An 80,895-nucleotide genomic window follows, 5' to 3' on the forward strand; every position below is an offset into this window, starting at 1 on the left:
TCGTCATCCACAACCAGGACGCGCAGCTCCTTGCCTTGCATCGCACCTCATTCCCTTACACCCGGAGCCCCTGACCGTATCCCGTCATCGTACGCGCCATGGAACCCTAAGATAAAGCACTATCCGGGGCGATGCGAGTTTGTGCGTGGCCTCGACCCGATCATGCCAGGAAACCCCCGGCACAAAGCTCTCATAGGTTGAACACGTGAACACCCTGGGTTCCTTTTCTCATAGGAACGATTTATTAACGAAATACCTATAAAATTTTAATGGATTGGTGTTCGCTAATTCGGTTCATGGGAATACTGTTCTGGAAATGGGGATGTTCCGGGGAATGCCAGAAATGGCCAACATCGTTGTGTTTCAATCGGGTACCCGCCGGTATGCCTTGGACGTCGCCGGCGTCGAGCAGGCCATGCCGGCTTTCGAGATACGCCCGCTGCCCGATGGTCCGCCATTCGTTCTCGGCCTTGCCACAATCGGCGGGACAATCCTCCCCGTGATTAACCCTGAGTGGTTCTTCGACGACCAACCCGCGTCCTCCATCGGTCCCGATCAACGGTTCCTGAGGGTCCGGGCCGAGGGGCGGGAAATGATCCTGCTGGCGGACTCGCTCGAGGGGGTCGTGGACCTGCCCCAATCGGCCCTGCGCGAGCGTGAGGCGCTTGCCGGCGGCATGGCCCGATTGAGTGGCGTCGCCGCCCAATCCGGCGATCTCGTTTATATCGTCGACCCGGCGAAAATGCTGTTCGCGGAGGAGCGAGCCGCGCTCGATAGCGCGATGGAGGGTACCCCGTCGTGAGCATATCCAATGCCCGGGAAAGCTTGGTCCGTTTGATCGAGGAGCGTCTCGGCCTGTCATCGCGCGACGATTGGGATCGGCGGCTTCCCGCACTGGCGGGGGCGCATGCCGGCCACGACCCCGCGTTGGTCGACGCCGAAGCCGCGCTGGCGACCTTGACGGCCGCCTTGCGCGAGGCGCCCATCGAGTCCGAAACATGGCAGATGGTGATCGATGCCGTGACGATCGGCGAAACCAGGGTGCTCCGCGACCCGGCCTGGTTTCGCGAAATCCAACGCGTGGCGCTCGCTCCGATGATCGGGGAACGCCGCCGGACCGGCGCCCATCACCTACGCCTTTGGTGCGCGGGCTGCTCGACGGGCGAGGAGGCCTATACCCTCGCCATGATGCTCTCGGATTGCCTGCCGGACCTGCCGGCATGGTCGATCGAGATCATCGCCAGCGATTTACGCGTCGACGCGCTCGCCACCGCGCGGCGCGGTGAATATTCCGAGCGTAGCTTGCGCGAGGCCCCGGCCGACTGGATCGACCGCTATTTCGAGCCGACGCGGCGCGGGCGCCATCGCGTCAGCGACCGGATCCGGCGGATTATCCGGTTCCGGCAGGTCAATCTCTCGGACGACATCGAAACCCTGAGGCAAAGCATGGGCTTCGGGTTCGACCTGATCCTTTGCCGTAACGTGCTCATGTATCTGGCGGAGCCCGTGCAAGTACGCGTCGCCGCGACGCTCCGCGCCGCGCTCGCCCCGCGCGGATGGCTCGCGGTCAGCCCGGCCGAGGCCTCCGCCCAATGGTTCCGGGGGCTGCGGCCGGTAAGCTCGCTCGACGCGATCCTGTTCGAGGCGGCGCCACCGATGGAGCCCCCCAAGGCCACCTCCCGAACGGCCCCATGGGACGCGTCACGGCCCACGGCCCGGCCCATATCACGGATCGACGGCACGCTCGCGGCGCCCCCTTCCGCGGCCGGGACATCGGCTTCACGAATGGAAAGCCCGCCCTCCCCCAAAACGGTGGAGACGCGAACCGTCCTCTCCCCATCCTCCTCACCAGACCGGGGCGGCAACCGGGACACGACGCTGAACTGGCTGCGGCGAATGGCCGATCGTGGCCTGCGAGAGGAAGCACGCGCGCAATGCCTCGCGCTTCTCGACCAGCGGGGTCCGCATCGCGACCTCTATCTGCTGTTGAGCGAAATTTGCGCCGATATGGGGAATTTCGACGCCGCGCGCGACGCCGCGCGCAAGGCCATTCAACTCGACGCCTCATCGGCGGCCGCGCATTATCTTCTGGGCCATGCCCAGCGTAATCGCGGCGCCCTTCTGGAGGCGCGCCGGTCGATGCGTCAGGTACTGATGCTGACGGAGGTTCTGGGAACGGCCCAACGCGCGACCGACGGGGTGCGCCTCAATATCGATCAGATTCGATATGCCGCCACGCTTTTCCTGACCGGCGACGCGCCGATGAAGAAGGGAGCCAGCAATGGGACATGACGGGTCCGACGCCTCCCAACGCTACGACTGGAAGGGCGCCTTGGCGCGGATCGACCGGGCCCTCGCCCGGGTGGAAAGCGGCGGCACCCCCTCGCCGGATGATGCCCGGAGAAAGCTCAAGCAGCGTGCCGAGGCCATCGCTCCCCCCAGGGCCGAGCCCGACGTCGCCCCCCCAGTCGATGTCATCGAATTCGCGATCGCGGCCGAACGTTTCGCCATTCCGCTGACGGACGGCGCCGCGGCCGCGCCGCTGACGGGCATGACGGCGCTGCCGGGCGTGCCGTCCTTCTATCTCGGGCTGCTCAGCCATCACGGCACGATCTATCCCGTGATCGATGTCCGCCCGCTGCTGTCGTCCGGCACGGCGGATGAGGAAACCGACATGCGGTACGCTCTCCTCGTCCGGAACGAAACCGGCGCGCTTGGCCTCGCCGCCAGCGATGTCGAGGGGATTACCCGGTACCGCGCGAAGGAAATCGCCGAGGTCGAGGAATCCGCGAACGCCCGCGCCTTGCTTGGTATTGGACCGCGGCGAACCGCGATAATAGACGTGCGCCGTCTAATGGCCGATTTCCGGCTGGTCGTCGACGACCAGCCACGCGTGGCCGGCGCCTGGGGGGAGGGAAACGAGTAATGCCGTACAGACGCTTCACGAAAATGAGCATCCGGAATCTGACACTGGTCGGCAGCCTGACCTGCGCGATCCTGCCCACCCTGATTCTCGCCATCGGATCGCTCATGGCGATCCGGGCCTGGACCTTCAACGAGGAGGTCGACCGGGCCACTTCCCACGCCCACTATCTCGGTCAGTTGCTGGAACAGAACCTGTCCTCCGAACGGCGGGGGGTAGAGGCGGCCGCGGCGGCGATTGGTCTCTTCGACGCGCCGAGCACCGCGGAGATAACGGGCATCCTGACCTCCTACCGCGAAGCGCACCCGATGATCGACAGCGCGCTCTTCATCGATCTGAGGGGACGGGTCAGTGCCGCCTTCCCGGCCATCGCGGACGACGGAAAGAGCCGGATCGGCGCGGACGTCTCCGACCGGGCCTATTTCCGGGAGGCCGTCGGGCAGGAAATCTCCACGATCACCCGGGATATCCTTCTCGGCAAGGTTTCGCAGCGCCGACTCGCCATCCTGGCGACGCCCGTCTACGACGCCAACAACACATTGATCGGCGTGGCGGCCGGCACCCTATGGGTGCGCGACCTGCGCGAGCAGATCGAGCAGTTCGGCTACGGCGCCACCGGTCAAGCCGCCGTCGTGACGGAGGCCGGCTCCATCATCGCCCACGGCATGGGAGAGTTGAGCCGGGACAGGCAGGACATTACCGATCTGCCCATCTGGACGCTCGTCAACCAGAGTGAATCGGGACCTCTCCAGGATTATTCCGATGCGCAGGGCAGAGCCCGCTTCGGCGGCTACGCGACCGTGCCCAGCGTCGGCTGGAAAATCTGGGTTAGCCGCAATTCCGACGAGATCGAGCAGGTCATCGTCGACAGCTATCTTTCCGAAATCATCTGGGTCGCCCTCGCGATCGCGCTTTCCGTCGCCTTATCGGTCTTCCTGACCCGGCTCATCGCCAATCCGCTCGATGTGGTGCGCCAGACGACGACACGCATCGCCGGTGGGGAACTGAGTCATCGCGCTCCGGAACAGGGCGCCGCGGAGGTGATCGAACTCGCCACTTCCGTGAACCGCATGGCGGCCGAGCTTGAACGAAACATCATGGAGGAACGCGAAAGCAAGGCGTCGCTCGAACGATCGGTCGAGGAATTCGCGAGCCTGGCCGGCCGGGTCGCCTCCGGCGATCTCACCGCGCGGGTCTCGGAGGACCATGACGGCGCGCTCGGCGAATTGGGGGGCAGCCTCAACCGAATGACCGAGTCGCTCGCGGGTCTCGTCTCGGATATTCAGGACGCGGTGAAACACATCGCCTCCGCCTCATCCGAGATCCTGGCCGCGACCAGTCAGCAGGTATCCGCGACGGCGGAGGAAGCCACGGCGGTACGCCAGACCGCGGCCACCGTCTCGGAAGTGCGCCAGGCGTCCGAACTCGCGACCCGCAAGGCACGCACCGTCTCCGAGATGTCGCAGAAGATGGCGAATACCGCCGAGAGCGGCCGTACATCGGTCGAGGAAAGCATCCAAAGCAGCGATGCCTCCAAGCAACAAATGGAGGCGCTGGCAGAGCGCATCCTGGCCTTCAGCGAACAGGCCGAGGCGATCGCCGAAATCAATGCGACGGTCGGCGAATTGGCGGAACAATCCAACCTGCTTGCCGTCAATGCCGGGATCGAGGCGGCGAAGGCCGGCGAGGCCGGCAAGGGGTTCGCCTTCGTCGCCGGCGAGGTGAAGGCGCTGGCCGAACGCAGCAAGGAGGCGACCGTCCAGGTCCGCAAGATCGTCGTCGACCTTCAGAAATCGGCGCAATCCACCGTCATCGCCGCGGAACAGGGGGTGAAGGCGGCGGAGAGCGGCGCCGATGCGGCGAAGCGTTCCGGCGAGTCGATCGGCGCGCTCTCCACGAGCGTCACGGACGCCTCCCAGGCCGCGCAACAGATCATGGCGACCTCGCAGCAGCACGAGGCCGGCATGGACCAGATCGTCGCCGCCATCCAGGATATCGAGCAATCCTCCGCCCAGACCGTTTCCGCGATGCAGCAGGTCGAGGCCGCGGCCAAGGACCTGAACCAGCTCGCGCAGCGTCTGTCCGACAATGTGCGCTCTTCCATTCAAAGCGACTAACCGGCGGCGGCCGAGATGTTGACACCCGAAGCCCTGAGGAAACGTCTGCTGGTCACCTTCAAGGAGGAGGCGGCGGAGCATATCCAGGCGATAGACGTCGCGCTCAAGGCGATCACGGCGGACCCGAAATCGTCGGAAGCACCAGGGCATATCGAGACGATCTTCAGGCTCATCCATACCTTGAAGGGGGCCGCGCGGTCGGTCCGCTTGAGCGAACTCGAACAAACCTGCCAGGAAAGCGAGACGCTGCTTCGCCGGATCACCCAGGGTGAGTTGAGCCTGACGGACAAGAACCTGGGCATCATCACGGAAAACTTCGCCCGCATGACCGAACTGGTATTCGGCGCGACGGCATCGGAAGACGCCGAAGCGGGCAAGACGGCGGGCGGTGCCCCGGCCGCCGACACCCGCCCGCCGCCAAGGAACCAGCCCGGACCGATGGAGAAGCCGGCGCCGGCTTCGGCGACCGAGCCCACACCCGAGCCAACGCCCGAGCCAACGCCCGAGGAGGAGGAGGCGAAGGCCACGCGGAAATCCCCCCGGACCCCGTCGAAATCCAAGGGCAAGACGCAATCCGGAGCCAAGGAACCCAACGGCAGGACCCGCGCGGCCTCCTCCGCCCTGATGGCGGAACGCGCCGAAACCATTCGGGTCGATATCGCGCGTCTGGATACGGTTCTCCTTGTCGCGGAAGACCTCCTCCTCCCCAGCATGGCGGCGAACGAACGGGTGAAGGACGCGCAACGCATTACCTCGGAAATCGCCGAGATCCGGGCCCTCGTCCGCGCGGATGCGCGTCCTCGCGACCCCGACACCGCCGAGGAAACATCGGCCTCCCTCCGCCGTGCCCTTTCAAGCACCTTGCGCGACCTGGAGTCCCGTAGCCGCCGTCTGACCCGCCAGTTGGCCGATGACCGGCGCGTGCTGAACAGCTCGGTCAATGAGCTGTTCAGCGAGACGAGACGACTGCGGATGTTCGCGGTAACCGGTCACTTCGTGGCCTTTCCCTCGATGGTGCAGGACATCTGCAAGGAAACCGGCAAGAAGGCGCGCTGGCGGCTCGACGACAATGGGTTGGAGCTCGATCGAAAAGTGATCGAGGCGGTGCGCGACCCGCTGCTTCACCTCGTGCGCAACGCGGTCGACCATGGGATCGAGACCCCGGAGCGCCGCCGGGAATTGAACAAACCCGAGTCGGGGGAGGTTCGCGTCACCGTCTCCGCGATCGACGGGGCACGGGTCGCGATCGACGTGTCGGACGATGGATGCGGCATGGATCTGGAGGCACTTCGGGAGGCCGCGATCCGCGCACGCGTGGCGCCCGCCAGGACCGTGCGGGAATTGAGCGCGGAGGATGTGATCGACCTCGCATTCCGCAGCGGGGTGAGCACCCGCTCCGTGATCTCCAATATCTCCGGTTTCGGCAAGGGATTGTCGATCGTCCGCGAACAGGTGGAGCGCGTGGAGGGGCGGGTCATCGTGCGGTCCGAGCCCGGCCAGGGCACCACGGTCCGCCTGGAACTTCCGACCAGCATCGCGAGCTACACGGGGCTGCTCGTGCGTGCCGGCGGCATGCGACTGCTCTGGCCCGTCGGGTCGGTCGAGCGCGTCGCGGGCATCTCTCTCGAGGATGCGCGTCGGGCGGAGGAAACGGGACGCATCGTACTCGACGGCCGAACCATGGATTTTCGGCGGCTGGCCGGCGTGTTGGGAATCGGAGAGGAAGCGGACGCTCCGGCGCATCAAGACCTTGTCTCCTGCGCGATCGCGACCGACGGACTGCAGACGGCGGTCTATTCGGTGGATGAGGTGCTGGGGGAAACCGATGTCCTGGTCAAGGACTTACCCCTTCCCTTGCGCCGGGTCCGGCACATCACGTCCGCCGGGCTGCTGTCGACGGGCGACATGGCGCTCGTCCTGCGGCCCTCGGACATTCTCGCCGCCGGCTCCCTCCCCCCTGTCGCGACGCGGTCCGAAAGGAGCCGCAGCGTCTCGCGCATTCGCCGGATACTGGTGGTCGATGATTCAATGACCACCCGGACGATGGAACGCAACCTTCTGGAATCCGTCGGCTACGCGGTTCAGGTCGCGGTGGACGGGATGGAAGCTTGGGAAATCCTCCAAACCGACAAGATCGACTTGGTCGTATCGGATGTCGACATGCCCCGCATGGACGGTTTCACGTTGACCGAGAAGATACGCGCCAGCGAGAAACTCGCCGAATTGCCGGTCGTCCTGGTGACCGCCCTGGAGGATCGCGCCGACCGTGAGCGCGGTCTGCGGATCGGTGCCAACGCCTATGTCCTGAAATCCGGCTTCGATCAATCGAACCTGCATGAAATCGTCGGGATGCTCCTATGACCGACGAGCAGGCACGCCGGATATCGGTTTTGATCGCCGAGGACTCGCCGACCCAGCGCGAGGTGCTTTCCTACATCCTCGAAGCGTCCGAGGAATTCCATGTCGTCGGCACGGCCGAGGATGGACTTCAGGTTATCGAGAAGACGGAACAACTGCGGCCGGACATCGTACTGATGGATTGCCGCATGCCCCGAATGAATGGGTTCGAGGCGACCCGGGTCATCATGGAGCGCTGTCCCACCCCCATCGTCATGGTCAGCAGCGTGCAACTGGACGACGAGGCCAACAACAGCTTCGAGGCGGTCAGGAACGGCGCCCTCGCCTTCCTGGTCAAGCCCGTCGATCCGATTGGCCCGGAAGGCGCGGCCGCCAGAGGGGAACTGCTGAACACGCTCCGCCTGATGTCCGAGGTTCGGGTGGTTCGGCGGCGCCCCATCCTCGCCGACCAGCCCGTCCGTTCCGAGAAACTCGCCCGTCTGCCCCAGGGCACGATCAAATATATCGCTATCGGCGGCTCGACGGGCGCGCCGATGATTCTGGCGGAACTTCTGAAAACCGCCGCCGCGAGCGAATCCTTGGCGTCGATCCTGATCGTGCAGCATATGGCGGAGGGGTTCGTCGGCAGTTTCGCCAACTGGCTGACGACCGCGACACGGTTCCCAGCCTGCGTGGCGGAAGACGGCGTCGTTCCGGAGGCGGGCAAGGCCTATCTCGCGCCGGACCGTCAGCATATGGGGCTGGACACCAGAGGGCGCATACGGCTCAGCGACGACCCGCCGGAAGAAGGATTCCGCCCCTCCGCGAACCATCTTTTCCGGTCGATGGCGAATGGCCATGCAGGCTCGACGCTCGCCATGGTGCTGACGGGCATGGGACGGGACGGCGCGATGGGATTGAAGGTTCTGCACGATGCTGGCGCCAGGACGATCGCGCAAAGCGAATCGACCTGCGTGGTCTACGGCATGCCGAAGGAGGCCGTCGCCGCGGGCGCCGTCGATCTGATTTTGAACCCACGGGAAATCGCGGCGGCCATCATGGTCGCGGGCAAGGGCGCGAAGCGAGGATATCGAGAATGAGCGAGATCAAGCCATCGAGAATCCTGATCGCGGAGGACAGCCGCACACAGGCCCAGGAGCTCGCGATCATCCTGGAGGAATACGGGTATCAGGTGGAGATCGCGCATGACGGCAAGCAAGCCCTCGAACGTGCCAAGGCGGACCCGCCGGACCTGATCGTCAGCGATATCATCATGCCCGTCATGGACGGCTATGCCCTATGCCGGGAGGTAAAGGGGGACGAGTCCCTGATGAACACGCCGTTCATCCTCGTCACCTCGCTGTCGAGTCCGCACGACGTTTTCAAGGGGCTGAACGTCAAGGCGGACAACTTCATCGTCAAGCCATACGACACCGACCTGCTGCTCTCGCGGGTTAAGTATCTCATCACCAACCGTCATCTGCGTGAATCCGGCAAGCTGCAGGTCGGCATCGAGATCGAGCTCTCCGGTCAACGCCACTTCATCACCGCCGAGCGCCAACAGATCCTCGATCTGCTGATCTCGACCTACGAGCAGGCGGTAAGCCTCTATGACGCGCTGGAACAACGGCAGCGCGAACTCTCGCGCTCCTACGATACATTGAACGCGCTCTACGGCTTGGCCGAGGGGCTGAACAGTTGCCGCACCGAAACCGAAGTGGCGACGAGCGCGATCGAGCGCGGCATGAACCTGCCGGGCGTCGAGGCCGGGTGGATTTATCTTCTGGACGGCGACGAATTCCGTCTTGCCGCCTCGGCCGGCGAGCCGGAGGCGCTGTTCGGCGGACCGGAGAGCGACCTGGAATGCGCGTGTCAGCGTCGCTTGCGCGACGACAAGCTGGCGACGGGCGCGAACGTCCTGGAGTGCGAGCGCCTCAGCAAGATCGAAAGTTCGGACGGCCTCAGATTCCACGCCACCGTTCCGCTCACCATCGGTGGGGAAATGTGCGGGATATTCAATCTCGTCGGCGCGGAGGACATCAAGTTTTCCGAGGAAGAACTCAAGACGCTTTCCGGGATCGGCAATCAGATCGGCATTGCGCTCGAACGCGCCCATCTTCAGGAAAATCTCGAACGTCAGGTACGCAAGCGCACCGAGGCGTTGAGCAACGAGATCACCGAGCGCAAATTGGCGCAGGAAAAGGAATTGCGCGCGAACGAACAACTCGACCGCGTCAACGAAACCTTGAGCCGCATCCTGGACTCCACCCCCATCGCGACCGTCGCCCTCGACCGTGAGCAGAAGGTCGTCACCTGGAACCGCGCCGCGGAGCGGATCTTCGGCTATACGACGGAAGAGGTGAGCGGCGCGCCCAATCCTCTATTCGAGGACGTCGAAGCCGTCGATCAAGGAAACCTGCAAGCGATCCTCGACGGAGAGGAGGTGCGCAACTGGGATACCGCCTGCCGGCATAAGGACGGCTCGCTGATCGATGTGCGAATTTCCGGCGGCGCTCTCACCTCTCGACATGCCGAACTGGCCGGACAAGTGCTCACGATCGAGGATATCCGCGACCGGCTCCAGATCGAGCAACAGCTCCGACAGGCCCAGAAGATGGAGGCGATCGGCAATCTGACTGGCGGGATCGCCCATGATTTCAACAACCTTCTCACCATCATCATCGGCAATGTCGATCTCGCCACGAAGCAGGTCGAGGAGAACCCGTTAATCAAGGAGTTGCTCGACAGCGCGCTCGGCGCCTGTCTCCGCGGGGCGGAACTCACCCGGCAACTCCTTGCCTTCGGCCGCCGTCAGACCCTGACGCCGGAAGTCATCGACATGAACCGCCTGGTGCGCAGCATGGTGAAGCTGCTGGGTCGAACGCTGGGCGAGCACATCAAGATCCAACTCGTGGAGGGCGACGACCTCTGGCCGGTCCTGATCGACGCCGCGCAACTCGATTCCGCGATCGTCAATCTTTCCGTCAATGCCCGGGACGCCATGCCCAATGGTGGCCTTCTGACCATAGAGACGGCGAATATCCTATGCGACGCCTCCTTCGAGGAAACGCATCCGGGCTTGAAACCCGGGGAGTATGTGTCAATATCGATATCGGATACGGGATCGGGCATGGACGAGGAAGTCGTCGCCCACGTGTTCGAACCTTTCTTCACCACCAAGGAAGTCAATAAGGGCACGGGCCTCGGCTTGGCCATGGTCTATGGCTTCGTCAAGCAATCCGGCGGGCACATAACCGTCTATAGCGAGGTCGGCGTCGGCACGACTTTCCGCCTTTATCTTCCGCGCGCGCAGACCACTCCCGACCATTCGAAACAAGACCGGAAACCCGTCGTCGAACGCCATGTGGCGAATGGCGAACGCATATTGGTGGTCGAGGACAACACGGCCGTGCGTGGCATCGCGGAACGTCAGTTGAAGGAACTCGGCTACAATGTGGCTATCGCCGGGAACGGCCAGGAAGCGGTCGAGCGTCTTAAGCGGGATGGCGATTTCTCGCTGGTTTTCTCCGACGTCGTCATGCCGGGGGAAATGGACGGAATCGCCCTGGCGGAGGCGATCGGAAGGGAATGGCCCCACATTCCGGTTCTGCTGACGTCCGGATTCCCGGAAACGGCGCTGTCGCGCGCCAATCCCGATGTTCGAGTCCGAATCATCAATAAGCCCTATCGCACCGAGGATCTGGTGCGGGGGTTGGAAGAGTTGCTTGGATCGCGCGAACCATGAACGAAACGACCCTCATCATCCTGGACGACGAGCCGGAGATCGCGGATTTCATTCGGAAGATCGCGCGGACCGTCGGTTTGCAGGCCGAGGCAACCTCGTCCTACGAGGATTTCGCCGCCACGCTGGAGCGTACGGACCCAATATGCGTCATCCTCGACCTTCAGATGCCGGATGTCGACGGTATCGAGGTGCTTCGGCGCTTGGCGGAGCGCGGCTATCGTCGCGACATCATCATCATGAGCGGCTTCGACCAGAAGGTGATCGATTCCGCCATGCATTTGGGGCGGGAACGGGGGCTCAGGATATCGGGCATGCTGCGGAAGCCCTGCCGGGTCGATGAGGTGGCCTCCATTCTGAACGGCCTGGCCCAATCCGATGAGGTGATAGATCCGGTCGCGATCGGGAAGGCGCTGAACGAGGGGCAGTTCACCCTCTTCTACCAGCCGAAGATCAGCCTGACGGAGGGATACAGCGGGCCCGAGGGCCCCTATCGGGTGACCGGGTTCGAGGCTCTTCTGCGTTGGAAACATCCGCATTTCGGCATGATCGGTCCCGACCGTTTCCTCGAACTGGCGGAACGGAACGGCCTGATGGATCAGGTCACGGATTATGTCATAGACGCGGCCCTGCGGCAGATCCGTGCCTGGGCCGATAGCGGTATCGATACCACCGTCGCCATCAACGTCTCCGCCCATAATCTACATGAAACCGACTTCGCGGATCGATTGGACGCCCGATGCAAGGAACGGGGCGTGCGCACGGCGAGCCTGATCGTTGAATTGACCGAGACCGCCGCCATGTCCGACCCGGTTATGGCCATGGATATCCTGACACGACTTCGGATAAAGGGCGTCCGGCTGGCGATCGACGATTTCGGCACCGGTTATTCGTCCTTGGTGCAGTTGATGAACCTGCCCTTCTCCCAGCTCAAGATCGACCGGGCCTTCGTCAATGAATGTCACCGCTCGCAGCAATCCGGCACGATCGTCAAGACGATGATCGACCTCTCCAAGAATCTGGGACTCATCAGCGTCGCCGAGGGGGTGGAGGACCCGGAAAGCATCGAATTCGTCCGGGCCTGCGGATGCGACATCGCGCAGGGTTTCGCGATCTCGAAACCACTACCGGCGGAAGAGGCGGCCCGGTGGTACCGGGCCCATTGCAAGGTCACGCAATCGACTTGAAACGCCGGGACGACGGTGGGGGGCAATGCCCCGCCTTCGCGCTCCCTCTTCCGCTCTCAACGCACGATAATCACCAAAGCCTGGCACCAAAGCCCGGCACTCGAAACACGGGAACGCCGTCCCCGTGGTCCCGATCGCCGCGATTTGGTACAGGCCGTGTGACGGCCCTACAAGACACCGAAAGCGCGCGCCGCGACGAAGAGCGCGAGGAGGAAGAGCGTCTCTCCCGCCAGCAGGAAGCAGGCCGCCGGCCCGATCCGCAGCAGGCTTTTCAGGTTCGTCTTCAGTCCCAGCGCCGCCACCGCGAAGACAAGGCATCCGCCGGCCGCCGTGGCGAGCGCATCCGCCAACAGCGCCGGTATCAGGCCCGCGCTGTTCAACAGGAAGAGCGCGACGAAGGCGACAAGGAAAAGTGGCGGCCGCGCGACGCCGTGCGTGTCCCGCCGATCCGCCGCCCCGGCACCATCCTCGTCCGCGCGCCCACGGGCCCAGAGCGCGATCAGCAGCACCGTCGGCAGCAACAGCAGGACCCGCACCAGTTTCACGAAGATCGCGAGTTCGCCCGCCTCCTCGGAGATGGTGAAGCCCGCGCCGGCCACCTGCGCCACATCATGAATGGTCGCGCCGATCAGCACCGCCGCCTCGACATCGTCATAGCCAAGCGCGCGGGCAAGCGCCGGATAGGCGACCATCGCGATGGTGCTGAGCGTCGTGACCCCCAGAACCGCGAAGGCCGTATCGCGGTCCCGGTCCCGATGGTTCGGTAGAACGGCCGAAATCGCCATCGCCGCCGACGCGCCGCATATCGCCGTCGCGCCTCCCGTCAGCACGCCGATCTCGGGCCGCAGCTTGAGAAATCGCGCGACGAGGGCGCCCAGCAGGATCGTCACCGGCACCGCGATCGCCACCGCGACGATCGGTGCATAGCCGATGGCCGAAAGCTGTTCGATCGACAACCGCGCGCCCAGCAGCGCGACACCGAAGCGCAGCACCCGGCGCGCGGCGAAATCGATACCGGCCCGGCATTCCTCGTTCTTCGACAGGAAATGAACCGACGCGCCGAGCAATAGCGCCATCAGCATCACCGGCACGACATATTGCCGGGCCAGGAAGGTCGCCGAAAGCGCGACCAGCGTGACGGTCAAAAGCCCGGGCACCAGCCGGTACCCGGCGCCGAACGATCGTGAGAGGGTGGAACCAACCATCATGCCGGACGCATCACCCTGCCCGGCCGAGAAGCTTGGGCAGGAATTCCCGTTCCATCCAGCGCGTATCGACCGCGCCGGCGCGGAACCCTTCGTCCCGCAGCATCGCGCGGTAGAGTGGGAGGGTGGTCGAGACGCCCTCGACCTCGAAGGCCTCGATCGCATCCGCCGCGCGGGCCAGCGCATCCGCCCGGTCGGACCCGTGAACGATCAGCTTCGCCATCATGGAATCATAGAAAGGGCTGATCTGGCCGTCCTGATAGACCGCGCTGTCGCAACGCAACCCCTCCCCCTTCGGCGGGCGCCAGGCCGTCAGGCGGCCGGGGGTGGGGCGGAAATCAGCGCGCGGATCCTCCGCATTGACGCGGAATTCGACCGCCGCGCCCTGAATCGGCGGTGGCCCGTCGGCGAAGGACAGCGCCTGCCCGTCCGCCACCCGCAACTGCTCCTGGATCAAGTCCAGGCCGGTGATCATCTCGCTCACCGGATGCTCCACCTGGATGCGGGTATTCATCTCGATGAAGAAGAACTTGTCGGTGTCCGGCTCGTAAAGGAACTCCACCGTCCCGGCATTGACGTAGCCGACCCCCTTGGTCAGCCGCACCGCCGCCTCGCAGAGCGCCTCGCGCGTCTCGGCCGAAAGGGCGGGCGACGGCCCCTCCTCCACCAGCTTCTGATGGCGGCGCTGAACGGAACAATCACGCTCCCACGCATGGGCGGCGGCGCCATGGCTGTCGCCGAACACCTGAACCTCCACATGACGCACGCGGGAGAAGTAACGCTCCATATAGATCGCACCGTCGCCGAAGGCGCTTTCCGCCTCCGCATGCGCTTGCCGGAAGAGACCGGGCAATTTTTCCGCCGTCTCCGCGACGCGCATACCGCGCCCGCCACCGCCCGCGCGAGCCTTCAACAGCAACGGGAAGCCGATTCCCCCGGCCTCCGCCTCCGCCGAGGCGGCATCGTGGAACACCCCTTCCGACCCCGGCACTACCGGCACGCCAAGCTCGACCGCCGCCTCGCGCGCGCGGGCCTTGTCGCCCATGCGATCGATCACCTCCGGCGACGGCCCGATGAAGGTCAGCCCCCGGTCGGCCACCTTGCGCGCGAAGCCCGCATTCTCCGATAGGAACCCATAGCCCGGATGAACCGCGTCGGCGCCCGTGCGCTCCGCGACATCCAGCAGGATGGCCTGGTTCAAATAACTTTGGCCCGGCGAAGGCGGACCAATCTCCACCGCCTCGTCGGCCGCGAAAACATGGGGCGAGGCCGCGTCGGCGGAGGAATGCACCGCCACCGTCTCCAAACCCGCGCGCCGGCAAGCCCGAATGATCCGCAGCGCGATTTCGCCTCTGTTAGCGATTAACACACGTTTCATTTTCCATCCCCTTCCAAACCGCGCCGTGGATCGATTGTGCATCCCGTTCTTCTACGTCATACTCAATTCCAGCCAAGTTTGAAAGGGCACGATGAATCACGGTAACCTCTTGTTAGGAGGGATTTTTGAGAGACGAAGAGAAAAAGGCGCTACGCGCGGCCATGGGAGGGTCGGCTAATTCCCAAATCATTGTGAGCGTCGACGGAGGCGAATGTTACCGTTACCAAAACGATCCATTCGCCTTCCGCGGACGCGCCGTTCGCGCCCCGGACGCGGGACGGATTCGTTGGCATGCATCCCCCGGCCCGATTTCCAGTGGCGCGCATCTGGCCGACGTGATCGTCGGCGGGGAAGCGCGCGCCGTGACGGCACCGGCGGACGGTCATCTCGGCCGGCCGCTGACGCCCGGGGATATGTGGGTTGACCATGGAGCCGCCCTGGCGGTGCTCTACGACGCCGATTGAATGGAGCCGGATAGAGTCGAGCCGGATAGAGTCGAGAAGGAAGCCGCCCGGCCGTGACCGGCGCGGCCCGTTACGAGGAGGAACACCGAAAGATGTCGCTCACCTACGAGGATGTGGATGAGATCCTGCGCCTGCTGGACGGCGCGAAGGCGGACCTGACGTTGGAGTCGGGAGATTTCCTATTGGAGGTTCGTCGCGGCGGCGCCCCGACCGCCCACCCGGCCACCCCACCGCGTGCCGGCGAGGCGAGCCCTCCGACGCGATCACCCGCCACGTCCGAGACCGCCGAGGTGAGCGCCCCCTCCGAGGCGGCACCCGCGGATGCCTCGGACGCCAATGTGATGGGAGCGCCGATGACCGGGACGTTCTACCGCTCGCCTTCCCCGCAAGACCCGCCATTCGTGGAGGAAGGCCAGGAGGTAGAGGCCGGGGCCTCCCTCGGCTTGATCGAGGTGATGAAGCTCTTCACCACGATCGAGGCGCCCTATGCCGGCCGTGTCGTTCGCGTGCTCGCCGAGAATGCGGAAACGGTCCAGGCGGACCAGCCGCTCTTCGAGATCGTCCCGCTCTGAACGACGGAGGGGAACCCCGGATAACGGGGCTCCCCCTCGCCGTTCGGCAGGCGTCAGGCCAGCATGTCCGGCTGGCTCTGAAGCAGGTGGTCCAGGATCGGCTGGAAATGCAGCCAGCCGATATATTCGCTGCCGACATGCTCCCGGCTATAGCGGGCCTTGTCGTCCGGCACGCGGATCGACTGGGAGCCGCTGGCATCGATGGCCAACTGCTGCTGGCAGCACCGCTCCAGCGCGATGAACCAGAAGGCGGCGGCGTCGATGCTGTGACGGCTGGCGGTGAAGAGACCGTGATTCTGGTGGATCGCGGCCTTCACGCCCTTGAAGGCGGCGGCGACGTCGGTGCCGGCGGCGTTCTCGACCGCGACCTTCCCGGCCTCCTTCCCGATGACCACATGGTCCTCGAAGAAGGCGCAGGCATCCTGCGTGACGGGCTCCAGCGCGCGGCCGGTCGCCGCGAATGCGGTGCCGTAGACCGTATGGGCATGGCACATCGCCAGGATGTCCGGGTGCGCGTCATGCACCGCCGCGTGCAGCACGAAGCCCGCGCGGTTCACCGCGTGGCGCCCCTCGACGACCGTGCCTTCGTGATCGACGAGGATCAGGTTCGACATCCGAACCTGGGCGAAATGGACGGCCATGGGATTGGTCCAGTAGAGATCCGGCCGCTCGGGGTCGCGGATCGTCAGGTGACCGGCGAAGCCGTAGTCCAACCCATGCTGGGCGAAGGCCCGGCAGGCGGCGACCAGCCGGCGCTTGCGGTCCTCCCGCTCCTCGGCCGGGGTGGCGTAGTTCGGCTCCTCCGGGAAGATCAGATCCTGCTGTTCGGGCTGATAGATCGATTTGCGCTGGCCGAGATCAAGCATTGGGGTCCTCCGGTCGGCGCGCTTCGGCGCCTTTGTCACATTGATTCGTTTCGTCGACATTTTCGCCGATCATTTCTGAATACTGTATACAAAGATAAAGCGCGAAACGCAACCGACCCCGCGTCACGGCCGACGCCACCGTCCGCTCAGTACATCCCCTCGTCGTGATGGCGGTCGAGGTCGGAGAAGACGGTGAACTCGCCGGTGAACTGCAATTCGACGGTGCCGACGGGCCCGTGGCGCTGCTTGGCGATGATGACTTCCGCGATATTGCGGGCCTCGGCCAAGCGCTGGTTATGGCGCTCCACGCGCTCCTGATATTTCTCCGGCGTCTCGTTGCCGCGCTGCTCGGGATGTTCCTTTTCCAGGTAATATTCCGGGCGATAGATGAAGGTGACGACGTCCGCGTCCTGCTCGATCGAGCCGGATTCACGCAGATCGGCCAGTTGCGGGCGCTTGTCCTCGCGGTTCTCCACCTGACGGGAGAGCTGGGAGAGCGCCAGGACCGGCACCTCCAGCTCCTTCGCCAAGGTCTTCAGCCCGCGCGTGATCTCGGACACCTCGTTCACGCGGCCCTCGACCCGCTTGTCCACCGGCGGCTGGAGGAGCTGGAGATAGTCGACCACGATCATATGCAGCCCGTGCTGGCGCTTCACGCGCCGCGCGCGCTGGCGCAGCCCGGTGATCGACAGGGCGGGCGTGTCGTCGATATAGAGCGGCAGCTTGGAGAGTTCCTCCGCCGCCTGGGCGACGCGGTCGAACTCCTGCGGGTCGATCTCGCCCCGGCGCATCTTGTCGGAGCTGACCCGCGCGCGCTCCGCCATGATACGGGCGGCGAGCTGCTCTGCCGACATTTCGAGCGAGAAGAAGAGGACATGCCCCCCCTCCTCGATCACCTGCCCGTCGTCATTCTCGATCCGGCGATAGGCCTTGGCCGCGTTGAACGCCATATTGGTGGCCAGCGCCGTCTTACCCATCGCCGGACGCCCCGCCAGGATCAACAGATCGGAGGGGTGAAGGCCGCCCAGCATGTTGTCGATATCGCGAAAGCCCGAGGTGACGCCGACGACGTGCCCCTCGCGCTGCATCGCCTTCTCGACCGACGCGACGGCGAGGCTGGACGCCTTGCCGATGGCGATGACGCTGCGATCGGCCTCGCCCGTGACGGCGAGGTCGTAGAGGCGCTGCTCCGCCTTCTCGATCTGCCGCTCGGCGGTGAAATCCAGGTCGCTGTTGTCGTAGGCGTCGTTGACCACATCCTCGCCGAGGCCGATCAACTCCCGCTTCATGAAGAGATCGCGGACCGTCTCGGCATATTGGCGGGCATTGATGATCGTCACCAGACCGGCATCGAGCCGATAGAGATAGTCGCGCCCGCCGATCCCCTTCAGCAGTTCGTCCTCGTCCACGATATGACCGAGGGACGTCGCGTTGGCGACCTGCGCGCGGTCGATGATGGACCGGATGAGCTGGAACAGCCGCTGATGTTCCGGCGCGTAGAAATGGCGCGGCTCCAACAGGTCGCCGGCGGCCTCGTAGGCCCGGTTGTTGCGCAGAATCGCGCCGAGCAGCGCCTGCTCCACCTCGATATTATGCGGCGGGTGGCGCAAGGCGGGCGCGTTCGCATCCTCCTCGCGCAGATGGGTGACATTGTCGAGGGGCGCGTCGGTCGTGGGGGTGGCTGGTGTGTTCATGATCCCAGTCATAGCAGAGTCGCCCGGGAACATCTCCCGAACGCGTCCTGTGGATAGCGAGGATATCGGGTGCGGGAAGATACGGAAAGAGAAGCGCCCGATGCTGGGGGGGCGCTCACGCCGCCGCCCGCGCCTTCCGGTCGGCGCGGATCATTGCCGCGCCCTTCTCCGCGATCATCAGGGTCGGACTGTTGGTGTTGCCGCTGGTGATCGTCGGCATTATGGAGGCATCGACGACGCGCAGCGCCTCGATCCCGTGGAGGCGCAGGCGTTCGTCCACGACCGCGGCCTCGTCGGCGGCCGGCCCCATCTTGCAGGTGCCCACGGGGTGGAAGATCGTGCTGGCGATATCGCCAGCGGCGCGGGCCAGCGCCTCCTCCCCCTGGATATCCGCGCCCGGCTTGAACTCCCGCGCGTTATAGGCCTGGAGCGCTGGCTGCTCCGCGATGCGGCGGGTCAGCATCAGGGCCCGCGCCGCCACCTGCCGGTCGGCCGGATCGGAGAGATAATTCGGCCGGATCACCGGCTTCGCCATCGGATCGGGGGACCGCAGGCGCACATGCCCCCGGCTCTGCGGGCGCAGATTGCACACGCTGGCGGTGAAGGCATCGAAGCGGTGCAGCGGATCGCCCAGCCGGTCGGTGGACAGCGGCTGCACGTGATATTGCAGGTTCGGCGTCTCCCGCGAGGGATCGGACTTCGCGAAACAGCCGAGTTGGCTCGGCGCCATGGAAAGCGGACCGCTGCGCTTCAAGGCATATTCCAGCGCCATGCCCGCCTTGCCCACCAGACTGTTGGCCAGCCGGTTGAGGGTGCGCACCCCGTCCACCTTGAAGGCCGCGCGTACCTGAAGGTGGTCCTGCAGGTTCTCCCCCACCCCGGGCAGGTCGTGGCGCGTTTCCACGCCATGTTCCGACAACACCGCGCCCGGGCCGATGCCGGATTGTTGCAGCAGAACGGGCGAGGCGACGGCGCCGGCCGCCAGGATAAGCTCCCCGCCGACCTCCACGCGGGACGGCACGCCGTCGCGCAGGAAGTCGAGCCCCGTGACCCGCCGCCCGTCGAGGCGGATGGCGGTCGCTTGCGCCTTGGTCATGACGGTCAGGTTGGGGCGTCCCATCGCCGGTTTAAGATAGGCCTTGGCGGTCGACCAGCGCACGCCGCCGCGTTGGTTCACCTCGAAATAGCCGACGCCCTCATTGTCGCCGCCGTTGAAATCGTCGGTTGCCGGAATTCCGGCCTGAACGGCGGCGTCGCGCCAGGCCTCCAGGATCTCCCACCGCAGGCGCTGCTGTTCGACCCGCCATTCACCGCCGGCGCCGTGCAGGTCGCTGCCGCCCTTATAGTGATCCTCGGACCGCCGGAAATAGGGCAGAACCTTGTCCCAGTTCCATCCCTTGGCGCCGGTCTGGGCCCAATGATCGTAATCGCGCGCCTGACCGCGCATATAGATCATGCCGTTGATCGAGGAACAGCCGCCCAGCACCTTGCCGCGCGGATAATCGAGCGAGCGGCCGTTCAACCCCGGCTCCGCCTCCGTGCGGAAGCACCAGTCGGTACGCGGGTTGTTCATGGTATAGAGATAGCCGACCGGAATATGAATCCAGAGATAATCGTCGCGCCCGCCCGCCTCCAGCAGCAGGACGCTGACCTCCGAATCCTCGCTCAACCGATTGGCCAGAAGACACCCGGCGGTGCCCGCACCGACGATCACATAATCGAATCGTCCGATCGAATCCGTCACCCGTAACCTCCCGATCGGGGCACCCGCGATGGGGCCACCCTTCCTTTTGCCGGGCAGGATAGCGCGCGCGACCGGCCACGGACAACATGGGGGGCGGCGCGCCCACGCCGATCCGTGTCGCGCGGCCGCCAGCGTCATTCATTCGACGCGCTACCTTCCGCGAACGCGGTGCCATTTCGCACCTGCGAAAAGATGCGATAAGCTTCACCCGACAAGTCTCATAACCGGAACAGGGACATCAATGGACGGCACCCCCATCAAGAAGCTGCTGATCGCCAACCGCAGCGAGATCGCCATCCGCATCATGCGCGCGGCGACGGAACTCGGCATCGCCACCGTCGCCGTCTTCACGGAGGAGGACAAATACGCCCTCCACCGCTTCAAGGCGGACGAAAGTTACCTGATCGGCCGGGGGCTGGGGCCGGTAAAGGCCTATCTGGCGATCGAGGAGATGCTGCGCGTCGCGCGGGAGGCGGGCTGCGACGCGGTGCATCCGGGCTATGGCTTCCTGTCGGAGAATCCGGATTTCGCGGAAGCCGCGATCGCCGACGGCCTCACCTGGGTCGGCCCGCCGCCCGACGTCATGCGCGCCGTCGGCAACAAGGTCGCCGCGCGCAAGGTCGCGGAGGCGGCGGAGGTGCCGGTGATGCCCGCGACCGGTCCCCTGCCGGACGATCTGGACGAAGCGAAGACGCTCGCCGACAAGATCGGCTATCCCGTCATGCTGAAGGCGAGTTGGGGCGGCGGTGGCCGCGGCATGCGCGTGATCGAAAGCGCGGAGACATTGAAGGAACAGGTCGAGGCCGGCCGGCGCGAGGCCGAGGCCGCCTTCGGCAATGGCGAGGTCTATCTGGAGAAGCTGGTCGTCAAGGCGCGGCATGTGGAGGTCCAACTCCTCGGCGACATGCACGGCACCATCGTCCATCTGTGGGAGCGCGACTGCACCGTGCAGCGCCGCAACCAGAAGGTCGTGGAACGCGCGCCCGCCCCATACCTCACCCAGGAGAGGCGGGAGGACCTCTGCCGGTCCGGCGTACGCCTCGCCCGGCAGGCCGGCTATGTGAATGCCGGGACGGCCGAATTCCTGATGGATGCGGAAACCGGGCGTTTCTATTTCATCGAGGTCAATCCGCGCATCCAGGTCGAGCATACGGTCTCCGAGGAGGTGACCGGCATCGACATCGTGAAGGCGCAGTTGATGATCGCCCAGGGTGCGCGGATCGGCGACCGGGACGATTCCGGCGTGCCCGCGCAGGCGGATATCCAACTCGACGGGCATGCCCTGCAATGCCGAATCACGACGGAGGACCCGGAAGCCAATTTCGTCCCCGATTACGGCCGCATCACGGCCTATCGCGGGGCGACGGGTTTCGGCATACGGCTCGACGGCGGCACGGCCTATTCGGGCGCGGTGATCACGCGCTATTACGATTCACTGCTGGAGAAGGTCACCGCCTGGGGCTGGAGCCCGGAGGTCGCGGTGCGCCGCATGGACCGCGCGTTGCGCGAATTCCGCATCCGGGGCGTGGCCACCAACCTCGTCTTCGTCGAGAACCTGATCAATCACCCGAAGTTCCTGGCCGGCGACTACACCACGCGTTTCATTGACCAGACGCCGGAACTGTTCGATTTCCCGCGCCGCCAGGATCGGGCGACCAAACTGCTCCAATTCATCGGCGACGTCACCGTCAACGGCAATCCGGAGGTGAAGGACCGCCCCCGCCCGTCCGACCACGCCTTGGCGCCCGTGGTCCCGACCAATTTCGACATGCTGGGCACCCCGCCGGAGGGAACGCGCACTCTGCTCGACCGGCTGGGGCCGGAGGGATTCGCCCAATGGATGCTGGACGAGCAGCGCGTGCTGATCACCGACACGACGATGCGCGACGCGCATCAGTCCTTGCTGGCCACGCGCATGCGCAGTTACGACATGGTGAAGGTGGCCGACGCCTATGCGCGCGGATTGCCGGAGCTTTTCTCGCTCGAATGCTGGGGCGGGGCGACCTTCGACGTCGCCATGCGCTTCCTCGACGAGTGTCCCTGGGACCGGTTGCGCGCGATCCGGGAGCGGGTGCCGAATATCCTGTTGCAGATGCTGCTGCGCGCCTCCAACGCCGTCGGCTACACCAATTATCCGGACAATGCGGTCCGGTATTTCGTCCAACAGGCCGCCGATAACGGCATGGACCTGTTCCGCGTGTTCGATTCCCTGAATTGGGCGGAGAACATGAAGGTCGCGATCGAGGCCGTTCTGGAGACCGGCAAGCTCTGCGAGGCGGCGATCTGCTATACCGGCGATCTGTTCGACGAGGGACGGCCGAAATACGACCTCGACTACTATGTCGCGCTTGCCCGCGAATTGAAGGGTCAGGGCGCGCATATCCTGGGCATCAAGGACATGGCGGGTCTGTGCCGGCCACGCGCGATCGACACCCTGGTCCGCGCGCTGAAGGATGAGACCGGCCTGCCGATCCATTTCCATACCCACGACACCAGCGGCGCGGCCGCGGCCAGCGTGATCGCGGCCGCCGAGGCCGGGGCGGATGCGGTGGACGCGGCGATGGACAGCCTCTCCGGTCTCACCTCCCAGCCCAATCTGGGCTCGATCGCCATGGCGCTGGCCGACACGCCGCGCGCCCCGGGCCTAGACCCGGCCACGGTGCGCGCCTTCTCCGACTATTGGGAGGCGGTGCGCCAGCAATATCGCGCCTTCGAGAGCGATTTGCGCGCCGGCGCCTCGGAGGTCTATCTGCACGAGATGCCGGGCGGCCAGTTCACCAACCTGAAGGAACAGGCCCGCGCCATGGGGCTGGCGGAGCGCTGGCACGAGGTGGCGCGCACCTATGCCGAGGTCAACTGGATGTTCGGCGACATCGTGAAGGTGACGCCGAGCTCCAAGGTAGTGGGCGACATGGCACTCTCCATGGTCTCCAGCGGCCTGACGGTGGCGCAAGTGGAGGACCCGGCGCACGACACCAGCTTCCCCGACTCCGTCGTCGCCATGCTGCGCGGGGAGCTGGGCCAGCCCCCGGGCGGCTGGCCGGAAGCGCTGCGGAAGAAGGCGCTGAAGGGCGAGAAACCCTTCACCGACCGGCCGGGCAAGCACCTGAAGCCCGTCGATCTGGAGGCCGAACGCACAGCGGCCGCCAAGGCGGCCGGAGAGGAGATCGACGCCGCCGACCTCGCGTCCTACCTGATGTATCCGAAGGTCTTCACCGACTTCGCCAAACGCCGGCAGGAAACGGGGCGCCTCGACGTCGTGCCGACGCCCGTCTTCTTCTACGGCATGGAGCCGGGCGACGAGGTCACGGTCGAGATCGAGAAGGGCAAGATCCTCGTCATTCGCTTGCTGACCGTGGCGGAGCCTGACGAGGCGGGCCAACGCGAGGTCTTCTTCGAATTGAACGGCCAACCGCGCATGGTGCGCATCGCCGACGCCAAGCTGGCCGAGAAGAGCATCGCGCGGGAGAAGGCCGATCCCGACCAGCCGGGCCACGTCCCCGCCCCCATGCCCGGCATGGTCGCCAGCCTCGCGGTATCGGAAGGGCAGAAGGTGAAGGCCGGCGATATCCTCATGACGCTGGAGGCGATGAAGATGGAAACCGCCATCACCGCCCCCGTCGCCGGCACGGTGAAGCGCCTGACCGTCAAGGCGGGCGGGCAGGTCGACGCGAAGGACCTTGTGGCGGTGATCGGATAGCGAACCGCGCCCCTATCCCCGCTCCGCCGCCTCGGCCTCCGCCTCCTCGATCAACCATTGGCGGAAGGTTTCGGCGGCCGCGCGCAGGGGCACGCGGGCGCGGCGCACGATATGATAGGCGGACTGGCGCTTTTCAGGCGGGGGCTGGAAGGGGATGACGAGACGCCCCGCCGCGATATCGTCATGCACCAGGCTGGCAAGGCCCAGGATGACCCCCTGCCCATCAACCGCCGCCTGATAGCCGAGCGTGGTCAAGGCGAAGATCAACCCGCGCCGGACATCGACCTCCGGCGCGCCCGCGCCGGCCAGCCATTGCTCCCATTCCGCATATTCGCTGTCATGCAGCAGATAATGATTGGCGAGATCCTGCGGCGTCTCCAGCTTCGGGCTGCGCTTCAGGTAGTCGGGACTGCATAGCGGGACGAGCCGCCCGCCGACCAGCGCCTCCGCCTCCAGACCCGGCCATTTTCCCGCGCCGTGACGGATGCCGAGATCGACATCCTCGCGCTCGTAATCGATCAATTCGCGCGTTGGGTTGAGACGCAATTGGATCGTCGGCGCGCGCTGTTGAAAACGCGGCAAGCGCGGCACCAGCCAACGCGAGGCGAAGGCCGATGTCGTGGCGACATGAAGCGGCCGGTTCTCATCCGCCCGGCGCAGGCGCACCGTCTCGTCCTCCACCAAATCGAAGGCCTCGCGCACGGCGGCGTAATAGCGTTGTCCCGCCTCCGTCAGCAGGATCGAGCGGCCGGCGCGACGCAGCACCGCGAAGCCCAGCCAATCCTCCAACGCGCGAAGCTGCTGACTGACGGCGGCATGGGTGACGTTCAGATCCGCCGCCGCCTTGCTGACGGAAAGGTTGCGGGCCGTCGCCTCGAAGGCGCGAAGCTGGGTCAGGTTGGGCATATCGCGTCGCATTCTGATATTGTAATTTAATCTTACATATTAGCAAGAATTGCTGCCTCGCCTCACGGCCGGGTTTCACCTACATAAACACTCAGAAGGCGACGGGAAACGGCCCGTACCGAGCGAATAGATCGTTAGGAGAATTGCCATGAACCCGATGCAGGACACCACACTGACCATCGCCCAGATCGCCGATGGCCGGATCGACCACCGCCGTGATCAGCTTTCCGCCCAGACCTTGAGGGAGCGGGTCGAACTCTCCCGCGCGGTGGAGCGTGAACGTGCCCGTCAGCGCCGCACCGTGATCTACGCGGGTCTGGGCCGGATGCTGCGAACCCTCCTGGCGCGCTTCCCCCGGGGACTGCGTCCCGCCCCGCGCCCCGTTTCCGGGCCGGCCACCACGCCGTCCGGCGGTTGCGCCGCCTGAGCCTGCCCGCTCAGGACGGCCCCTTGCGAGCCGCGGGGACGTTCCGCCCCCCAAAGCCCCACCCGCGAAGCCCCCTTCGCGGGTCTCGGGCGGAACGGCCCCGCGCTCGCTTTTTTGTCGGTGTCGTCAGGCCCCGCCTAGCCTGTCATCAGGGAGCAAAGATGCGCCATCCCGCAACACGGCCCGGGCCTCCATCGTGTAACGCTCCTCCCCCGTTCCATGCAGAAAAAGGCCCGGCAACAGGCAATCCATGCCCCGCACGCCCTTGCGTGCATGGACGATGACCCGTTTCGCCGGCACGCCTGCCCGCGGCCAGAGCGGCAGGATGCGGATGTCGCCCGCGCGGCCGTGCAGCAGCGCCAGGATCTCGCTCAACCGATCCGCGCGGTGGATCAGGGTGAGCCCCCCCTTGGGCGCCAGCGCGGCCAGCAGGCAATCGATCCAATCCGACAACCGCGCCTCCCCCTCCCGGTTCGCGGTATCCCGTCCGGCGTGAGGCGAGGCGTCCGTGCCGATCAAATGATAGGGTGGGTTCGCCATCGCCTGCGCGAAGGTGCCGCACGGCAGTTCCGTCGGCGGTGACAGGAGATCGCCGGTCAGCACCCGGCAGCGCCCGTCCATGCCATTCGCCGCCGCGTTGCGCGACGCGATCGCGGCCATGGCCGGGTCGCGCTCCAACCCGACAAGATCGGCATGCGCCACCCGCGCGCCATAGCAGAACATCGCCGTACCGACACCGCAGCCGAGGTCGAGAACCGGGCCGCCCGCCGCCCGACCGCGATCCTTCACGACCGGCACGGCGGCGGCCAACAGGACCGGGTCCATCGCGGCGCGGTAACCGTCCGCCGGCTGCTCGATCACGATCCGGCCCCCCAGGAAGGCATCACGCGTGGTGGTCACCAATCCTCCCCCGCCTCTTCCAGAAGCGCGCGCGCCCGTTCGTAGTCCTCGTCCAGGACCATGAGGCGGCGTTCCAGCGCGCCGATGGAGCCCTCCATGATACTGGCATGCAGGTCCATCATCACCGCCTCTATACCGCTCTCCGCCAGGAGGGCGGTCAGGAAACTGAGCCGGACCGGATCATTGCTGCGCACCACTTCCCGCACGGGCCTGCCTTTTCCATATGTCGTCGCGAGCGAACCGGCGAGGCAGAGACGACGCCGAAAACCGCCATGCGCCGCTTGACCATTGCCGGTCCCGGACTATGGTTCGCCCCTGTGTAGCCGCGCGTCAATCGGCGCGGGTCCTATCCGGTCGGACGAGGGGAATAGCTGGCGTGGCCAAGATTGTCAGCCTGAACGACGAACGCGAGGCCAAGCGCGAGGCGGAACAGGAGGCGCGTAAGCCCTCCTTCGACCGACTGGCGCGGCTTGTCGACGCGGACATGTCCCGCGTGAACCAGCATATCCTCGATCATATGCAGAGCCCGGTGGCGCTGATACCGCAACTCGCGGGGCACCTGATCGCGGCGGGGGGGAAGCGCCTGCGCCCGATGATGGTCTGCGCCGCCGCCCAGCTCTGCGGCTATACCGGCAGCCGCCATATCGGCCTCGCCGCCTGTGTCGAGTTCATCCACACCGCAACGCTGCTGCATGACGACGTGGTGGACGAGAGCGACTTGCGCCGTGGCCAGGAAAGCGCCAATGCGCTCTGGGGCAATCAGGCCAGCGTCCTGGTCGGCGACTTCCTGTTCAGCCGTGCCTTCCAACTCATGACCGCCGACGGGCAGTTGAAGGTCCTGAAAATCCTCTCCGACGCCTCCGCCGTCATCGCGGAGGGCGAGGTGCTGCAGCTCATGACGGCGAACGCACCCGACACCTCGGAAGAGGACTATCTGCGCGTCATCCGGTCCAAGACCGCCGCCCTCTTCGCCGCTGCCACCCAGATCGGCGCCGTCGTGGCCGAACGTCCGGCGAAGGAGGAGGAGGCGCTCTCCAGCTACGGCATGAATCTCGGCATCGCCTTCCAGCTTGTCGACGACGTGCTCGATTACTCCGCCGATCAAGCGGCGCTCGGCAAGACGGTGGGGGATGATTTCCGCGAGGGCAAGGTTACCCTGCCGGTCGTGCTCGCCTGGCGGCGCGGCGACGCGGAGGAGCGGGAATTCTGGCGCCGCACGATCGAGCGATCCGACCAGCGCGAGGGCGATCTGGACCACGCCATGCGGCTGATGGCCAAGCACGGCACGCTGACCGACACCCTGGACCGCGCCCGGCATTACGGGGCGATCGCGCGCGACGCCCTCGGCCTCTTCCCGCAGGCGGATATCAAGGACGCGATGCTGGAAGCGATCGATTTCGTGATCGACCGCGCCTACTGACGCGGGCCGGAGAACGGCCGCCGCGCCTCACACATTCAACAGCAGGTTCTCGCGTTCCCAGGAGGAAATCACCTGCTGATAGAGGTCGTATTCGGTGTTCTTGACCTCGATATAGGCCTTGGCGAAACGCTCCCCCAACACCTCCTTCAACGGCTTGGCATAATTGAATTTATAGAGCGCGTCGCCCTGGTGACGCGGCAGCGAGAAGGCGAAGCGGTAGGCGTCGCCCTCCACCGGCTTCTGCGGCTCCAGCTTCTCCGTCAGGCCGAGATATCCGCAGGCCAGCGTCGCCGCGATCGCCAGATAGGGATTGGCGTCCGAGCCCGCGACCCGGTTCTCCACCCGCCGGGCCTCCGGCGCCGATTCCGGCACGCGCAGGCCGACCGTGCGGTTGTCGCGGCCCCAATGGACGTTGATCGGCGCATCCGAATAGCGCGCGATCCGCCGATAGCTGTTCACGTTCGGCGCCAACAGCGGCATCGAGGGCGAGAGATAACGCTGCAAGCCCCCGATATAATTCAGGAACTGCTTCGAATCCTTGCCGGCCTTGGTGGCGAAGATATTCCGGCCCGTCTTCTGGTCGATGAGGGACTGGTGGATATGCATCGAACTGCCGGGCTGGTTCTGATGCGGCTTGGCCATGAAGGTCGCGTGCACCCCGTGCTTCAACGCGGCCTGACGGACCAAGCGCTTGAACAGGAAGACCTGATCGGCGAGCTCCATCGGGTCGCCGTGGTTGAAGTTGATCTCCAACTGCGCCGCCCCGGCCTCGTGCGCCAGGGTATCGACATCGATCAGCGCCGCCTCGCAATAATCGTAGATGTCCTCGACGATCGGATCGAATTCGTTCGCGGCCTCGATGCCATAGGCTTGGCGGCCGGATTCCTGACGGCCGGACAGGCCGATCGGCGGCTCCAGCGGATAATCGGGATCGACGTTCTTCTTGACCAGATAGAATTCCAACTCCGGCGCCACGACGGGCCGCAGCCCCAGCGCCTCGAACTGCCGGACGACGTTGCGCAACACCGCGCGTGGCGCGTAATCCACGGGCTCGTCATTCAGGTAATAGGCATCGCAGACCACCTGCGCCACCGGCGTCGGATACCAAGGCACGACGCGCACCGTATCCGGATCGGGTTTGAGATAGACATCGAGGCTCTCGTCGCTCGCCACCTCGCTGGTTTCTACATAGTCGCCGGTGACGGTCTGGATGAAGACGCTGTCCGGCATGCGCAGTTCGCGCCCCCCAAGCCCCTTCACGAATTTCGGACAGGGCAGGATCTTGCCGCGCGCGATCCCCGCCATGTCCGGCACCAGGCATTCGACCTCGTCGATCGTCCGACCGGTGACCCATTCCGCCAATTCTTCGTTCGTCATGATCCCCTGCCCGCGTTGCCCGGGTCGACCCGACCCGGGGGTCCGCGAAATTTAAAATTGTGATCACATTTCTATTGCCTATACTCCGCGACGGCAACAGGCGAAGGTGATTGGGCCCGACCGGCCGCTCCATCGCAAGCGTTCACGACGCCCCCAAGAGACGGATAAGCGAGATCGACGATGACAGAGCGGCTCAGCAAGATGGAGGTCGAGGCCTTCCTGGCGGCCTATCCCGACCTAAAGGGCGTCGATATGCTGCTGCCCGACATGTGCGGCATCCTGCGGGGCAAGCGCATCGGGGCGGAGGCGCTCGACAAGCTCTATGAAAAGGGCGTGCAGATGCCGGGCTCGACCTATCTGCTCGACGCCACGGGGCAGAATTGCGACACGCTGGTCTATGGCACGCGTGACGGGGACCCGGACTATCCCTGCTTCGGGGTGGCGGAAACCTTGAAGCCCGTGCCCTGGGCCTCCTCCCCCACCGGCCAGGTGATCGCCACCATGCTGGACGCGGAGGGCGAGCCCTTCTTCGCCGACCCGCGTCAAGTTCTTCGCCGCGCGGCACAACCATTGACGGACATGGGATTGACGCCGGTCGTGGCGATCGAGCTCGAATTCTATCTGCTGGACGGGGAGTTCGACCCGCTCGGCCGGCCACAGCCGGCGCGCCCACCGGCCCCCGCCCAGCGGCAAACCACCACCCAGGTCTACGGCATAGAGGAACTCTATGATTTCGAGGCCTTCCTGGTCGATGTCGAGAATGCCTGCCAGGCCCAGAACGTGCCCGCCGACACCGCCACCAGCGAATACGCCCCCGGCCAGTACGAGATAAACCTGCACCACGTCGCGGACCCGGTGGATGCCTGCGACGACGCGCTCATGCTGAAGCGTCTTATCAAGGGCGTGGCACGCCGGCACGGCATGACGGCATGCTTCATGGCCAAGCCGTTCGAGGATCTGGCGGGATGCGGGCTGCATGTGCATGTCAGCCTCGTCGACCGCGACGGCCGCAATGTCTTCGCCGGCGACATGGACGAGGAAACGGGCCTGCCCGTCGCACCGATGCTGAAGCACGCAATCGCCGGGTTGAAGGAGACCATGGCCGACGGCATGGCGATCTTCGCGCCGAACGCCAATTCCTATCGCCGCTTCCAGGCCAACAGCTACGCCCCGATCAATACCGCCTGGGGCGTGGACAACCGCACGGTTTCCCTGCGCATTCCACGTGCCGAGGCCGATGCCATGCGGGTCGAGCACCGCGTCGCCGGGGCCGACGCCAACCCCTATCTGACCGTGGCCGCCGTATTGGCCGGCATGCATCACGGCATCGCGAACGAACTCGACGCCGGTGGAATCGAACGCGGCAACGCCTATGACAATCCACCGACGGGCCTGCCGCTGCGCTGGTGGCAGGCGCTGCTGCGCATGGGGGACAGCGAGGTGCTGCCGCGCTATCTCGGCCAGCACTATTGCGACTGCTATGTCGCCGCCCGCAGCTTCGAGAACGACAATTTCAACGCCCATATTCCGGCGCTGGATTATTCCTGGTACCTGCGCACGGTGTGACGCGCGAACTCTCGATTTCACCGCCTTCGTCGAGGACAGATCATGGCCGTCGATCAGACCCGCCCCTCCTATTATCAAGCCACCTGCAACGACACGACCCGCCATCCCCGGCTCGAAGGCTCCCAGAAGGCCGATGTCGTGGTGGTCGGTGCCGGCTATACCGGCCTCTCGGCCGCGCTGGAACTGGCGGAGGCGGGCTATGACGTCGCGGTGGTCGAGGCGGAGACGGTGGGCTATGGCGCCTCCGGCCGTAACGGCGGCCATGTATGCCCCGACTACAACAAGTCGATGGCGCATCTGACCAAGGCGCTTGGCCAGGACGGGGCCCGGATCGCCTGGGAACTCGGCAACGAAACGACACGCCTCGTCGGCGAAAGGGTTCGGAAATACGGCATCGATTGCGACCTCAAATGGGGGTATCTGCACGCCGCCGAGCGGCGCGGCCATGTCCCGGAACTGCATGAAATGGCAGAGGAGGCCGCGCATTGGGGCTATGACGGCATGCGCGTGATCGAGGGGGAGGAGCTTCGCAGCCGCCTCGGGACCACGCGCTATCATGCCGCGTTGGAGGACCCGCGCGGCGGTCATCTGCACCCGCTCAACTACTGCAAGGGATTGGCCCGCGCCGCCGTGGCGGCCGGCGCGCGGATTTACGAGGAAAGCCGCGTCCTCGCCCTGGATACGGGCGAGAAAAGCGGCGGCAATGTCTCCGTTACCACGGCGGACGGCTCCGTCGAGGCCGATTTCATGGTGCTGGCCGGAAACGCCTATCTTCAGGAGACGGTACCCTTCCTCTATCGGCGGCTGATGCCGGTCGGCTCCTATATCGTCGCGACGGAGCCACTGGGCGATAACATGGCGCGCGAACTGATCCGCGAGGACGAGGCCGTCGGCAACATGAACTTCATTGTCGATTATTACCGTCTCTCGGCCGACCGGAGGATGCTTTATGGCGGACGCGCCACCTATTCGGGAATAGAGCCGCGCGACCTCGCCTCATTCGTGCTGCCCCGCATGACGGGGGTCTTCCCGCAATTGAAGGATAGCCGCATCGACTATGCCTGGGGTGGCAATATCGGCATCACCGTGGACCGCATGCCCCATGTCGGGCGGATCGGCACGCGCTGCTATTTCAGCCAGGGCTATTCCGGCCACGGGCTCGCGCTCTCCAACCTCTGCGGCAAGCTGATCTCCGAGGCGATCCGCGGCCAGAACGAGCGTTTCGACACGCTCGCCGCCGTGCGTCACCCGATCTTCCCGGGCGGCAGGTTCCGCACGCCGCTGCTCTCTCTGGGCATGCTCTGGTACCGGCTGAAGGACGCGCTGGCGTAATACCGGTCACCATGGGCGGCCCCCTGCGCGGGGTTTGGCGAATGGGTTTGGAAACCCGCCGCGCGGCGCTCAAACGCGCCTGACACAGGCGCTCGCCCGCCCCCGCCGGCCCGCGTTCCGCCCGAGGTGAACAGCGGGCAGGAATACCCTTCGCGCAAACGAATCGGCCAGAAGAGCAATATCGCCCTCATTGCGGGAACTATAATAATGTTCAATCAGCGATAAATTCTCTTATGATTGTTTTGGCGCAATCAATAATAGAAAATACACGAAAATTTCGTTTTTTGACGCTAATCCCACCCCAATTAATTGATGGAAATAGGCATCGCAACCGTTCGTATGGCACTTCTATCGAGGTAGCAATACACTCCAATACAATCTTAACGGGAGAGGTAGCGATGTATGACCCATTGGACCTTGCCGAGTTCATCGGACGCCGGCGAAATGATCTGGCGGAACTCGGCCTCACCTTGCAAACCCGCGACGATTTCGATGCGCTGTATGCCCTGGACCTTCCGGGAAAAACGGTCTCGCCGATGTTCTCCCCCGCGCACCACGACCTGCTGGACCAGCGGGCACGCTGGATCTGCGGGACGATCGAGGGCCAGATCGTCCATGTCCAGGCGTACCGCGTGATCGATACCGGTGCCTCCACCATGGAGCGCGCGCTCGTCTCGGAATTCGCGCGCATCTTCGGCAAACCGTCGGCGGTGCCGATCGGCACGATCGCGGACGCGCTGGCCGAGATGCGGGGCCGTGTCGTCTATCATGGCGACCTCTGGTGCCATGAGTCGTTGCGTGGCACAGGCGCCGGCGAGAAGCTGGGGGCGATCGGCGTCGGATCGGCCATGTTGGGTTTCGACCCGGATTATGTGATCGGCTTCATGGAGCAACCCCTGGCCGGGCGCGGCTTCTTCTTCCGGGAAGGCTATTTCCATATCGAGCCGCTCGGCTCCGGCTGGCGGCGCGGCGCGCCCTTCCTGCTGGAGAATGATTGGCTGGTCTATTGCAGCCGGTCGAGCCTGCGGAAGCTCGTGATGCGGGACGCTCAGCAGAACCGGGTCAAACAGCCGGTCACCCTGTTTGAACCCAGGGTGATGGGGAACACCAGCCGGTAATAGGAAACAAGCCTGGACCGGCCGTGCACGTCGAGGATCGCCGATACGCGTTGGCCGACGGGCCGGCCGGTCAGATGAACCGATTGATAGGCGGTCCGGACTGCGCGCTCGAACGCCTCGTGCGCCAGCCCGGGCTGACCGACCAGACCGTTCACGAAATCCCGGCCATAGAGTTCGCCGGTCGTCGATTCCCGTCCGCAATGAAGATAGGGCGCACCGTCACGGCTGGGCGCGAAGATCTGCAGACGGTCCAGCAACCCTTCGAACTGCCCTTGCTGGAGGCCGGCATCGCCACCTCCGTCGAGGAATCGGATGGCATCGCCGAACGCGGGGTTCCTGCCGACCAAGGTCTCCAGACTGAGATCCTGCATCCTGACCGTCATCTAGGCGGTATTCCCCTCGGCGTCCGATGCATTATCCGCCAGCATGCGCGCCACCGCGTTCATGTATCGCATCGCGCGATCGAGGGCCAAACCCTCGATATCCTCGATATCCGTCGTCTCATAATTCGCGCGCAACCAATATTTAAGCAGAAGTTCCGCATTGGTCGCCGCGGCGGTCTCGCGGATCGCCGTGCGCTTGGCCGCATCGGTCACGGGTTGCGCTTCACGGAGAAGCTTCCGCAACTCGTCGCGCAGGAAATCGGTTCGCGATGGCATGGCCGGCAATGCTCCTCGATGACACCCGGCCGATCATGGCCCAGACGCTGAACGGATATCAAGCCAGAGTAGCAAAGGCGCGCGGATTCCACAAAACCCCGCCCTCTTGGCCGCGATGGCGAAACGGGCGGCCAAGAGGCCGCCCGTCGCGTCATCATCACCAAGGCGTGGCAGGTTGCCAAGGCACCTCGATCGGCCCTACCCGTCGGCGCGAAGGCACGCATTCTCCGGATCATAGGGGCTTTCCGGAATGACCACGCATTTGTGCATGACCTTCAGGATATCGATCTCCAATTCCGTGCCGGGCTCGCTCAAGGCCGGCGGCACCATGGCGAGCACGAGCGACTTGCCGACCCGGAATCCGTAATTGCCCGATGTCGCGCGCCCGACCAGCGTGCCGTCCTTATAGATCGGGTTGGAGCCGAGGGCGTCGGCCGGGCTTTCCCCGTCGCCATGGCCTGCCGCGTCGCGGCGGACAAGCCCCTCGCCGTCCGGGCCGATCGGCGCCACGCCCGGCACCTCCAGCGTCACGAAACGGTAGGCGAAGCCCTTTTCCTGCCATTTCGACAGCGCATCCCGGCCGAGGAAATCGCCCTTGTTCAGATGCACGAACCGGTCGAGCCCGCTTTCCAGCGCGGCGTACTCGATCGACAACTCCTTGCCCGGCAGGCGATAGCTCTTCTCGACGCGCAGGCTGTCCATCGCCCGAATGCCGAAGGGCTTGAGGCCCAGATCCTTGCCCGCCTCCATCAGCACATCGAAGATATGGATCTGATATTCGATCGGGTGGTGCAGTTCCCAGCCGAGTTCGCCCACGAAGTTGACGCGCGCCGCGCGGCACGGCGCCATGCCGACATCGATCTGCTGGCTGGAGAGCCAGGGAAAAGCCTTGTTCGAGAAGTCGGTACCGGGCGAGACTCGCTTCATCAGGTCGCGCGCCTTCGGTCCCGCGACCACCAGCACTCCCATGGAGTTCGTCAGGCTCTCGAACCGGACGGAACCGTCCTCCGGCATGTGGCGGAGCAACCAGTCATGGTCGAGCCGCTGGAACGCGCCGGCGGAGACCAGATAGAAGCTGGGATGGCCCCAACGGTCCGTGCCCTCGCGCAGGATCGTGAATTCGGAATGGACGCCCCCGCTCGGCGAGAGCGAATGGGCGAGGCCGAGGCGCCCGACCTTCTTCGGCAGCTTATTGGCCACCAGATGGTCGAGGAACGCTTCCGCGCCCGGCCCGGAAACCCGCGCCTTGGCGAAGCCGGTCATATCCAGGATGCCGACATTCTCCATGACGTTGAGGCATTCCTTGCGCACGCTTTCCATGTAGCGGGAGCGGCGGAAGGAATAATCGTCCACCTGCGCCTCGCCATCGGTGGCGTAGAAATTCGCCCGCTCCCAGCCGAAGGACTGGCCGAAGACGGCGCCCAGATCCTTCAGCCGGTCATAGATCGGCGAACGGCGCAGCGGCCGCGCGTCCGGGCGTTCCTCGTCCGGGAAGTGGGTCACGAAGACGTGCGCATAAGCTTCCTCGTTCTTGGTCTTGAGGTAGCTCTTGGTGCAGTAGTCGCCGAAGCGCCGCGGATCGACGCCTAGCATGTCGATGCCGGGCTCGCCCTCGACCATCCATTCGGCGAGCTGCCAGCCGGCCCCGCCGGCGGCCGTGATGCCGAAGCTGTGCCCTTCCGACAGCCAGAAGTTCGGCACGTCCCAGGCCGGCCCGACGATCGGGTTGCCGTCGGGCGTATAGGCGATGGCGCCGTTATAGACCTGCTTCACGCCGACCTCGCCGAAGGCGGGGACGCGGTGGATCGCATGCTCGATATGCGGCTCCAGACGCTCCAGGTCCTCCTGGAACAGCTCGTACTCGCAATCCTCCGCCGGGCCGTCGACATAGCAGGCCGGCGCGCCGTGCTCATAGGGACCGAGGATCAGGCCGCCGCGCTCCTCGCGCATGTACCACTGACCGTCGGAGCCGCGCAGCACGCCCATCTCCGGCAGCCCCTGCTCCTTGCGCTTCAGGATCTCCGGATGGGCATCGGTCACGATATACTGGTGCTCGACCGGGATGACGGGAATGTCGAGGCCGACCATCCGGCCGGTCTGGCGCGCGAAGGACCCGGTGGCGCTCACCACATGCTCGCAGGTGATGTCGCCCTTGTCGGTCTTGACCAGCCATTCGCCGGAGGCCGTGCGCTCGATCCCGGTGACGGTGGTATTGCGGTTGATCTCCGCGCCCAGCGCCCGCGCGCCCTTGGCCAGCGCCTGGGTCAGGTCCGCCGGCTGGATATAGCCGTCCTCGGGATGGCGAATGGCGCCGATCAATCCCTCGGTCGACATCAGCGGCCAGATTTCCTGGACCTCCTCCGGCGTCATGAAATCCACCTGCACGCCGATCGTCTCCGCCACGCCGGCATATTGGCGATATTCGTCCATCCGGTCCTGATTCTCGGCCAAACGGATGTTCGACACCTTGGAGAGACCCACCTTCTGCCCGGTTTCCTGCTCCAGCTCCTGGTAGAACTTGACCGAGTATTTATGGATCTGCCCCACCGAGTAGCTCATGTTGAACAGCGGCAGCAGACCAGCCGCGTGCCAGGTGGAGCCGCTGGTGAGTTCCTTGCGCTCGACCAGCGCGACGTCCGTCCATCCCTTCTTAGCCAGGTGATAGAGCGTCGACACGCCCACGACGCCACCGCCGATCACCACCACGCGCGCATGTGTTCTCATCGAATTCGGCTCCCAGCTTCACGCGACACTTTTTCCATGCCGGCCGACGCGCCGCCGACCAGTTCGCCGGAACAATGGGACGCGTCGCGCGGCCCCGCTTGCCGATGTGCGACGGGCGATTGGTGAAAAAGCGCCGCGCCTTTCGGAAGCCGCGCGCCCGACACGCGGAACCGATGGCGCTCACAGTCGAGTCGGATGTCGCTCACGTGTTGTTCCACCGCCGCGTTCCGGCGGATTATCGCATCAAGGTGTCGGGGCGACGCGAGACGACAGCCGGTTTCATGCAAGCATGAACCGGCCTTTCCGGCGTTCCCGACCCGATTTGAGATTCAGCACACCAACAATGACGATCCCGGCCCCGCGCCGGGACCCCTCCCCGGGATACGGAGCGAAGAGCGATGAGCGACGGCGACACGGCGGCACTCGACGAGATGATGGATCAGCCCCCCGCGGGCGGCGGGCGCGCGGGCCGCGAAGGCCGCCGGGGACGCGAGGGGGGCGGCGGACGCGCCGCGCGCCAGGCCAAGCGCGCCGGCGCCGGCGGCAAGGCACCGGCCTATATCACCCGAAAGGTCGGCTATTTCGAGGTTTTCGGGGAGGAAGGGCTCGACATGATCGAGCGCAATGCCGACACCGTCCTGAAGGAAATCGGCATCGACTTCCGCGGGGACCCGGAGGTGCTGGACCTCTGGCGCCAGGCGGGCGCCGACGTGCAAGGCGAGCGCGTCCGCTTCGAGCCCGGCATGCTGAAGAAGATCGTGCAGGACAGCGCGCCCAGCCTGATCACCCAACATGCCCGCAATCCGGAGCGCACGGTGAAGATCGGCGAAGGGCACACGGTCCTGGTTCCGGCCTATGGCCCACCCTTCATCCGCTCGCTCGACGACGGGCGGCGCTACGCGACGATCGAGGATTTCCGCAATTTCGTGAAGCTCGCCTACATGTCGCCGGGCCTGCACCATTCCGGCGGCACGCTGTGCGAGCCGGTGGACCTGCCGGTCAACAAGCGCCACCTCGACATGGTCTATAGCCATATCCGCTATTCGGATAAGCCCTTCATGGGCTCCGTCACCGCGCCGGAACGTGCGCAGGACACGGTCGACATGGCGAAGATCGTCTTCGGCGACGATTTCGTCGACCAGAACTGCGTCGTCATCAACCTGATCAACGCCAACTCGCCGATGGTCTGGGACGACACCATGCTGGGCGCGCTCAAGGTCTATGCCCGCAACAATCAGGCCTGCGTCATCAGCCCCTTCATCCTGGCCGGCGCGATGAGCCCGGTGACGGTCGTGGGCACGCTGACGCAGCTATACGCCGAGGCGCTCTCCGGCATGGCGCTGACGCAACTCGTCCGGCCGGGCGCGCCGGTCGTCTTCGGAACCTTCGCCAGTTCGATCTCGATGCAGTCGGGCGCGCCTACCTTCGGCACCCCGGAGCCCTCGCTCGTGCTCTACGGCGCCGCCCAACTCGCCCGGCGGCTGGGCGTCCCCTTCCGCTCCGGCGGCGGGCTCAACGCCTCGAAGATCGCGGATGCGCAGGCGGCCTATGAGTCCGCCAACACGCTGCAGACGGCGGCGCTGGGCGGGGTCAACTTCATGCTGCATACCGCCGGCTGGCTCGAAGGCGGTCTCGCCATGGGCTATGAGAAGTTCGTGATGGATGCCGACCAGGCCGCGATGATCGGCCGCCTGCTCGCCGGCCCGGATCTGGGCGAGAACGGACAGGCGATGGACGCCATTCGCGAGGTCGGGCCGGGCAGCCACTATCTCGGTTGCGCGCATACCCAGGCCAATTTCGAGGAGGCTTTCTATCGCTCGCCCCTCGCCGACAACAACTCGTTCGAGCAATGGGACAGCGAGGGCGGCCAGGACATGAACCAGCGCGCCAACGCCTATTGGAAGAAGCAGCTGCGCGACTACGAGGACAAGGCTCCCGCGATCGATCCGGCGATGCTGGAATCCCTCGATGCCTTCGTCGCCAAGCGCAAGGAATCGATGCCCGATTCGAACGTCTGATCCTGGGGCACTGGCCCTGGGGGACGTTGCCCTGGGGGACGTTGCCTTGGGGGGGCTTGGAGCGCGCCGGCGATGCGAACCGTCGCCCGGCGCGCCCGAAAGCGCCCGGGCTCCGCCCCCCGGCCCGCCGGCGAAGCCCTGTTCAGGCGCGATGGGCCACGCCCCATCCCTTGCCGTGAGTATTGAAATTCGGTTGCGCGCTTCTTTGAGTGTTTACCGTAGGATCGGGCCTGTGCGATAGTTCCCGCAACCATAAGAATAGAGACGCGATGCGGCCGTTCGCGCGCGCGACTCGTGGGAGGAGCACAGAGGTTTGATTCGCCTCATCGATGGTATCAACGAGGCGGTGGGCCGGGTGATTTCCTGGGTCGCCGTCGTCTTCGCGGCCATGATCATCTATGATGTCGTCATGCGCTATGTCTTCAGCGCGCCGACATTGTGGGCCTTCGACCTGACGCGGCAGCTTTATGGCTTCTATTTCATAATGCTCGGCGGATATGCCCTGCGTCACGGGTCGCACGTCAAGGTCGATATCCTCTCGGAACGCCTCGCGCCGCTCGGCCAGCGCATTCTGGCCGTGCTTGGCTATCTCATCTTCTTCTTTCCCTTCGCCTGGGTCTTCACGACCCGCAGCTACGACTTCGCGATGCGCTCCTGGCAGCAGGGCGAGACGACCTACGGGGCGGCGCAATTGCCCGTCTATCCGGTCAAGATGGCGATGGCGGTCGCCGCGGCCCTCCTGATCATCCAGGGTATTTCGGAAGTCATGAAACTTGTGCTCGCGCGCGGGCAGTCCGAGGGGGAAGCTGGGCATGTCGGGTGAATCCATCGCCCTGATCATGGGTGGGCTCCTGATTCTCGGCCTGTTCATGGGCCATCCGCTGGCCTTCGTCCTGGGGGGAACCGCAGTCCTCGGCGCGCTGATCGCCGGCAAGCCCATGGTGCTCGGCATCGTCATCAACCGCATTTTCGGCGATGTGCTGGACAATTACGTGCTCATCGCCATTCCGCTTTTCGTGCTGATGGCGCGCTTCCTGTCGGATTCGGGCGTCACGGATCGCATGTTTGAAACCTTGCGCCTTCTCCTGGCGCGGGTAAGCGGCGGGCTCGGCCTCGCCGTGGTCTTCATCTCGATCCTGCTGGCCGCCACCACCGGCATCATCGGCGCTTCCATCACCGTGATGGGGGTCATGGCGCTCAAGCCGATGCTCAATTACGGCTATTCGAAGCGGTTCACGACCGGGGTGATCGCGTCATCGGGGTGCCTTGGCATTCTGATTCCGCCGTCGATCATGCTGATCCTGATGTCATCGAACTCCGACCTGTCGGTGGGTGAACTCTTCGCCGGCGCGCTCGTTCCGGGCACCCTGCTCGGGCTCATGTACGCGGCCTATGTCGCCATTCTCGCCTTCTTCCGTCCCGATATCGCGCCGGCCGTCAAGACCGAGGAACGGGTCGAGCGCGCCACGCTCGTCCGCATGCTGCTGGTGGAGGCGCTGCCGCCGCTTGTCCTGATCCTGGGCATTCTCGGCAGCATGCTGGCGGGTATCGCCACCGCGACGGAGGCATCGGCGATCGGCGCGGCGCTGGCGCTCGGCATCGTCGTCATGCGTGGGCGCTTCCAACGGGATACCTTCATCGGTGCATTGCGGGAAACCGGCCGGACGTCGGCCATGATCCTCTTCATCGTCGTGGGCGCATCGGCCTTCACCGGGGTGTTCAACATCACCGGTGGCCTGAGGGCGACGCAGGAACTGATCCGGGCCCTGGAGATGGAACCCTGGATGCTCATCACCATGATGATGATGATCGTCTTCGTCCTCGGCATGTTCCTCGACTGGACCGGTATCGTGCTGCTGTCCTTCCCGATCTTCCTGCCGATCGTCAGCGAAATGGGGGTCGGGCTGCTGTGGTTCGTCGTTCTGATGGCGGTTGTCCTGCAGACGTCGTTCCTCTCGCCGCCCTTCGGATATGCGCTCTTCTACATGCGCGCGCTCGCGCCACCGGAAGTGCGTATCGGCGACATCATCATCGGAGTCCTGCCCTTTATCGGGCTGATCATCGTGATGGCGCTCGCCATCAGCTTCTTCCCGGGATTGGCCACATGGCTGCCGGAAGCGCTGTACCAATAAAACAGGCACTCACGCTCAAGGAGGAAACGCGATGAAACTGATACGAGGTGTCCTCGCCGCCGCCGTGCTTTCGGGCATGGCCTCGGCCCCCGCCATGGCCCAGGAGAACTGGACCATGACCACCGTCTGGCCCGCCTCGCTCGAACTCATCGAGATGGACCGGAAGTTCGTCGAACTCGCCAACAAGCTCGCCGGCGACGACCTCACCATCGAGTTCTTCGAGGGCGGCACGCTCGTCCCGTCGGGCGAGGTCTTCGGCGCGGTGGAATCGGGCACCATCCAGGCCGGTGGCGACTGGCCGGGCTACTGGGCCGGCCGCGACGCGGCGTTCTCCCCGCTCGCGACCCATGCCAGCCTGTTCAACGCCGTCGACTATGTGAACTGGATCCAGCAATGGGGCGGCCGCGAAATCTACAATGAGATTTACGGTCAGTTCGGCATGGTCTACCTGCCCTATGCCGTGACCAACAACGAATCGGGCTTCCGCACCAACGAGCCGATCCGCACGACGGAGGATCTTCAGGGCAAGCGGCTGCGTCTGTCCGGTCTCGAACAGGGCCGGCTGCTCGAAAAGCTCGGCGGCAGTCAGGTTTCCATGGCCGGTGGTGAAATCTACCAGGCGCTGGAGCGCGGCGTCATCGACGGGGCGGAGTTCTCCACCCCGAACGTCGATTTCTCCGGCGGCTTCCAGCAGGTCACGGACTACTGGGCGACGCCCGGCTGGCACCAGTCGTCCTCGGTCTTCGGCGTGATGATCAACAAGGACGCCTGGGACGCGCTCAGCGCGGAGACGCAGGAAAAGCTGCTGATCGCGGCGGACGCGACCATGCTGTGGTCCCTCGCCTTCACGGAGCGCCGCGCGAACGACGCCTATGGCAAGTTCCAGGACGCCGGTGTCGAGATCACCCGCTATGACGACGAGACGCTGGCGCGCATTCAGGAAATGGCCAACGCCACGATGGAGGAAGTCGCCTGCGAGAACCCCTCCTCCGCCAAGGTCTATCTCAGCCAGCTCGAATATCTCCAGGATTACGCGTCCTGGCGCGACGCGTCGGCCCCCTTCAATCTTGGGCGGACCCCGAACGGGCCGGATATCGAGAAGATCCGCGGCTGCGCCTCCGAATAAACGCCGCAACCGTCCGAGCGAAGGGCCGGCTTCAAGCCGGCCCTTCGTGCTTATCGCCCATGCTATTGGCGCGTTCCGCGCCGGCGGTCAGGCCAGATAACGCCCGCCGCCCGAGATCGCGATCACCGCGAGGCCGAGCGTCAGGTTGATCGTCACGATCGTCCTGATCTGGCCGAGATTACGGCCGGCCGCCGCCCAGTCCTGCCCATCGACCGCCCGGCGCATGCGCTTCCACGGCGCGAAGAACAGATGCGCGAACAGCAGGATCATGACGAAGGCGAGTCCGTTCATCAGATGGATGTGCATGCCCGCCCCGGCGAACCCGCCATAGACGGCGAAAAGCATCAGATAGCCGCTGCCCACCAGCGTCGCGATAACCGCCCATACCCAGGGAAAGAACTTGCCCAGCGTGCCCCGCATCAGGGTGAGCCGCGCCGGCGGCTCCAGCGCCCCCAGATTGGGCCGCAGGCACATATGCAGCAGGAACATCCCCCCGACCCACAGGGTCGCGGCGATCAGATGCAGCGCGAGCGCGAGCGCGATCAGATAGATCATCGGTGAAACCTCCCTCGTCATATCAGGCGTCATGTCGGGCCAGGATGCCCGAATGCGAGGTCACCGCAAGACCGTGAGTCGCGTCCTATCCCCGCATGCGCGCCGCCGCCGGATCGAACAACGGCTCCGCCAGGATCGTGGCCCCCAGACGCGCGCCCAGCAGTTCGATCTCGTACCGGGCGCCGGGTTCCGCCGCCTCCGCCCGGACATAGCCCATGGCGACCGAGCGGTCCGCGTGATGGGCATAGCCGCCGGAGGTAACCCACCCCACGATATCCCCGCCCCGCCAGATCGGCTCGTCGCCGAAGACATCGCCGTCCACGGCCTCGACCGCCAGGGTGACCAATCGGCGCGCCGGCCCCTCCGCCTGTTCGCGCGCGGCGGCCTCGCGGCCGATGAAGTCATTCTTGGAAAGATCGACGAAGCGATCCATCCCGGCCTCGAAGGGGCCATAGACCGGGCGATATTCGCTCGCCCAGGAACCGAACCCCTTCTCCAGGCTGAGGGAACGCAGCGCGCGTCCACCGAAGAGACGGATATCGTCCTCCGCGCCCGCCGCCATCAAGGCGTCGAAGAGTTGAGCCTGATAGTCCGGCTTCACCCAGATCTCGTAGCCCAGATCGCCGGTGAAGCTGACCCGGCCGACCAGGGCCGGAATCAGGCCCAACTCCATCTCCTTGATATCCATGAAGCGGAAGGCGGCGTTGGAGACATCCGCCTCCGTCACCCGGGCCAGCACATCACGCGCCTTCGGCCCCGCGATCGAGAGGCCGACGAGGCCGAGCCCCAGCGCGCGGATCGAAACGCCGCTTTCCGGCAGATGCCGCTCGAACCAGCGCATGTGATACTGCTCCGCCACGCCGGTGCCGAAGATATGGAAACGCTCCGCCTCCAGCTTCGCGACGGTGAAGTCGCCGATCAGCTTTCCCGCCTCGTTCAGCATCGGGGCGAGCGTCATGCGCCCCGCCTTCGGCAGGCTGTTGGCCAGCATGCGGGACAGCCACGCCTCCGCCTCCGGCCCCGTCACCTCGTACTTCGCGAAGCTCGAAATCTCGCACAGGCCGACGCCGCCGCGCACCGCCGCGCACTCCCCCTTGACCACCGGGAAGGCGTTGGAGCGCTTGAAGGTCACATCCTCCCGCGCCTCCATCCCCTCCGGCGCGAACCAAAGCGGCACCTCGAGCCCGAAGGACGCGCCGAAGACCGCGCCATGCGCCTTCATCCGGTCATAGACCGGCGTCTTGCGCAGGTCCCGGGCGGCGGGCAGTTCCTCGTTCGGATAGCGGATACGGAAACGGCGGGAGTAATTCTCGCGCACCTTGGCTTCGGTATAGGCCATGCCCGCCCAATCGCCATAGCGCGCGACATCCATGCCCCAGACATCCAGGCCCGGGTCGCCCTCCGTCATCCAGTTGGCGAGCGCCAGGCCGACGCCGCCGCCCTGGCTGAAGCCCGCCATCACAGCGCAGGCGGTCCAGTAGTTCCTGAGGCCCCGCACCGGCCCGACAAGCGGGTTTCCGTCGGGCGCGAAGGTGAAGGGACCGTTGATGATCTGCTTGATGCCGGCTTCCTGGAAGGCGGGGAAATGCTCGAACCCGACCTCCAGCGACGGCGCGATGCGATCCAGGTCCGGGGCCAGCAGTTCGTGGCCGAAATCCCAGGGCGTCTCCTTGCGCGACCAAGGCTTGCCGGCGCGTTCATAGGTCCCCATCAACATGCCACCGCGTTCCTGGCGCATATAGATCTCGCCCTCGAAATCGACGGCGTGCAGGACCTCCTTGCCGGTGCGCTCGTTGATCTCCTTCACCTGGGGCATGTCCTCGGTCAGGATATACATATGCTCCATGGCCAGCAGCGGCAGGTCGAGGCCGACCATCCGCCCGCATTCCCGTGCCCAGAGGCCGCCGGCATTGACCACATGCTCCGCATGGATCGTGCCTTGCTCCGTCACCACGTCCCAGCTTCCGTCCGGGCGCTGTTGCAGGTCCATCACGCGGTTGCGCAGATAGATTTCCGCCCCCTGCACCCGCGCCGCCTTGGCATAGGCATGCGTCGTGCCGGAGGGGTCGAGATGCCCTTCCAGCGGGCTGTAGAGCGCGCCCTTGAAGCAGGATGGGTCCATCAGCGGGAAATGCTCCGCCGCCTCCTCCGGCGAGATCAACTCGCAATCGATGCCGAGAAGCTTTTCCTTCGCCCGCATCATCCGGAGGAAGTCGAGGCGGTCCTCCGTGCCGGCCAGCAGCACGCCGCCCGTCAGATGGAAGCCGCAGGACTGGCCGGAAATCTCCTCGATCTCCTTATAGAGGCCGATCGTATATTGCTGCAGCTTCGCGACATTGGGGTCACCGTTGATGGTGTGGAAACCGCCAGCCGCGTGCCAGGTGGAGCCGCTGGTAAGCTCCGAGCGCTCGATCAGCACCACGTCCTTCCAGCCCGCCTTGGTCAGGTGATAGAGGACGCTGCATCCGACGACACCGCCACCGATCACCGCAACCTGAACATCGCTCTTCATCGCCGGAAACCCCGCTCGCTCTAAACCGTGGAAATGAGCGGCAAGGTCGCACCATGCGGACACGCCTAAGCTTCCGTCCGCGACGCCAATTGGCCGGATTCAACCGGCCCTTCCTAGTGGATGGCGGCGTGCAGGATCTTGGCGGCGGTGGCCTCCTCGCGCGGGAAATCGGCGACGATCGTGCCGCTCTTGGCCACGAGGACACGGTCGGACAGGTCGAGAATCTCCGGCAGATAGGAGGAAATCAGGATTACGCCCGCCCCGCCCGCCGCGAAATCGCGCACGATCTGGCGGATTTCGGCGATGGCGCCGACATCGACGCCGCGCGTCGGCTCGTCGAAGATGACCAGCCTGGGTTCCTGCACCAGGGACTTGGCGATCACCACCTTCTGCTGATTGCCGCCGGAGAGATAGAGTACCGATTGATCCGCGCCAATGCTGCGGATCGACAATCTGTCCTCCCATTGCCCGGCCAGACGGCGCATCCGGCGCAGCGGCGCCAGGATCCGGCCGCGCCCAAACTTGGCGAGCCAGCCGAGCCCGATATTCTCGCGCGCGCTCATGGTCTCGAAGAACCCGTCGAGCTTCCGGTCCTCGCTGACATAGGCAATCCCGTCGCGCACCGCCTGGGCGGGCAGGTTGTAACGGACCTCCCGCCCGTCGAGCCATATGCGCCCACCACCGAAATTGCGCTTGGTATGGCCGAGAATGACCTTGGCCACCTCGCTCCGCCCGGAGCCGATCAAGCCAGCGATGCCCGTGATCTCCCCGGGGAAGACGGAGAAGGACATGTTGTTCACCATCGCGCCCATGCGCACATTCTCCACCTGCAGGACCGGCAGGGCCGCGGCGGTCCGTGGGCGGGCAGCGGCGGGGCGTTCGGTCTCCAGCAACTCCTCGCCGATCATGTGGTGGATCAGGCGCTCGCGGTCGAAATCCACGGCCGGGCCGGTCACCATGAGGCGCCCGTTGCGCAGTACGGAAATCCGGTCGGCATGGGTCAACGCCTCTTCCAGCGCGTGGGAGATGAAGATCATCGCCACGCCGTTCCGTTGAAGCGTCTTCATCAGATCGAAGAGATGATCCGTCTCCTCCGGCGTGAGGGCGGCCGTCGGCTCGTCCAGGATGATGACCCGCGCCTCGTTGAGGACGGCGCGCGCGATTTCCACCATCTGGCGCTTGGCGGTGGAGAGCGAGCCGGCCAGTTGCGAGGGATCGACCTTGAAGTTCAGGCGTTGCAGCACTTGCCGCGCGGCATTGCGCACCTTGCGCACGGAATTGAAGGGCCGCTCGCGGCCCAGCACCATGTTCTGCGCGACGGTCAATTGCGGAACCAGACTGGTTTCCTGATAGACCATGGAAATGCCGCGCCGGGTCGCGTCCTTCGGCGTGGCGAGGCCGACCACCTCGCCATCGATGCGAAGCCTCCCTTCCGACGGCGCGACGACCCCGGCGATCAGCTTGCAAAGCGTTGACTTGCCCGCGCCGTTCTCGCCGACCAGGGCATGGATCTCCCCCGGATAAAGGGTGAAATCGGCCGCCGAGAGCGCCGCGATACCGCCATAGGTCTTGGTCGCCTTCTCCAGGCCGATGATCGGTTCGGATGTCATGGCCCTACCTTCTCCGGCCCCAGATTAAGAAGCTCCGCGCTGCCCGTGCTGACGGCGATCAGATCGCCGTTCCACGGTATCGCGTCCGTCACCGCGTGACGGTACCCGTTCGCGCGCGAATGGGCCGAGGCGACCGGCATCATCGCCGCGTCCAATTCGATCACGAGACCGTAGGAGAAGGACGGCGCCCAGGGCTTCACCTCCCCGAACAGCCGCGTCGCGCCGAGCTCGATCGGGAAATCGTGACTGAATTCCGGGTTGGCCCGGGGCGATATCCAGTAATGGGGATCGATCGTCGCCTTCATCTCGGCGATGAAGGCCGTCTCGGTCTTCAGGAACTCGATCAAAGGATCGCGCCGCGCGAGGCAGGCCAGCAGATAGCCCGTCCCCATCGGCCGGACCCGCCCGAGATAGCCGGGAAAGCCCGCGCGGCGCACGACGCCGTCGAGACCGAGCAGACGCGCGCGTTCGAGCTCGCTGACGACAAGCCCCCCCTCGGCATCGCGGCACAACCCCATCGGACAATGCAGGTCCGCGCGCAGCGTCGTCGCGCCGCCGTCGCGCGTCAGCGCCACGACGCGGCCGCGCGCCGCCTCCTCCCACGGGGCGCGGGAGAGCACGTCCTGACCGGCGCCATAGCCGCAATCGACCAGCGCGATCTCCTCCTCCGAGAGGAACAGGCAATCGACGATGGAGACGAGGTCGACCGGCGGCGCCCAGCCAAGAAGGCTTCGCCCCGCCGCGTCGCGCACGGAAAGCCCCCCACCCGCGAGCCCGATGGCGACCCGCCCGCCCGGCGAGACGGCGAGCGCCGTCACCGGCGCCGGAAGCTCCGCCCAGGGCGCGGGCGTTTCGCCCCACCGCGCGAGCGTCAGGACCCGACACCCGCTGGAGACCAGCAACCGCCCGTCTTCCGCGCACGCCAGCGCTCCCGGTGCGTCCACGGCGATGGCGTCCGCCCGGTCGAGCCGGCCGTTCGGGCCAAGCACCCCTTCCAGCGTCATCGCGGGCGGCGGCTTGCGATTGAGCCGTGCGAACATCGGACTACCCCTCCCTGCCCCAATAGCTGTCGGTGCCGGTCCAGCCCGGATCGGCGCCGGTCAGCGCGTAGCGCCCGATCTTGTCGTTGGTGACGCCGCCCAGATAGAGCGCGCCGCGATGCTCGCGCATCGAGGTGATCATGTAGAGCGGCCCATCCGGCGCGTCCCACAGCGCATCCACGATCCGGCCCGCGGCGTCGATCTTGAGCACGCCGCCGATATTGAGATTACCGAAAAGCCAGTTCGTCGGCGGCACCCGCCGCGCCATCCGGCGGCGCAGGCCCGGATGGCGCATGGCCCGGTCCATGACCGGATTGCGCATCCCGGCGAGCGCGATCCAGTAGCCGCCGTCGGAGGCGCGGTTGATATTGTCCGGATAGCCCGGCAGTCCGCTGACGAGGACACGTGGCGGCGCCGACATATCCGCCAGATCGAAGATGAGGATGGAACAGGCCCAGGTGCTCGCCACCAGAAGATACTTCCCGTCATGGGTCACGCAGACGCCGTTCGGGAAGACCAGGTGGTCGCGTACGGTGCGCGTCCGGCCGGTACGCGAATCGAAGCCGAGCAACCGGCCGTTCGGCCGCCCCTCCAGCAGGTCGAGACCCCAATTCTCCATGTCGTAGCGCTTGGTCGCGTCGGTGAAGTAGATCGTACCGTCCGGCGCGATATCCAGATCGTCCGCCATGCGGATGGTACTGTCGTCCTGGACGCTTAGAAGGCCGCGATCGGTCTGGTCCGCCAGCAACTCGACCGCGCCGTCCGGCCCGACCCGCAGCAGCCCCATGCCGGCGACGCAGGTGACGAGCCGGCCCTCGCGGTCGAAGGCGAGGCCGAGCGGCCGCCCACCGATCCTGGCATGCACCGCGACCTCCGAATAATCGGGCGGGTCGAAGCGCAGAATGCGGCCGTCGCGGGTCCCGCAATAGAGCCGGTCTTCCGCGTCCAGGATGACGTCCTCCGGACCGTCGATCTTGCCGGCGGCCAGGATTTCCGCCGATCGCAGCTTCGCCTCGATCTCGTCCGGCATGAAGCCCTCCACGCCCCGAACGGGGTCGAGGGAGAAGCGCGCCGGATCGAGATAAGTCGAGGCCAGCAGACGATGCCGATGCTTGCGGAACTTCACGTCGATCGCCAGGATCAGGATGATGATCGCGCCCATGGCGAGTTGGACGAAATCCCCCCTGAAACCGGCATTGATCATCGCATTGTTCAGGATATAGATCGTCGCGAAGCCGATCAGCACCGGCACGACCGCGCCCCGCCCCGGCACGAACCCGCCGAGCCCGACGACGAGCGCCGTCAGCACGAAGAACTCCATCCCGATGCCGGTATCCGCGCCGATGCTGTTCTGGCGCGCGGCGAACATGAACCCGGCCAGGCCCACGATCGTCCCACCCAGGATATAAGCGAGAAGGATCGTCAGCTTGACCTGGATGCCGCCATGGCGCGCCGCCTTGCGATTGCCGCCGACCGCCAGCACATGCCAGCCGAAGCGCGACTGACGGAACATGAAGAAGACGCAGATCGCGACCGTCAGCAGCACCCAGAACCCGACCGGCATGGTCAGGAACCGTTCGAAGCCGATCCAGTCCCAGACCGCGTCGATGCGGGCACTGGTGGATATCTCGACCAGCTTCGCCTGCGACGCGAGGGTGAAGAGCCCCCGGGTCGCGATCATCGTCGCCAATGTCGTGAGCAACGCCCCGCAGCCGATCAGGCCGGCGAGCGTCCCGTTTACCACGCCGACCGCCGCGCCGGCGAGCAGGCTGGCCGCCAGCACCATCGGCACCGGCAAGCCCAATATATGAAAGCAATAAAGCGCCACGAAGGCCGACATCGCGAAGTTCGATCCGACCGAAAGATCGATACCGCCGACCGCGACGACGATCAGCAACGCCAGCACGACCAACCCGCCATCGCCCGAATATTGGGCCAGATTGCGCAGATTGGCCGCGTCGAAATAGCCCTGCGTCGTCGCCAGCACGCCGATGATGACGCACAGCAGGGCGAGGAAGGGAATCGCGCTCTCGACCCAGCCGCGCGACAGGACATCGGCCAGGATGCGACGGGGCGAGAGCACGAAGCGCGGTATCCGCTGCTTCGGCAGGCTGTCGAAATCGAACCGGACGGACATGGGACGCCTTCCAACTCTTCCAAGAACGCGATCGCGGGCGAGTGAGGGCGGCGCGCGGGGCCTTGTCGGAAGCTCCGCGCGCCGCCCCGATCGCGCTACCGGATCACATGCTCCAGCATTGACGGCGGTCGAAGCCGTCCCCGGCCTTGATGATCTTCATCGGCGACTCGATCTCCAGCATCGAGCCGTCGGCCGCCGCGCCGCCTTGCAGCAGGATGTCGATCATCGTGCCGGCGTCACGGCCCTGGCCGTCGGCGTCATAGCTCCACACGCGGTCGAGGACCGCGTTCTCGATCGCCTCGCAGGCGACGCTCTCGCCGCCGCCGGTGGCATAGACCAACACGTCATCCTGCTTCCCGGCGTCCTTGACCGCGTTGCCGGCCCCCATGGTGTGGACATCCCAATGGCCGAAGATGGCGCACAGGTCCGGGTGCTGCTGCAACACGGTGGCGGTGATCTGGCGCGCCTTCTCCGGCTCCCAGTCGGAGGCCTGGTTGGAGACGACCTCGATCTCCGGATGCGCGTCGAAGACGGCGAAGGAGGCCTCGTTCATGATCACGCTGTCGGCCGCGGTAAGCTGCCCCGGAATGATCGCGACCTTGCCCGACTTGCCGCTGCCCTCGCCGCATTCCTTCACGATATCCTCGGCCACCTCGCGGCCGATGCGCTTCCAATTGGCGCCGACGAAGGCGCTGGAGGGGCGGTTGGATTGCAGGTTGATCTGCAGGACCTTGATGCCCTCCGATTCCGCCTGTTGGATCTGGCGGGCCAGAAGTTGGACGGTCGGGTTGTGGACGACCAGGACATCGGGCTTCTCGCTGATCGCCTTGGCCAGCAGTTCCGACATGGCGCCCGTGTTGAAGGCGGCATCGCGGATATCGAGGCTGTAGCCGTAGATCTCCGCGTGCTGGCGCATGCGCCGCACCCAGCCCTCGGTCAGCGATATGCCCATCGAGATCGGCACGAAGATCACCTTCTTGCCCGCGATATCGCTGTCCGCACGGGCGGGAGCGCCCACGGCCAGCGCCACGCACCCGCCCAACGCGGCCGCCATCACGGCCGCGCGAATGGTTCTTCCGAGTGAACGCAACATGGTTTCCTCCTCTGTTTCGTTGCACGGGTTAGAGATCACCGGCGGTGTCCGTCTCCGTGTCCCTGGGGTTGAGGTAGTTATCGAGGACGATCGCGATGATCAGGACGAAGCCCTTGATCACGTCCTGCATCTGCGTGGTGACGTTCATCAACGTCATGCCGTTGCGCAGCACCGCGATCAGCGCCACGCCCACGATGATGTTGCGCACCCCGCCGCGTCCGCCGCGCAAGGGGATGCCGCCCAGCACGACGACCAGGATCACCTCGAACAGCAGGCTGCCGTTGGTGACGGTGCGGAAATCCACCGTGCCGCTGGCCGCCGCGGTGACGAGCCCCGCGAAGAGCGCCATCAGCGCCGCGAAGACATAGACGACGATGGTCGTCGTGCGCACCGGCAGCCCCCCGAGGCGGGCCGCCTGGAAATTATCGCCCATGGCGTAGATCGTCCGGCCGGCCGCGGAATAGCGCAGCAGGAAACCGGTCGCGACCAGCGCCGCGACCATCAACGCCACGGGCGCGGGGACGCCCGGCAGGATATCACCCGACAGCAGCACCACCGCCGGATTCGACTTGGGCAGGAGCAGCAGGAACTCCCCCCCGAGCACCGCGTAGCGAACGAGCCCCGTCACGAACATGGCGGACGCCAGCGTCGCCAGCATCGCCGGAATCTCGACATAGGCGATCAGCCAGGCGTTCGCGCATCCGACCAACGCCATCGCGCCGACGGCGAGCAACAACGCCTCCGGCCCACCGACACCGGCATTGATCAGGATGCTGAAGGTGGTGGCGCCCGCTACCATCTCCGCGATCAAGGCCAATTCCAGCCCGCGCGAGACGATGACGACCGCCATCCCGCAACTCAGGATCACCAGCGAGGCGGAATTGGAGAGAACCACGCCCAGATTGCCGGGCGTCGCGAACCCCTCGATCCCGATCGCGAACAGCACGAACAGGGCGGCCGTCACCGCCATGACGACAAGCTCCAGCAGGTTCCTGCGCCGCCCACCCCTGTCCTTGGTCGCGAAACCGATCGCCATGGCCCTACCTCACGCGGCGCCGGCACGCACGGCGCGCGCGGCGAGTTTCCCGGCCTGATCGAAGGCGTTCTCCACGGCCCGCGCGCCGGCGGGGTCGCATATCGCATCGAAGCGCGCCGCCACGGCCTCCGGTGTCAGTTCATCGTCCGGCAGATGGATACCCTCGCCCTCGGTCACATGAACCCGCGCGAAGGTTCCCGCCCCGGCGGCCATGGCGAAGCGCGACGGAGCCGCGCCGCTCACCAGGAACAACGCGCCCGCCGCCACCCGCTCCGGCGCCAGCAGCCGAGCCGCCTCCGGGTCGAGCAGACCGTCGGTCATCCGGGTCGCCGCGCTCGGCAGGATCATGTTGACGCGGATGCCGTCGCGTTCCCCTTCCAATTGCAGGCAATTCATCAGCCCCAGCATCGCCGCCTTGGCCGCGCCGTAGTTGGATTGGCCGAAATTGCCGTAGAGGCCGGACGAGGAGGAGGTCAGCAGGATGCGGCCATAGCCGCAGTCGCGCATCGGCTGCCACACCGCCTTGCAGAGATTGACGGAGCCCATCAGATGCACCTCGACCACCCGCCGGAAGTCGTCGAGCGCCATCTTCGCGAAGGTCTTGTCGCGCAGGATGCCGGCATTGTTGAGGGCGATATCGATCCGGCCGTGCGCGTCGAGCACCCGGTCCACCATGGCCGACACCGCGTCGAAGTCGCTGACATCGACCTCATGCGCCTCGGCCGCGCCGCCGGTGGCGCGGATCTGGGCGGCGGTCGTCGCCCCCTCCCCGCCCAGATCCGCGATGACCACCCGGGCGCCGCGCGCGGCCAGCGCCTCGGCATAGGCGCGCCCCAACCCGCGCGCCCCGCCGGTGACGATCGCGACCTGATTTTCGAACGAGATGGACATCGATAAAGGCTCCTAGAACTGCGCGGGTTGCTTGGTGCGGAAGGCTTCGAGACCCTTGGCGAGATCCTTGCCGTCGACATGCAGCGCGAAACGGTCCAGCTCCGCGCGGACGCGTTCGGCCCGGCCGGGCGCGCCGGCGCCGCCACCGATCAGGGTCTTGATATGGCCGATCGCCTCCGGGCTGCGGCCGGCGATCTCGCGCGCGATCCCGCGCGCCTTTTCCATCAGGGTGGCCGGCGGCACCACGTCGTTGACGAGGCCCCAATCCATCAGCGTCCCGGCATCGAGCAGCCCGGCGGTATAGAAAAGCTGCGCGGCGTGGGAGGGCGAGAGCCGTTCGCGCAGGCGCACCGTGGCGCCACCGGCCGGTACGATGCCGTACTGGGCGTGACCGTCGCCGATCCGCGCCCCTTCGGCCGCGACGACGATGTCGCAGCAGAGCAGCAATTCCAGCCCGCCGGCCACCGCGAATCCGTTGATCGCGGCGATCACCGGAACGGGGATATCCTCGACCCGTTGCAGGATATCCTGATTGTCGCGGAGATATGTCAGCAGCGTGTTCTTGTCGGCGCGCAGAGCCCGCTCGAACTCGATTAGGTCGCCCCCGGCGGAGAAAGCCCGACCCGTGCCGGTGAGGATCACCGCGCGGACATCGGAGCGGGCCTCCAACGCGTCGATCCGCCGGGCAAGCGCGGTCATCATCGGCTGGGAGAGCGCGTTCAACGCCTTCGGCCGGGCGAGCGTCACCGTCGCGATGCCGTCCGATATGTCGAGTGTCACGGGTTCGTCGGTCATTCGCTCCTCCCCGGCTGGATGTCCCCGGCCTGGACTTCCCCGGCCTCGACTTCGTAACTTTGCGGCAACGGCGCGAGGGTTTCGGCCAATAAGGCGAGCGTTTCGGCCGTCGCCCCCGTCACGCGCACCGTCACCCGCGCGCGCCCCTGCCCGTCCTGGCCGACCGCGACGCGGGCCCGCGCGCCGGGCCCGCAATGCGCGGCGACCTCCAGGCGCACCTTCTCCTCGATCGCGCGCTCGCGCAGGCTCGGCTTGAAGATCTTGCCGACCGCCGTAACGGGAAGTTCATCGATGAGAAGGATGCTTTTCGGCAGCGCCGGCCGCTCGTGGATATGCGCTTCCAGATGGCGGCGCAGGGCATCGATCGCGAGCGTCATGCCCGGCTCGGGCACGACGAAGAGGGCCGCCACCTCGCCCGCATATTGGTCGGGCATGCCGACGGCGGCGCTGATCCGCACGCCGTCGAACTGATTCGCCACGTCCTCGATCGCGGCGGGGTCGATATTATGGCCGCCCCGCACGATCAAATCCTTCGCCCGCCCGGTCAGGACGAGGCGCTGATCCGGCGTCAGATAGCCGATATCGCCCGTATTGAGCCACCCGTCCGCCTCCAGCGCGCCGACGTCATGGGCCGGGTCCAGATAACCCGGAAAGACCTGGGGGCCGCGCACCTGGACGAGGCCGCTCTCGTTCGACGCGCACGCCGTCGGTGCCTCCGCGTCGAGACGCAGGATGCGAATCTCGGAATAGGGTGCGCGGAAACCGACACTGCCCGCGACCGGCTCCCCCCGCCCCGGGTTGAAGGCGATGGCCGCCGCCGTCTCCGTCATGCCGTAGGTCTCGAAGATGCGGATACCGGTCGTCCGTTCGAATCGGGCGCCCACCGCCTTGGGCAACAGGGCGCCGCCCGTCACCGCCATGCGCACGCCCGCCGCCGTCCCCGCCTTCTCCTCCCTGGACCACATCTCCCTGGGCCATGTCTCGGCGAAGGCGGCGATGGAGGTCGGCACGCCGCTCACCACCGTCGCCCGATGGTGGCGCACGATGTCCCAATAGCGCGCCACCACCGCCGGTCGGCGCAACGCATAGGGCGAGGGCACGACCACATGCCCCCCGGCCGCCAGCACCGACAAGCCGACCGTCATGGTCCCGCCGACATGGAAGAAGGGGAAGCCGTTGATCACGACATCGCCCTCGTCATAGCCGAAGACCTGGGCGAAGCCGAAGGCCGCGTGAATCTGATTTCCGTGCGTGAGGCGCACCAGTTTCGGCCGACCGGTCGTCCCACCGGTATGGAACAACGCGCAGACGGTGTCGCGATCGGCCCGGGGGGCAAAGGTGAGCACCCCGCCGTCATGGCCGCGCAGCGCCTCGGCCAATGTCGTGACGCCGGGAGACGCCGGCGCATCGCCGATCACGACCACCCGGCGCAGGCTCGGCACGCGCTCCAGCGCGCCACGCGCCTTCTCCCAGCATTCGGCGTCGAGATCGGCGGCGGGGATGACCAGCACGGTCGCGGCTTGCGCGTCGAGCAGATCGAACAGCGCCTCCCGGTTCAGCAGATAATTGAGCGTGCTGGCCACGCCCGCGATCTGCGCGCCGAGGAGAAGCGCCGGCATCTCGGGCAGCGTCGGCGTCAGGAAGGCGGTTACCCGCTCCCCCGGCGGCACGCCCGACGCGCGCTGCAGGGCGTCGAACATATTGGCGGCGCGGGTCGCCTGCCAAAGCAACTGACGGTGCGTCAGGGCCGCGCCGATATCCGACAGGTCCTCCGAGCGCATGACGGTGAGCGCCATGGCATCGCCGCACCGCGCGGCCGTCGCGCGCAGCAGGTCATGAAGCGTCCGCGCCGGCACCATGTCGTCATAGGGCGCGGCCTCTATCGCCTCGATATCCGCGATCGCGCGCACCGGGCGTACCGGGCGCGTGGTCCTGGGTGGGGCATCGGACGAAGTCCCGGACGTGGTTTTGGTGTCGCCCGCCATCAGTGCACCGCCGCGTACATGATGGTTTCCTCGTCGGCGCTGTCGCCCGCGAATTCCTCGACGATGCGGCCCTGGCGGCAGACCAGGATACGGTCGGAAAGTTGCAGCACCTCCGGCAGGTAGGAGGAGATCACCATCACCGCGATGCCCTCGTCGGCGAGCCGGTTGATAAGTTGGTGGATCTCCGCGATGGCGCCGACATCGACGCCCCGCGTCGGCTCGTCGAAGATGACGAGCCTGGGCTTCTGCACCAGGGCCTTGGCAACCACCACCTTCTGCTGATTGCCGCCGGACAGTTCGATCACCCGCGCGTCGCCGTTGATCGCCCGAACATTCAGGGCGCCGATCCACGTATCCGCGATCTCCTTCATCTCGCGCAGGCTGATCACGCGTGACCGGGACCGCCCGCCCGCGACGGCGGAGAGATGGATGTTCTCCGCGATCGACATGGTCTCGAAGAAGCCTTCCAGCTTGCGGTCCTCGGTCACGTAGACGATGCCGTCGCGCACCGCCGGGCGCGGCACGCGATAGCGCACCGGCCGCCCGTCGAGTCGCACCTGACCGCCGTGGAATGTGTCGCGCTTCATCACCCCGGCGACGACCTTGGCCGCCTCCGTTCGGCCGGAGCCGATCAAGCCGAAGACGCCCGTGATTTGGCCGGAAAAGACGGAGAAGGAGGTGTTCTTCACCGCCTTGCCCATGGAGAGGTTCTGGACGCTCAGCACCTTCTCCCGCGCTTCCCGTGGAGAACGGCGCGCGCGCGCGCCATAGAGTTCATCCGACAGCGACCGCCCGACCATCGCGCGCACGATGCTCTCGCGGTCGAAGCGCGCGGCCTCGTCGCTCACCACATGCTCCCCGTCGCGCATGACCGTGATGCGGTCGGCGATCGCGAGCGCTTCCTCCAACGCGTGGGAGATGAAGATGATCGACACGCCGCGCGCGCGCAGTCGATCGACCAGCGAGAAGAACTGGTGCTTCTCCTCCGGCGTCAGGGTCGCCGTCGGCTCATCGAAGATGATGACATTCGCGTTGTGATGAACGGCGCGCGCGATCTCCACCATCTGCTTCTGACCGGCGCCGAGGCTAGAGACCAGGGCCATCGGATCGACATCGAAATTCAACGATTGCAGGAACTGCTGACCGGCGATGTAGATGCCGCGCAGGCGGTGGAAGAAACGTTTGTCGGCGAGATAGAGATTCTGCGCGACGGTGAGCGAGGGCACGAGGCTGGTTTCCTGATAGACCATCGCGATGCCGTGTCGCAGCGCCTCCGCCGGCGTCGACAGGACCGTCGCGCGCCCGTCCAGGAGAACTTCCCCGGCGGTCGGCGTCACGACGCCCGCCAGCATCTTGGTGAGGGTCGATTTCCCGGCCCCGTTCTCGCCGACCAGCGCATGGACCTCGCCGCGATGCAGCGTGAAGGTGACGTCCTTGACCGCGGGCACGCCGCGATATTCCTTCGTGCCGTTCCTGAGTTCGAGTATCGGCGTCATCGCCCGCCTCCCCGTCGATCCGCGCCGACACGCACCACCACCCCGTCGCCGCGCGCCGCCACGAGGAGGCCGCCCGCCGCCGGCTCGGCGATGGCCGTGACGCCGTGCGTCGCGCCGTCGGCGCGGCTGTGCAGGCTGGAACGCGGTTGAAAATCGCCGTCGAGCTTCACGCACAGCCCGAAGGACATGGTCGGCGCCCAGGGCTTCAGGATGCCCAGATGCTTGACGCCGCCGCCCTGCAACGGCTCGTGAAAGCTGCGGCCGGCGCGCAGCTTGGGCACGATCCAATAGGGGCGCGGCACCTCCGCCACCATGCGCGCGCGATAGGCGGGCTCGCGCAGCACGAACTCGATGAGCTGACTGCGCGGCGCGAAGACCGAAAGCCAATGGCCGCCGCCGGCGGCCGCCACGATCCGCCCCGGATAGCCGGGCATGTCGTGATAAAGCACCGTCCGCCCGTGCGGAGCGTTGGGATCGATGGCGACGAGACGGTGGCGCCAAGCTTCCGAGAAGACGAGCCGGCCGCCGTCATGAACGAGCCCGGCCGGATAGCCGAGACCATAGGCGAGCCGGTCGCGCGCGCCGGTCGCCAGATCCACCCGCCAGATCTCGCCAGAAGACCCGTGTCCCAGCAGATCGTGCTGCCAATCGGCCCGCGCGTGCCGGGTCGACCCGACCGCGACATGAAGCGTGGCGCCCGAGGCCGCCATCGCCGTGATGCACCGCCCCCGCGCGCCGAGGGCGACGCGCCGTCCGGCGAAGGCCCCGCCCTCGACCAGGATATCGCCGCCTTCCAGGGCGAGCGCGAGGCCGCCATCCGCGAGCGCCGCGAGCGCCAGGATATCGGCGTCATGGCGGGCGCGCGGCGCCCAAGCGCCGTCCGCGCTCAACTCGTGCAGCACCCTGCCGGCCGAGGCGACCGGCGTGCCCTCCAGGACCGCCAGATCGTCGACATCGGCGAGCGGCATGCGCGCGGCCGCCTCGTCCAGGGCGCGGTTCGGGCGCAAGGCACCGTCCAGCGCCGGCACGGTGACCGCCGCCTCGCCCCGGCCCAGCAGATTGTCCCATCCGCGTATCAGGGGCCCGATCATGCGTCCCCCCAATAGGACCGCGTCCCCGTCCATGTCGCGTCGGCACCGTCCAGCCGCAGACGGCCGATACGGTTGTTGAAGATACCGCCGATATAGAGATGCCCCTTATGCTCGCGCATCGAGGTGATCATCGGATGGTTCTCCCCCCCGAAGTCCCAGAGGGTCTCCAGGATGGTCCCCGCCTCGTCGAAGCGGACGATGCAGCCGGTATTGATGTTGGGATAGAGCCACTCGTCCGGCGCGGTGCGGCGCGCCATGCGCTTTCGGAAACCGGGCATCCTGAGCGCGAGATCGAGCGAGGGCGTCCGCATCCCGACCAGCGCCAGCCAGTAGGTCCCGTCGGACGCGCGGTTGATATTGTCGGGGAAACCGGGGAGGTCGGGGATAACCGGCTCGACCGTCCCGGCCCGCGGCCCATCGAAGTAATAGCGGCTGACTCGCGCGCCCCAGGTTTCCGCGAACAGGAACGACCGCCCGTCATGGGTCATGCAGATGCCGTTCGGAAAGACCAGGTTCTTGAGCACGGTGCGCGTCGTGCCCGTATTCGGATCGAAGCAGATGATCCGGCCGTTACCGCGCGATTCCAGGCAATCCACCGGCCAGTCGTGCATCTCATAGCGGATCGTCGCCTCGCTAAAGAAGATCCGGCCATCCGGCGCGATATCCAGATCGTCGGCGAGCCGCAGCCGTGAATCGTCGATCACCGAGAACAGGGACCGGTTGGTCTCGTCCGTCAGCTTCTCGATGCTTCGATCGGGGCGCACGGCGTAGAGCCCCATGCCGCCGACGCAGCAGATCAGCGAACCGTTCCGCGCGAAGGCGAGACCGAGTGGCCGCCCGCCGATATGGACATAGACCTCCTGCCGCGCATAGTCGGGCGCCAGGAAACGAACGATGTCGCCCGTCCGGTTGCCGGTATAGATATTGTCCGCGTCATCGAGAATCACGTCCTCCGGCCCGTCGATCCGGTCGAGGCCGATCCGCTCCACCGGCCGCAGCCGGTCGTTGAGGGCGTAGGGCAAGCCCTCCCCCATGCCGGGCGGGGGCGGCAGGGCGGCGTAGGTCGGGGAGACATAGACTTCCGACAGCAGCTTGTGCCGGTTCTTCAGCCAGCGCACGTCGATCGCCACGGCGAGCAGCAGGACAAAGCCCAGCAGCAACGAATTCGCGCCGCTGGTGATGCCGAGGCGGACCAGACTGTTCACCATCAGCATGACGGTGATGGAGCCGATCACCGCCTTCGCGGCCGAGCCCCGGCCACCGCCCAGGCTGTTGCCGCCCAGCACGGCCGCCGTCAGCGCCGCGATCTCCAACCCGATGCCGGTATCCGCGCCCGCCCCGCCGAGACGCGAGGCGAAGAGCAACCCGGCGAGCGCGCTGAGCGTGCCCGAGACGATATAGGTCGTGCAGATAACGCGGCGCACCGGAATGCCGACATTATAGGCCGAACGCCGCGAGCCGCCGGTCGCCATGACATGCCATCCGACCCGGGTGCGGCTCAGCACCAGATGCAGCAATATCGCGATCACCCCGGTGACGATGACGCTGAGGGGAATCCCCAGAAAATAGCCTTCGCCGAGGAAGAACCAGGCATCCGAATCCGGAAAAACGGCCGCGATGCGCACGGAATATGTCAACAACAGCATATCGACAACGGCGCGCACGATGATCAACGTCACCAGCGTCGTCAGGAAGGCGCGCAGCCGCAGATAGCCGACCAGCACGCCGTTCACCAGGCCGACCGCCGCCCCGCACAGGAGCGTCCCGATCACCACCGCCGGCACCGGCAGTCCCGCGACGTTCATGAGCGCCAGCGCCACGATATTGCCGAGCGCGAAGGTCGAACCGACGCTGAGGTCGATACCGCCACCGACCATCACGATCATCAGCGCCAGGACGAGGAGACCGAACTCCCCCCATTGCCGGGCAAGATTGCCGACGCTGGCCGCGGTGAAGAAATCGGGGATAGCGGACCCGAAGGTCGCGATCACGACAAGCAGGATGAGGACCGGAATGGCGTTGTCGATCCACCGCTTGGCGAGCAATTCGCCCAGCACATGGTCCGGCACAATCCGGTAACGCCACCGTGTAACGGTCTCGGAGACGGACATCGGGGAAGGCTCCGCGCTCTATAAACACGCAAGAAAGGGAGGCGATGCGGACCGCCGCGACGGCCCGCATCGCCGAGGGGAAGCACCTACCGATCCAGCGTCCAGCAGGAGCCGGGGGTCATGTTTTCCTTGGTCAGGAAGGTAAGCGGCGAGAAGAGCGTGGTCTTCGCCGCCCCCGGCTCGGGCTGGTTCTGGAACAGCCGCATGACCGTCATCGAGATATCGCGCGCCTGACCCGGCACGTCATAGCTGACGACCTCCGAATAGGTGCCTTTCTCCAAGCCGTCGCAGGCCGACTGATTGCCGCCGCCGGAGGTGATCAGATAGACGTCCTTGCCGGCCTCCTTGATCGCGGCCCCGGTGCCGATGTCCATGACATCCCAGAAGCCAACGATGCCGCAGAGATCCGGGTGCTGCTGCAACACGGTCGCGGCGATGTTCTTCGCCTTGGTCGCGTCCCAGTCGGCGGCCTGGTTCGAGACCACCCGCATGTCGGGATTCGCCTCGAGGACGTTGTTGATCCCCTTCATCTGGTAGGCGCTGGCGGCAGCCGTCAGAACCCCCTGAACAATCGCGATCTTGCCGTTGCCGCCATTGGCGGGACCGCACCGGTCGATCAGCTTTCGCGCCATCCGCTCGCCCATGCTGACATAGTCCGCGCCGACGAAGGCGTCGGTCGAGTAGCTGGAGTTCATGTTGACCTGCACCACGTAGATGCCGGCCTGCTCCGCCTTCCTCAAAAGACGGGCGTAGGACTGCACATCGGGGTTATGCACGACGATGGCATCCGGCTTTTCCGAAAGCAGGGAAGTGATCGCTTGGGCGCCCGCGTCGGTGCTCCAATTCGGATCGCGAATCTCGACCGTGATACCGAAAGGTTCCAGGGTCTCCCGCATGCCGGCGGCCCATCCCTCCGTCAGATCGAGGCCCATCGCGACGGGCACGAAAACGACCGTCTTGCCCTCCATCGCCTGATAGAAGGGCGCGCGCGTGGGATCGTCGATACCCTGGGCGTTACCCGGGGCGCTTGCCCCCGCGAGGCCGGTGGCGGCCCCGATCGCGAGCGTGGCGGCGACGGCCGCCGATTTCAGGATACGCATGTCATTCCTCCCGGTTTTCTAAGATTTTTCACGGTTTGGTCAGATGTCCCCCTGTTGGGCGGTCTGCTCGTCGCGGGGGTTCAGGAATGTGTCGATCACAATGGCGGAGAGCAGAATCATGCCCTTGATGACGTTCTGGACCGTGTACTGGATGTTCATGATCGTCATGCCGTTGAGCAGGATTCCGATCAGCAGGGTCCCGACGACGACGTTCCGGATTCCGCCCCGCCCGCCGGACAGGCCGATCCCGCCGAGCACCACGACGAGGATCACGTCATAGACGTAGGTCGAGTTGGCGACGCGGGTGTTCATGCTGGCGACGGACGCGGCCGTGACGATGCCGGCGACATAGCCGATCGAGGCCGACAGCATGTATTGCAGCACGATGGTCGGGCGGGCCGGTACGCCGGCGATCCGGGCCGCCGCCAGATTGTCCCCCACCGCGCGCAGATAGCGCCCCGTCCGGGTGTAGCGCAGGAAGAGATAGCCGACGAGACAGACCGCCGCGAAGAGGAAGATCGGCACCGGCACGCCCGCGAGCGAGCCCTGGCCAAGCCACACCAGATAGCGCGCCTCGTCCGGCAGATAGACGACATCGAGGTCGAACAGGAAATAGCGACCGAAGCCGTAGATCAGCGTCCCCATGGCGAGCGTCGCGAAGATCGCGGGAATTTCCACGAAGGCGATCAACACGCCGGTGATCATCCCGCCGATCAGGCTGAATCCGAGACCGATCGCGGCCGCTTGGACGAAATCCATCCCCGTCGCGGCGAGTTGCAGGGCCCAGGCGACCGACACCGCCATCAGGGCCACCAGCGACAGATCGATGCCGCGGCCAATGACCACCAGCCCCATCGCGACGCCGAGCATGCCAAGGATTGATACGCTTCGAACCAGGTTGAGCAGATTGTCGGCGCTCAGGAACCCGGGCAATGCGAGCGCGAACACGGCGCACAGAAGCACTGCGAGCGCGAATACGATCTGCTCCTGGGTCAAGCGCCCCATCACGCTCATGCCATCCTCCCCAACGCGATATTTTTAGTGCGATCACAGATCACGGATCGGTAATGTGGAGGATATGAGGAACGGCGCGTTCGAATCTTTCGCGTTGGCGCAGATTTCTTTTCTGAGAGTGCAGAGGGGCCGCTTCGGTGTTGAATATCCGTACCCAAGCGGATTTGGTATGGTTCACGTCACGGCACGCGCGGATACGCATGAAGCGAAAGGGGCCTCGTCAAAACGCCAAAACAAGCCCCGGGCGCCGGCCGTGAAGGGAGGACGTCATGGAACTGGTTTTCGATACGGGCGCGCTCGACCCGGGCGCGCGCTACATGGCTTGGCGGGAAGCGATTTGCGACGTCTATGTCAATGTCGACGTCAAGGCGACCCGGCCCGAGGAATACAAAGGGTTCATCCGCGAGGCGCATTTCGGCAAGATCGCGCTAACGGATATTTTCCTCTCCGAACAGCGGATCAGGCGCAATCGCCGACACATCTCGCGCCTCGACAAGGACTGCTACTATCTGCAGTTCCTGCATCATGGCACCTTGCGGGTGCTGCAGCATGGCGGGGAGCATCTGTCGAACCCCGCGCGCGGGGCCATCTTCAGCGCGACCGAGCAATATGAACTACAATGCCACGGTGATGTCCGGTCCTTCTATCTGGAGATTCCCCGCGACGATTTCGCCGGACGCTTCCCCAAGGACCGAATCCCGATCGCGGAGATCATCAACACGACGAACGGGATGGGGCGCATCGCGGTCGAATTCTGCGCGATGCTCGCTTCCGAGGGGGCGCAACTCGGTGCCGACACCCGCTCCCGATTGGGCGATCAGCTCTTGGACATCCTTGCGCTGACCCTGCTCTCCGGCGAGGGCGACGTGCCGGAGTCCGAAAGCGCGACCGGCACTCTTCGCCTGCGCGCCCTACAACAATGGATCGACGCCCATCTCGGCGATGCCGACATGACGCTGGAGCGGATCGCGCACGCCAACAACATGTCGTTGCGAACGCTGCATCTCCTGTTCGAACCGTGCGAGATGTCCGCCTCGGAATGGATATGGCATCGTCGGCTGCAACATTGCCATGACGCGATCGTGAAGGGCGACGGGCGCTCGATCACCTCGATCGCCTTCGAGCATGGCTTCAACAGCTCGGCCCATTTCAGCACGATGTTCCGGCGCAAGTTCGGCCTCTCCCCCCGGGAAATGGCGCGAACGGCCCTCCGCCCGGCGGGTGGGCGCGGCAAGGGATGACCGGGGGCGCTCTGCCCCTCCCTCTCGCATCGCTGCTGCCCGGCGGCCTCGTTCAAGCGGTTTCAGCACCCGCCTGCCGTTCCTCTTGCGCCAACTTATAAAAGCGCCGTATCGAGAAGTGTGACGCGCGGATATCGAGCGTGATCGCCCGCCTGGCGGCTCTTTGATCCCGGCGCGAGAATGCGTCGATCACATCCCCATGAACCCGGTGGCCGATCGTGAAGAGGCGCTCGAACAAGTGCTCGTCCTTCTGCGCGGCCGCCAGAATCGGTCCCGTGCGAAGCCAAAGACTGGAGATGATATCGAGCAATTGGGGGTATCGCGCCGCCCGGTAGATGGCGAAATGGAACGCCTGATTGGCGGCGAGGGTCGCGTCGAAATCCCGTGCCCGCGAAACCTCCCTCATGGTTTCATTGTGCGCGCGCAGCGTCTCTATCAAGGCCGGGTCCTTCGCGCGGCAGGCCTTTTCCGCCGCGAACCCCTCTATCTGCATGCGGATGCGGATATATTCCTCGTGCTCGTCCGCGCGATAGGGCGCGACCTGAAGAACCCGGCCGGAGGATTGATCGAAGGCCCGTTCCGCCACCAGCCGCGCGATCGCGTCGCGCACCGGCATCGGGCTGGTGCCCAGCGCCTGGGCGAGTCCGCGGATCGATACCTGCTCCCCCGGCAGGAACTCCCCCTTCAACAAGGCAAGCCGAAGGCTCTGATATACACGTTCCTGTACCGTGGTCACATCCACGGGCGACAGGCCGCGCTTCGCGCCCGACCCGCCGTCGCTGTTCAAATGGCCATCCGCCACCTTGCACAACCCTCGTACCGTCGCGCCGCGTCGCGGCGCCTCCATGTTCCCTATACCATCCCACCGGCCGCACGAAACGGATCATGATTCGCGGCCCACGGTCTTCACCAGGCACGGCCATTGCCGGAGCCCCCGACGGACGCCCGACCCTGGCCAGGACTTTCATCGCCGGCACTATAGGACCCGGCCATCCTATAGGGAACCGCTCGCGCGGCCCTCGGGTCCGACGAGAAGCGGCACCGCCCAGAAGCCGCCCCACCCGCTACCCGGTCCTTACTTCGGAGGCGATGAGGAGCGGGAATAGCGGGAATAGCGGGAATAGCGGGAATAGCGGGAATCCAAATAGGCCAGACCGATCCAGCCTCCAACTCTCTTTTTGTGTGATCACACATCACATATCAAATATCTTTACGATGGAAAGTATCGTGACTACGATCCCGCTGTTCCCGCGATGCGCGAGGAACGGCCCTGGATCGTGACGAATAAGGATCGGAGAAATCCTCGTCACCGCCGTCATTCGCGGCGCGGGCACGACAACGAACCGAACTGGTGGAGGAACACGCCGTGAAAAAACTCTCGCTCCTCGCGGCCCTGTCCGCGGGCCTCCTGTCCGCGACCGTGGCGCAGGCGGAACCCTTGAAGATCGGAATCATCGAAAGCCTATCCGGCGCCCAGACCTCGTCCGGCCGCCTCTACGCGACCGCGATCCAATATGGCGTCGACAAGATCAACGCCGGGGGCGGCTTCAACGGCGAACCGATCGAGGTCCTGGAATACGACAATGCCGGCGGCGCGCCCGGCGCGGCCGACAAGTTCCGTCAGGCCGTGGCCGACGGGGTCGACATCGTGTTCCAGGGCGCCTCCTCGGCCATCGCCGGCCAGATCACGGAGGATGTCCGCAAGCACAATATCCGCAATCCCGGCAAGGAGATCATGTTCATCAATGTCGGCGCGGAGGCGATGCAGCTAACCGGCGATCAGTGTCATTTCTACCATTTTCGCTACACGACGACCGCGCCGATGCGCGTCAATGCCCTGGTCCAGTCGATGCGGCAGGCGGGCGACCTCGGCACGCGCGTCTATTCGATCAACCAGAACTATTCCTGGGGCCAGGACATGCAGGCCGCGATCGAGGCGGCGGCCACGGATAACGGCTACGAGGTCGTGGACACCGTCCTGCACGACGTGAACAAGATCCAGGATTTCGCGCCCTTCGTCGCCCGGATCAAATCGGCCGAACCCGAGACGGTCATCACCGGCAACTGGTCGAACGACCTACTGCTGTTGATGAAGGCGACGGGCAATGCCGGGCTCGACGTGCGCTTCGGCACCACCTATCTCGACCAGCCGGGCAATATCGCCAATGCGGGCGAGACGGCGCTCGGCCATTATATCGCCAACAACTACGACAATTCCGCGGGCGAGCCCGCCTTCGCCGACGCCTATAAGGAGGCGACCGGGCATTATCCGCTCTTCGTCGAACCGCAGACCATCTTCGCGGTCGGCGCGCTCGGCGAGGCGCTCTCCGGCGTCGATTTCGGCGGCGGCGAGATCGACGTCACCACGATCGCCAAGGCGCTCGAGGACACGGCCTACGAGACCCCGGTCGGCCCCATCACGGTGCGCCCGGAAGACCATCAGACGATCCGCCCGGTGGTCGTCTCCAAGGTGGTGCGAAACGCGAAATATCCAGCCGACGACACCGACATGGGCTTCGAGGCGGTCAATGTCGTGGCGGGAGAGGACGCCATCTATCCGGCGCAGGAAAGCTGCGCGATGGACCGCCCGGACTGAATCGCGACGACGGTTCCCGGCCGGCGCGCCCATGCGGCTGCCGGCCGGAACCGCCGACGCCGCGCACGCTTCCTTCCAGTCGGAGCCCTTACCCCGTGGAATTCGCGATCATCTCCGCGCTGAACGGCGTGATCTACGGCCTGCTGCTCTTCATGGTGTCGGCCGGCCTGACGCTGATTTTCGGCATGATGGGCGTGCTGAATTTCGCCCATGCCTCCTTCTACATGCTGGGTGCCTATATCGCCTATGCGGTCTCGTCGATTTTCGGCTTCTGGGCCGGCCTCCTGGTCGCACCCCTCATCGTCGGCGGCGTCGGCATGCTGGTCGAGCGGTACCTCCTGCCGCGCGTCCATGCCCATGGCCATGCGCACGAATTGCTGCTGACCTTCGGGCTGGCGCTGATCATCGAGGAGGCGGTCAAGCTCTTCTTCGGCGACTTCCCGGTCAATTACCAAATGCCGGAAAGCCTGCGCTTCGCGGCCTTCAGCCTGTTCGACACCAACTATCCCTTCTATCGCCTGTTCATCGGCGGGATCGCGGTGGCGATGTTCATCGCGCTATGGCTGCTGCTCTCCAGGACGCGCACCGGCATCATCGTGCGCGCCGCGGAACGGTTGCCCGCGATGGCGGAGGCGCTGGGCCACAATATTCCGGTCGTCTTCATGTCGGTCTTCGGCACGGGCGCGGCGCTCGCCGGTCTTGCCGGCGCGGTCGCCGGCGCCTTCTATCCGACCAACCCGAACATGGGCCTGGAACTGGGCGTCATCGTCTTCGTGGTGGTCGTCGTCGGCGGGCTCGGGTCGCTCAAGGGCTCGCTCCTCGCCTCCCTGATGATCGGGCTCTTCTCCTCCTACGCCGTCGGCATCGACTGGTCGCTCGCCACCCTGTTCGATCTCGCCGGCCTCGGCGGTTGGGCGCGCGCGGTGGGCGGCCTGATCACGATGGAAGTGTCCTCCATCAGTGGAACCATCCCATTCGTCCTGATGCTGCTCGTCCTTCTGATCCGGCCCGCTGGCCTCATGGGCGAACGGAACTGAGATGAGACCCATGCGAACGATCATACCGGCCGCGATCCTGCTGATCGCCCTGCTGGCGGTGCCGCCCTTTCTCGGTCTCGGCTGGCAGAACGCACTCGTCAATCTCCTGATCGCCAGCCTATTCGCGCTCGCCTTCAACCTGCTCTCGGGACAGGCGGGGCTGCTCTCCTTCGGCCATGCGGCCTATTTCGGCGTCGGGGCCTTCGCGACCCTGCATCTGATGATCGCGGTGGAGGACGGCCTGCCCTTCCCCACCCCGCTCCTGCCGCTCGCCGGCGCGGGCGCGGGGCTCGCCGTCGGCCTCGTCGCGGGGGTCTTCGCGACCAAGCGTTCCGGCGTCTATTTCGCGCTGGTGACGCTGGCGATCGCGGAGCTGTTCCATTCCCTGGCGCCGCATCTTCAGGGGTGGTTCGGCGGGGAATCCGGCATATCCGCTATGCGCATGCCATGGGGCGGCTTCGTCTTCGGCTCGTTGCTGGAGGTCTATTACCTGACGCTCGGCTGGGTCGTGCTGTCGATCCTGGTGCTCTGGGCCTATACCCGGACGCCCTTCGGCCGGCTGACGCTGGCGCTGCGCGACAACGAACAGCGGGTGCGGTTCCTCGGCTACGACGCGCATGCCGCCAAGGTGGTCGTCTTCACCATCTCTGCCATGTTCTCGGGCGTCGCCGGGGCGCTCCTCGCGATCTCGAACGAGACGGCGAACTACGCCCTCTTCTCCGCGCATGTCTCGGCGCAGGTCGTGCTGCACACCTTCGTCGGCGGCGCCACGATCTTCCTCGGACCGGTGATCGGCGCGGTCGTCTTCACCCTCTTCGCCTATATCGTCTCCGACCTGACGCGATCCTGGCTGTTCTATCAGGGGCTGATCTTCGTCCTGGTCATGCTCTATGCGCCCATCGGGATCGGCGGCGTGATACGCCACCATCTGCGCCATTGGCGCTCCATCGACTGGTCACGCCTCGCCGCGCCCTACGCGCTGGCGGGCGTGGGCGGCGCGATGATCGCCGGCGGCGTGGTCTTCCTGACCGAATGCGTCGCGATCCTGTTCGGCGAGGAATATGCCGTCGCCATGCGCGACGCCGGGGACACCCTCCCCCCCTTCGAGATGGCGGGGATGAGTTGGGACCCGCTCGGCCCCGCGAGCTGGCTGCCGCCGATCCTGCTGCTCTCGATTGGCGGCCTGTGCCTCCATCGCGCACGCGATCGGATCAAGCCGCTCTGGGACGCGATCGAGGGCGGCGCGGCGAAGGAGGGCACGCGATGACGGACGCTCCCGGGAACAGCCCCTATTCACTGCGGTTGAGCGGCGTCACCAAGGCCTTCGGTTCCATCCCGGTGATCCAAGACGTCGATCTCGATATCCGCGCGGGCGAGCGCCATGCCGTCATCGGTCCGAACGGGGCGGGGAAATCGACACTCTTCAACCTGATCTCCGGACTGTTCCCGCTGTCCGGGGGCGACATCCGGTTGCATGGCCGAAGCATCGCGGGCCTGTCCCCGCACCGGATCAACCGCCTCGGCCTCGCCCGGTCCTTCCAGATCAGCAATATCTTCCACCGGATGAGCGTGTTCGAGAATCTGCGCATCGGCGTGCTGGCCCGTCACGGCATTCGTTTTGGCCTGTTCCGGCCGGTCGATCGGATGCGGCGAATCAATGACGAGACCGACGCGATCCTGGCCCGCGTGGGGCTGACGGCCCGGGCTCACGACCTGGCGGGCGACTTGACCTATTCCGAGCAGCGGGCGCTGGAAATCGGCATGACGCTGACCACCGGGGCCGATGTCATCCTGCTAGACGAGCCGACCGCCGGCATGTCGCGCGAGGAAACAGCCCGCGCCATCGACCTCATCCGCACGGTGAGCGAAGGCAAGACCCTGCTGATGGTCGAACATGACATGAGCGTCGTCTTCAGCCTGTGCGATCGGGTATCGGTGCTCGTCTACGGCAACATCCTGGCGACCGACACGCCGGCGGCCATCAGCGCCAACCGCGCGGTTCAGGAAGCCTATCTGGGCGAGGAGGCGGATATATGAGCCTGCTCCGGATCGAGGGGCTGCATGCCCATTACGGCAAGAGCCATATCCTCCACGGCATCGACCTCTCCCTCCCGGACGGCGCGATCGTCTCGCTCCTGGGGCGCAACGGCTCGGGCCGCTCGACGCTGCTCAAGGCGATCATGGGATTGGTCCCACCCTCGGCGGGGGCGGTACGGCTGGCCGGGCGCGATCTGGCCGGCGCGCGCCCCTTCGACATCTGCCGACAAGGCATCGGCTACGTTCCGGAGGAGCGGCTCGTCTTTCCCAACCTGACGGTGGCGGAGAATCTGGCGATGGGCGTGCAGAAGGCGCGGCCCGGCGTGCCGGAATGGTCGGTGGCGGAGATGTACGCCTATTTCCCCCGTCTGAAGGAACGCCGCGCGGTGCGCGCCGGCTATCTCTCCGGCGGCGAGCAGCAGATGCTGACCATCTGCCGCTCGCTTCTCGGTAATCCCCGGGTCCTGCTGATCGACGAACCGACGGAGGGACTCGCCCCCCGGGTCGTCGAGGTCGTCATGGAGGTCATCCTCGACATCGGCCGGCGTGGCGTCACCGTGATGCTGGTCGAGCAGAAGTTGACGATCGCGCTCAAGGTGGCCCGCGAGGTGATGGTGATGGGACACGGGGAAATCATGTTCCGCGGCACGCCCGCCGCTCTCGACGAGGCGCCGGACGTGCGCCGCAACTGGCTGGAGGTGGCATGAGCCTGATCGATAGAATGCGTCCGGCGCCCGGGCTGCGCGTGGTCGTCACCGCCGGCGCCTCCGGAATCGGCGCCGCGATCGCCCGGGCCTTCCTGGAGGCGGAGGCGGAGGTGCTGGTGTGCGATATCGACGAGGGCGCGCTCGCGGCCTTCGCCGACGCCCATCCGGGCGTGCGCGCGATGCGTGCCGACATATCGGACGAGGACGCCGTCGCCGACCTGTTCCGGGAGGCCGGAGGGCGCTTCGGCGCCCTCGACGTCCTGGTGAACAATGCCGGCATATCCGGTCCCACCGGCGCGATCGACGACCTCTCGGTCGCGGATATCCGGCGCACCCTGGATGTCGATCTGCTGGGCCAGTTCCTCGTGCTGCGCCAGGCGGCGCCACTCCTTCGGCACGGCGGCGGCGGTGCCATCGTCAACATATCCTCCGTCGCCGGCCGTCTCGGCTACGGCTTGCGCACCCCCTATGCCGCGTCGAAATGGGGGATCGTGGGGCTGACCGCCAGCCTAGCGAAGGAGATGGGGCCGGACGGTATCCGCGTGAACGCCGTCCTGCCCGGGCTGGTGCGCGGCGCGCGCATCGAGAACGTGATCCGCGCCCGGGCCGAGGCATCCGGCGTCGAGTACGCGGAGATGGAGGCGCAGTACCTGCGCAACGTCTCGCTGCGCCGCATGGTGGAGCCGGAGGATATCGCCGCCACGACCCTCTTTCTTTGCTCGCCCGGCGGCGCGAATATCTCCGGGCAGGCGATCAGCGTCTGCGGCAATGTCGAGACGATCTGATCCGGCCTGTTCCCGGCCCCGACGCCCCTAGCACCCCTCTCCAGAAGGATAGCGACCATGGCGAAGAGCCCCCGCAAGGTCATCATCACCTGCGCCGTCACCGGCGGCATTCACACGCCGACCATGTCCCCGCATCTACCGATCACGCCGGACCAGATCGCGGAAGCCGCGATCGGGGCGGCGGAGGCCGGGGCCGCCATCCTGCATCTCCATGCCCGCGACCCGGAGGACGGCCGCCCGACCCAGGAGCCGGAGGCCTTCGCGCGTTTCCTGCCCCGGATCAAGCAGGCGACGGGCGCGGTCCTCAACCTGACCACCGGCGGCAGCCCGGCGATGACGGTGGCGGAGCGGCTACAGCCCGCGGCACGCTTCAAGCCGGAGGTCGCCTCGCTCAACATGGGGTCGATGAATTTCGGGCTCTATCCGATGCTGAACCGCTATGACAGCTTCCAGCATGAATGGGAGCCGGCCTTCCTGGAGAAGACGAGGGATCTCGTCTTCCGGAACAGCTTCAAGGATATCGAGCACATCCTGGACACCTGCGCCGACAACGGCACCCGGTTCGAGTTCGAGTGCTATGATACCAGCCACCTCTACAATCTCGCCCATTTCCTGGATCGCGGCTTGGTGAAGCCGCCGCTTTTCGTCCAAACGGTCTTCGGCATCCTGGGCGGGATCGGCACCCATCCGGAGGACGTGGCCCATATGCGCCGCACGGCGGACCGGCTGTTCGGCGACGATTATGTCTGGTCGGTACTCGGCGCGGGACGGCATCAATTCCCGGTACTAACCATGGCGGCCGCGATGGGCGGCAATGTACGCGTGGGGCTGGAGGATTCGCTGTGGATCGCCCCCGGCGAACTGGCCCGGAGCAACGCCGACCAGGTCACCCGCGCCCGGCAGGTCGTCGAGGGCCTCGGCCTCGCCGTCGCCACCCCGGACGAAGCCCGTGCCATGCTTTCCCTCAAGGGCGCGGATCGCGTCGATTTCTAGGTCCTGGCGGCAAGGATTTGATCGACGAGCGGGGCTTTCGAGGCGACTGGAGCCGGGAGTAGCGGGTCGCCTTCGAAGCGCCCTCAACGACATGGGGGCGATTTCGCTTGCTTATCCCCCCGATAATCCAGCATCTTCCTTGCGTGGCCTTTGGTTCCCCTGACCGGCACATGGCTGGGGGGATTAAAAGGGAACAGCGGTAGCACCCTACCCATAAGGGGGGTGTGATCCGCGGCTGTCCCCGCAACTGTGAGCGGCGAGACGGCGGCCATTCGACATGGTCACTGACCGGGACTTTCGTTCCGATCGGGAAGACCGGCCGTCGCCGATGACCCGCGAGCCAGGAGACCTGCCTCAGGCCGCGTCACCTTTGCTGCCGGTCGGGGATTGCCGGGGGCGCGGGCCTAGAAGTCCGTTCGCGGTGGCGCCTTGTTGGTGCGTCCGTATGACGGCGCTTCGGCCCGGCGGTTTCGAGCGATCGACCCTCCATTCAAGCCGTATGCGTTCCGTTGGGCGTGGGCCGTCGATTGGACGGGTCCGCGATTGTCGCGCATGGCGAGGCGTCTCCGGTTGGGATCGGGGATGCCGGCGATGGGCGTTTTCCCTTTCCGCAATCGGGCCGTTTCGCAGGACAGGCGGCATGGCGTGTCCGTCCGGTCGACTTTTGATCGACTGGAGGAGCACTATGACGACGAGAAGAAAGGGCGCGCCCCGGCGCGTGGTGGTTACGGGAATGGCGGCGACGATCGCGCTTCTTGCGGGATTGGGGACGACGTCCGCCCAGGGGACGGGCGAAGCGGCGGGAACGGTTCTGTCCCTGTCGCCGATCGTGGTCTCGGCGAGCCGCGTTCCCCTGCCGGCGGAACGGGTCGGCAGCGCGGTGACGGTCATCACGGCGGAGGAGATCGAGCGGCGCGGGGACCGCTTCGTCGCGGACATCCTGCGCGACGTGCCGGGTCTGGCGGTGAATCGAACGGGCGCGGCCGGCGCCCTGACGGCGGTCCGCATTCGCGGCGCGGAAGCGGACCATACGCTCGTCATCGTCGACGGGGTCGAGGTGAACGACCCCAGCGCCGGGTCCGACTATGATTTCGCCCGCCTGATGGCCCAGGATATCGAGCGCATCGAAATCCTGCGGGGCCCGCAATCGGCCCTGTGGGGCAGCGACGCGATCGGTGGTGTCATCAATATCGTCACGAAGCGGGGGGACGCCGCGCCCAGCGGCTCGGTCGAGGTCGAGGGGGGCAGCTTCGGCACCCGCCGCACCTCCGCGGCCCTGCGCGGCGGGGGGGAGCGTTTCAATCTCTCCGGTTCGGTTCAGCGCTATCGCACGGACGGTATCTCGAACGCCGCGGCATCGCGCGGAAATCACGAGGCCGACGGCTATAAGAACGATACGGCCAGCCTGAAGGGCAGCGTCCGACCGATCGACGAGATCGAGGTCGAGGGCATGGCGCGCTATACCCGTGCCTTCTTCGAGACGGACGGCTTCACCGGAGGCCCCGGCGCCTTCGACCAGATCGCCGACACGACGACGCGGCAGAAATACGGCCGGATCGGCGTGACGGTCGATCCGTTCGACGGGACCTGGACGCATCGCGCCAGCCTTGCCTATACCGGCGATCGGGACGAAAGCACGACCAACGGCACGACCAGCAGCACCGCCTACGGCACCAAGGTCAAGCAGGACTACGAGACGACGGTTCGCTTCGACACGCCCGATGTCGGAAATGCGGAGCATGTGCTCACCTTCCTCGCCGAGCGGGAGAAAGAGCGCATGGAGGCCAGTTTCCTGGCCCAGGACGAAATTTCGACCACCAATGACGGCTTCGCCGGGGAGTATAATCTCGGCCTTTGGGATGCGCTCTACCTCTCAGGAAGCCTTCGGCGGGACGAGAGCGACCGCTTCGATGGGGAGACGACCTATCGCGGCACCGCCGCCTATGTGGTCGATGACTGGGGCACGCGCTTCCACGGCAGTTACGGCACCGGGATCAAGAACCCGACACTGACGGAGCTGTTCGGCTACACCAATAATTTCGTCGGCAACCCGAACCTGAAGCCGGAGCGGGCCCGCGGCTGGGATATCGGCGTGGAGCAGCGTTTCTGGGACGATCGCGCGCGGATCGACGTTACCTATTTCCGCAACCGGGTGGAGGATCTGATCACCGGATCGGGTAACACGGCGATCAATCTGAACGGGACGTCACCGGCGGAGGGCGTGGAGATCACGGGCGATATCGCGGTGACCGACGCGATCGACCTGTCCGCCGCCTATACCTATACGGACGCCGAGACCGCCACCGGCGTGGAGCAGGTTCGCCGCCCGACGCATACCGCGAGCATGTCTGTGAATTGGCGTTTCCTGGAGGACAGGGCGAACCTCAATCTCGGCGTCGATTATACCGGGGCATTCACGGATTTCGCCTTCAGCCCGACCTATGTCCGCTCAATCGTGGAGATGGAGGCCTACACGCTGGTCAGTCTCCAGGGCTCCTATGAGGTAGCCGATGGGGTCGAGCTTTTCGCGCGCGGGGAAAACCTGCTCGACGAGGATTACGAGGAAGTCTTCACCTACGGAACGGCCGGCCGGGCCGGGTACGCCGGTCTGCGCCTGTCATTCTGACACGCGGGCTGAACGCGCGCGGGTCGGCGCCGTCGCTTCCAGGCGTCGCCGGCCCGTCGCCGACATACACACATCGAGTCCGGGAGGAACAATGCAAGCGATCAACAAGGTGCGCGAGGGCCTGGGCGACGGCCGGGTCAGGGAGGTTTGGCATCTACCGACGGAGGAGGCGTATCTCGAAACCCTGCTGCGCGATATCTTCGAGAACCATTGGCAAGGCATCGTCTTCGGCCCGATCATCGAGGGCGGCGCGTTCGAGTTTCGCTGCCCCGGGCCACCGAAATCGGTGACGCTGTTCGACGGCTATCTGACGGTTCATTTCGGCGGCACGCACTTCCATCTATGCATCGGCGACAATATGGGGGCGCCCGCGCACCCGACGCCGGAGGATCTGCGACGGCGCCGCCGGACGGCCCGGGCCGAGATCTTTCGCAACCTCGACCGGGAGGGCTGCGCGACGATCTGGGGGCTGCGGTTGTTCAACGGCGCCGACGAACAGTTGATCACCATCTTCTTCCCCAATCCCTACCTCACCGATGCGGACGGGTTGGCGGAAACACCCGACCGGTCGCGCCTTACCACCTGGGAGGCGATCGGACGCTCCTATCTCGGCCGCGAACTCGACGACGCCGACCGCACCGGCAAGGGCTTCAAGGGCTGACTGGCATGCGGATGATGGGGATCGCGGCCCTGGCACTCGCGTTTATGATCAGCGCGGGCACGGCGCGCGCGGATGCGCCGCGCCGGGTCGTTTCGATGAATCTGTGCACGGACCAACTCGTCCTGATGTTGGCGGATCGAGAGCGGATCGCTTCCGTTTCCTACCTCGCCGCCCGACCGGAGGATTCCCTCATGGCCGGGGCCACCAACGGACTGGTTCTCAACCATGGTCAGATCGAGGAGGTCTTGCCGCTCAAGCCGGAATTGGCCATCGCCGGTCTCTACACGACGCGCTTCACGGCGGCGATCCTGCGCGACCTCGGCATCCCGGTCCTGGACCTTCCGCCGGCCCGGACCTTCGACGATGTCCGCGCGAACATCCGAAAGGTCGCGGAGGCGCTGGGCGTACCGGCGCGGGGCGAGGACATGATCACGGCGATGAACGCGCGGATCGACCGGTTGCGAGGCCGCGTCGCGCGGGCTGCCCGCCCGCGGGCGCTGATCTACCGCGCCGGTGGCTACACGCTCGGCCGGCAGACCTTCGCGGGCGAGCTGCTGGCTCTGGCGGGCTACGAGAACGCCGCCGCCGATTACGGCATCACGGAATGGGGGGCGGTTCCGGTCGAGGCGGTGCTGCAACTCAAGCCCGACGCCCTGATCGTCGGCATCTACCGGGACAACGCCCCCTCGCTGGCGCGGGACGTGACGAAGCACCCGGCCCTCGCCGTCCACGCCCCGCGCGTCATCGAGGTTCAGACACGCCACTGGTCCTGCGGCACCCCGGCCGCGCTGGATATCGTCGCGCGGCTGATCGCGGCACGGGGGCAGTCATGAGGCCGTCGCGCGAAGCGCGCGCCGGCCGGCGCGAGCCGCCCTTCGGCTTGTTGCTGCTGGGACTGGCGATGGCCGCCGTGCTGGCGGGCACGCTCGGCCTGGTGTCGGAGCGGATTTCCGCGACGGCGGTCGAGGGGTTCCTCTCGCTCCTGGACAGCGACCCGGAAACCGCCTGGGCGATCCTGACGCGGGTTCGCCTGCCCCGCGTCATGCTGGGCGCGATGGTCGGGGCCTCGCTCGGCCTGTCAGGGGCGGCGCTGCAGGGGTGGCTGCGCAATCCGTTGGCCGAGCCCGGGCTGATCGGGGCCAGCGGGGCGGCCGCGCTCGGCGCCGTGCTTGCCTTTTATTTCGGGCTGGCCGACTGGGTTCAATTCGCCTTGCCCGTCGGCGGTGTCCTGGGCGCGTTGGCCGGGCTCGGCCTGCTGTTGGCGATGGTGGGACGCGACCCCAGCGTGCTGACCGTTATCCTGGCCGGCGTGGCGGTCAGCGCCTTCTCCGGCGCGCTTACGCAACTCGCCATCAATCTCGCGCCCTCGCCCTACTCCACCCTGGAGGTAATCACCTGGCTGATGGGCTCGCTCGCCAATCGCAGTTTCGACCATGTTCTGCTGGCACTGCCGCTAACACTGGTCGGCTGGGGCTTGCTGGCCGGTACCGGCCGGGCGTTGGATGCCTTGACGGTGGGCGAGGATGCGGCGCGCAGCATGGGCGTTTCGCTGACATTACTGCGCTGGCGCATCGTCCTGGGCGTCGGGCTCAGCGTCGGTTCGGCTGTATCGGTGACGGGCGTCGTGGGGTTTGTCGGGCTCGTGATCCCGCACCTGCTACGCCCGTTGGTCGGATACGTGCCCAGCCGCCTGCTGCCGGTCAGCGCGCTCGGCGGGGCGGCGATCGTACTGCTGGCGGATGTCGCCGTGCGCTATCTCTCGCCGGGTCAGGAACTGAAGCTTGGCGTGGTGACGGCGCTCGTGGGCGCGCCGTTTTTCCTGCTGTTGCTGATGGACGTGCGGAGGAAAACCCAATGAACGAGGCGCCATCCATCCCGCTGCTGGCCGACGCCGTCCATGTAGACCGGGGAACCCGCCGCGTCCTTTCCGGCGTATCGGTCTCGGCCGGACGGGGGGAGGTTCTGGGGCTCATCGGGCCGAACGGCGCGGGCAAGACGACCTTGCTGCGCGCGCTGCTGGGGCTGCAGCCACTGGCCGCCGGCCGGATCGCGATCGCGGAGCGGGCACTCGAACACTGGCCGCGCGCCGCCCTCGGACGCCAGATCGCCTATCTGCCGCAGGCTGGCGGCGAGGCCTGGCCGGTCCGGGTCGAACGGTTCGTGACCCTCGGCCGTTTGCCGCACTTGGAGCCTTGGCGCGGACCCTCCCGACGGGACCGGGAGATCGTCGCCGAGGCGATGGCCGCGACCGACGTCGCGCGCTTCGCCCACCGGCCGGTCACCGCGCTGTCCGGCGGCGAGCGCACGCGGGTGCACCTCGCCCGGACGCTGGCGGTCGGCGCGCCGATCCTACTGGTCGACGAGCCGGTGACCGGCCTCGACCCCTATCACCAGCTTCAGGTGATGGAAATGCTGCGCGACCAGGCGCGCGAGCGGGATCGAACCGTCGTCGTCGTGCTGCACGACCTGACGCTCGCTCACCGATTCTGCGACCGTCTGGCGCTGCTGGCGCACGGTCGGATCGCGGCGCATGGTCCGCCCGGCGCGGTGTTGCGGCCGGACATCATCGGGGACGTCTACCATGTCTCGCTATTCCAGGGCGCCGACGGCGCGGTGACCCTGCCCTGGACCCGCATCACGGATGATACGCGCGGCGAAACGGCCGCCTGAAGCCCGAGAGGTTGCGATGACCCCGCCCCACCCCGACAGGACGTCGCGCGCGGCGGATGACGGACATCGCATCCTGGTCTGCGGCGGCTGCCCGCACGCGGGCGAGACGCGATTCACGCGCGTCGATCTGGCCGACCGGCTGCGTGCCGTGCTGTCGCTCAACCATGCGAATGGGCTTCTCGCCTCCTTCGTCCCGGTCCGGCGGGTGACCTGCCTGAAGGCCTGCCTCTTCCCCAACGCCATTCTGATCGAGGCTCCGGGAAAGGCGAGTTGGGGCTTCGGCGGCATCGCGTCGGCCGCCGATATCGACGCATTCGCGGCCTTTGTCGTGCTCTATGTCAAGAACACGGAGGGCCTGCCGGACCGCGCGCATTGGCCTGCGGAACTGCGGGACAAGCCCCTGCCCTGGCTGACCACCCATCGCGGTGTCCTGGCGCCGGACGGGAGCCGGGCGCGCTGACGACGTGAAGATCACGCGCGAGACGGAACGAACCGTCACGTGTCGCTGCCACGGCGCGGCGTGTCGCCTGTGCGAAATCGGGACAGGAGGTATTCGGTCTATTCGGAAAAGGCTTGTGGTGCCGGCGTGTCGGAGACGGGACGTCGGATAATTGGGAAGCCGGTGAGAAGCCGGCGCTGCCCCCGCAACGGTATGAAGAACGCGACGCGATCAGGCGAAGCCATTGGGAGAAACTCTCCCGAGAAGGCGGATCACGTCCGGGCCCCGGCCCGTCTTCAAGCCCGGAAACCAGCCCCAAGCGAGATACGCTCTTGGATCGCGGGTGGCGATCGCGAGGGTCTTTCCGGCCTGTTCCGCGCGGCGCGCGGCGATCTACGAGCCGGGAGTCCTCCTGACTTCACCAGCGACCATACCCCACGTCTCCGCGCGCCCCGGCCGCGGAGCCCATCGGAGGAAATCGGTATGGACGCGACGACCTATGCCCGGACCCTGCTGGCGAGCCGACGGCCCGGCCACTCCTTGCCGCAGGCATTCTATGCGGACCCGAATCTGTTCGCGTTGGAGATGGAGACCCTGTTCCTCGGCGAATGGCTGTTCGCCGGCCACGCCTGTGAGATTCCCGAGGCGGGCGACTACCTGACCCACCGCATCGGCATGGCCGAGGCTATCGTCGTGCGCGGCGCCGACGGCGCCATCCGCGCCTTCCACAATGCCTGCCGGCACCGTGGATCGCGGCTGTGCGCCAATGGCGCGGGCAATGCCACGCGGCTGGTCTGCCCCTATCACCAATGGACCTACGACCTGGACGGCCGGCTGTTGTTCGCGCGCGAGATGGGGCCGGGATTCGACCCGCGCGACTTCGCGCTCAAGCCCGTCGCGTGCGAGCAGGTAGCGGGATACCTCTTCGTCTGCTTCGCCCGGGTGCCGCCGGATTTCGAGCCGGTGCGCCAACGGATCGAGCCCTACATGCTGCCCCATCGGCTGGAGTACGCGAAGGTCGCGCATCAGACCAGCATCATCGAGCGGGGTAATTGGAAACTGGTCTGGGAGAACAATCGGGAGTGCTACCACTGCGCCGGCTCCCATCCGGAGCTTTGCCGAACCTATACCGACGCGCCGACCATGACCGGCGTGGCGGATATCGAGGCGGACGACTTCCTGCAACAACATGTCGCGCGGTGCGAAGCGGCGGGCCTGCCCAGCCGCTTCCATCTCGACCCCGGCGGTCAGTTCCGGGTCATGCGCGTGCCGCTGCTGCGCGACACGGAGAGCTTCACCATGTCGGGCCGGCCGGCCTCCGCGAAACCCCTGGGCGCGATCCGGGAGGCGCGCATCGGCTCGATGCTGCTGTTCCACTATCCGACGACCTGGAACCATCTGCTGCGCGATCATGCCGTGTCGTTCCAGGTGACACCGCTCGGCCCGCGGGAAACGCGGGTGACCACGAAATGGCTCGTGCGCAAGGATGCGGTCGAGGGCATCGACTACGATCTCGGCACGCTCACCGAGGTCTGGGAGGCAACCAACGATCAGGACCGGACTCTGGTCGAGCAAAACCAGATGGGGGTCGACTCGCCGGCCTATGAACCGGGCCCCTACTCCACGGTGCATGAGAGCGGGGTGAACCAGTTCGTGGACTGGTACTGCGCGGCCTTCGCCGGCCATCTGGGCCAGGAAGCGCCCCTTGCCGCGGCGGTGGGGTGACCGGCATGCGCATCGCTAACTTCAAGGCGCTGGACGAGCGATCCTACTGGACCGACGCGAAGGACCTCGAATGCGTCATGGTGATCCCCGAGGCGCCGGACGTTAAAAGCTTCTGCTTCAAGACGGCGGACGACAGCTGGTTCCGCTACATGCCGGGGCAGTTCATCACCATCGAACTGCCGATCGGGGACCGGGCGCGCCTGATGCGCACCTACACGCTGTCTTCCTCGCCCTCGCGGCCGCTGTCGATATCGATTACCGTCAAGGCGCAACCCGATAGCGTCGGATCCCGCTGGCTTCTCGACAATCTGAAGGTCGGCGATCGGATCAAGGCCTACGGGCCCGGCGGCCTGTTCAGCTTCATGATGTATCCGGCCGAGCGATACCTGTTCATCGCCGCCGGCTCGGGGGTGACCCCGATGATGTCGATGACCCGTTGGCTGTTCGACAATGGGGAGCATTCGGACATCGCGCTCGTCAATTGCGCGCGCCGACCGTCCGAACTGCTGTTCGCGAACGAGTTGCGGCGGATGGCCCAGCGGGTACCGGACATCAAGCTTTCCTTCGTCGTGGAGGAGGACGATCCCTATGCCGCCTGGGCCGGCTATCGCGGCCGCATGAATCAGTTGATGCTGGAACTGATGGCGCCGGACTACATGGAGCGCGAAATCTTCTGTTGCGGGCCGGAGCCCTTCATGAAGACGGTGCGCGACGTGCTGAACCTCGCCGGGTTCGACATGGCGCACTATCATGAGGAAAGCTTCCACGCCCCGATCCGTACCGAGGATCAGGTTCCCACCCATGATGACGTGGTCCCGAACGAGGCGGCCGGCGCCGGCATCCGCTTCGCCATGTCGGACGTCACGGCGCGGTGCCGCGAGACCGACACCATCCTCGATGTCGCCAAGGCGCAGGGCTTGAATATCCCTTCCGCCTGTCGGTTCGGGGTTTGCGGCACCTGCAAGGTCCGAAAACTCTCGGGCGAGGCGCACATGGTCCATAATGGCGGAATCTCCGACCGCGAGATCGCGGCGGGCTTCATCCTGGCTTGTTGTTCGACACCGATCGGCCAACTCGAGATCGACATCTAAAAGGATCGGAAGGAACGCGATCATGCCCGACTTTGGATAGCCAAGCGCGACCGGCAGTCGCCCTGAGCAAAAAACGGCTTAGCCTTTGTTTGGCTAAGCCGTTGATATTCTTGGTTGCGGGGGTAGGATTTGAACCTACGACCTTCAGGTTATGAGCCTGACGAGCTACCGGGCTGCTCCACCCCGC

The 80,895-nt window shown here is 65.9% G+C and carries 65 protein-coding genes and 2 riboswitches (1 of these 67 cut by a window edge); of the genes, 36 read left to right on the forward strand and 29 right to left on the reverse strand.

Translation table 11 applies throughout. The features are described 5' to 3' along the window. Window positions 1–41, reverse strand: partial view of a response regulator gene (locus KAJ83_RS04115; RefSeq protein ID WP_210680719.1) — the start only. The gene continues 349 nt to the left of window position 1, outside the view; only the first 41 of its 390 coding nucleotides appear in the window; it begins with the start codon at window positions 39–41; the stop codon falls past the left edge of the window. 302 nt (window positions 42–343) lie between these two features. On the opposite strand from KAJ83_RS04115, the gene KAJ83_RS04120 reads away from it, so the two are divergent. The 8 genes from KAJ83_RS04120 to KAJ83_RS04155 are packed head-to-tail and all read left to right on the forward strand — an operon-like array spanning window position 344 to window position 12,306. Continuing rightward, window positions 344–802 (forward strand): chemotaxis protein CheW, encoded by a 459-nt coding sequence (locus tag KAJ83_RS04120; protein ID WP_210680720.1) that lies wholly within the window; start codon window positions 344–346, stop codon window positions 800–802. Beyond that, window positions 799–2,292, forward strand: a complete 1,494-nt coding sequence (locus KAJ83_RS04125) for a CheR family methyltransferase (RefSeq protein WP_210680721.1) — start codon at window positions 799–801, stop codon at window positions 2,290–2,292. Before KAJ83_RS04120 ends, KAJ83_RS04125 begins: the two co-directional genes overlap by 4 nt. Next, window positions 2,282–2,926 carry a chemotaxis protein CheW gene (locus KAJ83_RS04130; protein WP_210680722.1) on the forward strand — a complete coding sequence of 215 codons (645 nt, stop codon included), beginning with the start codon at window positions 2,282–2,284 and terminating at the stop codon, window positions 2,924–2,926. Before KAJ83_RS04125 ends, KAJ83_RS04130 begins: the two co-directional genes overlap by 11 nt. Before the next feature lie 23 nt (window positions 2,927–2,949). After that, window positions 2,950–5,040 (forward strand): methyl-accepting chemotaxis protein, encoded by a 2,091-nt coding sequence (locus KAJ83_RS04135; protein ID WP_210680723.1) that lies wholly within the window; start codon window positions 2,950–2,952, stop codon window positions 5,038–5,040. A 15-nt stretch (window positions 5,041–5,055) separates the two neighbouring features. Then, window positions 5,056–7,401 (forward strand): hybrid sensor histidine kinase/response regulator, encoded by a 2,346-nt coding sequence (locus tag KAJ83_RS04140; protein WP_210680724.1) that lies wholly within the window; start codon window positions 5,056–5,058, stop codon window positions 7,399–7,401. Beyond that, complete coding sequence (cheB, locus tag KAJ83_RS04145; protein WP_210680725.1) at window positions 7,398–8,477, forward strand: chemotaxis-specific protein-glutamate methyltransferase CheB; 1,080 nt, start codon at window positions 7,398–7,400, stop codon at window positions 8,475–8,477. Before KAJ83_RS04140 ends, cheB begins: the two co-directional genes overlap by 4 nt. After that, window positions 8,474–11,122: a response regulator gene (locus tag KAJ83_RS04150; RefSeq protein ID WP_210680726.1), complete on the forward strand. Its 2,649-nt coding sequence runs from the start codon at window positions 8,474–8,476 to the stop codon at window positions 11,120–11,122. The genes cheB and KAJ83_RS04150 overlap by 4 nt, the downstream gene beginning before the upstream one ends. Continuing rightward, a complete protein-coding gene (locus tag KAJ83_RS04155) occupies window positions 11,119–12,306 on the forward strand; it encodes an EAL domain-containing response regulator (RefSeq protein WP_210680727.1) in 1,188 nt (395 codons plus the stop codon). The genes KAJ83_RS04150 and KAJ83_RS04155 overlap by 4 nt, the downstream gene beginning before the upstream one ends. Before the next feature lie 167 nt (window positions 12,307–12,473). Here the strand turns inward: KAJ83_RS04155 and KAJ83_RS04160 are convergent, their stop codons facing one another. Then, entirely contained in the window at window positions 12,474–13,514 is a 1,041-nt protein-coding gene (locus tag KAJ83_RS04160) for a YeiH family protein (RefSeq protein ID WP_210680728.1), read from the reverse strand. A 10-nt stretch (window positions 13,515–13,524) separates the two neighbouring features. Continuing rightward, a complete protein-coding gene (locus tag KAJ83_RS04165; protein WP_210680729.1) occupies window positions 13,525–14,889 on the reverse strand; it encodes an acetyl-CoA carboxylase biotin carboxylase subunit in 1,365 nt (454 codons plus the stop codon). A 125-nt stretch (window positions 14,890–15,014) separates the two neighbouring features. Here KAJ83_RS04165 and KAJ83_RS04170 point away from each other — a divergent pair, with 125 nt between their 5' ends. Beyond that, window positions 15,015–15,353 carry a hypothetical protein gene (locus KAJ83_RS04170; protein ID WP_210680730.1) on the forward strand — a complete coding sequence of 113 codons (339 nt, stop codon included), beginning with the start codon at window positions 15,015–15,017 and terminating at the stop codon, window positions 15,351–15,353. 53 nt (window positions 15,354–15,406) lie between these two features. Further along, window positions 15,407–15,925: an acetyl-CoA carboxylase gene (locus tag KAJ83_RS19605; RefSeq protein WP_210680731.1), complete on the forward strand. Its 519-nt coding sequence runs from the start codon at window positions 15,407–15,409 to the stop codon at window positions 15,923–15,925. Window positions 15,926–15,978: 53 nt separating this feature from the next. On the opposite strand, the gene KAJ83_RS04180 is transcribed toward KAJ83_RS19605, so the two are convergent. The 3 genes from KAJ83_RS04180 to KAJ83_RS04190 form a co-directional block, all read right to left on the reverse strand. Next, window positions 15,979–16,791 carry a class II aldolase/adducin family protein gene (locus KAJ83_RS04180; protein WP_210680732.1) on the reverse strand — a complete coding sequence of 271 codons (813 nt, stop codon included), beginning with the start codon at window positions 16,789–16,791 and terminating at the stop codon, window positions 15,979–15,981. 146 nt (window positions 16,792–16,937) lie between these two features. Beyond that, the gene (locus KAJ83_RS04185; RefSeq protein WP_210680733.1) at window positions 16,938–18,485 is read right to left on the reverse strand and encodes a replicative DNA helicase; all 1,548 of its coding nucleotides are present in this window, start codon (window positions 18,483–18,485) and stop codon (window positions 16,938–16,940) included. 115 nt (window positions 18,486–18,600) lie between these two features. Beyond that, window positions 18,601–20,229, reverse strand: a complete 1,629-nt coding sequence (locus KAJ83_RS04190; protein ID WP_343221931.1) for a GMC family oxidoreductase — start codon at window positions 20,227–20,229, stop codon at window positions 18,601–18,603. Window positions 20,230–20,470: 241 nt separating this feature from the next. Here KAJ83_RS04190 and pyc point away from each other — a divergent pair, with 241 nt between their 5' ends. Continuing rightward, window positions 20,471–23,929 (forward strand): pyruvate carboxylase, encoded by a 3,459-nt coding sequence (gene pyc / locus KAJ83_RS04195; RefSeq protein ID WP_210680735.1) that lies wholly within the window; start codon window positions 20,471–20,473, stop codon window positions 23,927–23,929. A 12-nt stretch (window positions 23,930–23,941) separates the two neighbouring features. On the opposite strand, the gene gcvA is transcribed toward pyc, so the two are convergent. Next, window positions 23,942–24,835 carry a transcriptional regulator GcvA gene (gene gcvA / locus KAJ83_RS04200; RefSeq protein ID WP_210680736.1) on the reverse strand — a complete coding sequence of 298 codons (894 nt, stop codon included), beginning with the start codon at window positions 24,833–24,835 and terminating at the stop codon, window positions 23,942–23,944. A gap of 148 nt (window positions 24,836–24,983) precedes the next feature. Between gcvA and KAJ83_RS04205 the strand changes: the two genes are divergently transcribed. Further along, window positions 24,984–25,262 (forward strand): hypothetical protein, encoded by a 279-nt coding sequence (locus KAJ83_RS04205; protein WP_210680737.1) that lies wholly within the window; start codon window positions 24,984–24,986, stop codon window positions 25,260–25,262. 126 nt (window positions 25,263–25,388) lie between these two features. Here the strand turns inward: KAJ83_RS04205 and KAJ83_RS04210 are convergent, their stop codons facing one another. Both KAJ83_RS04210 and KAJ83_RS04215 read right to left on the reverse strand, forming a co-directional pair. Beyond that, window positions 25,389–26,162: a tRNA1(Val) (adenine(37)-N6)-methyltransferase gene (locus tag KAJ83_RS04210; protein ID WP_343221932.1), complete on the reverse strand. Its 774-nt coding sequence runs from the start codon at window positions 26,160–26,162 to the stop codon at window positions 25,389–25,391. Further along, window positions 26,159–26,368 carry a putative signal transducing protein gene (locus tag KAJ83_RS04215; protein WP_210680738.1) on the reverse strand — a complete coding sequence of 70 codons (210 nt, stop codon included), beginning with the start codon at window positions 26,366–26,368 and terminating at the stop codon, window positions 26,159–26,161. Before KAJ83_RS04215 ends, KAJ83_RS04210 begins: the two co-directional genes overlap by 4 nt. 170 nt (window positions 26,369–26,538) lie before the next feature. Between KAJ83_RS04215 and KAJ83_RS04220 the strand changes: the two genes are divergently transcribed. Next, window positions 26,539–27,582 carry a polyprenyl synthetase family protein gene (locus tag KAJ83_RS04220; protein ID WP_379786872.1) on the forward strand — a complete coding sequence of 348 codons (1,044 nt, stop codon included), beginning with the start codon at window positions 26,539–26,541 and terminating at the stop codon, window positions 27,580–27,582. A gap of 27 nt (window positions 27,583–27,609) precedes the next feature. On the opposite strand, the gene KAJ83_RS04225 is transcribed toward KAJ83_RS04220, so the two are convergent. Next, window positions 27,610–28,959: a glutamine synthetase family protein gene (locus KAJ83_RS04225; RefSeq protein WP_210680740.1), complete on the reverse strand. Its 1,350-nt coding sequence runs from the start codon at window positions 28,957–28,959 to the stop codon at window positions 27,610–27,612. Window positions 28,960–29,139: 180 nt separating this feature from the next. Here KAJ83_RS04225 and KAJ83_RS04230 point away from each other — a divergent pair, with 180 nt between their 5' ends. The 3 genes from KAJ83_RS04230 (at window position 29,140) to KAJ83_RS04240 (ending at window position 32,975) form a co-directional block, all read left to right on the forward strand. Then, window positions 29,140–30,525 (forward strand): glutamine synthetase family protein, encoded by a 1,386-nt coding sequence (locus tag KAJ83_RS04230; RefSeq protein WP_210680741.1) that lies wholly within the window; start codon window positions 29,140–29,142, stop codon window positions 30,523–30,525. Window positions 30,526–30,567: 42 nt separating this feature from the next. Beyond that, window positions 30,568–31,857, forward strand: coding sequence for an NAD(P)/FAD-dependent oxidoreductase (locus tag KAJ83_RS04235; protein ID WP_210680742.1), 1,290 nt, complete (start codon window positions 30,568–30,570; stop codon window positions 31,855–31,857). Window positions 31,858–32,255: 398 nt separating this feature from the next. Further along, on the forward strand, window positions 32,256–32,975 hold the full coding sequence (locus tag KAJ83_RS04240) for a hypothetical protein (protein WP_210680743.1): 720 nt from the start codon (window positions 32,256–32,258) through the stop codon (window positions 32,973–32,975). Here KAJ83_RS04240 and KAJ83_RS04245 read toward each other — a convergent pair. From KAJ83_RS04245 to KAJ83_RS04255, 3 genes are all read right to left on the reverse strand, one after another. Beyond that, window positions 32,906–33,358, reverse strand: a complete 453-nt coding sequence (locus KAJ83_RS04245; protein ID WP_210680744.1) for a hypothetical protein — start codon at window positions 33,356–33,358, stop codon at window positions 32,906–32,908. The two genes, KAJ83_RS04240 and KAJ83_RS04245, sit on opposite strands and share 70 nt — an antisense overlap. Beyond that, window positions 33,359–33,634 (reverse strand): hypothetical protein, encoded by a 276-nt coding sequence (locus KAJ83_RS04250; protein WP_210680745.1) that lies wholly within the window; start codon window positions 33,632–33,634, stop codon window positions 33,359–33,361. It lies immediately after the preceding gene. A 198-nt stretch (window positions 33,635–33,832) separates the two neighbouring features. Continuing rightward, window positions 33,833–36,358, reverse strand: a complete 2,526-nt coding sequence (locus KAJ83_RS04255; protein ID WP_246484186.1) for a GcvT family protein — start codon at window positions 36,356–36,358, stop codon at window positions 33,833–33,835. Between the two features lie 398 nt (window positions 36,359–36,756). On the opposite strand from KAJ83_RS04255, the gene KAJ83_RS04260 reads away from it, so the two are divergent. The 4 genes from KAJ83_RS04260 (at window position 36,757) to dctP (ending at window position 41,634) form a co-directional block, all read left to right on the forward strand. Beyond that, window positions 36,757–38,376 carry a trimethylamine methyltransferase family protein gene (locus KAJ83_RS04260; protein WP_210680746.1) on the forward strand — a complete coding sequence of 540 codons (1,620 nt, stop codon included), beginning with the start codon at window positions 36,757–36,759 and terminating at the stop codon, window positions 38,374–38,376. Between the two features lie 313 nt (window positions 38,377–38,689). Then, window positions 38,690–39,199 carry a TRAP transporter small permease subunit gene (locus tag KAJ83_RS04265; RefSeq protein ID WP_210680747.1) on the forward strand — a complete coding sequence of 170 codons (510 nt, stop codon included), beginning with the start codon at window positions 38,690–38,692 and terminating at the stop codon, window positions 39,197–39,199. Continuing rightward, window positions 39,189–40,508 (forward strand): TRAP transporter large permease, encoded by a 1,320-nt coding sequence (locus KAJ83_RS04270; RefSeq protein ID WP_210680748.1) that lies wholly within the window; start codon window positions 39,189–39,191, stop codon window positions 40,506–40,508. Before KAJ83_RS04265 ends, KAJ83_RS04270 begins: the two co-directional genes overlap by 11 nt. Window positions 40,509–40,539: 31 nt before the next feature. Then, window positions 40,540–41,634, forward strand: coding sequence for a TRAP transporter substrate-binding protein DctP (dctP, locus tag KAJ83_RS04275; RefSeq protein ID WP_210680749.1), 1,095 nt, complete (start codon window positions 40,540–40,542; stop codon window positions 41,632–41,634). A gap of 87 nt (window positions 41,635–41,721) precedes the next feature. On the opposite strand, the gene KAJ83_RS04280 is transcribed toward dctP, so the two are convergent. The 15 genes from KAJ83_RS04280 to KAJ83_RS04350 form a co-directional block, all read right to left on the reverse strand. Further along, window positions 41,722–42,189, reverse strand: coding sequence for a CopD family protein (locus tag KAJ83_RS04280; RefSeq protein ID WP_210680750.1), 468 nt, complete (start codon window positions 42,187–42,189; stop codon window positions 41,722–41,724). Between the two features lie 85 nt (window positions 42,190–42,274). Next, window positions 42,275–44,701, reverse strand: a complete 2,427-nt coding sequence (locus KAJ83_RS04285; RefSeq protein WP_210680751.1) for a GcvT family protein — start codon at window positions 44,699–44,701, stop codon at window positions 42,275–42,277. A 113-nt stretch (window positions 44,702–44,814) separates the two neighbouring features. Then, window positions 44,815–46,311 carry a sugar ABC transporter ATP-binding protein gene (locus KAJ83_RS04290; RefSeq protein ID WP_210680752.1) on the reverse strand — a complete coding sequence of 499 codons (1,497 nt, stop codon included), beginning with the start codon at window positions 46,309–46,311 and terminating at the stop codon, window positions 44,815–44,817. Continuing rightward, window positions 46,308–47,351 (reverse strand): hypothetical protein, encoded by a 1,044-nt coding sequence (locus KAJ83_RS04295; protein WP_210680753.1) that lies wholly within the window; start codon window positions 47,349–47,351, stop codon window positions 46,308–46,310. The genes KAJ83_RS04290 and KAJ83_RS04295 overlap by 4 nt, the downstream gene beginning before the upstream one ends. Window positions 47,352–47,355: 4 nt before the next feature. Next, on the reverse strand, window positions 47,356–49,488 hold the full coding sequence (locus tag KAJ83_RS04300; protein WP_210680754.1) for an ABC transporter permease: 2,133 nt from the start codon (window positions 49,486–49,488) through the stop codon (window positions 47,356–47,358). A gap of 103 nt (window positions 49,489–49,591) precedes the next feature. After that, window positions 49,592–50,581, reverse strand: coding sequence for a sugar ABC transporter substrate-binding protein (locus tag KAJ83_RS04305; protein ID WP_210680755.1), 990 nt, complete (start codon window positions 50,579–50,581; stop codon window positions 49,592–49,594). Window positions 50,582–50,609: 28 nt separating this feature from the next. Then, window positions 50,610–51,617 (reverse strand): ABC transporter permease, encoded by a 1,008-nt coding sequence (locus KAJ83_RS04310; protein WP_210680756.1) that lies wholly within the window; start codon window positions 51,615–51,617, stop codon window positions 50,610–50,612. A 9-nt stretch (window positions 51,618–51,626) separates the two neighbouring features. Continuing rightward, window positions 51,627–52,508: an SDR family NAD(P)-dependent oxidoreductase gene (locus KAJ83_RS04315; RefSeq protein WP_210680757.1), complete on the reverse strand. Its 882-nt coding sequence runs from the start codon at window positions 52,506–52,508 to the stop codon at window positions 51,627–51,629. A gap of 12 nt (window positions 52,509–52,520) precedes the next feature. Next, window positions 52,521–53,303 carry an enoyl-CoA hydratase/isomerase family protein gene (locus KAJ83_RS04320; protein WP_210680758.1) on the reverse strand — a complete coding sequence of 261 codons (783 nt, stop codon included), beginning with the start codon at window positions 53,301–53,303 and terminating at the stop codon, window positions 52,521–52,523. Next, entirely contained in the window at window positions 53,300–55,288 is a 1,989-nt protein-coding gene (locus tag KAJ83_RS04325) for an AMP-binding protein (protein ID WP_210680759.1), read from the reverse strand. Before KAJ83_RS04325 ends, KAJ83_RS04320 begins: the two co-directional genes overlap by 4 nt. Then, entirely contained in the window at window positions 55,288–56,784 is a 1,497-nt protein-coding gene (locus tag KAJ83_RS04330; RefSeq protein ID WP_210680760.1) for a sugar ABC transporter ATP-binding protein, read from the reverse strand. The genes KAJ83_RS04325 and KAJ83_RS04330 overlap by 1 nt, the downstream gene beginning before the upstream one ends. Beyond that, the gene (locus tag KAJ83_RS04335; protein ID WP_210680761.1) at window positions 56,781–57,875 is read right to left on the reverse strand and encodes an SMP-30/gluconolactonase/LRE family protein; all 1,095 of its coding nucleotides are present in this window, start codon (window positions 57,873–57,875) and stop codon (window positions 56,781–56,783) included. Before KAJ83_RS04335 ends, KAJ83_RS04330 begins: the two co-directional genes overlap by 4 nt. Continuing rightward, the gene (locus tag KAJ83_RS04340) at window positions 57,872–59,986 is read right to left on the reverse strand and encodes an ABC transporter permease (RefSeq protein ID WP_210680762.1); all 2,115 of its coding nucleotides are present in this window, start codon (window positions 59,984–59,986) and stop codon (window positions 57,872–57,874) included. Before KAJ83_RS04340 ends, KAJ83_RS04335 begins: the two co-directional genes overlap by 4 nt. An 86-nt stretch (window positions 59,987–60,072) precedes the next feature. Next, window positions 60,073–61,086 (reverse strand): sugar ABC transporter substrate-binding protein, encoded by a 1,014-nt coding sequence (locus tag KAJ83_RS04345; RefSeq protein WP_210680763.1) that lies wholly within the window; start codon window positions 61,084–61,086, stop codon window positions 60,073–60,075. 39 nt (window positions 61,087–61,125) lie between these two features. Further along, the gene (locus tag KAJ83_RS04350; RefSeq protein ID WP_210680764.1) at window positions 61,126–62,100 is read right to left on the reverse strand and encodes an ABC transporter permease; all 975 of its coding nucleotides are present in this window, start codon (window positions 62,098–62,100) and stop codon (window positions 61,126–61,128) included. Window positions 62,101–62,369: 269 nt separating this feature from the next. Here KAJ83_RS04350 and KAJ83_RS04355 point away from each other — a divergent pair, with 269 nt between their 5' ends. After that, window positions 62,370–63,341 carry an AraC-like ligand-binding domain-containing protein gene (locus KAJ83_RS04355; RefSeq protein ID WP_210680765.1) on the forward strand — a complete coding sequence of 324 codons (972 nt, stop codon included), beginning with the start codon at window positions 62,370–62,372 and terminating at the stop codon, window positions 63,339–63,341. Between the two features lie 52 nt (window positions 63,342–63,393). Here KAJ83_RS04355 and KAJ83_RS04360 read toward each other — a convergent pair whose 3' ends face one another. After that, on the reverse strand, window positions 63,394–64,143 hold the full coding sequence (locus tag KAJ83_RS04360) for a GntR family transcriptional regulator (protein WP_210680766.1): 750 nt from the start codon (window positions 64,141–64,143) through the stop codon (window positions 63,394–63,396). 564 nt (window positions 64,144–64,707) lie between these two features. Here KAJ83_RS04360 and KAJ83_RS04365 point away from each other — a divergent pair. The 15 genes from KAJ83_RS04365 (at window position 64,708) to KAJ83_RS04435 (ending at window position 80,708) form a co-directional block, all read left to right on the forward strand. Beyond that, entirely contained in the window at window positions 64,708–65,937 is a 1,230-nt protein-coding gene (locus tag KAJ83_RS04365; protein ID WP_210680767.1) for a branched-chain amino acid ABC transporter substrate-binding protein, read from the forward strand. 95 nt (window positions 65,938–66,032) lie between these two features. Continuing rightward, on the forward strand, window positions 66,033–66,974 hold the full coding sequence (locus KAJ83_RS04370) for a branched-chain amino acid ABC transporter permease (RefSeq protein ID WP_343221934.1): 942 nt from the start codon (window positions 66,033–66,035) through the stop codon (window positions 66,972–66,974). Between the two features lies 1 nt (window position 66,975). Continuing rightward, on the forward strand, window positions 66,976–68,241 hold the full coding sequence (locus tag KAJ83_RS04375) for a branched-chain amino acid ABC transporter permease (RefSeq protein ID WP_210680768.1): 1,266 nt from the start codon (window positions 66,976–66,978) through the stop codon (window positions 68,239–68,241). Continuing rightward, a complete protein-coding gene (locus KAJ83_RS04380; RefSeq protein ID WP_210680769.1) occupies window positions 68,238–69,011 on the forward strand; it encodes an ABC transporter ATP-binding protein in 774 nt (257 codons plus the stop codon). Before KAJ83_RS04375 ends, KAJ83_RS04380 begins: the two co-directional genes overlap by 4 nt. Next, window positions 69,008–69,718, forward strand: a complete 711-nt coding sequence (locus KAJ83_RS04385) for an ABC transporter ATP-binding protein (protein WP_210680770.1) — start codon at window positions 69,008–69,010, stop codon at window positions 69,716–69,718. Before KAJ83_RS04380 ends, KAJ83_RS04385 begins: the two co-directional genes overlap by 4 nt. Beyond that, a complete protein-coding gene (locus tag KAJ83_RS04390; protein ID WP_246484188.1) occupies window positions 69,715–70,503 on the forward strand; it encodes an SDR family oxidoreductase in 789 nt (262 codons plus the stop codon). The genes KAJ83_RS04385 and KAJ83_RS04390 overlap by 4 nt, the downstream gene beginning before the upstream one ends. A 57-nt stretch (window positions 70,504–70,560) precedes the next feature. After that, a complete protein-coding gene (kce, locus tag KAJ83_RS04395; protein WP_210680771.1) occupies window positions 70,561–71,496 on the forward strand; it encodes a 3,5-dioxohexanoate:acetyl-CoA acetone transferase in 936 nt (311 codons plus the stop codon). Between the two features lie 134 nt (window positions 71,497–71,630). After that, window positions 71,631–71,867, forward strand: a riboswitch (cobalamin riboswitch). Window positions 71,868–72,181: 314 nt separating this feature from the next. Continuing rightward, window positions 72,182–74,122, forward strand: coding sequence for a TonB-dependent receptor plug domain-containing protein (locus KAJ83_RS04400; protein ID WP_210680772.1), 1,941 nt, complete (start codon window positions 72,182–72,184; stop codon window positions 74,120–74,122). A gap of 91 nt (window positions 74,123–74,213) precedes the next feature. Further along, complete coding sequence (locus KAJ83_RS04405) at window positions 74,214–74,783, forward strand: DUF7676 family protein (protein ID WP_210680773.1); 570 nt, start codon at window positions 74,214–74,216, stop codon at window positions 74,781–74,783. A 5-nt stretch (window positions 74,784–74,788) separates the two neighbouring features. Continuing rightward, window positions 74,789–75,616 (forward strand): ABC transporter substrate-binding protein, encoded by an 828-nt coding sequence (locus KAJ83_RS04410; RefSeq protein WP_210680774.1) that lies wholly within the window; start codon window positions 74,789–74,791, stop codon window positions 75,614–75,616. Next, the gene (locus tag KAJ83_RS04415; RefSeq protein ID WP_210680775.1) at window positions 75,613–76,641 is read left to right on the forward strand and encodes a FecCD family ABC transporter permease; all 1,029 of its coding nucleotides are present in this window, start codon (window positions 75,613–75,615) and stop codon (window positions 76,639–76,641) included. Before KAJ83_RS04410 ends, KAJ83_RS04415 begins: the two co-directional genes overlap by 4 nt. After that, window positions 76,638–77,453 carry an ABC transporter ATP-binding protein gene (locus KAJ83_RS04420; RefSeq protein WP_210680776.1) on the forward strand — a complete coding sequence of 272 codons (816 nt, stop codon included), beginning with the start codon at window positions 76,638–76,640 and terminating at the stop codon, window positions 77,451–77,453. The genes KAJ83_RS04415 and KAJ83_RS04420 overlap by 4 nt, the downstream gene beginning before the upstream one ends. 16 nt (window positions 77,454–77,469) lie before the next feature. Beyond that, entirely contained in the window at window positions 77,470–77,913 is a 444-nt protein-coding gene (locus KAJ83_RS04425) for a DUF1636 family protein (protein WP_210680777.1), read from the forward strand. A gap of 99 nt (window positions 77,914–78,012) precedes the next feature. Beyond that, a riboswitch (cobalamin riboswitch) is annotated at window positions 78,013–78,224 on the forward strand. Between the two features lie 151 nt (window positions 78,225–78,375). Next, a complete protein-coding gene (locus tag KAJ83_RS04430; RefSeq protein ID WP_210680778.1) occupies window positions 78,376–79,617 on the forward strand; it encodes an aromatic ring-hydroxylating oxygenase subunit alpha in 1,242 nt (413 codons plus the stop codon). A gap of 5 nt (window positions 79,618–79,622) precedes the next feature. Beyond that, on the forward strand, window positions 79,623–80,708 hold the full coding sequence (locus tag KAJ83_RS04435) for an FAD-binding oxidoreductase (protein ID WP_210680779.1): 1,086 nt from the start codon (window positions 79,623–79,625) through the stop codon (window positions 80,706–80,708). The last annotated feature ends 187 nt before the right edge of the window (window positions 80,709–80,895 follow it).

The sequence above is a fragment of the Marivibrio halodurans genome, assembly GCF_017963645.1.
Classification (GTDB): domain Bacteria; phylum Pseudomonadota; class Alphaproteobacteria; order UBA8366; family Aestuariispiraceae; genus Marivibrio; species Marivibrio halodurans.

Bases quoted from the DNA above. Each gene is read 5' to 3' on its own strand.
- KAJ83_RS04255 (WP_246484186.1), bottom strand. From the start codon at position 36,358: ATGAGAACACATGCGCGCGTGGTGGTGATCGGCGGTGGCGTCGTGGGC.
- KAJ83_RS04235 (WP_210680742.1), top strand. From the start codon at position 30,568: ATGGCCGTCGATCAGACCCGCCCCTCCTATTATCAAGCCACCTGCAAC.
- KAJ83_RS04340 (WP_210680762.1), bottom strand. From the start codon at position 59,986: ATGTCCGTCTCCGAGACCGTTACACGGTGGCGTTACCGGATTGTGCCG.
- KAJ83_RS04435 (WP_210680779.1), top strand. From the start codon at position 79,623: ATGCGCATCGCTAACTTCAAGGCGCTGGACGAGCGATCCTACTGGACC.
- KAJ83_RS04295 (WP_210680753.1), bottom strand. From the start codon at position 47,351: ATGTTCGCACGGCTCAATCGCAAGCCGCCGCCCGCGATGACGCTGGAA.
- gcvA (WP_210680736.1), bottom strand. From the start codon at position 24,835: ATGCCCAACCTGACCCAGCTTCGCGCCTTCGAGGCGACGGCCCGCAAC.
- KAJ83_RS04350 (WP_210680764.1), bottom strand. From the start codon at position 62,100: ATGAGCGTGATGGGGCGCTTGACCCAGGAGCAGATCGTATTCGCGCTC.
- KAJ83_RS04280 (WP_210680750.1), bottom strand. From the start codon at position 42,189: ATGATCTATCTGATCGCGCTCGCGCTCGCGCTGCATCTGATCGCCGCG.
- KAJ83_RS04285 (WP_210680751.1), bottom strand. From the start codon at position 44,701: ATGAAGAGCGATGTTCAGGTTGCGGTGATCGGTGGCGGTGTCGTCGGA.
- dctP (WP_210680749.1), top strand. From the start codon at position 40,540: ATGAAACTGATACGAGGTGTCCTCGCCGCCGCCGTGCTTTCGGGCATG.
- KAJ83_RS04130 (WP_210680722.1), top strand. From the start codon at position 2,282: ATGGGACATGACGGGTCCGACGCCTCCCAACGCTACGACTGGAAGGGC.
- KAJ83_RS04230 (WP_210680741.1), top strand. From the start codon at position 29,140: ATGACAGAGCGGCTCAGCAAGATGGAGGTCGAGGCCTTCCTGGCGGCC.
- pyc (WP_210680735.1), top strand. From the start codon at position 20,471: ATGGACGGCACCCCCATCAAGAAGCTGCTGATCGCCAACCGCAGCGAG.
- KAJ83_RS04240 (WP_210680743.1), top strand. From the start codon at position 32,256: ATGTATGACCCATTGGACCTTGCCGAGTTCATCGGACGCCGGCGAAAT.
- KAJ83_RS04245 (WP_210680744.1), bottom strand. From the start codon at position 33,358: ATGACGGTCAGGATGCAGGATCTCAGTCTGGAGACCTTGGTCGGCAGG.
- KAJ83_RS04420 (WP_210680776.1), top strand. From the start codon at position 76,638: ATGAACGAGGCGCCATCCATCCCGCTGCTGGCCGACGCCGTCCATGTA.
- KAJ83_RS04160 (WP_210680728.1), bottom strand. From the start codon at position 13,514: ATGATGGTTGGTTCCACCCTCTCACGATCGTTCGGCGCCGGGTACCGG.
- KAJ83_RS04270 (WP_210680748.1), top strand. From the start codon at position 39,189: ATGTCGGGTGAATCCATCGCCCTGATCATGGGTGGGCTCCTGATTCTC.
- KAJ83_RS04205 (WP_210680737.1), top strand. From the start codon at position 24,984: ATGAACCCGATGCAGGACACCACACTGACCATCGCCCAGATCGCCGAT.
- KAJ83_RS04345 (WP_210680763.1), bottom strand. From the start codon at position 61,086: ATGCGTATCCTGAAATCGGCGGCCGTCGCCGCCACGCTCGCGATCGGG.
- KAJ83_RS04165 (WP_210680729.1), bottom strand. From the start codon at position 14,889: ATGAAACGTGTGTTAATCGCTAACAGAGGCGAAATCGCGCTGCGGATC.
- KAJ83_RS04385 (WP_210680770.1), top strand. From the start codon at position 69,008: ATGAGCCTGCTCCGGATCGAGGGGCTGCATGCCCATTACGGCAAGAGC.
- KAJ83_RS04430 (WP_210680778.1), top strand. From the start codon at position 78,376: ATGGACGCGACGACCTATGCCCGGACCCTGCTGGCGAGCCGACGGCCC.
- KAJ83_RS04335 (WP_210680761.1), bottom strand. From the start codon at position 57,875: ATGATCGGGCCCCTGATACGCGGATGGGACAATCTGCTGGGCCGGGGC.
- KAJ83_RS04325 (WP_210680759.1), bottom strand. From the start codon at position 55,288: ATGGCGGGCGACACCAAAACCACGTCCGGGACTTCGTCCGATGCCCCA.
- KAJ83_RS04320 (WP_210680758.1), bottom strand. From the start codon at position 53,303: ATGACCGACGAACCCGTGACACTCGACATATCGGACGGCATCGCGACG.
- KAJ83_RS04380 (WP_210680769.1), top strand. From the start codon at position 68,238: ATGACGGACGCTCCCGGGAACAGCCCCTATTCACTGCGGTTGAGCGGC.
- KAJ83_RS04260 (WP_210680746.1), top strand. From the start codon at position 36,757: ATGAGCGACGGCGACACGGCGGCACTCGACGAGATGATGGATCAGCCC.
- KAJ83_RS04155 (WP_210680727.1), top strand. From the start codon at position 11,119: ATGAACGAAACGACCCTCATCATCCTGGACGACGAGCCGGAGATCGCG.
- KAJ83_RS04425 (WP_210680777.1), top strand. From the start codon at position 77,470: ATGACCCCGCCCCACCCCGACAGGACGTCGCGCGCGGCGGATGACGGA.
- KAJ83_RS04375 (WP_210680768.1), top strand. From the start codon at position 66,976: ATGAGACCCATGCGAACGATCATACCGGCCGCGATCCTGCTGATCGCC.
- KAJ83_RS04355 (WP_210680765.1), top strand. From the start codon at position 62,370: ATGGAACTGGTTTTCGATACGGGCGCGCTCGACCCGGGCGCGCGCTAC.
- KAJ83_RS04310 (WP_210680756.1), bottom strand. From the start codon at position 51,617: ATGGCGATCGGTTTCGCGACCAAGGACAGGGGTGGGCGGCGCAGGAAC.
- kce (WP_210680771.1), top strand. From the start codon at position 70,561: ATGGCGAAGAGCCCCCGCAAGGTCATCATCACCTGCGCCGTCACCGGC.
- KAJ83_RS04180 (WP_210680732.1), bottom strand. From the start codon at position 16,791: ATGCTTGATCTCGGCCAGCGCAAATCGATCTATCAGCCCGAACAGCAG.
- KAJ83_RS04405 (WP_210680773.1), top strand. From the start codon at position 74,214: ATGCAAGCGATCAACAAGGTGCGCGAGGGCCTGGGCGACGGCCGGGTC.
- KAJ83_RS04150 (WP_210680726.1), top strand. From the start codon at position 8,474: ATGAGCGAGATCAAGCCATCGAGAATCCTGATCGCGGAGGACAGCCGC.
- KAJ83_RS04400 (WP_210680772.1), top strand. From the start codon at position 72,182: ATGACGACGAGAAGAAAGGGCGCGCCCCGGCGCGTGGTGGTTACGGGA.
- KAJ83_RS04300 (WP_210680754.1), bottom strand. From the start codon at position 49,488: ATGTCCGTCCGGTTCGATTTCGACAGCCTGCCGAAGCAGCGGATACCG.
- KAJ83_RS04305 (WP_210680755.1), bottom strand. From the start codon at position 50,581: ATGTTGCGTTCACTCGGAAGAACCATTCGCGCGGCCGTGATGGCGGCC.
- KAJ83_RS04185 (WP_210680733.1), bottom strand. From the start codon at position 18,485: ATGAACACACCAGCCACCCCCACGACCGACGCGCCCCTCGACAATGTC.
- KAJ83_RS04390 (WP_246484188.1), top strand. From the start codon at position 69,715: ATGAGCCTGATCGATAGAATGCGTCCGGCGCCCGGGCTGCGCGTGGTC.
- KAJ83_RS04135 (WP_210680723.1), top strand. From the start codon at position 2,950: ATGAGCATCCGGAATCTGACACTGGTCGGCAGCCTGACCTGCGCGATC.
- KAJ83_RS04415 (WP_210680775.1), top strand. From the start codon at position 75,613: ATGAGGCCGTCGCGCGAAGCGCGCGCCGGCCGGCGCGAGCCGCCCTTC.
- KAJ83_RS04120 (WP_210680720.1), top strand. From the start codon at position 344: ATGGCCAACATCGTTGTGTTTCAATCGGGTACCCGCCGGTATGCCTTG.
- cheB (WP_210680725.1), top strand. From the start codon at position 7,398: ATGACCGACGAGCAGGCACGCCGGATATCGGTTTTGATCGCCGAGGAC.
- KAJ83_RS04140 (WP_210680724.1), top strand. From the start codon at position 5,056: ATGTTGACACCCGAAGCCCTGAGGAAACGTCTGCTGGTCACCTTCAAG.
- KAJ83_RS04315 (WP_210680757.1), bottom strand. From the start codon at position 52,508: ATGTCCATCTCGTTCGAAAATCAGGTCGCGATCGTCACCGGCGGGGCG.
- KAJ83_RS04330 (WP_210680760.1), bottom strand. From the start codon at position 56,784: ATGACGCCGATACTCGAACTCAGGAACGGCACGAAGGAATATCGCGGC.
- KAJ83_RS04250 (WP_210680745.1), bottom strand. From the start codon at position 33,634: ATGCCATCGCGAACCGATTTCCTGCGCGACGAGTTGCGGAAGCTTCTC.
- KAJ83_RS04410 (WP_210680774.1), top strand. From the start codon at position 74,789: ATGCGGATGATGGGGATCGCGGCCCTGGCACTCGCGTTTATGATCAGC.
- KAJ83_RS04290 (WP_210680752.1), bottom strand. From the start codon at position 46,311: ATGACATCCGAACCGATCATCGGCCTGGAGAAGGCGACCAAGACCTAT.
- KAJ83_RS04225 (WP_210680740.1), bottom strand. From the start codon at position 28,959: ATGACGAACGAAGAATTGGCGGAATGGGTCACCGGTCGGACGATCGAC.